The sequence below is a fragment of the Arthrobacter sp. 10L430 genome, assembly GCF_056395245.1.
This window is the reverse complement of sequence record NZ_JBFTJD010000003.1, coordinates 113823-227417: the sequence shown is the minus strand read 5'-3', so window position 1 is coordinate 227417 and position 113595 is coordinate 113823. Positions and strand designations below refer to the sequence as shown.

Below are 113595 nucleotides of genomic sequence, written 5' to 3'. Positions count from 1 at the left end.
CTTCGGGTTCGGGGGCGGCACCGACGCAGAAGGCAGCGACCGTGGCGGTGCATCCGGTGGCGGCGGAGGCGGCTTCGTCTTACCGCTCGGAGCTTACAGCCGCGCCGGCGGCGGCCACCTCGTGTTCCGGCCCAACACCATCGCTGTTCTGCTGAGCATGGTCCCGGTGGTGGCCGCAGCAGGGTTCGCGCTTCGAGGAGCCGTGCGAACCATCCGATCGTAGCCCACGACTGGAAGTACCCCTCGCCGGAATTGCAGGCAGGGACGATAATAAGAAGTGGATCACCGGGGCTGGGCCGGCGGCGGAGCCGCCTGTCTGAGACCAGGGCGGTCCCCCCAGCCGCCGTCGGCCCTTTTAATGCGCCCGAGCGCGCGGGCCGGCCTGGTCCGGAACTGTGGCGCACGCACCGGAAACGCACAGGTGCCTCCCGTAAGTTCTGCACGCTGGGCTTCGCAGGGTGACCCGCCAGCGGGCGGTTCCGTAGCCCAAAAAATCTTATTGTCAGGCCGTCCCAGCGGTGCTAGAACAGCCTTATCGGGAGGTTTCAAAGGAGATTATGCGAAGGTCAGCTACATCAGATCGCCTCATGGACCGGGATGGGATGCCGGAACACGCTAAGGCTGTTTTTTGGGCGGTGGGCTTCTAAAGTACGCCAAGGCGCATTGTCGCGCACCTGCAGCAGACAGCGTACGGATTGTCCCTCCCGCAACGTGGTCCCCGGTTGCGGAAGCGGCCGGGGGCCACATCACCAACGCTGCAAGATGGAATCGGCAGCACGGAAACTCCCTCAGCTGGAATGGAATCCCGGTGGACCAGGCGACGCTCGTCGGCTACGGTCTTGGCTACTTCGCGACCATGATCGCCGTCTTCATCATGTTTCTGCCCGCCTTCATCATCCTGTCCCTCCTCCTGCTTCTGGCCGGGGCTGTACAGTTGGCGCTCCTTCTCCTGAATGCCGTGGCCTCCGGCCTGCACAGGACCCTCATCCGGCTGTTAGCGACACTGACCGACCGGCTCCGCAGACCCCGCAGGCGCCGGGGCGGAACGCCTGTCCCGCACTGACGGTTGCCGTACCCCTGCACGCTTAGTTCGTGTGGCCGCCGAGATTTCCACTCTTGATCGGATCCTGTGGGAACTCTTCCACGGTCTTGAGGTCCTCACTGGACTATTCAAAGAGCCGTGCAGCAGCGTCGCGGCTCTTCTCGGGATTCAGGGGGCTGCTGTGACAGACGAGAACGACGTGCCAGTGCTGGACAGCGGCGCCCTGCAGTCTCTTGCGGACGAAGCCGGCCCCGCCACAGCGCATACGTTCATGGACGAGTACCTGCAGATGCTGCCCGTCCGCGCCGCAAAAATCCTTCGCGGTCTAGCGGGCCACGACGCGGACTCAGCCGCCGAGGCACTGGTGAGCCTGAGAGCAACATCCGCCATGGCAGGAGCACTTCGTCTCGAAGCATACTGTCGGGACCTTGAACGCGCACTGAACCGTGGACACTGGCCCGATCCGAAAGCTGCTAAGGCGGTGCTGTTCGCGAACATCCGGCTGCTCGTCCGCGAAGCTAACCGCCAAGGCCACCTCCCCGGACCGCGGCCTAAAGGTCCGGAAGCCGGCTAGGTGCCCGGCTTTTCCTGTCATGCCGTCCTAAGATGGCTGGCATGGAGGAGCAGGAGCTGGCGGACGTTGCGGGACGCCTGTATGCGCTGCCCTTCGACGAATTCGTGGCTGCCCGCACTGCTGCCGGGAAGGCTGCGGCAGCAGAGTCCAACGGACCGCTGGCCCAGGCCATCAAGGCACTCCCCAAGCCCTCCATCGCAGCCTGGACTGTCAATATGCTGGCGCATCACCGGCCAGACGCCGTGCGGGAGCTCCGCGACCTCGGGCAGACGATGCAGGGGGCCCAGGCCGCGCTCGACGCCGCCGCCCTGTGGGAGCTGTCCCGGGAGCGGCGCAAGCTTCTTGCAGCGGCCGTGAATACCGCACGGCGCGCAGCAGAGGAGCAGGGCCGTTCCATTAGCGGGGCGGTGGCCTCGGAGGTGGAAGAGACCCTGCGGGCCGCCACTGCCGACACAGCTGCCGCGGCTGCCGTACAGAGCGGGCTGCTGCTGCGGGTTCTCACGGCCGACGGCGTGGACCAGGTTGATCTCAGCGGCGCAGTTGCGGTTCCTGCCGCCCTGGGGCCGCTGCAGCAGCCCCCGCGGGTCACCGGCGGGCATGCGGGGCCGCCTCCAAAGGTCAGCCGCCGGCAGCCGCCGGAGGGGCCTGAGAAACCGCGGATGCAGGCGGTGCGCCGGACGCCCCGCCCCTCATCGCCGTCGGTCCTGGACAAAGCCTTGGCGGCACTCGCCGAGGCTGAAGCCGCGGCGCAGGCAGCCGCCACGGAGGCCGAGTCCCGTGACGAAACCCTGCAGGACGCGGCAGCGGAGTTCACCCGCCTCACGGCCGAGGTGCGCGAGACAAGACAGCGGCTCAGGAAGGCGGAGGACTCCCTGGAAGCCGTCCGGAAGGACCTTGAAACGGCAACTGCCGAGGCGAAGCAGTCAGCCAGGGCCGCCGAGAAGAGCCAGCGAACGGCCATGCTGGCGAAGGAACGGGTGCTCCGGTTGCGCAACACACCGGACTGAAGGACAAATAATGTCAGACCCCGGTTGCACCATTGAGTCATGGAAATGAACCAGGAATTCCACGTAACGTACTTTGAAGCCGACTGCGGGCGGGTCCGGACCGAGGTCTTCGATACCGCCGCCGACGCCGAACGGTTCGCCAGCCGCTGCCTCTCCGGCGAGCACGACTGGGCCGTCGTTGATGCCGTGGCTGCCCAGCAGGCCCAAGCAGCGGCTTAACCGCCGCTGCCATCTGGACAGCAAAGGCCCCGCCCGGCTGAGGTCAGCTGCACTGCAGCAGATCCGGTGGATCAGCTCAGCGGGCGGGGCCTGCGCGGCTAAAGGTCAGGCGAAGTCGGACACGGCCGGGTCCGGCCCGATGCGTCCCGTTCCCGCCGCCGTGCGGTCCAGGCCGTTGATGGCTTCGACGTCGGACGCGTCAAGCGTCACGTTCAGCGCATCGTAGTTCTCGCGGATGCGGGACTCGGTCACCGACTTGGGGATGACCACGTTGCCGATGGCCAGGTGCCAGGCGAGGACAACCTGAGCGGGAGTGGCGCCGTGCTTGTCCGCGATTGCCGTGATGGTGGCGTCCTCAAGGAGCTCACCGCCTTGGCCCAGCGGGGACCACGCCTGGGTCAGAATGCCCTTGGAGGCATTGAATTCCCGGAGCTCGGCCTGGTTAAAGAAGGGATGCAGTTCCACCTGGTTGATGGCCGGCACCACTCCGGTCTCATCGATGACGCGCTGCAGGCCCTCAACGGTGAAGTTGGAAACACCGATGGACTTGACCCGGCCGCGTTTCTGCAGCTCGATCAGCGCCTTCCAGGTGTCCACGTATTTGTCCTGCTTCGGCTGGAGCCAGTGGATCAGGTACAGGTCAAGGGATTCGAGGCCCAGGCGCTCCAGTGATTCCTCGAACGCCGCCAGCGTGGACTCGTAGCCCTGGTCCGCGTTCCACAGCTTGGTGGTGATGAAAATTTCCTCCGGCGACAGCCCGGAGCTCGCGATGGCGCGGCCCACGCCGGACTCGTTGCCGTAGATCTTGGCCGTGTCGATGTGGCGGAACCCCGCCTGGAACGCCTGGAAGACGACCTTTTCAGCTACATCGTCCTCGACCTGCCACACGCCGTAGCCGAGCTGGGGAATGGTATTGCCGTCATTGAATGTCAGTGTCGGTGAAGAAGTCATCTGTCCATCCTGCCAACAATTCCCGCTTCGGTGCACGCAATGGCCGGAAGCTAAGCTAGGCGCTTAACGCTCGGAATCCGGGAATTTTTTGCATGCCCGCCGGGCGACCGGGCGACAGCTGTCCCAGTCTTGGGCCAGGTCAGGCTTCGGCGAGCTGCCGCTCCGCGTCGGCCACCTGCTCGAAGACCGTCTCGGCCCGCCGCCAAACCGATGCCGCGCCCACGGGAACGGGACCAACGGCGAGGCGGAGCATTGCCGCGGCTTCGGCCGTGGCCGCCAGCGAGTTTCCCGCCTTCGACAGCGCGCGGTGGACGCCGGACAGCGCGTGCGGGATGTCCAGCCCGTCGCTGGGAGAGCGCCGCTGCGCCTCAACGCAGACCTGCCGGACGCGGCCGGACAGCTCCGCGAGCTGGTTCGCGATCTCGACGAGTTCGCCATAGAGCTGCTCGTCCTCCACGCCTTCAAGAATCTGGTGGTAGCGGTCCAGACCCCGGTGGAAGCGGTCGTGGGCTCGCCGCCACAGCCCTTTACCGAGTTCGGCGTCGTCTTTCCGCCCTTGCCGGGCAGCGGTAAAAAACCCCAAGCCGAACTACAGGTACTGGCCCGGACCGTGGTCAGGGTCTTCCTGCCGCCCAGGCCTGAGCGGATCGGATCCCGGCTGCGGAGCCTTGGCCCGCTGGGGCTCCCCGTTCTCTCCCATAACCACGCCGGGAGCGATGACAGTGCCCGGCGGAAGCTGGCGCAGCTGCATCTGGGCCATGGCATGATCCCGGGCCGCGTGCTGGGCAGCAACGGCGGTTTGGATGCCGTGGAACAGGCCTTCCAGCCAGCCGACCAGCTGGGCCTGGGCAATCCGCAGCTCAGCGTCAGACGGCGTGGCATTGTCCGGGAACGGAAGGCTGATGCGTTCCAGCTCGGCAACGAGTTCCGGGGCCAGCCCGTCCTCGAGTTCCTTGATGGAGCGCTCATGAATCTCCGCCAGCCTGCCGCGGGCGGCGTCGTCCAAGGGCGCCGACTTCACCTCGTCCAGCAACTGCCGGATCATCGTGCCGATCCGCATCACCTTGGCGGGCTCATCCACCAGGTCCTGAAGGCTGCTGCCCTTGGGCTTCGACGGCTCCGAAGCGTGGTCGCCACCTGCCGGGACCGCGTCAGGGTCAAGGGTGGTGCCCTCCACGGGGACGTCCTCACCGGGACGGGACCCGGCCTGTGAACCGGCATCGGTGGCGGCCGCCCGGGCGGTTTGAGTGTCGTTCGGATCGCTCATGCGTTCATACTCTCACGAGCCCGGAACGCCGAGTCCAGTCAATGAAGCTCCTTGACCTGGATTTCGTTTCGTCCGTAGCGAAACCCCGTTTTCGGCGCCAGTACGCCTGGCGGGTGCCGGCCAGCCACGGGGTCGCCCCCGCCCTGCTCAACAGCACCGCCCCTGCGGGTTGCTGTCCTGGCGGTCGGTCCGGTCGCGCCAGAATTCCCGCTCGCCCATGGGCGGAGTGCCGTGGCCGGCGGCCGAGTGATGCTCCAGGTACTTCGCATACGCGTCCGCACCCATGACGCCCTGAAAGTACCGGGCGAAGCCGCGTAAGCCCGCGGCAACGGCGTTCTGCGGTCCGGCGGAGCCGTGCCCCGCGGACCCCGGCGCCGCAGTTCTCTGCCCGGCGCCCATCAGTGATGGCCCGCCCTCTCGAAGCGCTGGTCCGCCGGAAGCCTGGTCCACTCGGCCATCAGCTCGCGCTCGGCCGGAGTGGGGATCAATCCTGCCGGTGCGTAGACGCGGGACGGCTGCGGCGTGTCCTCGTGGTCGGCATTCGGAACGCCGGCGGCGCTGTTGCGGAACGCCTTCACCGTGGCCACCAGCGCGGTGACGATGACGACGATGCTCAGCACCACGAAAATCACCGATAGCCAGCCCTGGATCATGGTGTTGCGGACCACGGCTTCCATGGCCGTCACGGTCTTCGCCGTGCCGAAGGACGTCTTGCCGTCAGCGAGGGCCTTCGAGAAGGCGGCGTTGTTGGCGAAGTAACCCACGGCCGGCACGTCAGAGAAGATCTTCTGGAAACTCGCTGTGATGGTGACGACGGCAGTAAACGCCAGCGGCAACGCGACGATCCACAGGTACTTGAACGCACCGCGTTTGGCCGCGATGGCCATGCAGACCGCGAGCGCGATGGCCGCCAGCAGCTGGTTGGCGATGCCGAACAGCGGGAACAGCGTGTTGATGCCGCCCAGCGGATCCGTGACGCCCATCAGGAGCACAGCACCCCACGCGCCGACCATGACCGCCGTGCAGAGCCATGCTCCTGGCCGCCAGGAGGCTTCTTTGAACTTCGGCACGAAGTTGCCGATGGAATCCTGCAGCATGAACCGCGCAACGCGGGTTCCGGCGTCGACGGCGGTCAGGATGAAGAGCGCTTCAAACATGATGGCGAAGTGGTACCAGAAGGCCATCATGGCTGTGCCGCCGATGAACTGCTGCATGATGTGGGCGAGGCCTACTGCCAGGGTGGGCGCGCCGCCCGAACGGGAGATGATGCTCTCCTCCCCCACATTGGAAGCGGTCTGCGCCAGGAGATCGGGAGTGATGTTGACGCCGGCCAGGCCGAGGCCGTTGACCCACTGCGCCCCAGTTTCCACGGTGCCGCCGGTCAGCGCCGCAGGCGCGTTCATGGCGAAGTAAATGCCGCGGTCGATCGAGATTGCGGCCACGAGCGCCATGATGGCGACGAAGGATTCCATGAGCATGCCGCCGTAACCGATGAAGCGCGTCTGCCGCTCCTTCTCAATGAGCTTGGGCGTGGTGCCGGACGAGATCAGCGCATGGAAGCCGGACAGGGCTCCACAGGCAATGGTCACAAACAGGAACGGGAACAGCGCGCCAGGGAACACCGGTCCGTTGTCCCGGCCGGCGAACTCGCTGAAGGCCGGGACGGTGATTTCCGGGCGCACCACGATGATGGCGAGGGCCAGCATCACGATCACGCCGATCTTCATGAAGGTGGAAAGGTAGTCGCGCGGAGCCAGCAGCAGCCACACGGGCAGGATCGCGGCGATGAAGCCGTACACGATAAGGCCCCATGCGATGGTCACCTTGTCCAGGTGGAAGACGGCGGCACCCCATTCGGTGCCGGCAACTGCCCCGCCCCCAATGATGGCGCCCATGAGCAGCACGAAGCCGATGATCGAGACTTCCATGACCTTGCCGGGCCGGATGAACCGCAGGTACACGCCCATGAACAGTGCAATGGGGATGGTCATGGCCACCGAGAAGACGCCCCAGGGGCTTTCGCCGAGGGCATTCACGACGACGAGCGCCAGGATGGCGACGATGATCACCATAATCAGGAGGGTGGCCACGAGGGCGGCGGTGCCGCCGATGACGCCTAGTTCCTCGCGGGCCATTTGGCCCAGCGACCGGCCGCCGCGACGCATGGAGAAGAACATGACCAGATAGTCCTGGACGGCTCCTGCGAGGACGACGCCGATGATGATCCAGATGGTGCCGGGCAGATACCCCATCTGGGCCGCAATGACCGGTCCGACCAGCGGGCCGGCACCGGCGATGGCGGCGAAGTGGTGGCCGAACAGGACGTTCCGGTCCGTGCGCACGTAATCCTTGCCGTCGGCCTTGTACTCGGCCGGCGTGGCCCTGCGGTCGTTGGGCCTGAGCAGATGCTTCTCGATGAACTTGGAGTAGAAGCGGTAGCCGATCAGGTACGTACACACCGAGGCAAAGACGAACCAGATGGCGTTGACCGTTTCGCCGCGGACAACGGCCAACATGAACCAGGCCACTCCACCCAGGAGCGCGATGGCAACCCAGACGGCAATCTTGGCCGGAGTCCATTTGCGGTCTTCCGCTTCCCGGACGGAATCATCCAGGGACGTGGCCGGAAGCGACGGGTCCGGAACAAGGTCCAGATTCCCGTCCGCTGTCCGGCCGCTGCCATGAGGCATAGTGCCCATGTCTCCTCCTTGAGATCTAAATAATCTGACAATCCTCTCCGGCGCACCCTACCAACGGGCGCCAAGAATCGAGCCGACAACGGCCAGGTGCCGCCCGGCGAAGCGCCGAGCGGTGCAGCAGAGGCGGTGAACGGGTTTCTTCCGGCCGTTCGGTCACTGCGGCAGGCCGGGAATCCGACGGGGCTAGTTGTGGACTCCACAAAGACACCGCCCGACGTCGGCCGGTCCAGTCCGCCGGCCAGCGCCAGCAGCGATGACTTGCCGGATCCCGACGGCCCCATCACCGCAACGAACTCGCCCGCGCTGACGGTGAGGTCGACGTCGCGCAGGGCGGCAACCGCCGTCGCGCCCCGGCCGAAAGTCCTGCTGACCTTGGCGAGCTCCAGGACCTGCCGCGGCCCCAGGACGCTCACCGGCGCGTCTCCGCGTTGAGCGGGGCGGCCTCTTCCACAATGACCCCGTTGGATGTTTTGCGTGCTGCGCTGTGAGTGCCGGCCGTCTGTGAGAGCTGGACCATGCGGGCTTCGCATAGATCCAGCCAGCGGACCTCCGCTTCGGTCTGGAAAATCAGCGAGTCGAGCACCAGCAGCCAGGCAGTGTCACCCGGGCGCTGGCTGGCGGCCGTGTCCCGCCGGGACTTCGTGTAGTCCTGAAGTGCCCGCATGGACGCCACGCGTTGGGCCTGAATGATGGAGGCCACGTCCACTCCAGGCAGCGTGACGGCGAGGGCCAGTTTGATGGCGAGCTCATTCCGCGGCGGATTGCTGCGCTCCACCGGGGTGGCGAACCAGCCCTGGACCTCGGCAGTGCCGGCAGCGGTGATGCTGTAGACCACGTGGCCTTCGCCGTCGCCGCCGTCGTTCCTGACCAGGCCGTCGCGTTCGAGGCGGTCCAGTGTGGTGTAGACCTGCCCGATATTCAGGGGCCAGGTGGACCCGGTGCGGTCTTCGAATTCGACCCTGAGCTGGTAGCCGTAGCGCGGCTGGTCCTGCAGCAGGGCGAGGAGGCTGTGGCGGATGGACATGGTGCTCCTTGGCTGGGAAGGCCGCGGCATGCACCGGCCCCCAAGACCAGTGCATACCGCGTATATGGCGAGCCTAGCGGCATTGCCCGGACATGGCAATACCGGGTATGCATGGAGTCCCTGCCGCTGGAACCGGCGGCCTGCGCGGGGTTACATGACCAGGAGGATCTTGCCCACGTGCTCGCCCGAGTCGAAGTACTTATGGGCCGCCCTGACCTGGTCCAGTGGAAAGGTTTTGGCCACGAGGGGGTGGATCCGGCCGTCGGCGATAAGTGGCCAGACGGCATCCCTGACGGCGGTCATGATCACGCCCTTCTCTTCGGCCGGACGGGGCCGGAGCGCCGTGGCGACGACCGCCGCGCGTTTCCGCAGCAACTGCCCGAGATCCAGTTCGCCCTTGGCACCGCCCTGCAGTCCGATGACGATGAGCCGGCCGTAGTCGGCCAAGGCGTCAATGTTCTGCTGCAGGTACTTGGCGCCCACGACGTCGAGGATCACGTCCGCGCCCTTGCCGCCGTTCTGGGCCCGGAGGCTCTCCGGGAAGTTCTCCTCGGCATAGTTGATCGCAATATCGGCACCGAGGAAGGCTTTGGCCGTGCTGACTTTCTCGTCAGTGCCGGCCGTGGTGGCAACAGTCGCACCGAATGCCTTGGCGAACTGAATGGCCATGGTGCCGATGCCGCCGGTGGCGCCGTGGATCAGGACCGTCTCTCCCGGCTGCAGCTGCGCAGTCATGATGAGGTTCGAGTACACGGTGGCCGCAACCTCCGGGAGGGCGGCAGCGGTGACCAGGTCAACGCCGTCGGGAATCCTCAGAACCTGCTCCGAGCGGACCGCGACCTGCTGGGCGTAGCCGCCGCCGGCCAGCAAGGCCACCACCTTGTCCCCGATGGAAAACGCCTTGGTGACCCCCGGCCCGAATCCGGCGATGCGGCCGGAAACCTCGAGCCCCGGAATTTCCGATGCACCCGGAGGCGGCGGGTAGAAGCCCCTCCGCTGCTGCACGTCTGCACGGTTCAGGCCCGCGGCCACGACGTCGATCAGGACCTCGCCCTGGACCGGAACGGGAGGCGGAACGTCCCGGATTTCCAGCATTTCCGGCCCGCCCGGCTCCGAGATGTAGACGGCTTTCATGGAGAACTCCCGATTTTCTTGCTCATTCCTGCCCCAAAAATAGTGTGCACTGACAGCAACGGCCACCTTTCGGTTTTTGTTGCAGCCAACTGCCTATGAAACACTACTAGTCACGGAAGGTTGTCCGAGCGGCCGAAGGAGCTGGTCTTGAAAACCAGTGTGCGGTAACCCCGTACCAAGAGTTCGAATCTCTTACCTTCCGCGTAGCGCAATCTGCGCACAGTCAGGGGCCGGTTGAGCCAATCGCAAGGTTGGTTCGGCCGGCCTTTTTCATGGGCAGGTAGACCCCGCATTCGGCGCCCTAAACCAAGTACCGGCGAGTACCTGCCCGCCGAAAAATCGAGTACGCACCACTCATGCGCAGACAGCCCTGTTGGCGTTCACTGGAAGGAATCAGCGGTGCTCAACTTCAGATCCCGCGAAAGGGCACCGTTCCGCACCTGCTGCTATTGGGGAGATGTAGCCGTCGTGAGCAAGGCCGAAAAGCAGAGACTGAGGTACTCGGACTACTACTGGTGCATGTCGCTCAAGGACTTCATCGAGTGGGTCGAAGCCGACGACGACAACGAACCCGCCACCTCGTATTCCGACCGGCTCTGACTGCCGGAGCCATTGAAACTGTCATACCGCGGGCATAGTGTCGATCCTGTCTCCATATCCCTTTGACCTGCGGACTTGTTTCGCGGCCCACTACAGGAGCTGACTATGCCCACCCCAGACATCACGCCCGGAGCACCCTGCTGGATTGACCTGATGACCTCCAACACCGACACTTCCCGGCAGTTCTATGGCGAACTGTTCGGCTGGGACTTCCAGACCGGGGACCAGGAAAAATACGGCGGCTACATCACCGCCAACAAGAACGGCAAACTGGTCGCGGGAATCATGCAGAAGCAGGAGGACCAGGCGGCCATGCCGGACATGTGGTCCACGTACCTGCGCACTGACGACGCCGCCGCCACGGCCACCGCAGTCACGGCCAACGGCGGCCAGGTGTACATGGAACCCATGGACGTCCCGGAACAGGGCCACATGGCGTTCTTCGGCGATCCGTCCGGCGCTGCCGTCGGCGTATGGCAGCCCCGCGAAATGCGCGGGTATGAAGTGGTTGCCGAACCCGGCACCCCTGCGTGGCACGAGCTTCACACCAAGGACTACGCCACCGCTGTGAAGTTCTACCAGGACGTCTTTGGCTGGAACACGGACGTCATGAGCGATACCCCGGAGTTCCGCTACACGACTCTGGGCGCGGGCAGAGACGCGAAGGCCGGGATCTACGATGCCGCGGCGGACCTGCCAGCCGAGGTCCCGTCGAACTGGGTCGTCTACTTCGCCGTGGGGGACGCCGATACATCCATCGAGAAGGCCGTCAGCCTGGGCGCCACCGTCGTCGACGGACCCGACGACACACCCTTCGGGCGGCTGGCCACCTTGGCGGATCCCACCGGCGCCAGGTTCAGGATCGTGCAGGACACTGGGCAGGGCGCCCAGGCCCAGACCGCGGAGGCGGAGACTGCGGGGGCCTGATCGCTAAAACCGTCCACCGCAAGTAAATTCCTGTGAAAAATACCGGCCAGGACCTTCCAGCGAAGCGACTGGCCGGTATCGGCCAGTACAGGGCCAGCGACCACGACCCCGTGCTCGCTGGCCTTGACCTGCCGGCCGGCCCTGCCGCTCCGGCCACCGTTGACCTGAACTTCCTGGGCATCAACGATTTCCACGGCCGCATCGACACCAACACGGTGCTGTTCGCCGGCACCGTGGAGATGTTGCGCGCCGCTGCACCGGGCCCCACTGCTTTCCTCTCCGCGGGGGACAACATCGGGGCATCGCTGTTCGCGTCCTCTGCTGCAAGGGACCAGCCCACCCTCGATGTCCTCAACACACTGGAGCTGAGGGCCTCCGCGGTGGGCAACCACGAGTTCGACCGCGGCTGGGCGGATTTGCGCGACCGCGTCGCCGGCGGCAGCAACGCCAAGTTTCCCTACCTCGGCGCCAACGTCTGCAGGAAGGGCACCTCGGAGCCCGTGCTGCCGGAGTTCACGGTCCTCGAGATGAGCGGCATCAAGGTGGCCGTCATCGGCACCGTGACCCAGGAAGTGCCCTCCCTCGTCACTCCTGCCGGGATCACTGGGCTTGAGTTCGGCGATCCCGTCGACGCCATCAACCGCGTTGCGGCCAGGATCAAGGCGGAGGACCTGGCAGACGTGATCGTCGTGGAAAACCACGACGGCGCAGGGTCCGGAACACCGGAAGGCGCCACTTTGGAGCAGGAGGTGGCCGCCGGCGGCCCCTTCGCCAAGCTGGTCTCCGAAACATCCGCCGACGTGGATGCGATCTTCAACGGCCACACCCACAAGGAGTACGCGTGGGATGCTCCCGTTCCCGGGGTGGAGGGCAAGACCCGGCCCATTGTGCAGACCGGCAACTACGGCGAGAACATTGGACAGATCCAGCTGACCGTGGACACCAGGACGAAGGCTGTCACCGGCTACAAGGCAGGAAACGTCAAGCGCACCACTGATGCCGCCGCGGACCTTGTGGCCGTCTACCCCAGGGTCGCCGCCGTCGACGTGATCGTCAGGAAGGCCCTCGCCGAGGCTGCTGAAATCGGAAACCAGCCGGTGGGCAGGGTGACCGCTGATATCACCACGGCGTTCACTCCCGTCACGGACACCACTCCGGCGAAGCGGGACGACCGCGCGAGCGAGTCCACCCTGGGCAACCTCGTGGCCGACTCTCTCGTGGATGCGCTCAAGGCGCCGGAACTGGGCGGAGCCGAAATCGGCGTCGTGAATCCCGGCGGGCTGCGCAACGAGCTGTACTTCGCACCCGACGGAACTATCACGTACGCCGAGGCCAATTCCGTCCTGCCATTCGTGAACAACCTGTGGACCGCCTCCCTCAGCGGGGCACAGTTCAAGACGCTCCTGGAACAGCAGTGGCAGACCAACCCCGACGGCAGCGTCCCGAGCCGCGCCTACCAGCAGCTGGGCCTGTCCGAGAACGTCAACTACACCTACGACGCCGCCCGCGCAGCGGGAGACCGCATTACCGCGATCCGGGTGAACGGGAAACCGCTTGATCCGGCCAAGCCCTGCCGGATCGGGATGTTCAGCTTCCTGGCAACGGGCGGCGACAACTTCCGGGTCTTCAAGGAAGGCACGGGCACCAAAGACTCCGGCCTCGTGGACCGCGACGCATGGATCAGGTACCTGCAGGAGCACAACCCCGCGTCCCCTGACTTTGCCCGGCGCACCGTGTCCGTCGTCAACTCGACGGCGGCGGCGGTCAAGGGCGGCGACGCCTTGACGCTCGAAGTCTCCAAGCTGGACCTGGCCTCGCTGGGCAGCCCGGCCAACAAGTCATTGACTGCGGTTTTCACGGACGCGGCGGGCACGACCACCCCGCTGGGCACGGTTCCCGCGGCCTCCGGGGCAGCCACAGTGAACCTCGCGGTGCCAGCAAAGGCTGCAGCCGGCGTCGGAACGCTGATCCTCACCGCCATTGAGTCGGGAACCGTGGTGAAGGTCACCGTCGTGGTCTCTGCCGTCGGCCCCGTCAGGGCTTGAGGATGGCGCGGGCGATTTCGTCGGCGTCGCGCAGGGTGCGCTGGCCGCTGGCGTAGACCGGGCCGGCCTGCTGCACGGCTTCGGCGGCGATCGCCGTTCCCCACTGGGTTGCCGAGAGCTGGAGGCCCAGCACGAAGACCCGCTTGGCAACTTCTCCGTTGGCTGCCACCGGCCGGTAAGGATGCGGGCTGACATCCAGTCCCGAGGACTGCACCGGTGTTCCTTCAACCGTCATCATCGTCCGCGGCCGCACCAGCCCGTCGGCGAGGAGCTGTTCCAGCAGCGGAGACTCGTTGACGGACACCCGGTTGGCCGGTGCCAGGGCCTCAACCATGGTGCGGGCCTTCGCGGCGGCGTCCTTCACCCACGGTGACGCGGCGGTAAAGAACCCCGCCTTCCGGTCCAGCCCGAATTTGGGGTCCGGTCCCACGAAACTGACCACGCCTGCGCGGGCCAATGCGGCGAGCTGCTCGGCACGGAGCGCCGGGGGCCCGCTGGCGAGGCCTTCCACAAACGACTCAAACCAGCCCCGCAGCCCGGCGACCCACGACTCGTCGGTGATGCCGCCGTCGGCCACCACTGACTTCAGCACGGCGCGGCCGTGGTGCAGCGCACCGATGGTCATCTTCAGGGGGTCGTCCTCGCCGAGGGCAGAGCGGCGGGCGTCGTCGAGCAGATAGTCGACGACGGCGGCGTCCAGCTCCGCGCGGGAACCGAACGGCTGTCCCGCCAGCGGCGCCGCGAGGCTCAGCAGATCCAGCCTGCCGTCGGGGCGGACATGTCCTTCGATGACCGCCCTGACAATCTCTTCCCATTTTGCCGTCGTATGGGCATGTGGGTGCAGCGCCTCGTCCAGTTCCTTCAGGAACCTGGCCGGATCCGGCACGGCTGCAGGCTCGGAACGCACCAGCGTGGAGTAGTACGCCCACAGGGCATCGCGGTGCAGGAGCGGCCAGAGGTCGTGGTCGAAGGCCGGAACGATGCCGGCTGCGGCGAACCTCCGCAAGGCGGCCCCGGTGCAGTACCGCAGGGTCACCGACGCCGGGTAGTAGCCCTCAAGAGTGGCCTTGGAACGGTACGGCGTGCCGCGCCGGGACGCGGCGATGATCAGCGGTTCCTGGCCCGAGGGCAGGTACTCAAGGGCGTCTCCGGCGTCCACGAACTTCCCGCCCCGGCCCTCGGTGAGCTGGCCCATGACGTCAAAGAAGTTCAGCCCCATCCCGCGGACCAGCACCGGTTCGCGGGCTGGAACAGTCGACCAGTCGACGTCGGCAGGAACAGCAGGCGGAAAGTAGCGCAGTCCGAATTGGGCGGCAGCTGCCTGCAGTTGGCGCTGCTCCGGGCTAAGCCTGGAGTCCAGGTGGCCCAGTGCCAACACCACGGAATCGGCGGCAAGCGTCCCGCCGCCGGCCAGCTCGACGTCGAACGTTCCGTCCGGCGAGGGGCGCACGGCGGTGGCCGACGTTTCGTGGAAGTCCACCGTGACGCCGTCGGGCACCACCGCGAGGAGTTCCTCAAGCGTGGAGCGGAGGTAGCGGCCGTACAGGGCACGGCTGGGGAAGTCACCGGAGCCGAGCACGGCCAGTTCCGCGAGTTCCTCTTCGGTCAGCCCGGGAAGGGGATCCTGCTGCTGCCGGGCCCGCCAGCGGTCAAACGTTGTGCCGGCAACCGGGGCGGCAAGCTGCGGGTCCTCCGGGATGAGCGTGGGGTAGAACGACTGCGTGTTCATCAGGTACAGCCGCGACTGTCCGGGCTGCCACACATGCCCCGCGCCGGCCGGGTAGGGATCGACCACGTCGATGTGCAGGCCGGCTTTCGCCTGTACCGGCGCCGATTCGGACGACGAACCGGATGAAACAGATCCGGACGTGGCCGCCGCGGCCCAGTTAGCGAGCAGCCGCTCCAGCACGCTGGTACCCCTCGGCCCGGCGCCTATCAGTACCGTCCGGATGCTTTGCGATGTGACCACGGCATCCAGAGTATCGGCATGTGACTTGCTAGCTGAGCCGGGATGTTGTTTGGTTGGGGCCATGACCACCACAGCAGCTGATTCCGCCGCCGCGTCCGGCGCCGTTCCCCCCGAAACCGCGCCCGAGCCCACCGATGAAAACATCTGGCTCGAGGACATCTACGGCGAGGAACAACTGGCCTGGGTCCGGGAGCAGAATGCCAGGACGGAGGACCTTCTGGAGGACGCGGACTATGCCCGCCTCGAAGGCGAGATCCTCGAAGTGCTGGACTCCACGGACAAGATCGCCATGGTGAGCAAGCGTGGCGACTGGTACTACAACTTCTGGAAGGACCGGCAGAACCCGAAGGGCCTGTGGCGCCGGACCACCTGGGAGAGCTACTGCACCGACGCCCCCGAATGGGACGTGCTGCTCGATGTGGATGCGCTCGCCGCCGCCGAAGGTGAGGAATGGGTCTTCCACGGGGCAAACTTCCTCCGGCCGGAACCTGGCCTGCCCTACCGGCTGGCGCTGCTGGCCCTCTCCCCCGACGGGGGCGACGCCAACCGCTACCGCGAGTTCGACGTCGAGACCCGCAGTTTCGTTGACCACGTCGCCGGCGGCTTTGACCTTCCGACGGCGAAGGGCAACGTTTCGTGGCTTGACGCGGATACGCTGCTGGTAGCCAGCACGGCGGACGCCCTGCCGCGGACCGCCTCATCCTACGCACGCACCGGCGTGAAACTGCACCGCGGCCAGTCCCTGGCCGATGCGGCCAGGATCTTCGAGATCCCCGAGGACCACATGATGGCGATCGTGGCCCACGACTCCACGCCGGGGTTTGAACGGACCTTCGCCGTTGACTGGATCGACTTCTTCAACCGGACAACCTCTGTGCTGCGGGACGGGTCCTGGACGGCAGTCGATGCGCCCACGGACGTCAACCTCAGCGCGCACCGGGAATGGCTGCTCTTCCGGCCGCAGCGCGAGTGGACAGTGGACGGAACGAGCTATCCGGCGGGTTCGCTGCTCGCGGCGGATTTTGACCGCTACGTTGCCGGCGAGCGCAGGCTGACGGTCCTCTTCACCCCGGATGCCCACACGTCGCTGCAGTCCTGGAGCTGGACGCGGAACTTCCTGCTGCTGAACCTCCTGCGTGACGTCTCCTCGGAAATCCGGGTGCTGGACCCGTCGCAGCCCGCTTCGGGGGCAGGGGCTGAAGCTGACGCTGACCATCGGGCCGGCGCCTGGGCCTCCTCCCTGCTGGATGCGTGCCCTCCCCTGCACGACGTCAACGCCTTCGCCGTGGACGACGAGGACGACGCAGAAGGCGGCTCCGACGGCGGACACCGCTCCCCCGGCGGACCGCGAGGGGCAGGCGACGATTTCTGGCTCGTCGCCACCGGCTTCACCACCCCCACCACGCTGACCCGCGGAACCCTGTCAAGGGAAAACCACGCCCAGGACGCAGGCGTGGTGAGCAGCCACGCAGTGGTCAAGGCATCGCCGTCGTTCTTCAACGATGCCGGCTACGAAGTGCAGCAGCACTTTGCCGTGTCCGAGGACGGCACCCGGGTGCCGTACTTCCAGATTGCGGCGCGCAACCTGGTGCTCGACGGGCAGAACCCCACCCAGCTCTTCGGGTACGGCGGCTTCGAGGTCTCGCGCACGCCCGCCTACAGCGGCGCGGTGGGCCGGGCCTGGCTGGAGCGGCGGACCGCGGAATCGGCCGGCGCCGACGGTGCAGCGCCCCACAGCCGCGGCGGCGTCTATGTGGTGGCCAACATCCGCGGCGGCGGAGAATACGGTCCTTCCTGGCACCGGGCTGCGCTGCAGGAGAACCGGCACCGCGCGTTCGAGGACTTCGCCGCCGTCGCAAAGGACCTTATCTCGCGGGGTGTCACGAGCCGGGAGCGCCTTGGCTGTGTGGGCGGCTCCAACGGCGGGCTCCTCGTGGGCAACATGCTGACGCGCTTCCCGGAACTGTTCGGCGCCGTGTCCTGCGGCGTGCCCCTACTGGATATGCGCCGGTACACCAGGCTCTCCGCGGGTCATTCGTGGATTGCCGAGTACGGTGATCCGGACGTCCCGGAACAGTGGGAATTCATCAGGACGTTCTCGCCGTACCACCTGCTCAGGGACGGGGTGGACTACCCGGAGACCTTCATCTGGACCGCGACGTCGGACGACCGGGTGGGCCCGGTGCAGGCCCGCAAGATGGCCGCCCGCATGGAGGCCATGGGCATTCCCAACGTCTGGTTCCACGAGGCGCTTGAAGGCGGGCATGCCGGAGCCTCGGACAACAGGCAGGCCGCCGCGCTCCAGAGCCGCAGCCAGCATTTTCTCTGGAGGTCCCTCGCGGGCGGGACCGCCTGACACGGGGCGGAACGCCGCCGCCGGCCCGCCTAGGCCGCGTGCTGACGCCGTTTTGCACTGGGTGGCCCGTTCTGCGTATCCTTGGTGGGCTAGGAATAGCAATTGGAGACGTGCCAGAGCGGCCGAATGGGCTTCACTGCTAATGAAGTGTGGGGCACAACTCCACCGGGGGTTCAAATCCCCCCGTCTCCGCGTTTGGCCCCGGTCCCTGGACCGGGGTCTTTTGCGTTCCCGGGGTTGTGCGTGGCCGTTGTTTTGCATGGGCGGGGTTTCGCATGGCCGTTGTTCCGTCCGGGTCGCGGACGCGTGGCGCGGTGCTCCTCGCTCCGGTGGCAGGATAATCGCATGACTGGCAACGAGGCATATGACTCCATCGTCGTGGGCGGCGGACACAACGGACTGGCGGCAGCCGCCTACCTGGCCAAGGCCGGGCTCCGCGTGCTCGTGCTGGAAAAACTCGACCGCGCTGGCGGCGCCGCCGTCTCGGCCCAAGCCTTCGACGGCGTCCACGCGCGCCTCTCGCGCTACTCATACCTGGTCAGCCTCCTGCCGCAGCGGATCATCGACGACCTTGGACTTCGGGTCCGGCTGGCCCGCCGTCGTTATTCGTCGTACACGCCGGACCCGTCGCACCCGGGCCGGGGCCTCCTGATCGACAGCGGCGACGCCGCGTCCACTGCAGCGTCGTTCGCAGCCATCGGCGCCCCCGACGGTGAAGCCGAAGCCTTCACCAGGTTCTACGCCAGCTGCCGCAAGCTCACCGAAGCGCTGTGGCCCACCCTGATGTCCCCGCTGCGGACGAGGTCCGAGGCGCGCCGGGTCGCGACGGCTGCCGGGGCCTCGGAGGCCTGGGATGCCGTGATGGAGCGGCCCATCGGCGAGGCCATCGCCGGCCAGCTGCAGCACGGCCTGGTGCGCGGCGTCGTGTTGACCGATGCCCTGATCGGCACGTTCGCGGAGGCCGGCGGGAAAGACCTGCAGCAGAACATTTGCTTCCTGTACCACTTGATCGGCGGGGGCACTGGCGACTGGGATGTTCCGATCGGGGGCATGGGCTCGGTGTCCGCGGAGCTGGAACGTGCCGCCCGCGAGGCAGGGGCCACCGTGCTCACCGGCGCGGAAGTGACGGCCATCGACCCCGGCGGAGGCGTGAGCTACCGCCGCGCCGGCGAAGACCGTGCGGCGACGGCCCGCTGGGTGCTGGCCAATGTTGCCCCGGCCGTGCTGGGCCGGCTGCGGACACCACCCGCGGGTTCCGGCACCGGAGTTTCGAACCCGAACCACGCCCGCGAAGGCTCCCAGGTCAAAGTGAACCTGCTGCTGAGGAGGCTGCCCCGCCTCCTGGACGAAGGGGTCACCCCGGAGGCCGCCTTCGGCGGAACCTTCCATATCAACGAGACGTGGGACCAGCTGGACCAGGCGTACCGGACAGCGGAGTCCGGCGCCATCCCCGAACCGCTGCCCTGCGAGATCTACTGCCACACGCTGACGGACCCCAGCATCCTGTCACCGGAGCTGCAGGCCGCCGGGGCGCAGACCCTCACGGTTTTCGGCCTCCACGTCCCTGACCGCCTCATCACCCGGGAGAACAACGGGGCCCGGCGCGCGCAACTGCAGGCGGCCGTACTCAGGTCCCTGAACTCGGTGCTCGGCGAACCCATTGAACCCCTTGTCATGACCGCACCGGACGGCACTGGCTGCATCGAAACCAAGACCACTCTGGACATCCAGCGGGCCGTGGGCATGCCGCGCGGCAACATCTTCCACGGAGGCCTCGACTGGCCGTTCGTCGAGGACGGTACGCCGCTGGACAGTCCGGCCCGCCGCTGGGGCGTGGCCACCAGCGACGAACGCATACTGCTGTGCGGCTCCGGTGCGCGCCGCGGCGGGGCCGTCAGTGCCATCGGCGGGCACAACGCCGCCATGGCTGTCCTGGAACTGGCCCGAAACTCAGCACTGGCCCGGGACTCATGAGCGGCGAGGTCAACGGCCCGGGACGCGATATGCCGGAAGGCGGGGCGCCGAAAGAGAATGCCCTGGGCGGCGCCCCGGCTGGCGGTCAGGCAACGGCGGCCCATCCGTGGAACCCGCGGCTGGCGCTGCTCGTGGCGGCCACCTTCTTCATGGAGTTCCTGGACGGGACGGTGCTGACCACGGCAATCCCCAGCATCGCCGACGACTTCAATGTGGCGGCCGCGGGCGTGAACATCACCATGACCGCCTACCTGATGACGGTGGCCATGGGGATACCGCTCAGCGGCTGGCTCGCGGAACGGCTCGGAGCACGCCGCATCTTCTGCCTGGCCATTGCTCTCTTCACCGTGGCTTCCCTGCTCTGTGCCGTGAGCCAGGACCTGACCATGCTGACCCTCAGCCGCATTCTGCAAGGGGCCGGCGGGGCCATGATGGTTCCGGTGGGCACTCTCGTGGTGCTCCGCGGCACGCCCAAGGCCGAGCTGCTGCGTGCCACGGCCTACCTCGTGTGGCCCGGGCTTCTGGCCCCTGTGCTGGCGCCGCTGGTGGGCGGCGCGCTGACGACTTACCTGTCCTGGCACTGGATTTTCCTGGTCAACCTCCCCCTGGGCGCCGCGGCTTTCCTGGCCGCCCTCCGCCTCGTGCCACCCGTGACCGGCGACCGGGCACGGAGGCTCGACTGGCTGGGACTGGTCCTCACCACAGCCGGAGTGGGGGCGCTGGTGGTTGGCCTGGAGCTCGCCAGCGCCCATCCAGAGGGGCAATGGACGCTGCTGAGTGTAGGAGCCGGAGCTGTTGCCCTGGCAGCGGCGGCGCTGTGGATGCGCCGGGCTGCCAATCCGCTGTTCGACCTGACCGTATTTTCGACGCGGACGTTCCGGGCAACTAACACCGGCGGCTTCATCTACCGGCTGACCATCAGCGCCGTGCCCTTCCTCCTTCCGCTGATGTTCCAAGAAGGATTCGGTTGGAGCCCCCTGCACGCGGGCATCATGGTGGCGGCGGTGTTCATCGGGAACATCGGCATCAAACCCGCCACCACACCGCTGATCAGACGCTTCGGGTTCAAGTCCGTCCTCGTCTTTGCCTCCCTCGCGTCGGCCTCGACCTTCGCCCTCTGCGCCCTGCTCAATCCGGGAACGCCGGAGCCCCTGATATTTGTGCTCCTCGTTTGCAGCGGGGCGTTCCGGTCGATCGGGTTCTCCGCCTACGCCTCCGTCCAGTACGCAGACATCGTGCCGGGCCAGCTGACCTCGGCCAACGCCGTATCTGCGACGCTGGTCCAGCTCGCCACCGGAGCGGGCATCGCCGTGGGCGCACTCCTCCTCCGCGTCTTCGACGCCGCTCCGGTTTTGGCCTCCGGATTAGGCGGCGTGCTTGGTGCGGGGCAGGGCGACGGCGGCGTGGCCGGCTACCGCGGGGCCTTCCTGTCCATTGCCCTGCTGATGCTCCTCAGCACGGCCGACAGCCTGATGCTGCACCGGCATGCCGGGGCCGAGGTCAGCCGGCCTGGGCCAGCGCCAGCGGCAGAACCGCCCCGGCGCCGGCCCGCCTGAGGGCACGGCCGGCAACGGTAACGGTCCAGCGGCTGTCCACAAGGTCATCAATGAGCATCACGCTTTGGCCGCCAAGACCGGCCACGGCAGTTCCCAGTTCTGGCCCCACCACCAGCCGGTCCCACACTCCGGCGAGACGGTAGGCGCTGTTGCCGCCGCGGCCGCCCGTGGGCCCGCCGTGTGCCATCTCCAGCTGGCCCAGATACGGGATGCGGCCGATGTCGGAGATGCCCCGGGCCAGGGATTCCACGAGGGCCGGTTTGCCGCGCGACGGCATGCTGACGATGGCCGCCGGCCGCCCCGCGCCACTCCAGCCCGGAACGCGGGAGTCGCCGGCGCCCCATTCGCGCAGCACCTGGACGCATGCCTGCAGCATGCCGGGATCCACGGTGCGGTCCGGGGCACCGGCGGCGAAGAGTTCCCGCAGCGCCCCGCCCCAGCCCAGGTCCGTCAGACGGGCAAGCACGCGGCCGTTGGCCAGACTTTCGTCCGGCTTGATCTTTCCTTTGACCGGCACGCCCAGCCGGTCCATTCCGCTGGGCCATTGCAGCCGCGGCTCCAGCACCATGCCTGCACGGCTCAGCGTCTGCCCGGCCGCCGCCGTGGCCGAGGCTGCGATGTCTGCCCGGAACCATTGGCCGGCGCAATTGTCGCACCGGCCGCAGGCGTGGGCGGTCTCATCATCCAGCACCGAAGTGATGTATTCCATCCGGCACCCGGCCGTGTCCTGGTATATGACCATGGAATCCTGCTCGTCCACCCGGGCTTCCGCGATGCGGCGGTAGCGTTCGGCGTCATAGGTCCAGGTCAGTCCGGTTGACCGCCAGCCGCCGCCCACACGCTCCACTGCGCCGTCGACGGCCAGGACCTTGAGCAACAGTTCCAGGGGGGTCCGCCGCAGGTCCACGCGCGCCTCCAATGCCACCGTGGACACCGCCGTCCCTGCCTCGGCAAGCGCTGTGAGCACGGCGGCGGCCTTCTCCTCCGAAGGCATGGAGGCCGTGGCAAAGTACTGCCAGATGTCCCGGTCCTCCGCCCCGGGGAGCAGCAGGACGTCGGCGTTGGCGGCCCCGCGGCCGGCACGGCCCACCTGCTGGTAGTACGCCACCGGTGAGGACGGCGCACCGAGGTGCACCACAAAGCCGAGGTCCGGCTTGTCGAAGCCCATGCCCAGCGCGGAGGTGGCCACGAGCGCCTTGACTTCATTGTCCTTGAGCAGCTGTTCAGCCCGTTCGCGGTCCGCGGGGTCGGTGCGGCCCGTGTATGCCAGCACCTCGTGGCCCGCCTCAGCCAGAAGACGGGCCGTGTCCTCGGCCGCCGACACCGTCAGGGTGTAGATGATTCCGCTGCCCGGCAGATCCGCCAGGTGCGTCAGCAGCCAGCCGAGCCGTTCACGGGAGTCGGGCAGCGTGAGCACGCCGAGCCGCAGCGACTCCCTTCCCAGGGCGCCGCGGATGGTGAGCACTGCGTCGCCCAGCTGCTCTTCGATGTCGTGGACCACGCGGGAGTTGGCCGTGGCGGTCGTGGCCAGGACCGGAACCGTGTCCGGCAGTTGCGTGATGAGGTCAGCGATCCGCCGGTAGTCCGGGCGGAAATCGTGTCCCCAGTCGGAAATGCAGTGGGCTTCGTCGATGACCAGGAGTCCGGTGCGGCGGATCAGCTCGGGCAGCTGGTTTTCACGGAACGAGGGATTGGTGAGCCGCTCAGGCGAAACCAGCAGGACGTCCACTTGGTCCGCCGCGAGCTGCTCGCGCACAGTGTCCCACTCCAGCTGGTTGGCGGAATTGATGGCCACGGCACGGACACCGGCACGGGCGGCGGCAGCCACCTGGTCCCTCATCAGCGCCAGAAGTGGCGAAACGATGAGAGTGGGCCCTGCCCCGCGCCGCCTGAGCAGCAATGAGGCCACGAAGTAAACCGCCGATTTTCCCCAGCCCGTCCTCTGCACCACCAGCGCCCGCCGGCCGCCGTCGACCAGGGCTTCGATCGCCTCAAACTGGCCGTCGTGAAAGTCGGCGCCGGGGTGGCCGACCAGCTCCCGCAGGACCTCCAAGGCCTGGCCGCGGGTTCCGGAAACTTCCGTGGTAGTGCCGGAAGGAGTGCTTGAGGCGGACGGTAGAACTGCAGCGTGCTGGTTATTGGCCATTGATTCAGTATCCCAGCCGCCTCTGACACTCCAAAGCCCGGCCCCTGCCATGTGGACAACGGCACGCACTCATGCGGGCGGCAACCCGCCGCCACCTCCGTGACTTCCCCTCCACTGGCCGCTGCCCGCTTCAAAGTAAGATAAATCCCGTGACTAGCAACCAGACCAATACTTTTGATCTTTCAGCCTCGTTCAAGGCGTATGACGTCCGCGGCATCGTGGGCGAATCCATCACCGCCGAAATCGTCGAAGCCGTGGGCGCAGCCTTCGTCGACGTGCTGGAACTCGAAGGCCAGACGGTCCTGGTCGGAGGTGACATGCGCCCCTCCTCCCCCGAATTCAGCAAGGCTTTCGCCAACGGCGCCGCCACCCGCGGAGCCAACGTCCAGCTGCTGGACCTGATCTCCACGGACGAGCTCTACTACGCGTGCGGTGCCCTCAACGCCGCCGGCGCCACATTCACCGCCAGCCACAACCCCGCCGCATACAACGGCATCAAGATGGCCAAGGCCGGCGCCGTGCCCATCTCCTCCGAAACAGGTCTCAAAGAGATCCAGGCCCTCGCGGAGCAGTACCTCAACGAAGGCTCCGTCCCTGCAGCCGCAACCCGCGGTCAGATCGGCGTCCAGGATGTCCTCAAGGGCTATTCCGAATACCTGCGCAAACTCGTGGACCTCTCCGGCTCCCGCCCGCTGAAGGTAGTGGTCGATGCGGGCAACGGCATGGCCGGACTCACCACTCCCGCCGTCCTCGGCGACGCCCTGCTGCCGAAACTGCCCTTTGACATCATTCCGCTGTACTTCGAGCTGGACGGTTCCTTCCCGAACCACCCGGCCAACCCGCTGGAGCCGGAAAACCTGCGCGATCTTCAGGCCGCCGTCGTCGAACACGGGGCAGACATCGGACTGGCTTTCGACGGCGACGCCGACCGCTGCTTCGTCATCGACGAAAACGGCGACGCCGTGTCGCCGTCGGCCATCACCGGCATGGTGGCCCGCCGCGAGATCGCGCGCGCCAAAGCGCAGGGTGAGGAAACGCCCGCCATCATCCACAACCTGCTGACGTCCCGGGCAGTGCCCGAGCTCGTGTCCCAGGACGGTGGACGCGCGGTCCGTACCCGCGTAGGCCACTCCTTCATCAAGGCCGTCATGGCGAAGGAAGGCGCGGTCTTCGGCGGCGAGCACTCCGCACACTTCTACTTCCGCGACTTCTGGAATGCAGATACGGGGATGCTTGCGGCCATGCACGTCCTGGCTGCCCTGGGTGAGCAGAACGGCCCGCTTTCCGAGCTCGGCCGTGAATACGAGCCTTACGTTTCCTCTGGCGAGATCAACTCGGAGATCGAGGACAAGGCCGGCGCGGTGGAGCGCGTCCGCGTTGATTTCTCCGGCGAAGACGTCACCGTCGACAATCTCGACGGCAGCACGTTCACGGCCGCTGACGGCAGCTACTGGTTCAACCTTCGCCCTTCCAACACTGAGCCGTACCTGCGCCTGAACGCCGAAGCCACAGACCAGGCCACCATGGAGCGCGTCCGAGACCGCGTACTGGCCCTTGTCCGGAGCTAGGATGGAGGAAGTGGCAGAGCCCCAATCATCTCAGCCGGCACCGTCGTGGCGGACGTCCGTTCCCGAGGCCACCGCCACGGACCTGGAAAACCTGCTGGGCACCGGCATGGGAGCCGCGCAGGAGCAACTTGAGCGCAACGGCGGCTTCATGCCCTTCGCGCTCGTGGTGGAGAACGACGGCGAGGTCCGCCTCGTGGCGGTCTCTCCGGCGGATGCCGAATCCGGCTCCGGAGACGAGTTCAATGCCGACGCGATGATCAGCGACATCACTGCGCTGCTGCGCCAGAACCGCGACGACTTCCGGGCTGCCGCTATCGTCTGCGACATCACTCTGCTCGAGGAAGACTCTGACGCCATCCATGTGGCAACAGAACACCGCGATGGGGCTGTGTTTGCGGCCGTCCTGCCGTATGCGGCAAGCCCGGCCACGCGTGAGTGGGAGTTTGGCGAACTCGCGGCGGACACGAATGAACCCGCCATCTGGGTGGACTAGACCGGGTATGAGCAGCCGTCATTTGCACAGTGTCCCTAGGCTGGACTCATGAAAATCAACGCCTTCACGGATGTGAGCCTGCGCGCCCTCATGGTGCTCGCGGCTACGCCGGACGGCGACCTTCTCACGACCCAGAGCGTGGCAGACGCGGTCGGCACGCCGTACAACCATGTCAGCAAGGCCATGGCCAGGCTGCGGGTTCTGGGCCTGATCGACGTTGAACGCGGCCGCAACGGCGGGTCGAGGCTCAGTGCAGCCGGCCGCCGCGTCTCCGTGGGACAGGTTCTCAGGCAGCTCGATACCCGCGAAGATCCTGCCGACTGCATCGGGCCGGGCGGCAACTGCCCGCTGATCAACGAGTGCCGGCTTCGGGCCGCCTTGGCCCGTGCCCGCGAGGCGTTTTATCGGGAGCTCGACGACGTTGTGGTGGCCGATCTTCCCGGAACGCGCCAGATGGCGCCCGTGTTCCAGATGATAGGCCTACGCCCCGGCGTCTGACCGATTTGGCATTGATTTCTACAGGGTGTAGAACTTAGGTATAAATACTTGTATTTCAAATACGAATATTTTATCGCGGTCCGGACCAAGACCCCGGGCCACTACCTCAGGAGTACACATGCTCTCGGACAAATCCCGCCCTGTCATCGAGGCCACGCTTCCGCTGGTCGGCTCCCGGATCGGCGAAATTACGCCGAAGTTCTACGCGCGGCTTTTTGCGGCACACCCCGAACTCCTTGATGGCCTGTTCAGCCGTTCCAACCAGCGCTCCGGCGACCAGCAGCAGGCCCTAGCCGGAAGCATCGCGGCCTTCGCCACCCATCTTGTAAGCAACCCCGGAACCTTGCCGGAGACCGTGCTGTCCCGCATCGCCCACCGCCACGCCTCGCTGGGCATCACCGAACCGCAGTACAAGGTGGTCTACGAGCACCTGTTCGCGGCCATAGCCGAAGATCTCGCCGAAGTCATCACCCCCGAGATCGCCGAGGCCTGGACCGAGGTCTACTGGCTCATGGCGGATGCTCTGATCAAGCTCGAAAAGGGCCTCTACGCTGCCCAGGCCAACGGCAAGATGTGGAGCCCGTGGCGGGTAGCGGCCAAGTCCCCTGCGGGAACCGGCGCCATGACCTTCACCCTTGAACCGGCGGACGACACCCCGGTCACCCCGGCTCTTCCTGGCCAATATGTCAGCGTGAAGGTCGAGCTCCCCGACGGCCTGCGCCAGGTCCGCCAGTACTCGCTCTCCGGCGACGCCGGCACCAGCCGCTCCTTCACCTCCAAGCTGGACGACGGCGGTGAGGTCTCCCCCGTCCTGCACAACAGCGTGGAGGTAGGCAACATCCTGGAGATCTCCAACCCCTACGGCGAAATCACGCTCAAGGACGGCGACGGACCGGTCGTGCTGGCCTCGGCAGGCATCGGCTGCACGCCCACGGCGTCCATCCTTCGGTCCCTGGCAGAGTCGGGTTCCGACCGGGAGGTGCTGGTGTTGCACGCCGAAAGCACTCTGGAGAGCTGGGCACTGCGGGGGCAGATGACCGATGACGTCAAACGCCTCGAGGGCGCCAACCTCCAGCTCTGGCTCGAGCAGCCGGAGGCCGGAGCCAAAGCCGGATTCATGTCCCTGCGCGAAGTGGATCTCCCGGCCGACGCCTCGCTGTACCTCTGCGGTCCGCTTCCGTTCATGAAGCACATCCGCAACGAGGCCATCAACGCCGGCATCCCCGCCACGAAGATTCACTACGAGGTCTTCGGCCCGGACATCTGGCTGGCCAGCTAGCCGCAGACTTCAGCGGACTTCCGGTGCCCCTGGCGGGCTGACCCCCAGCAACGGCAGCATCACCTCGTCCACCACCTGCACCAGGTAATCGTCCTCGATGGGGGCGGCCGAGAAGATGAATCTCTGCCGCAGCAAGGCGGGGCCCGCCTCGATTTTGCAAGCCGTGGCCAGGGCGGGGTCGCATTCGCCGCGGGCCACGGCTTGCTCGATGATGGCGCGCATGACCTTGACGACGTTGCCCCGCGCGTAGTCGTGGATTTCCGCGGCCACTGCCGGGTTCTGGAGCGCCTCGCCCAGCAGCCCGCGCATGGCCTGCCCCACCACTCCTTGCAGTTGCTGCGCCACGTGCCGCAGGACTGCCAGGGCATCTCCGCGCAGGCTTCCGGTGTCGGGGGCGGACGCGGGGCTGGGCATCGCATCGTAGGCTGCCTCTAGTACCAAAGCTGCACGTCCGGGCCACCGCCTGTAGAGCGAGGCCTTACTGGCCCGGGCGCGCTCGGCCACGCTGTCCATGGTCAGCGCGGCATAACCGGATTCGGCAATCTCTGCCCGAACCGCTTCGAAGATGGCGCTGTTCAGGGCAGCTCCGCGGCGGCGCGGCAGCTTGCGGTGGTCCTGCAGCTCCGGCATCTCAGGCCCCGTCCTCCGAGAGCGCCGGCAGGACCACTCCGCCGGTTCCGTCCACGAGTACACGCTGCCCGTCGGCCAAGGTGCTGGTACCTGAACCAGTGCCCATGACAGCCGGAATTCCGTACTCCCTCGCCACGATCGCCGCATGCGAGCCGATCCCTCCGGTGTCCACCACGACCGCGGCGGCCCGCTGGAACAGGGGTGTCCAGGACGGGTTTGTATATGGGCAGACCAGGATCTCGCCGCTGCGCAGCTGCCCGAACCCGGCAGGTCCACGGATCACCCGCACGGGTCCGCTCGCCTGGCCGCGGCTGGCTGGCGTTCCGGTGACAAGGGCCCCTTCCATGCGGCGATTACGGCCAAAGAGCAAATCCTTGTCCAGCAACGGGATCCCCTCCAGCTCGCGCCGCTTCGCCGCCCGCGCCAGCACCAGTGGACGGAAACGCTCCCGGACGGAAGCCGGCAGCGCCCCGCCGTCGTCCGTGTCCGTGATGGACGCCAGCTCCTCGAAGCGCAGGTGGTAGACGTCGTGGGCCTCGTCGACCACGCCGGCAAGCACCAGGCGGCGGCCGAGCTCCTGGTACGCGCGGCGCATCGGCGGAATGACCTTTGTGGCGTAGAAGTGGCTATCCTCGCGGAACGCCATTCCGGTCCGTGCAGACTCGACGGAGGCCAGCACACTCCGGCACAGCGGCCCGAACCGGAGGGCAGGGTGCTTCGTCAACTCGTCCAGCGCCATCCCGGTCTGGTCGGCCGTCTGGAGCCGCTCGCCGAACATGGCTTTCACCAGCCCCAGCACCACTTCCGGCGCATCGGACCACGTGGGCGCACTGCTTAGAACAACGCTGATGGTTTCGCGGTGGCCGTATTCGAGCAGAAACGCTTTGAAAGCCTCGCGGAAGGCAGCATGTTCGGGTTCCTTTTCCACCAACTCCAGCAGCCGGCTTGGGTCCGATTCGGCAAAGGCGCGCGACAGCCCGGGATCATCGGCGGCAATCGCAGCCAGCCGTTCAAGGGCGCGGTTCGCCTGGCTGGTCCGGGTTTCCGCCCCCGCGATCAGCGCAGCCGCCAGCTTCACCTTGCCCAGCAGCAGGAGCATTAGGCGCATTTTTAGCAACGGTACGAATACTCCGGGCAAGTAGGAGACGCGCAGATCCGTGATGCCCCGCATCGTTGCGAAGGATTCTTCCACGAGCGCGACCACCGCACGCCAGCGCAACAGGCCGGGATCCTTCCCGTTCAGCTGCTCCACGTTCTCAAGAAACGCGGAAAACCGTGGATCCTGTGTCCAGTTGGCCGGATTGAACTGCCTCGCGCGGCGCACCAATGACGCAGGCGCGGCAAGGGTCCGGATGGTCGGGTGCGGAATCGGCGGGACGAGCCGCACCACCACGCCGTCCTCCTCCGGGAGCAGCTGTTCAACGGTTGGGAAGACCACCCCCACGCTCCCGGCCATCCGATGCAGCATGGCCAGGATTCCCCGGCTCATCCAGCCGGACACGTCCAGCGGATAGGGCCGTTCCTGGAACATCTCCATGAAAAACGGCCCCAGCCGACGTTGGAAGGGGTTGAGCGTCTGCGGCTGGGGCGGCAGCGCCGTCATGGGCCGCGACTGCAGCACATACAGGACTCCCCCAGCCGCCGCCCATTCAATGTCCTGCGGCCGCCCGAAGTGCTGTTGTGCCCTCTGTCCCAGACGGGCCAGCTCCGTCAGCTGATCCGCGGCCAGCTCCGGCTTCACGCCCGGCGCACCGGGGTTTTCCTGTGTGCCGCCGCCCTCGGCCGCGCTGATCACCACTTCCCGGCCGCCGGGCGCAAAGCTGAGCGTCTTTCCCGTGCGGTCCAGGACATAGTGTTCCGGCGTCACCCGGCCCGTGACCACCGCTTCCCCCAGCCCGGGGTTCGCGTCCACCACGATTTCAGCCCGCTCACCCGTGACGGGGTTGGCGGTGAACATGACTCCAGCCGTATCGGCCGGCACCATTCTCTGCACGACGACGGCGATGGCCAGTTCCTGCGGATCGATCCCCTGACGTTGGCGGTAGGCAATGGCCCGGTCCGTCCACAGTGACGCCCAGCAGTCGGCGACCGCCTGGACCACGGCGTCCTCGCCCAGCACGTTCAAGTACGTGTCCTGCTGGCCGGCGAACGCGGCTCCCGGCAAGTCCTCCGCCGTGGCACTGGATCGAACTGCCACGGGTCCGCCACCCAGCTCCGCATAGGCGGCGCCGATTTCCTGCCTCAGGTGCCGGGGCAATTCAGTTCCGGCGAACAGGGCACGGATGGCGGCGCCGCGGCTTTCACCCTCAGCCGTGCCAACGTCCGGGCCCTCGCCGGGGTCAACGCGCAGGATGCCCTCCAGCGCGGCCCCCACCCTTGTCTCCGCCAGGAAGGACAGGTACGCGCCGGTGGTGACGATGAAGCCCGGCGGCACCGGAAATCCCTGGCGCACCAGCTCGCCCAGGGCAGCACCCTTTCCCCCGGCGGCGGCCATGTCCCCGGCGCTGAAATCGGCCAGCGGGGCGGTGGTCTTCTCAGTCATCCGGGGCTCCTCGTGGTTTGCGGTCGGCAGGGTCTGCAGCTTCGGACAGGGCAGGATCCGGGTCGGCAGTATCTGAGTTGGCGGGGTCCAGGTTGGCGGGGTTCGAGAGCGCGGCGTCGGTGGGCGCGGCGTCGGCATGTGCCGTGGTCCGCAGCTCCCGCTCGGGCAGGAAGAGCGTCAGGACGAATGCCGCGGCCAGCACGATGGCGGCATAGCCGAAAACCGGCGGAAGTGCGTGGCCGAACGCCTCGCCCACTGCACTGCGTTCCGCAGCAGGCAGACGCTCAAGGGCCTTGGGCGTCAACGATTTGATGCTGTCCCCCAGTGCTGCTGCCAGCGGCGCGGGGACGGCGGCGGCGAAGCGCACAGTGATCTGGGAACCCAGTACTGCCACACCAACAGAGGCGCCCACCTGGCGAAGAAAGGTCACGGTGGACGTGGCCGCGCCCAGGTCACGCCGCTCCACGGAGTTCTGCACCACCAGCACCATGACTTGCATGACCAGCCCGATGCCCAGCCCGAGCAAAACCATTGAGGCCATCACCAGCCAGGGGCTGCTGCCCGAATCCAAGGTGCTGAACAGCCAGGTTCCGGGAACGGCTAGCAGCGTCCCGGCCACCGGGTACAGCTTGTAGCGTCCGGTGCGGGTGATCAGCGCGCCGGATGCCGCCGTCGTGAGCAGAAGTCCGGCCATCAGGGCGATCAGCATGCCGCCGGAAGCGGTGGCCGACATGCCCATGCCCACCTGCAGGAACGCCGGAAGGTAGCTCAGCGTGGCGAACATCGCGAAGCCGATCAGGAAGCTGACTGCCGTGGGGATCGCGAAGGCGGCGTCGCGGAACAGCGACAACGGAATGATCGGGTCCGCCATGCGGCGCGCGGCGAGCAGCCAACCGGCCAGGGCCGCAACAGCCACCGCCGCCAGGACAGGTGCCACCCAGCCCGGCCCCGGATAGCTGCCGCCGCTGCAGAGCAAGATCACCGAGACGATTGCGAGGCACAGCAAAGCCGCACCGCCATAGTCCACGTGTCGCCCGCGCGGAGGGTCCGGCAGCCGGAGCGTGAGGGTCACCACGGCAAGGGCGGCCATGCCCAGCGGCACGTAGAAATAGAAGATCCAGCGCCAGGAGAAATGGTCCACCACCGCCCCGCCGGCAAGTGGACCGGCCACCGCGGCCACAATGAAGGCGGCGCCGATGATGCCAAGAAACCTGCCGCGGTCGCGCGGACTGACAAGTTCGCCAATGATCGCCTGTGCCCCGATCATGAGCCCTCCGCCGCCGATGCCTTGAATCGCCCGGTAGCCGATGAGTTCCGGCACGGTCTGCGCGAAGGAGCACAACGCCGCGCCAACAATGAAGAAGATCAGGGAGCCCTGGAGGACGCGCTTGCGCCCAAAAGCATCGCCGAGTTTGCCGGTCAGGGGCATTGCAGCCGTGGCGGCGACAAGGTAACCGGTGATGATGGCGGACATCTGGTCCAGACCACCCAGGTCTCCGGCAACGGTGGGCAGTGCCGAGGCCATGACCGTCTGGTCCAGGGCTCCGAGGAACATCACCAGCAGGATGCCAGGCAGCGCCGCCCTGATGGCAGACGGGATCCGTTTGGTGTGCTGGGCATCGTCCATGGCCCGGTCCCTAAAGTTAGAGAACCACTAGTTCTCTAAAAGCTACTCCCGCCGCATGCGCGGCACAATGGCCCGGCGCGGCTGCCGGGGTTTCCGGCGCAAAGTACGACGGCGGCCCCGCACCTTTGACTCAAAGGTGCGGGGCCGCCGTCGTACTAAAGGGGTGGGGACCTAGGCCAGGCGGGCCTTCAGCCCGTCAAGTTCCTGCTGGAGAGCGTCCGGCAGCGAGCTGCCGAAGTTCGCGAACCACTCCTCGATGGAAGCAAGCTCGGTCTTCCACTCGGCGGGGTCGACGCGCACAGCCTCTTCCACCTGGGCCGGAGTCATGTCCAGGCCGGTCAGGTCGATGGAATCGCCCGTCGGAACGAATCCGATAGGCGTCTCCACTGCATTGGCCTTGCCTTCGAGTCGTTCGATGGCCCACTTGAGAACGCGCGCGTTGTCCCCGAAGCCCGGCCAGGCGAAGCCGCCCTCTGCAGTGCGGCGGAACCAGTTGACCAGGAAGATCTTGGGCAGACGTTCCGGATTGGCCTTGGCGGACAGGTTGACCCAGTGGTTCAGGTAGTCACCGGCGTCGTAACCGATAAACGGAAGCATGGCCATGGGGTCGCGGCGCACGACGCCGACGGCGCCGGCGGCTGCAGCCGTGGTTTCTGAGGAAAGCGTGGCGCCCATGAAAATTCCGTTGGACCAGTCACGGGCCTCCGTGACCAGCGGGATGGTGGTCTTGCGCCGTCCGCCGAAGAGGATGGCGGAAAGCTCCACACCGTTGGGGCTGTGGTACTCCTCGGCCAGCATGTCGATCTGGTCGATCGGCGTGCAGAAGCGGGAGTTCGGGTGGGCTGCCGGCTTGTCGGAGTCCGACGTCCAGGAGTTGCCCTGCCAGTCAGTGAGATGGGCCGGAACCTCTTCCGTCATGCCCTCCCACCACACACCGCCGTCGTCGGTGAGGGCGACGTTTGTAAAGATGCTGTTGCCCTTGGCGATGGCACGCATGGCGTTGGGGTTGGTGCCCCAGCCGGTGCCCGGAGCCACGCCAAACAGGCCCGCCTCAGGGTTGACGGCGCGGAGCTCGCCTTCCTTGCCGAAGCGCATCCAGGTGATGTCGTCCCCGAGGGTCTCCACCTTCCAGCCTTCAATGGTGGGGTCCAGCAGGGCAAGGTTTGTCTTGCCGCAGGCGGACGGGAAGGCAGCGGAGACGTAGTACGTCTTCTGCTCCGGGGAGGTCAGCTTGAGGATGAGCATGTGCTCGGCGAGCCAGCCCTCATCGTGCGCCATGACGGAGGCGATGCGGAGGGCGTAGCACTTCTTGCCCAGCAGGGCGTTGCCGCCGTAGCCGGAGCCGAAGGACCAGATCGAACGCTCCTCGGGGAAGTGGACGATCCATTTGTCCGGGTTGCACGGCCAGGAAACGTCCGCCTGGCCGGGCTCCAGCGGTGCGCCGAGGGAGTGGAGGGCTGGGACGAAGAACGCGTTCGTCTCGGTGATCCGGTTCAGCACGTCTGTGCCGATACGGGCCATGATCCGCATGGAGGCAACAACGTAGGCGCTGTCCGTGATCTCCACGCCGAACTTGGGATCTTCGGCATCGAGGTGGCCCATGACGAAGGGGATGACGTACATAGTGCGGCCGCGCATCGAGCCGGAGAAGAGACCGCGGAGCTTCTCCTTCATCTCCGCAGGAGCCATCCAGTTGTTGGTGAAGCCGGCGTCGTGCTCTTTTTCAGAGCAGATGAATGTCTGCTCTTCCACGCGGGCAACATCGGCCGGGTCCGAAAACGCCGCGAAGGAGTTGGGGAACAGCTCCTGGTTGAGTCGCTTCAGCGTGCCCGCGGCGACGAGTTCGTCGGTGAGGCGGGTGTTTTCTTCCTCGGAGCCGTCGACCCAGTGAATCCGGTCCGGCTGGGTCAGCCCAGCGACCTCTTCGACCCATGCCAGCAGGCCGGCATGTGTGGTGGGTGCTTTCTCAAGCAGCGGCAGTCGCGCCAGGTGGCCCATTTCGGTTCCCTTCGTCGGGTTCGGTGGTGTGAGCTAAATGCTATTTGCGATCGTCTAGTCCATTTCGTGGTCAGACATGGGATGTCCAGTGCCGCCGGGACGAAAACCGCGGAAAATCAAGGGTGACGGATTGAGATTTTCCTAAATTCGTGACGAAGGTCACATAGACCGGTCTAGTTACGTATATTACACGGCTTTCGATTTGTAACTACGGGAGTCCTCGCGTAAAGTAATTCGAGGTTCGGGGCGAGCGGAAAGTTTGCCAGGGACCACAAGATGCGCCCATAGCTCAGCTGGATAGAGCGTCTGTCTACGGAACAGAAGGTCAGGGGTTCGAATCCCTTTGGGCGCACCACGAGAGAATCCCCGGAATCATTATAGATTCCGGGGATTCTTTGCGTTAAGTGGCAGGCGCCCTGTTTGGGGCGGCGGCTGTCCGGCGCCTACTCGGCTACCGCATCCGAAATCCGGCGGCGAATGCCATCGAAGTGGTGCGCCAGGTGCTCGGACGCCCGGGCTTTGTCGCCCGCGGCGACGGCCGTATAGATATTGCGGTGGAGTGCGGCCACTGCGGCCAGATCCTCGGTGCCCGGCCCGATCTCGGTGTGGATCTTGCGATATACCTTCCAGAAGACGCCCAGCAGGTTGAGCAGCAGCTCATTGTTCAGCGGCTCGAACAGCCGGCTGTGGAAATCTGAATCGGCCTCCACGAACGTCTCCCCTGACTCTGCGAGTTCCTCCATCCGGACCACTGAGGCCTCGATCGCCGCGAGCTGCTCCGCCGTCATGACGTCCATCGAACTCCCGATAAGCCCTGATTCCAGGGCCTGGCGCACATCCACGAGCTGCAGCGCCTCAAGCCCGTGGTGCCGCAGCGACAGCCTCCCGCGGAAAATCAGTCCGTCCGCAAGCGCTTCAAAATTGCTGGGCGCCACGAACATGCCGAAGCCATGGCGGATTTCAATGACACCCAGGGCCTGCAGCACCTTGAGCGATTCCCTCAGGGTGTTCCGGCCTACTCCAAGGGCAACGCACAGCTCGTTCTCGGTGGGCAGGGCATCCCCGGCCTCGAGGTCACGGTCCAGGATGAGCTCCATGATGTCCGACTGCAGGGCGCGAAGGCGGGCCTGTGCACTGAACCGCGCCGGCGGAACCATGTTGGCGGGCGACATTGGAGCTCCTTTGCAACGGGTACTTTTCACACCGTAGCGGATGTCCCATGTCCTCCGGACGGCACGGCGCCATGTTACGGAGCGCCCGTCCCCCACGAATTGGAGTGCGGTGCCAGGCAATGATCTGCTCCAACTGCCTGCCCGCAATGGATCCAGGGGCGCCCCATCCGGCCCTAAATTCCGCGCCGGGCGGGGCGTAGGCTGGTGCCATGACGCCACATGTTGTTGAACGGGAATTCGATGTCATTGTGATCGGCGCGGGCGCTGCGGGCGAAAACGTCGCGGACCGGGTAGTGCAGGGCGGTCTTACCGCGGTGCTCGTGGAAGCGGAGCTCGTGGGCGGTGAGTGTTCCTACTGGGCCTGCATGCCGTCAAAGGCCCTGCTTCGGCCGGGCACCGCGCTGCACGGCGCGCAGACAGTCCCCGGCGCCAGCGAGGCAGTCACCCGCACCCTTGACGCTGCCGCCGTCCTCAAGCGGCGTGATTCCTTCACCTCACACTGGCAGGATGACAGCCAAGTGAAATGGGTGGACGGTGCCGGCATCGAACTGATCCGCGGCCAGGGCAGGCTCACCGCCCCGCGGGCGGTGGAAGTAGCCGGCCTCGACGGCAACTCCTATGCGCTCACGGCGCGTCACGCCGTCGTGCTGGCCAACGGATCAACCCCGAACACGCCGCCCATCGAGGGCCTTGCCGGGATTCCGTACTGGGGAACCCGCGAAGCAACGTCCGCCAAGGAGGTGCCGGAGCGTCTTGCTGTCCTGGGCGGCGGCGTCGCCGGCACGGAGCTGGCCCAGGCGTTTTCACGCCTGGGGTCGGATGTCACACTCGTGGCCCGCAGCGGCCTCCTGGGCAATTTCCCGGCGGAAGCCGCGAAGCTGGTCGCGGCGGGCCTCCGGGCTGACGGCGTGGAGCTCCGCCTCAACACCGGGACGCGAAGCGTCCGCGAAAACGACGACGGCTCCCTCACCGTGACGCTCGACGGCGGCGACACCCTTTCGGTGGACAAGCTGCTGGTATCCACGGGACGGCACCCCGCCCTGGAAGGGCTCGGGTTGGAGCGCGTCGGGCTGGGCGCCTCCGACGGTAAGCGTCTGACACTCACCACCGACTCGACCGGCGTGGTCAACGCCGCCTCCGGAAGCGAGGACGGCCCATGGCTGTATGCGGTAGGGGACGCAGCCGGCAAGGCCCTGCTCACCCACCAGGGCAAGTACGAGGCCCGGGCCACGGGCTCGGCCATCGCCGCCCGGGCGAAAGGTGAGCTGGAGGGTACGCCGGAACCCTGGAGCCGCTTCGCGCAAACCGCCGATGAACACGCGATTCCCAACGTGGTGTTCACCGATCCGGAGCTGGCAACGGTTGGCCGCTCGGTCGAGCAGGCAGCGAGGGACGGCTACAACGTCGCCTCGGTGGAGCTGCCCATCTCTGTGGCGGGCTCGTCGCTGCACGCCGAGAACTACGAGGGCTGGGCGCAGCTGGTGGTCGACGAAGACCGCATGGTGCTGCTTGGCGCCACATTCGCCGGCCCCGACGTCGCCGAGCTGCTGCACGCGGCGACGATCGCCGTCGTCGGCGAAGTCCCGCTCGACAGGCTCTGGCACGCCGTCCCCTCCTACCCCACGATCAGCGAAGTCTGGCTGCGGCTCTTGGAGAAATACGGCCTCTGAGCGGAACCCTACTCCGCACCGCCGACACCGTGAGTACGAACACTTGAGGCCCCTAAATCCATGGATTTAGGGGGCTCACGTGTTCGTTCGCGCTGTCTGTTGGGTCACAGGTCCTCCGTCCTATTTGAACTGACTGGTCAGTTTAGTTAGGCTTGACGCAGACAACCTCTGCGAAAGGCTCCACTTGCTCTCCGTACACCAGCTTCGCGTGAACGGCCGGCGGGACGATCTGCTCCCGCCCACGTCCTTGCAGGCAACCCGCGGCGGACTCCTGCTGGTCACCGGCGACCGCCAGGATCAGCGCACGGCCCTGGCCCTTACCCTCAGCGGCAGGATGAAACCGGACAGCGGAACCGTGAGCTGGGACAGCCAGCCCAAGATCAAGCCGCTGCGCCTCGCCAGCGCATTGGTGGACTCCCCAGGTGTCAACGAGCCCGAACGGCACCTGAGTGTGCGTGACCTCGTCACCGAGGATCTGTCCCTCATCCCGCGCCGTTACCGCGGAGCACTGCTCAGCAAACCCTGGCTCAAGATCAACCGTTTCGAGGACATCTCGGACATGTGGGCGGAAGAGCTTCCGCCGCGGCGGCGCACCGAACTCCTCACGGCCCTGGCGCTGGCCAATCCCCGGACCGACCTCCTGGTCCTGGACTCCCCCGACCGGCACGGTGCCGACCCTGCTGACTGGCTTCCCCGCCTTGAGGCGCTTGCGTACGACGGCGGCCGGCCGCTCGCGGTCGTCGCGACCGTTACTGCCCTCCCGGACGGCTGGACGGGTCCGACGGCGGCGATCGGCAACGCTGTGATCGGCACTGCGGTCCCGAAAGCTGCGGCGCCGGACGCTGCCGGGCCGGACGAAGAAGAAACCACCGAAAAACAAGCCGAAACCGAGGACGCCAAGTGACTGTGCTGCGGCTGGCCCGCTCCGAACTCAAGCGCATGACCGGCGGGCTGCTGCCCAAGCTGACCATCCTTGCCCTGACCATGGTCCCGCTGCTCTATGGCGCTGTGTACCTCTATGCGAACTGGAATCCGTACGGGAACCTGAACCAGATCGACGCTGCGCTGGTGGTGGAGGACGCCGGCGCCGCCACGAGCGACGGGACGCGGCTGCAGGCCGGCCAGAAGGTCGCCGACAGCCTCATCGAGGGGCACGTGTTCAACTGGCAGTCCGTCCACTCAGCAGCGGAGGCGGACCAGGGCGTCAGCGAAGGAAAGTACGCCTTCGCACTGAAGATTCCGCGCGACTTTTCCGCCAACCTGGCTTCGCCTGGCAGCTTCGATTCGGCAAGCCAGGCCATGCTCAACGTCACCACCAATGACGCCAACAACTACCTCCTCAGCACCATCGTGGACAAGCTGACCACCGCCGTCCACGCCTCCGTGGCGAAGGAGGTCGGCGAAGAAACCGCTAACCAGCTCCTGACTGGCTACGGGACGATCCATGCCCAGATGGTCAAGGCGGCGGACGGAGCGGGGAAGCTGGCTGATGGCGTCGCGCGGCTGCGCGACGGGAGCGCCACCGTGCACCAGGGCTCCACCCAGCTTGAAGCGGGCGCCACCGAGCTGTACAACGGACAGGTCAAACTTCGCGACGGCGCCACGCAGCTCTCCGCGGGAGCCGGCCGGCTGAACAGCGGCCTGGCCCAGCTGCGGGACAAGACCGCCTCGCTCCCTGCCGATTCGCAGCAACTCGCCGACGGCGCGGCGCAGGTGGCCGCCGGCAACGCGGCGCTGAACACGAAAGTCCAAGACGTCGTCGGACAGTTGGAAGCGGCAGACACCGGCCTCCGGACCCGCGTCCAGGAGTCCAATGCGCGGCTGGTCGCGGCCGAAGTCTTGACGCAGGAGCAGTCAGCCAGGGTGCTGGCCGATTTTGATGCCGCGGCCGCTTCCAGCCCCGTCGCTGAGGCCCGGGGGAAGATCCAGACGGACGCGGCGCAGATCCAACAGCTTTCCGACGGTTCCGCGGCTGTGAGCGCCGGGGCTGCCAAGCTTGCCGCGTCCGCACCCGCCCTGACGGAAGCCATCGCCGCGGCTTCCACCGGGGCGGACCAGCTCGCCGCAGGCTCAGCCGCTCTTGCCGCCGGAGAGCAGTCTGCCGTGGACGGTACGGCACGCCTCGTGGACGGGGCGCGGAAGCTCGACGACGGTGCCGCGCAGCTTGAGACCGGCGCGCGCACCGCCGCTGACGGTTCCAGGACGCTGGCAGGCGAGCTCGCGAAGGGCGCCGGCAAAATTCCGAACCCGGATGCAACGCAGAAAAGCGATATCTCGAAGGTGATCTCCGATCCCGTGGCCGTCAGTAACGTCTCGCAGGCGAAAGCCGGCTCCTACGGCGCCGGACTGGCTCCGTTCTTCCTGACCCTCGCGCTCTGGATCGGGGTGTTCATGCTGATCCAGGCCATGCGTCCCGTCACCCAGCGCGCTCTCGCGTCAAACGCTCCGGCGTGCAAGATCGCCATAGGTGGCTGGCTGCCGTTCCTGGCGGTGTCCGCACTTCAGGCTAGCCTGCTGACCCTCGTGGTAAACGCCGGGCTGGGACTGAATCCGGCCCACCCGGTGCTGATGTGGCTTCTCATGCTCGCCGCGGCCATGGCCTTCAGCGCCATCATCCAGGGCGTGGTGGCGCTGCTGGGATCACCCGGAAAGCTCGTGGTCCTCATTCTCCTGGTCCTGCAGCTCGTCTCCTCCGGCGGCACCTTTCCGTGGCAGACCACGCCGCAGCCGCTGCACGTGGCCCACCAGATCCTGCCCATGGGCTACGTTGTCACCGCCATGCGGCACCTCGTCTACGGTGCCGACCTGTCCATGATCCCAGCCACCGTGGCGGGGCTGGTTGGCTACACTTTGCTGGGACTGGCGCTCTCAACGCTGGCCGTCCGCAAGCACAAGTTCTGGACCCTTAAGACCCTGAAACCGGAGATCGCAGTATGACCACATCCGAGGCAAACCCCGCCGGTTCGACAGACGCGGCCGTTGGGTCCACTACGGACGTTGGGTCCAAAAAACTGCGTCCGGCACGGACCAACGCCACGAAACAGAAGCTCTTCGAGGCCTCCATGGAGCTGATCGGCGAACGCGGCGCAGCCAATGTGACCGTGGACGAGATCGCGGCCGCCGCCGGGGTGTCCAAGGGCACGGTCTACTACAACTTCGGCAGCAAGTCGGATCTGATCGCCCAGCTGCTGCGGCACGGGGTGGACATCCTTGAGGCCAGGCTCCTCAGTGTGAAGGGTGGAAAGGCGGATCCCCTGGACGGCATGGACGCCATGATCGGCCAGGCCATGGACTTCATGGCGGAGTACCCGTCCTTCGCGCGGCTCTGGGTGAGCGAGAACTGGCGCACGCCCAGCGAGTGGCAGGACACGTTCGCCGAACTCCGTGCACGTCTGCTGGCGGTGATTGGCGCGGCCATTGAAGACGTGGCCGCGAAGTACCCGGTGGATGCGTCCATCTCCAGGGGGAGCCTGGAAACGGCGATCTTCGGGGCGTGCTTCGTGGTGGGCCTGGACCGCCAGACGTACAACCCGGAGCGGACCCGTGACCAAAGTGTTGCGGCCATCATGGCGATCATGCGCGGCTACGTCCTGCAGCAGCATGATCCTCATGGATGATTAGTCCCATGAGTCACATGGGTAACAGCGGGAAGATCGCTATCGGAGCGTTTTTCGCTGCCCTCGGCATGCTGGTACTAACGTCCATCACCCTTGAAGAAGCCGTACTTGTCACGTTCCTCGGACTCGTGGCGGTGGGGTACATGGCATCGGTGGCGGAAGCATTTGCCCGCCGCCGCTACTTGGCCCTGCTGGCAGGTGGCGCGGGAACGAGCCTGTCTATCGGGTGTTCCATCGCATTCCTGCGTATGTGGGGGCTTGCCTTCAACCAGGATCCGTCGGCGCTCGGTCCAGCCGTGACCGCCAAGGATTCGGACATCTACTTTTACCTTGCCGCCGCCTCCGGATCGGTCACGCTGCTGGTGCTGTTCGCCGCTGCCGTCTGGCCGGCCGGCCGGCGGCAGCGGAGACGGTCCGCGTCGGCTCAGAGGCGGCGGTCCTCGCCCGCCGGAACTTCCGGAGGCAGACCGGCCACCAGGCGCCCCGTCCCCCCGCGCCAGCCGGGGCCCAGACAGGCAGCCCCGCGGCAACCGGCTGCTCGCCAGCCGGCCGCACGCCAGCCTTCCCCACGCCAGCCGGCAGCCCGGCCACCGGCAACACGCGAACCCCGGATTACCGGAAGACGCTGAATGTCTGCCAGCCCGGACCCACGGTTCGGGTGCCGGTAAACAGACCGCTGCCCAGGCTGAAGTACAGCAGGCGGCCGTCGGCGGCCTTGGCCGTGAGGCCGCGTGTTCCCGGGCCCTGGAATCCAAAGGAGGCGTGCGACTGGGCAACGGCATTCCAGCCGCTCCCCACCTTCCGGCGGGTTTCGGGCACGAACTTGCCCGCGCCGTCGGACCTGAAGAGCATCAGGTCGCCGCCTGATTTGGTGACCAGCAGGTCCTGACGGCGGTCGTTGTCGAAGTCGGCCATGACCAGCTTGAGTCCCTGGAACCCCTGGCCGATCCGAAGCCGGGTGCCGAGGGCTCCGCCGGCAGCGTTCGGGTAGTAATACATGGCGCCGTCGGCAGCGGTTCCCACCACGCCCGGGAAGCGGTGGCCGTTGTGCCACTTGCCCACCGTGATGTTCATGGACTGCCAGCCGGCGGTGCCCACCCTGATGGCACTGAGGAAGCCGCCCGTGAGCTTGCCCCGGTACACGGTGAGAGTCCCGTTGTTCCACTGGGCAACGATGTCGTTGACGCCGTCGGAATTCCAGTCGGCCACGAAGCCGGATTTCAGGCCCGCCCAGCCCGGTCCGATCTTCACCCGGGTCCCGAAGCCGCCGCGTCCGTTGGCCGGATACTGCCACAGGACGCCGCTGCTGTCGGCGGCAAGCACGTCAGCGCCGCTCTTGATGGTCGGACGCGCGGAGAAGTACTGCTCCAGGGTGGGAATGCCCCGACTCTTCATGGCCGTGGCCAGCTGCACGCCGACGTAGCGCAGGTGCCAGGGCTCATAGGCGTAGCCCGTGATGTTGGTGTAGCCCGATGGGTATCTGACGATGAATCCGTAGCGGTGGGCGTTCGCAGCAACCCAACGCCCGCCGGGAGTGGTTCCGAAGCAGGCAGTGAGCCCGCAGCCGCCGCCCACATTGCCGACGTCGGCGGCCAGGCCCGTCTGGTGTTCGCTGTAGCCGGGCCGCGCCGAGATCTGGTCAGCGTACGCCTGGCCGTACATCTGCACGTAGGAGCTGTAGAGGCTGCTTTGCGTGGCATAGGACCGGTACGCGCTGACGACCTCCAGGGAGTGCCCTGCGGCACGTGCCCCGGCGAAGAGCTGGTTGATGGCGCCCGCGGTCTGGCTGCGCAACAGATGGCCCGTCCCATTCCAGCGGACCAGGTCCGGCGGCACGAACTGGGCAGGGCTCAGGGGGCGTGACTTGTTGACTAGGACCCAGGAATTGTTCGGGTCGGTCACCACTCGCGTCGACAGCTGTTCGCCTGAGGGCGCTGCCTGGGCAACCGGCGCACCGGCAAGGAAAAGCGATAGGACTACGACGACGGCGGCGCACCGCCGGACGTAGTCCCGCCACCGGGTCAATCCAGAAATCAGCATGGCGGGCCCTTCCCCACTAGACGACGCTCAGGTACAGACTACTCGGGTGCCCGACATTCACTTCTGCCGCCGCGACAGGTCCGAACGTGAGGCGCCCAGTCTGCCGTGCTGCCTGCCGTGCCGCCCTGCCACCGCCCTGCCACCGCCCCACCACCGCCCCGCCGGAGCTTAGTGGGCGCGGGGGACCTTGAAGTGGGTGATGCGCGCATCCTGTCCGTCCAGCTCCGCCCAGGATTTTTCCGTCTCGAGGACGGTCAGTCCGCTGGTAGGAAAACGCGTTGCCGCGTCCATGTAGGCATCGTGATTCGAATCCCGGGACGCCAGGTGCATGGCCAGGTCCTGCACGCCCGGCATGTGGGAGATCACCATCAGCGTGGTGACGGTGTCCGGAACGTGGTTGATCACCGAAAGCATGCTCAGCCCCGAAGCGCCGTAGAGTCCGTCCTCAAGTTTCGGCGTCGGCGCTTTGTCGCCCAGCTCGCTGCATACCCAGGTGCAGGTCTGGCGGGTACGCAGCGCACTTGAGCACAGGATGAAGTCGGGGACGATGTGGTGCTTGAGCAGCCACTTGCCGGCCAGCGGAGCCTCGCGGTGCCCGCGCTCCTCCAACGGCCGGTCGTGGTCCGCCACTCCGCCCGGCCAGTCGGCCTTGGCGTGGCGCATGATGACCAGCCGTTTCTTGTGGTGCCCGCTCATGGACTCACCCTACTACCCAACCAACCGGCAGCCGGGCGCGCCGACTCAGTCTTCGAGGACGAAGGTCACTTCCAGCACGACGTGCCAGGCCACCACGTTGCCGTCGGAGATTTCGACTTTCTGCTCCTTGACCCAGGCGCCGGACACACCGCGCAGTGTCTTGCTGGCGCGTGAAATGCCTTCCTTGATGGCGTCGTCAAAAGAGGTTTTGGAGTTGGCGCTCAAGGTGGTGATGCGTGCGACAGACATGGTTCCTCCTCATAGTCGGATCAACGATCCGAGCCTACGCCGGAGGAAGAGAAGGCAATAGAGTTCAAAAAGACCAGCCGCGGAGGCACATGCTCGTTGGCGCCGGACGCGCAAAAGCGGCAGTTCGGGTGGGAGAGGGTGCTGCAACGCAGCGGTACATCCCGAAAGCGCCGTTGTTGCGCGAACACCGCTGTCGAGGTTCCCTGACCGAGCTTGCGAGGTGAGGGGGACGGCGGGGGGAAGCGAGCGCAGGCGCCGAGGGATCGTGGCGCGAAAGCGAAAGCGCCCGCTCCCGCTGAGGGGAACGGACGCTTTTGCACGAAGTTAAGGCTAGATCGAGTATTCCGGAGCGGCCCAGACAACAACTTCGGGGTGCTCGTAGAACCGGTAACCCTGGCCGCGGACGGTACGCACGGTGTTGGCGAGGCGGCCCAGTTTGGAGCGGAGGCGGCGGATGTGGACGTCGATGGTGCGCTCGTTCGGCACTTCCTCGGCGTTGCGCCACAGGCCCTCGAGCAGTTCGTCGCGGCCCACGGTGCGGGTTCCGTTCTCCACGAGGTAGTTGAGGAGCTCGAATTCCTTGAACGTCAGGTTCAGGGATTCGCCGTCGAGGTGGACTTCGCGGCGGGCGAGGTCGATCAGGACACCGGAAGGACGGGGATCCTGGGCCGGCTGGAGACGCGCGGTTTCAGTGCGCTGACGGGTGTTGACGGTGGGGTCACCGAACGTGGAGCGGACGACGTCGAGCGCGGAACCCTGGGCGCTGGCCGGCGCCACTGCGACGGCGGCGTAGCTCTCAGCGCCGGAAACGAGCGACTGGGCGTAGGCCCGGATCTCCTGGGCAAGCTTGGCTATGGAGGTGCCGGCAGCAGCCGCGGTTTCCTCGTCAATCCCCATGTAAAGGACAAATCCGCGGGCCACGTTGTCGTTCGGCACCGGGCGGACGGACGTCCCGGGAGCGGGAGCCAGCAGGGGCGTCGGGGCGGTCAAAGGGGCGGCTTCCTCAGCCGGAACAGCGCGCAACTGGCCGTAAGAATTGGGGTTGTATCCCTGGGGCGCGTAGCCCGGGGCCGGAAAGTTGTTTCCCTGGCCGGCCGGGGGAAACGCCGGGCGGGCGCCGAACCCCTGGCGGAGGCCGGAGGCCTGTCCGGCCTTGTTGGCGTTACGGACGGAGATGTGGACGTATCCAGATGCAACTGACATGAATGCTTACCTCAATGTGAATGGCCGTCATCGCGGCTCGAATGCTTGGTTCCCCGCAATGAGTTCTGGGGAGGGCGCCCGACGCTGGGCTGGGGGGCGAATGCCTAAAAACTTCGTGGGGTAGAAAGTCAGGCGTGCATTCGACAACAGCGCATGTCGGCAGCAGCGGGTGTGCTGGGCCAATATTCTGCGGTTGCAGGTGCTGTTGAGTTCTTGTTCACATTTGAAGTGTGCAACGTAACAATGAAAACTTGCAAGTAACAATGGACGCTCACGTCCGCATCGTGAGACGAAAGCCCCCTTTGTGGGTCAAATCACAATTCTGAACGCCTCAATTTTCGGCGGTCTTTTTCCAGAACGAACGTTCAGAAAGCGACTTTTGTCGAATTTTGTGCGTGAAACTCCTCTTTTTCCGGTGAATATTCAGTCAGATCCGAGCGGCCGGAATTCGGCAACCGCCAATCGGCGGTTGTCCAGCTACGACGCGATCCGGACTGGAAATTTTTGCCGGAGCACTCCCGGTCGCCACGGTCAAGCGCCCGCGGGTTTGCCGGAATCCTCCGTTCCCCGGACCCGGCAAACCGGCAGCCGAACTGCTGCGCTGGTCTCAGCTGGTCTGCCCGGCCTGCGTGGCGGCGGTCACCAGGACACTTTCCGCCGTCAGCGTCGATCCTTCCTTGGCCGCCACGATCCTGACGGCAGCCCCGGAGACGATATCGGCGACGGTCAGCCCGCCGGTTCCGGTCTGCTGGCGACGTTGTTGCTGATTGCCCACGACTGTGGCGTCGTCGAGCGTGTAGGTGCTGGTGAAGCCATCCGCGCTCTTGACGGTCACTGAGTCCGAGGCGACGCTGGAGACCGTACCCAGCTGCGCCACCTTGGTGACGTACTGGCCGCTCTCCTGGACCACGTACTCCGAGTGAACGGCAGACGAGACGCCGCTGGCCATGCCGCCCAGCCCGCCGGCAGTGAAATCGCCGGGGGCGCCCTGGCCCGGCACCGCTCCGCCGTCAACACCGCCGCCCCGCCCGCCAAGCGTCCCGCTTCCGTCGGGAGCCGTCCCGCCCGGGACGGTGCCATCCGGAGCGGTACCGCCTTGGGGCACCCCTCCTTGCGGCAGTACGCCCTGGCCGAGGCCGCCGGCGCCCGCGGCGCCGTTGGCAGCGGCAGCATTATTGCCCAGGCTGTAGACGCCCACTCCGGCACCGGCCGCCAGAACGGCGGCCGCACCGGCCACAAGCAGCCCCCGCTTCAGCGTCCACGGCTTGCCGGCGGAAGACGCCGCACCGGCAGTACCGGCCGACGGCGGCGCTCCCCATCCGGTGCCCCAGCCTGCGCACTTGCCAGTCGGCTCGGCCGAAGCGGCGGTGCCTGAGGACGCCGACGGCGGCGCTCCCCATCCGGCGCCCCAGCCCGGCGACGGCTCCGGAACGGGGGTTGTGGCAGGCACGGGTTCAGTGGCCGCCGCCGGCTGGGCCAGGGACACCGGTTCGGTGGCGGGATGAGACTGGGGTACGGGGCGGGCCTCGGGAACAGGTGGTTGCTGCTGTCCGCTCATAGCTATCTCCTTTGGGGTGCTGATTATGTCCCTTCCAGACTGGGAAGCCTTCCTGTGACTGGCCTGTGCAGGGCAAGAGCCATGCCTGTGATCTCGAAAAGCCCCTCTCCCCTGTCCAGCTCGCTACGCTGGGATTCACAGCCGGCGCACAGGAACCCCAAAGCGCCGGCTAAACCGCAGAACGGAGAGTTGTCCCATGGCCACTTCGCACTCCATGACCAACAACCTTCCCCAGCTCACCCATCCGGACGGCTCCCCCATCCGTGCCCTGGTGGTCGACGACGAACCCAGCCTGTCCGAGCTCATGAGCATGGGACTGCGCATGGCGGGCTGGTCCGTTGCCGTTGCGGCCGACGGCCCTGAGGCGGTCAAGCTCGCCAAGGAGTTCCGCCCGGACGTCCTCGTGTTGGATGTGATGCTTCCCGGCTTCGACGGCGTTGAGCTGCTCGGCAGGATCCGTGCCTTCGCACCGGAAGTGCCGGCGCTGTTCCTGACCGCCAAGGACGCAGTACAGGACCGCATCGCGGGCCTCGCTGCCGGCGGCGACGACTACGTCACCAAGCCCTTCAGCATGGAGGAAGTCCTGCTGCGCCTTCACCGCCTCGTGCAGCGCTCCGGCGTGGCGGCGATGGACTCTGCGGAACTCGTGGTGGGAGACCTGGTCCTGAACCTGGACACCCGTGAAGTCACCCGCGCCGGTGACGAACTCCAGCTCACGGCCACCCAGTTCGAGCTGCTGCGCTACCTCATGGAAAACCCCAAGCGGGTGGTGAGCAAGGCCCAGATCCTGGACCGTGTCTGGAACTACGACTTCGGGGGCCAGGCCAACATCGTCGAGCTCTACATCTCGTACCTGCGCAAAAAGGTGGATGCCGTGCACCCGCCGATGATCCACACGGTCCGCGGAGCGGGCTACGTCATCAAACCGGCAGACTAGGCCGTGACAAGCCTTTCCGGAGCCACCCGAACGCCGCGCCGCAGCGTGCTGAAGCCCGGCACCTGGCATCTCCGCACCCGGCTGGTCCTCGTTGCCATGGCGCTGCTCGTGGCCATCTGCGCCGCGGTGGGCCTGTTCAGCTACGCCAGCATGGACTCGTTCCTCACCCGCCAGCTCGACGATCAACTCACCGGCGCAGCTGACAGGGCCCGGGACTTTGGCCGTCCCCCGCTCGGCGGATCGGGCAATAAGCCCGATCCCCTCGAAGGCAGGGGCCAACGCGTCGGCACCATAGCAGCCAGGATCCAGGACGGCGAGGTCAGCAGTGCTGGTTTCCTGGCCGCCGATCTCACCCGCAAGACACTGTCGGCGGCAGACGACCAGGTTCTTTTGGGCCTGCGCCGCGACGGCGTCCCCGTTGACCGCACCCTGTCCACGGGGGCCTACCGGCTGGTTGCCGCCCAGTCGCCCTATGGCGACGTCATGGTGACCGGGCTTCCCCTCACCGAAAAGCAGAACACCCTGACGTCCCTTGTTGTGACCATCACCTTGGTGTCGCTGGGTGGCCTCGTCCTCATCGGCCTCGCCGGAACCGTGCTCATCCGCCGCACCATGAAGCCGCTCGAACAGCTCTCGGAGGTGGCCACGCAGGTTTCCCGCCTGCCCCTCGACGCCGGTGAGGTGGCACTCGCCGTCCGCGTCCCGCCGTCGAACGCCCACCCCGGAACGGAAGTGGGCAGCGTAGGCCATGCCCTCAACCTCATGCTGGACAACGTGTCCAATGCCCTCGAGGCGCGGCAGGAGAGCGAAATGAAGGTCCGCCAGTTCGTGGCCGACGCGTCGCACGAGCTCCGCACGCCGCTCACGGCCATCCGCGGCTACACCGAGCTGATGCGCATGACCGAGAAGTTCACGCCCGACGGCCAGCGCTCCCTCGCCCGCGTCCAGAGCCAGTCCGTGCGGATGACCACGCTGGTGGAGGACCTCCTGCTGCTCGCGCGGCTTGACGAGGGGCAACCGCTAAAGCTCAGCGACGTGGACCTCACGCAGCTGGTGATCGAGACAGTTAGCGATGAAAAGGTCATGGCGCCCGACCGCAACTGGCACCTCGAACTTCCCGAAGAGCCGGTAGTGGTGCGCGGCGACGCCTCACAGCTTCACCAGGTGCTGGTCAACCTGCTCTCCAACGCGCGCAAGCACACCGGGCCGGGCACCACGGTGGTCACCGGAGTCATGAGGTCCGCCGACGGCAGTGCAGTGATCACCGTGACGGACGACGGCGCGGGCATCCCCGCGGAGTTCGTGGACCGGGTCTTCGCGCGTTTTGCCCGCGCAGACGCGGCCCGGGCGACCCCCGTGCCGGCGGCGCCGGGCGCCCAGACGGCGGCCCCGTCCGGGCAGGCTTCCGCCGAAGGAACCAGCGGGCTGGGGCTTTCCATTGTGCAGTCGATCGTGGAAGCCCACGGCGGCACGGTGGAGGTCTCCTCACGGCCCGGCCGCACCGAATTCGCGGTCCGACTGCCTGCACAAGGCGACGCGCCGTCGTCGTGATCTCTGTTACCTAAATGTGACTTAAGCGTGAGCCTCCTGTACGGTCGATAGAGTGCGGCCACCACCAGGGCCGCATATCCGGATGGACGCCCAGCTCTGCCGCTTCCCGGATTCCGCTTGACCAGGCAGAGGCGGGGGAACCAGAGTCCCGGGCAATCCGCATCAAGCCCTTGGGGTGAAGCCGACACGTGAATCGCCGTGCGGCCGGATGACCTCATCCGAACCCGACAGCTAACTCCGCAGGTGTTGAGAGGCAATCCACCATGTCTGAATTCAAGGTACAAACGCGCCCTGATCGCGCTTCCACGCAGTCCCGGCAGAAGCTTTCACGCCACCGCGCCGAACCTGTCCGGCCCATGTCGGCCTGGGGCCGGCTCACTGCTGACATCCCGTCATTCGGCCGCCGCGCGGCCGTGGTGACCACGGCGTGTGCCGTGCTCATCGGTGTCGGTGCGGCCAGCCAGGCCGCCGAGCAGGCTGCCCCGGTAGCCAGCCCCGCAGCGGCCTCCGCCACGGCCGACGCGGCGTCAACGCTCAACTTCGACAAGACGCTGATCTCCGCCCTGCCGGCGCCGACATCAGCCGCTTTGGCCCCGCAGTCCGCCGCCAAGCCGGCCGCCGCCGCGAAGGCTCCCGCTGCCAAGGCCGCCCCGAAGGCAACGGCAGCCAAGCCCGCCGCTGCTCCGGCGAAGGCTGCTGCCGTGCCGGCTGCCAAGGTGGCCCCGGTCCGGGCTGCCGCTCCGGTGGCTAAGCCCGCTGCTCCTGCCGCGGTGGATGACCCCGCCGGCGCTCAGGCTTATGCAGCCAGCAAGCTGTCCTCCTTCGGCTGGGCCGCGGACCAGATGCAGTGCCTGCAGAGGCTCTGGACCAAGGAGTCCGAATGGCGCACCACCGCCACCAACGCGAGCAGCGGCGCCTACGGCGTGGTGCAGTCCCTGCCTGCCGAGAAAATGGCGAGCGCCGGACCGGACTACCGCACCAACTACCGCACGCAGATCAACTGGGGCCTGGACTACGTCAAGGAACGCTACGGCTCCCCCTGCAGCGCCCTGAACTTCCACCTCGCCAACAACTGGTACTAAGCCGCCAGTCGGTGGGAAGCGGAGCGCGCGTTTCTGCACCCCTTTGAGTTTTTCGACGGCCCCCGGATCCACGTGATCCGGGGGCCGTCGGCGTCTCTGCACGTGGGCGCGGCCGGGAAGCGGTGCAGAAATGCGGCGGCCGCCCTTCCAAGGGGCCAAAACTTCCACAGCCCCCGCACAGCTTCGCCCTAAAACCCTCATATGAGGCCCCGCCACTGTTGAAGCATGACCCTCACAGACCAGGCCTCAGGAACCCAGCCGCACCCTCCACTGCACCCCCAGCCGCCCGCGCGGGTCCACTCCGCGCCGTCTGACGGGCACAGCCCGGCCGTTGCCCGTGCACGGCATCTGCGGCGCTCACCCATCGACACCGCCGCCGCGGTTCCCGTGCTGGACGTGACCATCCCCGTCTACAACGAGGAACGCGACCTGGAGGAGTGCCTGCGCCGGCTGCATGCGCATCTCCGGGGCAGCTTCCCGCACCCGTTCCGCATCACCGTGGCGGACAACGCGAGCACGGACGACACCCTCAAGACCGCCGAGCGGGTGGCCAGGGAGCTGCGAGAAGTGTCAGTGGTGCACCTCGAGGAGAAGGGCCGCGGCAACGCCCTCCGCAAAGTGTGGCTGGCCTCGCCGTCACCCGTCCTGGCGTATATGGATGTGGACCTCTCTACCGACCTCGCGGCTCTGGGTCCCCTCCTGGCACCGCTGATTTCCGGGCACTCAGACCTCGCCATCGGCACGCGGCTGACACGCAATTCCAGGGTGGTCCGCGGGCCCAAGCGCGAGTTCATCTCCCGCAGCTACAACTTCCTGCTCCAGTCCGTGATGGGGGCGCACTTCAGCGATGCGCAGTGCGGTTTCAAAGCGATCCGGGCGGACATCGCCCAACAGATCCTGCCGCACACCGTGGACAACGCCTGGTTCTTCGACACCGAGCTCCTGGTCCTGGCCGAAAAGTGCGGGCTCCGCGTCCACGAAGTTCCGGTGGACTGGACGGACGATCCGCATTCCAGTGTGGACATCGTCCAGACCGCCCTCGCGGATGTCCGCGGCATGGCCCGGCTCAGCAGGGATATGGTGTCCGGGCGCATTCCCGTCGCCGAGCTTCGCGGTGCGCTGGCCCGCGGCCCCCTTCCCGCGGCCTCCCGCAGCCAGGAACAGAGCCCCAGCGGCAGCCTGTTCGGCCAGCTGGTCCGCTTCGGTACCATCGGCGCAGCGTCCACCCTGGCCTACCTGCTGCTCTTCTTCCTGTGCCGCAATTTCATGGATCCGCAGCTCGCCAATTTCCTGGCCCTGCTCACCACGGCCGTGGCCAACACCGCGGCCAACCGGCGCTTCACCTTCGGCATCGCCGGCGGCAGCGACGTTGCGCGCCATCACTTTGAGGGTCTTCTGGTCTTCGGGATCGGTTGGGCCCTCACCTCCGGGGCGCTCGTCCTCGTCCATGGAAGCACGACGCCGGACCGCTGGCTTGAGCTGGTCACCGTCACCGCGGCCAACCTCGCCGCCACGGCGGTGAAGTTCCTGCTGTTCAGGCTATGGGTGTTCCGACGGCGGCAGTCGCCGCCGGTGCACCAGGCTTCCGCCGCCACAGACTCCAAGACCGCTGAAGAAGAGGCAAGCAAATGACCACCACAGTGAGCCGTGCAGAGCACCGCACGGAGGCCGAATCCGGCGCAGAACAGGAACGGGGCGTCTCCGGGCAGACGCCGGTGTCGCGTTCACGCCTTCATTCCCTGCTGACGGGAAACCAGTCCCGCTGGGTCCGACCGTCAGCCGCGCTGCTGCTGGCCTTCTCGGCGGTCCTGTATCTCTGGAACCTCGAAGCCACCGGATACGCCAACTCGTTCTATGCCGCGGCCATCCAGGCCGGCACCAAGGACTGGACCGCCTTAGTGTTCGGCTCCCTCGATGCCGGGAACGCGATCACCGTGGACAAGCCGCCGGCGGCACTCTGGATTCCTGCCCTGGCCGGGCGGATCTTCGGCTTCTCGCCGCTTAGCATGCTGGTGCCGCAGGCACTCATGGGTGTGGCCGCCGTCGGGCTTCTCTACCTGACCGTGAAACGTGTGTCCGGTCCGGCCGCCGGGCTGCTGGCCGGCGGTGCACTGGCCCTGACCCCCGTGGCCGCGCTGATGTTCAGGTTCAACAACCCGGACGCCCTGCTAACGCTGTGCCTGGTGCTGGCAGCATATTTCACCACCCGCGCCATCGAAAAGGCCGGCTGGAAGTGGCTGGCCGTGGCCGGTGCCGTGATCGGACTCGCGTTCCTGACCAAGATGCTGCAGGGCTTCCTGATTGTGCCCTGCCTCGCGCTGGCTTACGTCTGGGCCGCGCCCACCACCCTGGGCCGGCGGGTGCTGCATCTGCTGGCGGCTGCCGGCGGTATCGTCCTCGTCGCGGGCAGCTACATCGCGCTGTTCCAGCTCACGCCCGCCTCAGCACGTCCTTACATGGCGGGCTCGGAAAACAACAGCTTCCTGGAACTCACGTTCGGCTACAACGGTTTGGGCCGCATCACCGGTTCGGGAGGGGGCACGCCCGGCGGCGGAACCGCCCCAGGCGCCGGCGGCGGCATGTCCGGCAACGTGGGCTTCGGCGGAGCGGCCGGCATTACACGGATGTTTGGTGGCAGCTTCGGGGGCGAGGTGTCCTGGCTGCTTCCGGCTGCGCTGATCCTGCTCGTTGCGGGCCTCTGGTTCACACGCCGCGAGACCCGCACCTCCCGGACCCGGGCGGCCCTGATGCTGTGGGGCGGCTGGCTGCTGGTGACGGCTGGAATCCTGAGCTTCATGGGAGGAACGGTCCATCCCTACTACGTTGTGGCGCTGACACCGTCCATCGCGGCGCTGGTGGGAATCGGTTCCGTTGAACTGTGGCGCGGGCGGTCCTACTGGCCAGCCAGGACCGTTCTGGCCGCAACAGTCCTGACGGCCTCCGTTTGGTCCGCAGTGCTGTTGGGCCGCGACGCGTCCTGGCTGCCCTGGCTCAGGCCGGCCGCAGTTGTCCTCGGCGTGCTGGCGGCGGCAGCGCTGGCGCTGCGGCTCGACTCGCTCCAGAACGTTTCCGCACGGCTGCGCAAGTCTGCGGCGGCCGGTGTTGTGGTCGTTTCGCTGCTGGCGGGCGGGCTCGGCAGCACGGCCTGGACCTTCGCCACCGCCGCCCAGCCCCACTCCGGTTCCATTCCGACGTCGGGACCCACCGCGTCCGCCATGGGCGGTCCCGGAGGCCAGACGGGCAGGGCGGACATCGCCGGCGGTGCGGGCATCAACGGAGGGCAGGGCGGCCCGGCAGGCGTGGCCGACGGCGCCGGATCGGCCGGCTCCGAGCTCACCGCGCTTCTCAAGTCGAGCACCGCGAAGTGGTCAGGAATCGTCTCGGGGGCCAGTCAGGCCGCGAGCCTGGAGCTGGCGACGGGCACCAACGTCATTGCCCTGGGCGGCTGGAACGGCGGCGACCCGTACCCCACCCTGGCGCAGTTCCAGGAAATGGTGGCCAAGGGCGAGATCGGTTACTTCATCTCCGGCGGAGGCATGGGCGGCATGCGCGGAGGCGGCATGCGCGGGGGGAACTCCGAGGTTGCCACCTGGGTAGCCGCCAACTTTGACGCCCAGACCGTGGGCACTTCCACCGTGTACAAGCTGAGCGAGTAGGCCGTCATGACCAACACCATTTCCCGCCTTAGCTTCCGGCGCCCCGGTTCCACGGCACCCGGCGTGGCCAGACAATCCGCAGGTGCCGGGCAACCAGCGGAAACCGGGCCGCCCGCCCAGCTGCGGAGCCGCCTCGAGCTTGCCGGGCTCCTGCTGGGTACTGCCGTCCTCTACCTGTGGAACCTGGGAGCTTCGGGCTGGGCCAATGCTTTCTACTCGGCCGCGGCGCAGGCCGGCTCACAGGACTGGGCGGCGTGGTTCTTCGGCTCCTCCGATTCCGCCAACGCCATCACGGTGGACAAACCGCCAGCAGCCCTCTGGATTATGGGCCTGTCCGTCAGGCTGTTCGGACTGAACTCCTGGAGCATCCTGGTGCCGCAGGCCCTGATGGGGGTGGCGACGGTCTGGCTCGTGTACCTTGCGGTGCGCCGCGCCGCCGCACCCGCCACCGGCGATGACCGGCCCGCCCACTGCGGCGGCCTGCTGGCGGGCGCCGTTATGGCGCTGACCCCGGCGGCTGCGTTGATGTTCCGCTTCAACAACCCAGATGCCCTGCTGGTTCTCGTCATGACCGCGGCTGCCTACGCAGTGCTGCGCTCGATCCAGGATGGCCGCTTCCGCTGGCTCCTGCTGGGCGGTGTGCTGCTCGGCCTCGGATTCCTGACCAAGCAGTTCCAGGTCCTGCTGGTGGTGCCTGGCCTGGCCGCCGCGTACCTGCTCGCTGCACCCGGCGGCCTCGGCAAAAGGCTGTTGCGGCTCGCCGGCGCGGGCGGTGCCATGGTGGCCGCCGCCGGGTGGTGGCTGGCCGCCGTCGAACTCATCCCGGCAGAAAACCGGCCGTATATCGGCGGCTCGCAGAACAACTCCATCCTGGAACTCACGCTCGGCTACAACGGCCTGGGCCGGCTCAACGGCGACGAGACCGGCAGCGTGGGCGGCGGGAACGGCTGGGGAACGCCCGGGCTTCTGCGGTTGTTCAACAGCGAATTCGGCGGCCAGATCGCGTGGCTTCTGCCGTCGGTGCTGATCCTTGCCGGCGCCCTGCTGTGGGTCGGCCGGCGTGCCCCGCGGACTGATGTGGTGCGGGCCTCCGTGGTGATCTGGGGCTTGTGGGTGGCGGTCGCCGGCCTCACGTTCAGCTTCATGGCCGGCATCATCCATCCGTATTACATGGTTGCCCTGGCCCCCGGCATCGCAGGCCTGGCGGGGCTGGGCGGCATCCTTCTGTGGCAGCGCCGCGCCCGTCCCGCGGCAGCCCTGCCGCTGGCTGCAGCTGTGATCGCTGCCGGGTGCCTGGCCTTCCAGCTGCTGGGCCGCTCCCCCGCGTACCTGCCCTGGCTGCGCTGGACGGTGCTGCTCGCGTCGCTGGCCGCGGCGGCCCTGCTCCTGCTGGCGCTGGCGGGGCAGGACCTCCGGACGTCATCGGCGCAGCTCCGGAAGGCATCGCAGCGCACGACGGCGGGAGTCGCGCTCGCGGCGGTCCTCGCGGCGCCGCTGGCCTCCGGACTTCCGGTGATGGCGGTGGGAGGGTTCAACGGAACGGATCCCGCGCCGAACCTCGAACAGTTCCAGAAGCTGGTGGCCGCCGGTGAAATCCACTACTTCATCGGCGGCAGCATGATGCAGGGCGAGACGGGGTCGGACGCGGCGGCCAGGATCTCCGACTGGGTGGCGGCGAACTTCACGGCCAGGACGGTGGGCGGCGCCACGGTCTACGACCTTTCCTGACCGCAGCGTGCGCCAGAGGGGCAGGGGCTCGAGGGGGCCGGCGCCCTAAGGGGCGTGCGTCAGAGCCGGAAGGAGATGACCGGTCGGCCGTCCGTGCCGGACCCCACCGAAGCGGTGACCGCAGAGTAGTCGGGGATACGCAGCACGCCGTCGGGTACTACACCGGTGTTCGGGCCGACCGCCACCGTGCGGATGCCGGCCGCCACACCTGCCGCGATGCCGGCAGGGGCGTCCTCGAAGACCACAGCTTCCGACGGTTCCACGCCCAGCAGTTCGGCGGCCCGCAAGTAGCCTTCCGGATGCGGCTTGCCCCGGGTGACCAGGTCCGCGGTCACCGCCGTGGCAGGCATCGCCAGGCCGGCGGCGCCCATGCGGACGTCCGCCAGGATGCGGTCGGCGGACGTCACGAGGGCCACAGCGTCCCCGGGCAGCGTGCGCAGCAGCTCAGCAGCACCGGGCAGGGCGACAATGCCCTCGGTCCGGACCCGCTCCATTGCGCCGAGTTCCTCGGTAAGGGCCACCACGTCCGCGCCAGCAGGAGCGAAGCGCCGCACTGTGTCCCCGGCCTGGACACCGTGGGAGGTCCGCAGGATCTCGGCGATGTCCAGGCCATAGCGCGCGGCGAACTCGCCCCACACCTGTTCCACCACCGCGGTGGAATCCACCAGGGTGCCGTCCATATCGAAAAGGACGGCACGGGCCGTGAGGGTCCGGGCCGGAGCAGGTGTTGTGCTGGAAGTCATGCCCCCATTTTGCCCTACTGTCCGGCGGCCTCGGGGGCGGCTTCCCTGCCGGGGATGAACTGCACGGCCCATTTGTTGCCGTCAGGGTCGGAAAAATACACGAAATGTCCCCAGTCCTGGACGTCCACGTCGCTCACATCCACGCCGTTGGCCTTCAGCTGCGAGTGAGCCGCCTGGATGTCATTCACCACGAGCTGGAGGCTCGGGGCCGTGCCCGGCGGCGCATCGTTGAGTCCCTCCCCGATGGCGATCGAACAGCCGGAGCCGGGCGGGGTCAGCTGGACGAAGCGGATCCCGTCCATGGGACGCTCGTCGTAGTCTGCATTGAAGCCGACTTTGTTGACGTAGAAGTCCTTGGCGCGGTCCACATCGGACACGGGGACGAACACAAGTTCAAGTTTCCAGTCCATGGTGCACAGGCTAGCCCGGCACGAAAGGATCCGGAAGACCCGGGAAGCCCGGCCCCTCTCAGCCGGCGATGCCGTACAGGCGGTCCCCGGCGTCGCCGAGCCCAGGCACGATGTAGGACTTCTCGTTCAGTTTTTCGTCGATCGAGGCCAGCACGATGGTCACGTTGGCGTCGGAGAGTTCTTCCTCAAGTTTGGCCAGGCCCTCAGGCGCGGCCAGCAGGCAGATGCAGGTGACGTCGGAGGCGCCGCGCTTGAAGAGGAATTTGATGGCCTCGCGCAGGGTGCCGCCGGTGGCGAGCATGGGGTCCAGGACAAAGATCTGCCGGTCCGTGAGGTTCTCCGGGAGGCGCTCCGCGTAGGTGATGATGTCAAGGGTCTCCTCGTCGCGGGCCATGCCCAGGAAACCGACCTCGGCCGTGGGGACCAGCTTGGTCATGCCCTCAAGCATCCCCAGGCCGGCGCGGAGGATGGGGACTACCAGGGGCGTCGGCTTGGTGAACGCGGTGCCGACGGTCGTGGACACCGGGGTTTCGATCGTGACCGGCTCGGTGCGGACGTCGCGGGTTGCCTCGTAGGCGAGGAGGGTGACGAGTTCCTCGGTGAGCTGGCGGAAAACCGGCGAGGGGGTGTTTTTATCCCGCAGGACGGTGAGCTTGTGGGCGACCAGCGGATGGTCCACGACGAGTGTGCGCATGGGTCAAAACTATCACCCGGAGGCTGCCTTCCCGCCGCGGCTTCCGGCTCCTCCGCCGGCGTCGGGAAGCTCCTTGTCCGGCAGGTGGGCGGGGTGTTCGAAGGTGGGCGCCGGGCCCGCATGCTCCCTGCGGCGGATCACGTGGAACAGCCGGTGGGCCAGGATCACCATGCCCACCCAGGCCAGCCCGAGGAGCCATGCGGCCATCACGTCCGTCATCCAGTGATGGCCGAGGAACACCCGGCTGAAACCCATGGCGATGATGAACACGGACCCCGCGGTGATGGCCGCCACCCTGAGCCGCCTCGTGCGGACCTGCAGGCACACGAGGTACACCACCACGCCGATCACCACCGTGGTGTTGAGCGTGTGGCCGCTGGGGAACGAGGGCGAAAACTCGAACGGCGGCACGGCGTCGATGTGGTCCGGGCGGGTGCGGCCCAGGAGCGTCTTGCCCACGGTGGTTGCCGTCACCGAGACAGCGGCGGCGCCGCCCACGAGGATGAGGGGCCGCCAGCTGCGGCTGACATAGATCAGCCAGGCCACCAGGATGCTCGCCAAAATGGGCATGCCGATGCCGCCACCGATGTTGGTGAAGGCCGTGACGGCGCTGTCCAGCCAGGGGGTCCGGTACTGTTTGGCGAGCTCCAGGGCTGGTTCATCCAGGCCGGACACACCGTTCTGGTCCACCACGCTGTCGTACACCTCGGCTCCGAGCAGCGTTAGGGTGATCACCAGGATGCCGCCGACGATGAGCGTGATCCACAGTGCCGCGTAGGGGCCAAGCCACCGCCCGAAACGGTCAGTCACGGATTTCATCATCGCTCCCGGCAAGGTGCTGTCTGAAACTAAGTACCCTTCGAAACTATCATTGACCCATGGCCCCGGCAGATCCGCAACACCTCGAATGGATGGGCCTCGCCCTCGACGAAGCCCGGCGGGCTCTGGCCACCGAGGATGTGCCCATCGGCGCCGTCGTGATCGGGCCTGACGGCGCGGTGCTGGGTTCGGGGCGCAACGAACGGGAGGCGCTCGGGGACCCCACGGCCCACGCCGAGGTCGTGGCCATCCGTGAGGCTGCCGCGCGGCTCCGCGAACGGGCCGCGCAGCACGGCGGTCCCGGGGACGGCTGGCGGCTCGAGGACTGCACCCTGGTGGTGACGCTGGAACCGTGCGCCATGTGCGCTGGGGCGATAGTGCTGGCACGGATCCACCGTGTGGTCTTCGGCGCATGGGATGAAAAGGCGGGGGCCGCGGGGTCGGTGTTCGACATCCTCCGCGAGCGCCGCCTTAACCACTGGGTGGAGGTCTACGCGGGAGTGCAGGAGGAGGAGTGCGGCGCCGTGCTGCGGGATTTCTTCGCCGCGCACCGCAGGACGGGGCCCCTGAACGGCGGGGTCAGTACGGAGCCCGGAAAGGCCGAACCCCGGGGCATCGAACGCCCCTAGCCCTTACGGCTTGCCCCGGCCGTTGGCGGCGTCCAGGGCGTCGATCCGCTCCTGCCGGGACGCCGGCGAATCGAGGCTGAAGGACCGGAAATCGCCCAGGTCCTCCTGGATCCAGGCTTCCACCTCGGCAATCCGCCGTTCAACGGCCGGCGTGGGGCCGTCAAAGAGCCAGAACGCGATCCGCGCCTTTACTGGGTCGTACTGCCACAGCCCGATGATCCGGCCGCGGTCGAGAATGGGGTGGTCCGGCAGATCGGCCTGAATCGCCAGAGTGGAGTTGAGCACCTTTCTGCCCTTGTCCGCCTCGGCAAACAGGTCTCCGGAATTCCGCCGCTGCAGGACCAGCGAATCGGTTCCGGCCAACAGCTGGATCTGCTCCTCGTCCGGCGGCGTGAACCCCGCAAGGCGTTCGACGTCGTCGGGCAGCATCCAGAGCACCTCACCGCCGGCGGTGGGAACCTCGACGGCGCCGACGGCGGCCAGTGCGGCTTTGCTCTGGGCGACGGTGAAGCCGGTGAACCATTGGGACTGTTTGAGGGTGGCCCCGCCGGTCCAGCCCAGGTAGCGGCGGATCAGCTCGGCGCGGGCGCCCTCGGGGTCGAGGGTGCTGGGCGGCAAGGCCCAAAGAGTGTAAGCGTAGCGCTGCTGGTCCAGGCGCCCGTTGATGGGGACCCGTCGCACCCGGCCGTCGGCCTGCAACAGCCCCAAGGCCGTGGGCAGGGTGGTGGCCGCGCCCTTTTTCTTGCCCTCCTCGCCGAGGTTCCGGACCGATTCGCCCAACTCATCCTTGAGCTGTTTGGGGTCCATCGGCCCGGCAGCCTCGGAAAGCACGTGCAGGATCTGCTCTTCGAGCAGGGTCATTTCGCCGCGGTCCACGCCCAGCCTGCCCAGCACCCTGAAAGCCTCTTCCGCGTTCTTGCCCAGGCTCAAGGCCCACGCGAAGTCCTCCCGGCCCAGGACGTACGTGCAGCCGCGGGCCGTGGGCAGCTCGTGGATCCGCAGGTCCAGGACGTCCTGGTCCACCTGATCGCGGCGAATGCCGGCACGCGCAAAGAGCGTCAGGTAGGGATTGGCGCCGCCCACAGAGCGTGCCCAGCCTGCCCGGGCGAACACCTCGTCCGAGGTGAAGCCGGCCAGCGTGCCGTCCAGTCCCTGCTTGTGCCAGGCCCACGCCCGGAGCAGTTCGGGAGTGAGCGCCTCTGGTTGGACCTCCCCGGTGCGGATGCCATCGGACTGCGAGACGTGGATAGTCATGCGCTCATTGTCCACTAGCAAGCCGGTCCGAGGAATGGCCGGGCCCCGGAGCCGTTCCGCCGATGATTTCCAGGACGTGCCGGGCGGTCGCGTGCCAGCCGGGAAGCCGGTCCCGTCCGGCGAGCGCCGCCTGGCGCCACTGCGCTTGCAGCTCCGGCGTGGTGAGCCAGCTGCGCAGCACCGCTTCGAGTGGTGCCGGGTCTGTGTCGAGGACGACGGCGGCCCCCGGCAGCCGCATTCCGCCGCGTTCCGGCGCATCCGGGTTCACGGCACCCAAGTTCAGTGCTTCGACGGCGCCCGTGCCGCTGCGGACCACCACGGGAACGCCGTGAGCGAGCGACTCGGTAACCACCATCCCGAACGCCTCCACCCTGGACACGAGCAGACTTAGATCCGCCGCATGCCACTGCTCTTCCAGCGCGGATCCCGTCAGTTCGCCGGCAAGCCGCACGCGGCCCTCCAGCCCGTACCCGCCCAGCGCCGCCCTGACTTCCCGCGCGTAGTCCGGGTCCGCCTCATCAGAACCGACCAGCGCCGCCGTCCACGGCAGGTCCTGCACCTGGGCCAGGGCGCCGAGGAGGAGCAGCTGGTCCTTGTTCGGCAGCAAGGCGGCCACGGAGAGAATGTGCGGCGGCTCGGAACCCGCGGCCGGCTCGGCTTTCTCCGTTCCGGGCAGCGCCACGTGGACGCGGGCGGCGCCGTGACGCCGGGTGATCTCAGCCGCGGCAGAGCCGCTTGTGCAGATCACGCCGGCGGAAGCGCGGAGGGCGCGGATCTCCAGTTCCGGATGGTCGATCAGCGGCATGTGCAGCAGGATCCACGGGCGTTGCCCGCCGGCGACGGCCGCTTCCAGCGCTTCAGGGGCGCCGGAGGCGACGAGCCCGTCCAGGATCGTCACGGTTCCCCCTGCCGATAATCCCCGGGCCGGGTCACCGGTGCCGGACCGCAGCAGGCCAGCCAGCCGCCGTCGTTCTTCACTGCTGCCTACCGGCCAGGTGCCCCCCACCGGTTCCACGTCCACGCTGACGCCCAGCTGCGAGAGTCCGTGCGCCAGTGCCGCGTTATAGACGTTGCCGCCCGAATTGTGGCGGATGTTCCCGGGGACGAGCAGCCGGACGGCGGCCGGACGGGGTTGCATGGTGCAGCTAGCCGCGGGACAGGTCGAGGGCGAAGGAGGCCCAGGCGTCCGGGTTTTCCCGCAGCGTGACGTCCAGGCCGGACAGCTCGCGGCCGTCGGTGTCGTCCCGCAGCTGATCCGCCACGGCCTCGGCGATGTACTGGGCCAGTGCCTCCGTGGTGCTCAGTTTGCCGGCGAAGTCCGGGTGGTCGTCCAGGTTGCGGTAGTTGAGTCCCGCGAGGACCTCTTCGATGATCCCGCCCGCGGCGCCGATGTCCAGGACGATGGCGTCGTCGTTGAGCGAACGACGACGGAAGGTCACCTCCGCCACGAAGGTTGCCCCGTGCAGGGCCTGGGCGGGCCCGAACGCCTCCCGGGGAAGGCTGTGGGCGATCATGAAATGGCGTCGGACGGTCAGGCTGAACACTGGTTACCTCTTCGTTTCGGTTGACGGGTACTTGCGTGAGTAGTCAATGACGTGGCACAGCGCATCCAGGCTGCCGTCCGAGAGCCGCTGGACGACCTCGGGCAGCTCCCTGAATGCTGAGGCGCCGGTCAGGAAGGCATCAAAGACAGGGTCCTCCAGCAGCGACACGGCAAGGTCCAGCCGGTCGGCGGTGGTGCGGCGGTGGCGGCGGGCCCGCGCAACGGCTCCCACCTGGCTCGCACGGATGGACAGCCGGCGGGCGTGGAAGTCCTCCCCCAGTGGGAGGGTGACTTTGCGGTCCGCGTACCAGGACATCTCGATGATCTCGCCTTCGTCGCCCACGAGCTTGAGGCTGCGTTCCAGGCCGCCCTCCGAGGCCGAGCAGTGGAAGACGATGTCGCAGTCCGGCAGGGCGTCGTCGGGGTGGGCAAAGTCCACGCCCAGGGCATCGGCGAGCTCCTTGCGCGCCGGGTCCAGGTCCACAAGCTGGAGCCTCGCCAAGGGGAACGTGCGGAGCAGCGTGGCCACCATGCCCCCCACCAGTCCCGCGCCGATCACCGCGATGCGGTCGCCCAGCCTCGGCCCGGCCTCCCACAGCGCGTTGACGGCGGTTTCCACGGTGCCGGTGAGCACCGCCCGGCGGGGAGGGACGGCGTCGGGAACACGGGTCAGCGCGGAAACCGGAACAACGTACCGGTCCTGGTGCGGGTGGAGGCAGAACACCGCCTGCCCGACCCAGCTCTCCGGGCCCTCCTCCACGACTCCCACGGAGAGGTATCCGAACTTCACCGGCGAGGGGAAGGAACCCTCCTGGTACGGGGCGCGCATCTGCTCCGCCACACAGGGCGGAACAGCGGCACGGTGCACCACGAGTTCGGTGCCCTTGCTGATGCCCGAATACAGGGTTCGGACCATAGCCTCATCGGGGCCAGGACGGCGAAGCTCCTCGGTGCGGAGCTCACCCTGGTCCGGGCCGGTGGTCCAATATGAGGTCGCTTGTGCGGTCTGCTGGGAAGTAGTCATCTTGCTTATGAATCTAGTGCCCGGCCGCGTTTCCGGGGAAGAGGAGGCCCGGCGTGGCCCACCTGGCGGACCGCTGCAGAGTGCCGTTTTGGGGATGGAGGCCTTGCTCCGGTACCCTATACAGGTTGGTGACGTGTCCGAGCGGCCGAAGGTGCAACACTCGAAATGTTGTTTGGTGTCAAAGCCAACGTGGGTTCAAATCCCACCGTCACCGCCACTGAGAAAGGCCCTGGTTCCCTTGTAAACAAAGGGAAGCAGGGCCTTTCGCTTTGCTCCGAATCAGGTGTTTGCCCACTTTTTGCCCACACTTGCCAGTGAGACGGCGTTATCTAGAGCGTCTGAAACTGAGTCCAGGTCCCCGTCAAAGAGGTCCGCGTACGTGTCCAGTGTCATGGCCGCGGAGCTGTGGCCCAGCATCTTTTGCACTACCTTGACGTTGGCGCCAGCCGACACGGCGAAGCTCGCGGCCGAGTGCCTCAGGTCGTGCGGCGTGATCCGAGGGACGCCGGCCCGCTTTATTGCGTAGGCAAACCAGCTCATGTTGTCCTCGTGCACCCGGGCAGCGCGCAGATAGTGCCCGTTCTCATCTGGGAACACCAGGTCATCCCGGCCCTTGCCCTCGCATTGGTGCGCCAGCTGCTTCGCCAGGAACCGCGGGAAGGGCACAGTCCGTTTCTTATGGTTCTTCGGTGTCCCGACGTGGATTACAGAGCCCACCTGGACGGCATTCTCTTCGATCATTAGCCTGCGGCGCAGCATGTCTAGGTGCTTGACCTTCAGCGCGGTTGCCTCGCCCCAGCGGATGCCGCAGTAGGCCAGCACTAGGACCAGCCCCGGGTACTTGCTCGCGGCCGCCATCTCGTGCACCTGATCATGGCTGAGATACACATGCGGTTTCTTCACCTTCCGGGGAAGCGATACGCCACGGGCGGGATTGCTCAGTGTCCGCCTATCGCTCACCGCATCGTCCAGGATGGCGGCCAGTATTCCATAGGCCCGGATGACCAGCGTGGCCCCTTTAGGCTTCCGGGCCGGTGTCGCGTCCGGATCTCCTAGCGTCAGTTCGGACACCCATTGCTGAACAGCCGTTTTCCGGACGTCGGCCACAGCCACACTCCCCCATGCGGGCAGCACGTGGATTCTCCAGGCTGATTCGAGCGGCCGGTACGCCGACGGCTTCAGATGGGTTTGGCGAGCCAGCCACGCAGCGCCCAGCGGACCAATCAGCGCCTTAGATGCCGTGTCATCGATGAACTCCCCGCGTGCCTTAGATACCTCAACGCTCGCCTTGAACAGCTCGGCGTCACGCTTGGTCCGAAAGCCACGTTTATCCGTTGGCGTGCGGTCCGGCTTCCGGTAGCGGACGCGGTAACGCCGGCCTGCCTTCGTGTCGTAAGGCTCAATCGTTGCCATGGCTCTCTCGATTCACCGAAATGTCCTTGATGAACGGGCGGGCCAGCTCAGAATCAACAATGCCGGCAAGCTCTGCCTTGATCCGATCGAAGTACTTGGAGACATCGCTCCAGCCGCCCTCCGGATACGCAGTCACCCGCGAGGCCTTGGGGCCGCACTCGTTACTGTGGAACCACAGAGACACCCACCGACCTGGCCGAACATCTTCAACGGCTTTACTCACTGCTGCCAGGAATGTCCTGGCCGTACTCGATTCGCCACTGGGCCGCACCCTGTCCAGGAACCCGCGCCCCTCCAGTGCTGCCCGCTTGGCGTACATTTGCCGCCCGAGCTCCATGCCGACTGCCTGCGGGTCCAGCTCAGGGGCGTCCGCCCGGTGAATTGGCAGCGCCTGCCACCCGTCCGCCCATGCCCACAGGTCCGTGCCCGTCGTCTCGATCGGCATGCCCGTGACGTCATGGCCCGCCTCAGCATCACCGGCGTAGCTTGGCAGCAACAGTGCGTTCGGATTCACATTGAGTGCCACAGACAGGGCCATTAGGTCATCAACGTCTACCCGACGCGTGCCGTCCTCAATTCGCCGAACGCCGAGCGGAGAAACATCACGGCCAACTTCTGCGAGCAGCCGCGACACTTCCGTGTAGGTCAGCCCGGCATCCTCCCTTAGCCGCGTGAGATTGCCGGCGACGGTACCGCCGGTAGGTCCAAGGTCCATCTTCTTTCCTGCCATGCCCCAATGGTGACATACAAAAGATGAAAGCACACCTCCCATTGTTGACGGACGGCAAAGCATGTGATTACTATGCATGTAGACATTCAAAAGATGAAAGTCGCCTAGAGATAAATGGAGGTCAGGATGGAAGCGGACAAAGTCCTGAAAGCGGAATCCGTAGCCGAATGGTTGGGGACCACCCCAGGGGCACTGGCTCAGATGCGCTACATGGGCAAGGGCCCCAAGTTCATCAAGCTGGGAGGCAGGAGTATCCGTTACAGGGCCTCTGAAGTGAGCGCCTGGCTGGATGCTCAGACCCGCCAGCAGACCGGCGAGCGGGTGCCAGCGTGAGCAAGGTTTACACAGAGGCTGACCTGGCGGCCGCGTTTGAGCTCGGATTCTGGCGAGGCGTTGACCATCAGGGCCCGCTGAATGACGCCGCGGTTGCCGCGATCAACCCATACAAGGCCCAGGGGACCACGCCGGCCAAGGCGTGCAAGGTCTCCCTGAAGACAGAAAAAGACCGTGACGCCTCGCCAAAGTCCGTCACGGCCCAAGAAACCACCGACCACTAAGTAGGAGATCCCTGTGAACAAGACTATCAAGGCCCCCGCCACGGTGCGAGAGCTCGGAGACATGGCTGAAGCGCTAGGCATCACGGCGACGGACCTGCTGGAGCTGCTCGGCCCCATCCCGATGCCGCCCGCCGGCTACACCCTGGCTCACGGATCGCAGAACCGCTGGATCGGTGCGGACATCGTTAAACAGCGCTGGATCATCCAGCCGGTCTGGGACGGCAGCACCAACCGCCACAGCTTAGAGCTCTGGATGGCGGACCACCGGGCACCAAACTATGCCGAGCTGACACCGGCCGCCGCGCTGCAGCTCGCCTTGGATCTCGAAGCAGCGGCCCGCGCCCTCGGAGCCACCGAATGAAGCGCCGGGCGATCCAGCAGACAGCGCAAGCAGCGTTCTGGATCCTCGCAACCTGCCTCCTGTACCTCGCCCTGGCAGGGCCGGCCACCCTCGCCAAGCTCATCTTCGGCTCGCCCGCCTGAGCCCCCGAACACGAACGGAATCCGCCGCATGGGAGCACAGAACGTCGCAAAGGTATTCGCCCACTGGCGACACCTTGGGCACAAGGAGGCAAGAGCCTTGGCGTTCATGGCAAACACCGCTCTCGATGCAGACAAGCCGCCAGTCTACTTCGGCGGATGGGTGGCCGTAGCAGAGGCACTGGGACTCGACCCTCAGGGGAAGCGGGCCAGTGCCTCTGAGGTATTCAGGAAAACACTCGCGGCGCTGGTGAAAGCTGGCGCCGTTGTTTCGAGCGGACAGGCACGGCAGGGAGTCCGGGCAGAATACGCCCTGGCGCTCGACTCTGAGTTCACCTTCGTCGCCGCAGACGACGGCAGGAGTGGCAGCGGCCGAGGAGTCTCTTGGTCTCAAGTCGCGCGCGAGGGCTCGCGACACTCTCGCGAATCACCCAAGAGCCCCAACGAATCGTTGCCCCACCTGCCCCAACAAAACGTTGCCCCATACCCCAACGAATCGTTGCCCCACCTGCCCCAACGATTCATTGGGAACAGCCCCAACGATCCGTTGCCCCCTAGGAGAACTGAGGAACCACAGGGAGGAATACAAGAGGAGACACAAGGAGGAACAACAATTCAGCCCAGTTACGTAACTAGGGAACCAACGCGCGCGCGAGAAGAAGAAGCCGCATTGGATGGAAATTTCTCACTCGAAGATGAACGCTCCCGGCAGCTGGCCGCGCTGGAAAAACTCTTTCCCGCCAATGAGCGGAGAGCATCATGACGACGAATCTCTCACGCCAGGACCTCCTCGACCTCTGCGAGATCTTCAAAGCCAAAGCCCTCCAAGAACACGAGCTGTTCCGAAAGTGGCAGGCGCGGGCCCTCGAAGCAGAAAGCCGCCTCGCAATCTACGAACCAGGAGACACCAATGAGTGACACCAACTTGACGACTCGCAAGCGCCCATTCGTCAGACTTCAGCCCTGGCAATGGCGAGACGCAGACGGGACCATCACACCCGGAGTCGGGATATTCAGAGGCAACGAAATCAAAGCCCACCTCAACCCAGCAGAAGCCCGAAAAATGGCCGACCTCCTACACGACATAGCCGACCGACTAGAAGCCCACCACCAACCAAAGAAGGACCCCAATGGGAAAGCAGAAGCATGACATCGGCTGGACCAAACGCCAGCCACGCAACAGACCAGAACCAATCCAAAGCGGCGGCAAGCTCGCGCGGGAACTGGTCGAACGCGGCCTCGCATCCCCGAACATACTCGACGCCCAACGCATGCAGGACCACAAACACCAGCCTTCCGACAACAACCGCTAGGACAAACCATGACTTACATCCCCTCAGCCCCCAGATTCCTCAACCCCTCAGCCCCGCTCCGCGCCGCCCTCGCATCCCTCCCCGGCTACGACGCCCATGTAGCCGCAGTGAACGGGCTCAAAGCGCTACATGCCGCGGCTGCCCGCGCACAGCAGGACGCCGAAGCTAGCCTCGCCGCCATAGCCTCAGGGCTAGCGGAAGCTCTGCTGCTGGAATCGCCCTCAGGCAACGTAGCCGCCACGGTCGAAACCAGCACATCCGAAGCCGCCGACGCGACCGACCAGGCCCGCAAAGCCGCAGCCGCCGTCGCGCTCATGGACGCGGCCGAGAAGCTGCTCGGCATCGAACTGGACAACATCATCCGAACAGGAAAGGACAGACTGCTCCGGCACCTGAACGACACACTGCAGGACGCCTACGCCAAGTCCCGCAAACTGGGCTTGCGGGGCATCCACGACGCAGAGCACGCCATCGAGGAGGGCAAAGCAGACGAATGGGCGGAGATGCTCAAGCACCGCACCACCGTCTTCCAGATACGAACTGCGCAGTCAGACATCATCGGCCGGCTCGGGTCCCTTGAAAACATCCAGCGGCTATCCACCTTCGGCACACTCGAGAACTACGCAGAGCTTGACCCAACATTCCTTCAGCGCCGCACCTCGGCACGCTGGGGCAACGAACAGCTCACCGCACCATGGCCCACGATGGGCGACGGCCAGCCCGACCCCGTAGAGATGCACGCCTGGATCCTCGACAACCCTGACGCCCAGCCTTGGGTACCCACCGAAGCCGAGCTCGCTGCTGCAGTCAAGGCAGCAGAAGCCACAGCACGAGCAGCACACGCCGAGCAGGACGCATAGGCCATGGACGACACCACCGAGACAGAGACGCTCAGCGCATGGGACAAGGGCAAAGCAGAGGCACGTAAGCGATTCGGCCAAGACACAACCGAAAGCGACGAAAAGGGGGTCGCTACTACCGACACCCGCGGCGGCGCAGCAGTAGGCATAGCCGAAGCACGACGACGGTTCGGGCAGGCAGCCAAGCAGAAGTAGCCGGCGGCTCTCTCGGCACGGGACCGGGTCCGCCTCAGGGCCCGGCCTGTGCACCACCACCCGAAGGGGGAGGGGAGGCCAAGGCGCGCGAAACCAAACACCGACGGTGAGGGGAGTAGGAGGTTTGCCAACCGCTCAACCTCAATCTGACGACGAAAGGAGGCCCGTGAATGGGCACTCAGAGGAACATGACGAAGCCTAATTCGAGGGCATACCGGCCGCAGGCGGCGGCCATCCGGGCAGCTCTTGTGGAGCTACCCGCGGAGGGGTGCACGCTGCCTGTCCCGGAACTGCCTAGGTCCCGTGACTGGGATGAGGTGGAGCAGGCCCGCTGGACGGAGCTGTGGGAGTCTCCCCAGGCCACACAGTGGGACGACTCCTACCGCGGCACTGTGGCCCTGCTGGTGCAGTACGAGACAAGGCTGTTGGCCGGTGACGGTTCGGCGTGGGTAGCGCAGGAATGCCGCCACGCTGGGGAGGCGCTGGGGCTCACCCCGAAGGCGATGGCGGCGCTGGGATGGAGGATCAGCGATGGCCAGCAGTAGGAGGGCCGCACGGAGCCTCCCAGCGGCTCCGGCGGACGCTGCCCCGAACCGGGTGCTGCAACAGACCATCCAGGCGCCTCGAGGCGTGGTCCGGGCATGGTTCAAGGGTGGGATCTGCTTCCGGGTGCGAGTGCCGCCCGGCGTGACGTACGGTCGGCGGGCATCCCCTGACGTGTGGGCGGCTGTCCTCGACAGAAGCTTCCGCCCCAACGACTTCAGCGACTTGGGCTGGTGACGTCAGTAGTACTGACCCCATGGGTACGCACTGAGCGCGTACCCATCCATGATTCACGAGGCGGCAGGGGCCGTCCATTGCCGTGGACACCCCTGGGGACACGTCCCATGGCGGGGCCATCTAAACACCACCGCCGGTGAGATGAAAAAAGTCCGCGGAGGGTTCAAAACTTTCGAGGTTCCGGGTTTTGCACTTGATAGAATATGTATACAAAACCCTTGGATGTTTCGAACTCTTTCAAATACCCAGGGAGAAATATGTCCGAGAGAAGCGTAGTAGTCCGGCTCAGAGCCGAGATCGGCGACTTTCGCCGCCAGATGGACCAGGCAGCCGAATCGGCCGCCCGCACGGGCCGCGCAGCTGGCGCCGCAGGTGAACAGGCCACCACTGGCATGGGCCGCCTCGTCCAGTCGGCGCACACCCACGAAAAGGCTTGGTCCACAGCTGGCACGTCCCTGCTAGCCTTCGGCGGCGCGGCCGTGGCCGGCGTCGGCTTGGCCATCGCCAAGTTCGCCGAGTTCGATAAGGCCATGTCCGAGGTGAAGGCGGCAACGCACGCCTCAGCGGGGGACATGGACCAGCTGCGCGAAGCGGCAATCAAAGCAGGCGCTGACACGTCCTACTCGGCTAAGGAGGCAGCTGACGCCATCACCGAACTGTCCAAAGCTGGCGTCACAACAAAGGACATCCTCAACGGCGGCCTCAACGGTGCCCTGTCGCTGGCCGCCGCGGGTTCCCTCGCCGTGGCTGACGCCGCCGAACTGGCAGCGACCGCTATGACACAGTTCAAGCTGCAGGGATCTGACCTGCCCCACGTGGCCGACCTTCTGGCGGCCGGCGCGGGCAAGGCGCAGGGCTCCGTCGAGGACATGGGCATGGCCCTGAAGCAGGGTGGCCTGGTGGCGGCGGCTACCGGCCTCTCAATCGAGGAGACGACGGGCGGCCTGGCAGCATTCGCCTCCGCAGGTTTGGTCGGTTCTGACGCTGGCACTTCCTTCAAGACGATGCTCCAGTCCCTCACCCCGTCCTCGAAAGAGGCGAAAGAGGAGATGGAGCGCCTCGGCATCTCAGCCTACGACTCGCAGGGCAACTTCATCGGGCTGTCCAAGTTCGCCGGCGTCCTCCAGACCTCCATGAAGGGCCTCACCGTTGAGCAGCGCGCCGCGTCCGAGAAGATCATTTTCGGTTCTGACGCCGTCCGTGCCGCCAACGTCCTGTATGAGCAGGGCGCGAAGGGCATACAGGACTGGACGAACAAGGTAAACGACTCCGGCTACGCCGCTGTCACAGCCTCCATCAAGCAGGACAACCTCGCCGGGGACCTCGAAAAGCTCGGCGGCTCATTCGACACCGTCCTGATTCAGGGCGGCAGCGGAGCGGCACAGGCACTCCGCGGCGTGGTACAGACCGCTGAGGACTTTATCGACTCCCTGGGCAAGATGAACCCGCAGCTGCTGGGCCTCGGCGTCACCTTGGCTGGCGTCGTCGGTGGCAGCGCACTTCTCGGAGGCGCCTTCCTCAAGGTGGTACCGGCCGCAATCGAGACAGTATCCGCCTTCCGTAACCTCGGCACAGCAGGCTCCAGGATCCCCGGAACGCTTGGCAAGATCACCAAAGCCGCCGGCGGCGTCGCGATCGCCTTCGCTGGCCTCCAGATCCTGGGCAGCATCTTCACCGAGAAGAAGAGCAAGTCTGCCGAGGAGTACGCAAACGCCGTCCTCAAAGTCTCCAGCGCCGGCAAGGCAGCGAAGTCCTCAGACCTCGACTCGGTATTCCAAGGGCTGGACAAAGCCTTCGGCCAAGACAGCGTCCAGAACGTGAACGGCATGGCCGATGCCGTGGCACGGCTCAGCAACCATGGCTGGGAGAAGGACGTCAACCAGTTCTTCGACGGCTTCACGGGCATAATCGGCGTGAAGAGCGACCTCGGCCAGCTGGACGACAGGCTCTCGAAGCTCGGGGAAACGCTGGGAACCATCACCTCCAACGGTGGCGCCGAGTCCGCCGCGAAGACCTTCAACCTCCTGTCCAAAGAATTCGAGAACAACGGCAAGTCAGCGCAGGACGCCCTGGATAAGATGCCCGGCTACAAGGACGCCCTGCTTGCCATGGGGCAGGCCGCAGGCGTAGCCCTCCAGCCGAACGAACTCCTCATGCTGGCAGCAGGCAGGATCCCGGCCAGCATGCAGGCCGCACAGTCCGCCACGGAACAGAAGACGGCCGCCGATGAGGCGGCGGCGGTTGCTGATGCCGAGCACGCCAAGGCACTGGCGGACATCGGCCTGAATGCGGACGGCACGACGGCTTCCCTTGCGAAGCTGCTGGATGCCATGTTTGCCGCGGGACTGGTGCAGCTCACGGCCAATGAGGCGTCGATCAAGTGGCAGGAATCCCTCGAAGGGATGGACGCCTCGATCGCCAAGTACGGGGCAACGCTCGACATCACGACCGAGGGCGGCAAGGCCAACCGCCGGGCCCTGGACGAGATGGCCCAAGCGGGCATCGCGAACACGAAGGCGATGGCTGAGAACGGCGCGTCTCAGAGTGATCTGCAGAAGAACCTGCACGGCACTTATGACTCGCTGATCGCGAACTACGCCAAGTTCGGCATCACGGGCGGCGCGGCAGACACCATGGCCCGCAAGGTGTTGGGCATCCCCAAGAACGCCAACATCAACACGGCGATCCAGAACTACGCCGACTCCATGGCCAAGCTGAACGGCGTAGGTACCAAGGCCGACCAGCTGAACGGCAAGACGTCACACGTCTACATCATCACGCATGAGGACACCATCCAGACCGTGTCTACCAGCTCCGCCTCGGTACACGACAACACGGGCGGCAGGCAGGGCGCGAAACCTACCTTCCACGCTGACGGCGGCGCGATCCACGGGCCCGGCTCGGGGACGTCTGATGACGTCCTGACGTGGCTCTCCAACGGTGAGCACGTCCTGACGGCAGCCGAGGTCCAGAAAATGGGCGGCCAGGCTGAGGTCTACCGATTCCGGGCACTGCTGGACATGGGCAACATCCCCAAGTTCGCCACGGGCGGCCACATTGGCGAGTCCGCCAACGCGCGCGCCAACCGGCTCTACAGGGAACGTCAGGCAGCGGCCACGAGACGGGCAGCTGAGCTGAGGAAGTCAGCCGCCTACCGTTCGGAGCAGCTCACGGGCTTGGGGCTCGATGATGCCCGCGGCCAGAACTACCGGACTGTGGACGACTCGCTGTCGTCGGCGTACAGCTTCAGTGACCGCCTCCGGACGGTAGCGACCAGCGGCAACGTACCCAGCCAGCGGGCGTTTCTGATTGGCCGGGCCAACGCGGGTGACGAAGCGCTCCGCCGGTTGCATGCCAGGTCGGATGCGCTCGGGAAATCCTTGGACACGGCGAAGCAGAAGCTCACGGACCTCACACAGGTCCGGGGGCAGGTTGCCAATGCGTTGTCCGGGGAGTTCAGCCTCGGGAAGACAGTGCAGCGGCAGGGCCTGTTCGGTGCGGGTGCGGTGGCCAACACCATCGCCGACGCCAAGGGGTTCCTCGCCAAGGTGCAGGGCTTCGCCGGGAAACTCAAGCGGCTGCAGCAGAAGGGATTCTCCGGGGCCATCCTCCAAGAGGTCGCCGGGCTCGGCACCACAGCCGGGACGCAGGCCGCGGACTCGCTCCTGCAGGCTTCCTCGGCGCAGGTCAAGGACTTGAACAAGACCATGACCGCCATCGACAGTGCCTCACTGGCTGCCGGGAACGCCGTCACTGACTCCATGTTCAAGGGCGGCGTGAACGGCGCCGCGGCCGTGGTGAAGGGCATCGAGTCGCAGCAGGGCGCGATCGGCAAGGCAATGCTGCAGATCGGCCTCGGCATGGAGAACGCACTCAGGTCAGCTCTCGGCGCTAAGCCGATCAAGCGGGCGGGAGGCGGCGATCTGGACACGGCGCCTGGCCCCAAGGGCGTCGACTCCCAATTGTTCCTCGGAGCCAAGGGCGAGCACGTCCTCACCGCGCAGGACGTGGACGCCATGGGCGGCCAGCAGGCCGTCTACCGGTTCCGGGAGCAGCTACACGGGCACGGAGCCCCCTCGAAGGCCTTGGCGGGCGGATACGGCCAGCTCCACTCCATTCCCGCGCAGGCAGCCACTGGCGCCGGCGGATCCTTGGATCTGCAGATCGATCGCCTGACGGCGGCCATCAGCAGCCAGCGGCCGATCCAGGTCAACGAGCAGACCAACCCCGTAGCCGCGGCAATGGAGATTTCGCGCCGAATGGGGGCCCTGCGCACGTAGTTGCGAAGTAATTAGTCAGTGCTCGCCACTACGCTGGGAGCCATGGCCTACAACCAGCACCCAGATGACCAGCCGCCGGCAGAGGCGTTCCGCCCGTCAACAGAGGAAGACGTGCGGAACCATCTCCCTGAGGATGATGCGTCCATGCAAAATCCCGTTTCGCTCGGGATGATGTTCTGTGACGCGCTCGACGAATACCAGAACTTTGCCGATGTCCTGGCCCGGTTTGTCACGCCTGAATCGCTGGAATCATGGGGCGACTTCAGCGAAGCCTCCGCACTCCTGGCCAGCATCGGGCGGCGCGCATACGGATCGAACGCCGACCGCGCTATGGGCGACGACGACGTCGCCTACTTCAAGATCCTCCGCGGGGGCAGCGGCAGCTTTCACGCCGTAGGAGACCAGATCATATCCGCGGCCGCCATTGTCACCATGGTGTGGCGCCCCGAGTACGGCGAATGGCGAGTCCACCAGATCGGCAACTACGCGAAGCCCGAAGACGTCCCCCACTGGTGAGCAGCGGAACTGTAGTGCCTATATTCCGCACGCCGGAGCAGGTCGCGCCAGAGTTGGGCATGACCAAGACCGAGCTACGCCGCTACGCGCGTGAATCCGGGTTCCATACCAGGCTCAGCAACCGCCGGATCATGTTGCATGAGGAGGACATCAAACGCCTCGTTGAATGGGTCCGGCAGCGCAAGAACGCCGCCGATGAGTGGTGGAAAGAATCAGAACCGGATCCCTTCGACTGACTTTCTGCCAGTCGCAGCGGCACCCCTGTGGGCGGCCGCCCTGCGCACGACGCCGCACCTCCACGCACCTCCACGCACCCTCCCGCACACTCAAAACATGTACACTGAAGTACAGTGCATGTGGGAAACGTGGGGAAATCCTGTGGACAACAACGTGGACAACAAAGAATTCATACGAGCCCTTCACGAAAAAGTGAAGTTGGCTCGTTTTCGTTACCTCGGAGGGGAGTGGGGACATGACGAACGTACATAACGAATCGAATGTTTTATTCAGTCACCATCTGAGCGTTGATGCCATCACCAACTTTTTCTTGGACATGGACGCGGCGCGCCAGGAACCCGACGTAACTCCGCTGAAGCTGCAGAAGCTCCTCTACTTCGCCCAGGCCAACTACCTTGCCTCCACCGATGAGAGGTTGTTCGACGAAGACCTCGAGGCGTTCAAGCACGGCCCAGTCGTGTACAAGACGTACCAGCGCTACATGAGCATCAATCAAATCCTTGTTGCCCGCGAAGTCAGCCCCGCGGTTGAGACAGCCGGTGTCCCCGAAGACGTTGAGCATTTCCTCAGGTCAGTATGGGACAAATACAAGGACTACTCTGCGGGGCAGTTGCGCAATTTGACACACCGTCAGGACCCTTGGCTGCAAAACTACGACGGCTCGTACCGCACCGTCATTCCGGATGACGAACTGCGGGCCTACTTCCGGCACAAGGTTCCGGCCGCCGAGCGGGTCTTCCACGACTCTGTTGCTCTCGTTCCCGAGGGCTTCATCGACGCCCTCGACGAAGATGCTATTGCCGCCCAGATGCGAGCGTTCTGGGCCTGAATGACACCCCCTTGGAATCAGGTTGAAAAGCTGTGCCCGGATCACGACCTCACGGAGTTTCGCTGCGGCCTTGAATCGGTAGATGAGTGGTTCCAGACCAAGGCCATGCCCAACCGAAAGCTTGTCGGAACCCACCTGTGCCTCAATGAGGCCGAGGAGATCGTCGCCTTCTTCGCGCTGAAAACAATCATTGTCGCGACGGAGGGAATGACCAGCCAGCTCCGGGCAGGTTCCACCGAAGGTCAGTCCATTGCCATATTGCTGTGCCAGATGGGCGTGGCAGAACCGTGGCAGGACATGGGGCACGGTAAGCGACTGCTGCGGCTGGCTATGGCGGAAGCATACGAGGCCCACAAACGGAGCCCTGTGCAGTTGTTTGCCGTAGACGCAGAGAACGAGGGCCTCGTCTCCTTCTACCAAAAGCCTGGCCTGAAGCAGATCCCCAACACACTCCGGCTGCTCGCGCCGATGAAGGCTGTAGAAAAGGCCCTCTCCAATTAGGCGGAAAGCCGAGTAAACAGCAGTGCCCACATTTTGCCCACCTCCTGCCCACATGTGCGGTGAAAACAGGTGATTTACCGTGATGAGAATCCGCGAGTTCTAGGGGTTTTCCGCGCCAGCAGTAGGGGTGGAAAGGTTTCAAATCCCACCGTCACCGCCAATGAGAAAGGCCCTGCTTCCCTTGTAAACGAAGGGAAGCAGGGCCTTTCGCTTTGTCTGGAACGTACTCGTAGGCACTGAGCGCAGCGGAAAATCAGATGCGTTGGACTGTGTGGTTGCCGGCGCGCACGTACGGCGACTGGCGGCCGCCCTGTCGTCGGGGCGGCCGCCAGTATCAGTGCGCTGCGGGCTTTTAGTGCTCGGTGCCTGCCGCAGCAGCCTTCTTGGCGTTCTTCTCGGCGTCCTTCCCGGCGCGCAGAGCCTCCGTCTCGTGCTGTTCCTCGGCTTTTTCCTGGTGGATGACCTCTGCGAAGAGCTTCTCCATCTCCTTGGCCACGCCGGCGGCTGAGGCCGGGTTCTGGCCGGTCACCAGCCGGTCGTCGACCACGACCTTTTCCTCAAAGACACCAGCGGAGACATGGGTGGCGCCCTGTTCCTCAAGTCGGTCTGCCAAAAAGAACGGGATGACCTTGTCCTTCCCTGCGGCAACCTCCTCGTCGTTGGTGAAGGCGGCAACCTTCCTGCCCTCGACGAGGCGGAACCCGTTCTCCAATTCCACCTTCAGCAGGCCGGCCGGTCCGTGGCAGACCGCGCCCACCAAGCCGCCGGCGTTGTAGACGCTGGCCACCAGATTCTGCAAGCCTTCGCTGTCCGGGAAGTCCCACATGGTGCCGTGGCCGCCCACGAGGAAGACGGCGTCGTACTGTGCGGGATCAACGACGTCGACGCGGGCAGTGTTGTAGAGACCGGCGCGCGTGGTCTCGTCCTCGGTGAAGGCGACCTGGATGGGATCTGCTGAGTCCACCTCGTCACGCGGGGGCTGGCCGCCCTGGATGGACGCAAAGTCGACGAAATGCCCGGAATCCTTGAAGACCTTCCAGGGATGTGCAGCTTCGGCCACGTTGTAGCCGGTCTTCTCTCCGGTATCGCCGATCTCGGAAACGCTGGTCAGTACCATAAGGATTTTCTTCATGAAGTGTTCCTTTCGTCTAACTTCCACCCATTGCTTTGCCCGTCTGCCTTGCCCGTTCCGGCGGTGGGCGGCCGGTCCTACATTTCGTCCGGCCGCTGGTCTCCCTTGTGGCCGCGCAGATTCTCCTGGACCTTGCCAAACAGATCCTTGATGGTGGTTTCGGTGTTGGTCAGCATGTCCGGCTGGACGTACACTTTCTGAGTCGGGGACACGCTGTAATTCGTCTGCAGCCCTGCGGTGCCATCCACACCGTCCAGGGCGATGATCACCCCAGTGTCCTTACGCACGATGGCGCCGATGCGGCCAAATACCAGGGTGGCGTCGTCGGGCTGGAAACTGACTGTCAGCCCGACGTGTGTCCTGTTGAGATCGGTGGCCGCCACAGCTTTCTCGTTGCCGGTCCCTGCGTAGTTCATGACTTCTCCTTGCGTTAGAGAGCGACGTACGTCAGCAGTCTATGGCGGGGTGTTAAGTCAGTACAGGCCGCCCAGCCAGGGATATAGACGGGGGCATTGAGCCGAGGGGCGGACAGCGCTTGAATGGACTACAGAGCGCAATCAGCAGGAGGCCACGGTGGATTCGCACGGCACCAGAAGTACCGACTATGTGTTCCGTACTGTGTGGCGTGTGGCCGGAACGCCGGACGAAGTGGCAGACATCCTGGGCGAACCCTCCACCCTGCCGGACTGGTGGCCCTCGGTCTATCTGGCGGTGGAACGCATCCACCCGGGCGGGGAGAACGGCGTCGGGCGGATGGCCAGGCTGCTCACCAAGGGATGGCTCCCCTATACCCTCCGCTGGACATTCACCGTCACGTCACCGATCACCACCAGCGGCTTCACGATCCGGGCTGCCGGCGACCTCGACGGAACGGGCCGGTGGGTTTTCGAACAGGACGGCCCGGAAACCGTCGTCACGTACGACTGGCAGGTCAGCGCCCACAAACCGCTGCTCCGGCGCCTGAGCTGGCTGCTGAAGCCGGCGTTCGCAGCCAACCACCGCTGGGCCATGGCGCGGGGGCAGGAAAGCCTGGCACTCGAACTGCGCCGCCGCCGGTCAGGCGCGGAACCCCACTCCGTACCCGCGCCACCGCCGCCCACGTTCCCGCGTGTGGCGGGGCGTGGGCGGCGGACGGCTTGATTATCCTCACGGGTTCAGGTCAGGCATTGGCCAGCTCTGGCTCCTTCGGTGCCTCGTCGCGGCGCCCCTTCGGCCTGGCGAACCTCAGGTAGAGCGACGGAACCACGAAGAGGTTGAGCAACGTGGACGTCACCAGTCCGCCGAGGATGACCAGCGCCATGGGATGTTCGATCTCGTGGCCCGGGATGTTGCCAAGGACCACCAGCGGAACGAGGGCCAGCCCCGTCGCGAGGGTGGTCATCAGGATCGGCGAGAGCCGCTCCCCGGCACCGCGCAGCACCAGCTCGGGACCAAACTTCATCCCCTCGTGTCTCTCCAGGTGCTGGCAGTGGTTGACGAGCAGGATGCCGTTGCGTGCCGCGATGCCCATGACGGTCAGGAAGCCCACAATCGAGCCCAGTGACAGCACCCCGCCTCCCATGAAGGCGGCGAACACGCCGCCCACGAGGGCGATCGGCAGGGTGAGGATGACCAGCGTGGCCAGGCGCCAGCTCCCGAAGGCAACCTGCAGGAGCAGGTAAATCACGGCAAGAGCCGCGATGGCGAGGGTCAGCAGCGTCCGGGTCGCTTCCTGGCGCTCCGCGAACTCTCCCTTGATTTCCGTATGGAAACCCGGAGGCATTTCCACCTTGGTGAGCCCTTCCTCCATCGCCGCCACCACCGTGCCCAGTGAACCGTCCTTCACGTTGGCCTCGATGTCGATGCGCCTGGAATGGGCATCGCGCTCGATGACGTTCGGTGTCGGCCTGAGCTGGACGCTTGCCACATCGGACAGCAGGACCCGCTTCCCGCTGGGGGTGTCTATGGGAAGGTTCCGGATGCTGGTGATGTCGGAGCGGAGACCCACGGGGCTCCACACCTGGACGTCGTAGGCCTTGCCACCCCGGTAGACGTCGCCCACTTCTTCACCGGCCACCAGCGTCGCCGCGGCCCGCCTGACGTCGCCCGGCTTCAGCCCGAGGCTCTGGGCTTTTGCCAGGTCAACTTCGACTTCGATCTGCGGCACGTCCACCTGCAGCGCCGTATGGACATCCGTCGCACCCTCGGTACTGCTGAAGATGCCCTTGATTTCCGCTGCCTTCTTGCGCAGGAGCGCCAGGTCATCGCCGTATAGGCGTACGACGACGGCGTTGCTGGCGCCCGTGAGAACCTCACGGATTCTCTCCTTCAGATACGTCTGGACGTCGCGGTGAATGCCGGGATAGCCTTCCACGACTTCCTTGACGCTGGCGAGCGTCGTGTTGTAATCCGCGGCGGGGTCGATGCTGATCCAGTTTTCGCCGAAGTTCACCCCCACCACTTCGTCGGCCGCGAACGCCTGGCCGATGTGTGAGCCGCAGTTCCGTACGCCCTTGATGGTGAGGAGTTCTGCGCAGGCCTTCTGGCTGACGCGGTACTCCTCCTCCACCGACGTACCAGGCTGGGTCACCCAGTGCATCAGGAAGTCCCGCTCCTTGAAGTCCGGCAGCAGCGACTGGCCCAGCAGCGGTGCAGTCAGGGCGCCCACCGCCGCCATGGCGCCGAACGCCGCATACCCTGCCACCGGACGCCGGACCATCTTGCTCAGGATCCAGCGGTAGCCCCGCTTGAGCACACGGACCAGCGGCGGCTCCTGTTCCTTGAGCGGGACCTTGCGCATGAAGATCAGCGCAAGGGCCGGCGTGACGGTCAGTGCTACCAGCATGGAGGCCAGCACGGCCAGGGTGTAGGAGATGGCCAGCGGCCTGAAGAAAGCACCCGTCAGGCCCTGGAGGAAGAAGATCGGCACCGCGGCGGCGATGATGATCAGCGTGGCGTAGATGATAGGTCCGCGCACTTCCAGCGAGGCCTCCAGGACCACCGAGGCGGTGGAGCGGGTTCCGCCCTGTGCCCGGTGCTGCCTGAGTCTTCGGATGATGTTCTCGATGTCGATGATGGCATCATCGACCACGACCCCGACGGCAATCACCAGCCCGGCCAGGACCATGGTGTTCACCGTGGTGCCGGTGAGGTAGAGGACGGACGCCGCCGTCACGAGCGACAACGGGATGGCGATCAGGCTGATGAGTGCTGTCCTCCACTGGAAGAGGAAGGCTCCCAGCACGAGCACCACGAGGATGCAGCCGAGCAGGAGCGCGCGGCTGAGGTTGTTCAGGGACTCCTCGATGAAGCTGGCCGGCCGGAAAATTTCCGTGTCAACGTTGATGCCGCTGAGCCCGGGCTGCATCTGCGCCAGCGCTTCCTCGACACCCTTGGTGACTTCCAGGGTGTTGCCCCAGGGGAGCTTTTCGACGATGAGCATCAGCCCGTCACCCTGGTTGATGACGGCGTCACCGATGAGCGGCTGCTGGTCTTCCACCACTGTGGCGACGTCGCCGAGCTTCAGGGGTGTGCCGTTGCGCTGCTCAATGGTCACCTCCGCGAGGTCCTTTGCGGTGGTGATGGGCAGCACGTGCTGGACGCTGATCCGCTGGTTCGGCGTGCCGATGAAGCCGCCGGTGCCTATGACGGCACCTGGCGAGTACTTCAGCAAACCGGCATCCAGCGCATCGGCAGTGACTTCCATGACCTCGTTCAGGGTGACGTCCTTGGCCTTCATCTTTTCCGGGATGGCCTGGACCTGGAGCATCTGCAGGCGTTCGCCCCAGATGGCAACGTTTGCCACGCCGGGAACCCGCAGCAGGTGTGCCCGGATTTTCCAGTACGTGATCATGGACATCTCGATCAGCGAGCGTTCATCCGAGGTCAGGCCGATTTTCATGACCCGGCTCGTGGATGAAAGCGGCTGCAGCATCACCGGCGGCGCCGCCCAGGTGGGCAGCGTCGGGGTGACCGTAGCTATCCGTTCTGAGACGAGCTGGCGGGCCTTGAGCAGGTCCGTGCCCGGTGCGAAGATAAGCACGATCGAAGACAGCTGGGGTACCGATTTGGACCGCAGGTCCTCCAGCCGCTCAACGCCGTTCAGGGCATCTTCGAGCGGAACGGTCACCAGCTGCTCCACCTCGGAGGCGGTCAGGCCGATGCAGATAGTCTGGATTTCGACCTTCGGCGGGGCGAATTCGGGAAAGACGTCCACTGAAGCCGTGCTGAGCTGGACGCCCCCGAACGCCATCATGCCCACCGCGATGGCCACCACCAGCGCCCGGAATTTCAGGCTGAACCCGACAATCCGGCGCATCTCAGTGCGCCGTGTCGAATTCGGCGCCGAAGAGTTCCGCGGCACCTACGGTGACAACATCAGTTCCTGCTGCCGGGCCGGTGCGGAGCCGGACCACGTTGGCCGTGATCCGGTCAACCGTGACGGCAGCCCTGATGTACGTCCGGGGCTCCGGGTTGGTGTAAACCCAGGTCTTGCCGGTGGCATCGTAGATCAACGCCCCGTACGGGACTTCCAGTGCGCCGCCTGCGCCCTTTGTAACCTTGGCAGTCGCCAGCGACAGCCTCTCAACAGCCTTGTCCGTCAGTGTCAGCCGGCTCAGGTCCCCTCCGGCCTCTTCCTTGGTGGCCGCGGCCACCCCTGCCGGCGCGGCTTCTTTCTTGACTGCGGCGCATCCGCTAAGTCCCACGGAGACTGCCCAGGCCAAGACGAGAAGAAGACGCCAGCCCCCAAAACCACCATTGCTTTTCATGACAATTCCGACCTCTCTTGCAAAACCGGACCGTTGTTAATCACCAAAGAACTTCCCCAGTCCGTGTTGGCGGCCGGACCAAGACGAAGGAAGAGGATTGGCAGGATGTACAGGGTCAGCAGGGCCGTGGTGATCAGGCCGCCCCACACGATAAGCGCCAGCGGAAGCAGCATGCCTGCACCGACGGGACCACCCAGCAGCACCAGCGGTACGAGCGCCAGGCCGGTAATAACAGTGGTCAATACCGTCGGCTGGAGACGCTCGGAGGCCGCCCGCTTCATGTTCACCGACGCCGGCGCCGAGGGAGCCTGCGCCTGCAGGGACTGATAGGTCCCCATCAGCACGACCGCATCCCGGATGGCAAACGCCAGCACGGCTGCCAGCGCCACCAAGACATACACCGAGCCGAAGCCCCCGGTCAGATCGGCCGCAACCACGCCGCCGGACAAGGCCACCGGCAGCAGCACGAAGACCAGCCCCGCAAGCCGCCAACTGCCAAGGACCGTCAGCAGCAGCACCAGGATGCCGATCGCCGCAGCCGCGGCCAGCCACCAGATCAGTGCGCCGGCGGACTGCTGCTCGCCGAACTGCTTGGGGATCTCCGCGTGGTATTCCAACGGGAACTGCATTCCCTTGATCGCAGCCTGAACTTCATTGGTGACGTCGCCAAGGCTCCTGCCCTGCAGATCAGCCACCACATCCACACGGCGGGACGTGTCGTCGTGGTTGATCACGGTCTGGTTCGGGCTGAGCCTGACCTTCGCTACGTCGCCAAGCCGGACCTGCCCGCCCTCTGGCTTGTCAACCAGCATGTCCTCGACGCTGGTCAAGCTGTTGCGCGTGCTCTGCGTGCCCTTGACGATGACCTGGAACACCTTCTGCTGCTCGAACAGGAACCCAACCTCGATGCCCTGCAGCACAGTGGCAGCGGCACGCCTCACATCGCCGGGCTTGATGCCCTGCTTCTGGGCAGCCGCCAGATCCACCTCGATCTCGGCTACGGGCTGGTCGACGGTGACATCCACCCGCGGGTCAACGACGCCGTTCGTGCGTGACAGGATCTGGCGGATTTCATCGGCCTTCTCCCGCAGAATCGCCAAATCAACGCCATAAACGCGCACCCTGAACTGACGGTCGTCCACCGCGGCGGCGGCGCTAACCTGCTGCTCCGGGTAGGTGGTTACCTTCGCTGTCAGGCCGGGGTAGCCCTCCACGATCTCGCGGACATCAGACCGTACCCTGGTGAAGTTCATGCCTTCGTCCATGGTGACCCAGAGTTCACCGGAACTCACGTTCGACGAGTGGTCCGAGGTGATGGCCCGTCCCACATGGCCGCCCACCGCCGAGACTCCACGAACCTTGCTCAGCTCTTCTCCGGCGTTCGTCATCACCCTGTTCATAACATCCGGACTCGTCCCCGCGGCGGCTTCCCACTCCACGAGGAGGGTCCGGTCAGGCACGGAACCCACAATGGGCAAGTCCTTGGTCAGGCCCGGCACCACGGCAACCGCTGCGATCGCCATGACCGCCGCCGTGATCGCCACGATGGGAGCAAGGGCCCCGGTGAACGAACCCGTTGACCGGCGGTAACCGAGCTTCATCTTGCGGATTGCCGACAGGCTCCGGCGGGGCCGCCTGGCCCCGCGCAGCAGCAGGCTGGCCAGCGCCGGCGTGACGGTCAGGGCCACCAGCATCGCCACAGCCGTGGCCAGCAGGTAGGACAGCACCAGCGGTTTGAGGAAGGCCCCGTCCACGCCCGGCACAAACAGTGCAGGCGCCAGCGCCAGCAGCGCGGCCAGACCGGCGAACAGGACAGGAACCCGGGAACGCTGCAGCCCATGCGCGAGAAGGCTCTCCCGCGCCGCCCTGTCACCGGTCGCTTCGCTCCGGAAACTGTGCAGGTCCAGAATGACGTCACCGATGACGACCACCAAGGCCAGGATCAGTCCGGCGAAGGCCATCGTATTAAGCACGGCCCCCTGGAACTGCAGCACCAGTGCCGCGGCCATCGCAGCCACAGCAATGGCAACAAAGGCAAGCAGCGCATACCGCCAGGACCGGAAAGCCAGCCCGATAGCGGCCGTCACCACCAGCAGGCTTACCAGCAACGCCACACCCAGCCCGCTCACAGCGGACTCGACGAACGATGCCGGACGGAACACGGTCGAATCCACCGTGATCCCCGTGAGGCCCGGGCGGAGTCCGTCAAGAACATCCTCGATGCGCTTCGTCACATCCCCAACGCTGGTATCCGGGAACTTCTCGATTACCAGCAGCAGGCCCGGCGACTTGCCGGTAACGGCATCGCCGATCAGCGGCTGGTGGTCCTCGCTCAGCGTGGTCACATCGGAGAGCTTCAGCGACTTGTCAGCCGCACCCTCGACGCTGACTTTTCCAAGGTCCGCGGGAGTCCTGATGGGAAGCACGTGCTGGATGCCGATTCGCTGGTTCGCGGACTCCAGGAACCCGCCGGTGCCTGGCGTGGACGCCTCAAGGAAACTGAGGGGCGAAACCCACACAGCGTTACCGGCCGTCTCAATCACCTGGCCAAGCGTGACGTTCTTCGCGCGGAGCTTTTCCGGATCCACCTGGACCTGGAGCTGCTGCTCGCGTTGGCCGTAGATGGACACGTTCGCCACGCCGGGAACGCCCATGAGCGCGGGCTTGATGTCCCAGCGTGCCAAGACCGACATGTCGATCGGCGAGACTTCGTCGGAGGTCAGCTGGACCATCATGACGCGGCTCGTCGAGGACAGCGGTTGCATCAGCACCGGCGGAGTGGAGACGTTCGGCAGGGCAAACGCCTGCGTCAGCCGTTCCGCCACCAGCTGGCGTGCCCGGAAAATATCCGTGCCCGGCTCAAAGACCATCTCAATGGATGACAGGCCCGGAACGGACTTAGAGCGTATCTCGTCGAGCCAGGCTACGCCGTTGAGCAGGTCCGCCTCCATGGGCGACGTGATGAGCTGCTCAACTTCGACGGCGGACAGGCCCAACGCCTCGGTTTGAATTTCCACATGCGGTGGAGCAAATTCGGGAAGATTATCCACCGGCATGGACGGCAGGGCGGTAATTCCGAACCCTAAAATGCCGGCAGCAGTGGCCAAAACGATCAAACGAAACTTAAGACTCCAGCGGACAAGCCAACCGGTCATATCCTCAGCCCCCATCGCGATTGGCTCCGGCAGCGTTGCCGGGTCCAATAACTGATGCGCCTTATTCAGGATCACCCGCAGCGGCGTTGCCGCGGGTGAATGCCGAGCTGCCTCCCACAACCCTGCACGCCTCCGGCAGAGCCGGGGGCGGTGCTGGCTGCGGGAGTGATGGACAAGCGCGGCCAGACTATGAGCTGTAATTCCTATCCGAATTGAACTTATCCAATTCGTGGACAAGCGAGACCAAGTTCATTCTGACATAGGGAAATGGGCATATCAACGGACTTTCCGCCTATTTATCGGGCGTTTTATCGGTCCTGGCATGATTTATCGTTGCATCATTCATTGGCCGCACCCGGCCATCCGATCGGCAGCGCCGCAGGCCACCCGGCGGCCGGTTCACCCGGCCGAGCTCCGCATGCTTCCAGGGTCCGGATGTCACGATCCGGGCACCAAATCGGCCAGGGGGCCGTGGCTTCGTTGACTCAGGCAAAAAGGGCCGCAATGTTAATGCCATGAGGCTTCAGCGAATCAACAATGGACTGATAGGCACGACGGCGGCTGCCGCCCTGGCGCTTTTGCTCACCGCCTGCGGACCAAGCCAGCCGGCCGGCCAGTCGGGCACGGAACCGGCGGCAGGATCCGCCTCCGCGAGCGCCGGCCAAGCGGCCCCCGAAACGTCCGCCCCGCCGTCGTCCTCGTCGGCAGCGGCGCCTTCAGCGACGCCGACCAGGCCCACAGCCGCCAGCGCCACATCCTCGCCGGCATCCACCGGTGCCGGAAGCCAGCTCTGCAAGGCATCCGCCCTGAAAGCCTCCACGGATTCCACCGGCGGCGGCGCCGCCGGCAGCGTCTACATGCAGCTGATCCTGACCAACAGCGGCACGGCTTCCTGCCACCTCAAGGGCTTCGCCGGCGTCTCGCTGACCAGCGGCCCCAACGGCAAGCCGATCGGCGCGCCCGCCCAGCGGGACACGTCCGCGCCGGTGACCGATGTGCTGCTGGCTCCCGGACAAGCGGGAAGCGCCGTGCTGCGCTACACGCAGGCCCACAACTACCCTGACTGCGTCCGTGTGCAGGCTGCAGGATTCCGGATCTACCCGCCCGAGGACACAGCTTCCCTTTTCGTGGCCAGGCCGTCAGACGCCTGCAGCAACGCCTCCATTGAGCTCTTGACTGTCGGTGCGTTCCAGGCCCGCTGATTAGGGCACATGTTCCGGTCCTGCAGCTGTTTCTCCGCCGTGCATCCGTCAGTACACTGTCGGTTACGTCAGGTCTTTGCCGGCAGGCCGGGCCCGACGCAGGTTTGGGCCCCGGGCTGGCTACCGTTTAAGGCAGGTTGATCTACGTGACGTCGCTTTGGTTGGACCGCACCGACACTTTCAGCGGAGACGACTTCCGCCAGGGGGAGGCGTACGACACTGTCATCGTTGGCGCCGGCCTCACGGGACTGGTCACGGCGCTCCTGCTGGCACGATCAGGTAAGAACGTCCTCGTGCTCGAAGCCAGGAGCCCTGGCGCCGTGACCACCGGCAACACCACAGCCAAAGTCACGCTGCTGCAGGGAACCGTCCTCTCGGAGCTCCGGCAGCAGTACTCCGAGAAGATTGTGGATGCCTATGTGGCGGCCAACCGCGAAGGGCAGGCCTGGCTGCTGAGGTATCTGGAAACCCGCAGGCTTCCGTTCCAGGAACGTGACGCCTATACCTACGCCACCACGCCGAAGGGTGCCGAAACGCTACGCGCGGAGCTCGCCGTGGCACTGGCCGCCGGCGTCGAGGTGGACTACGTGCGCGACGCCGGCCTCCCGTTCCCCGTCCACGGATCCGTGCGCCTCCGCGGGCAGGCCCAGATTAATCCCATGGACGTTGTCCTTGCCCTGGCCGAGGACGTCCGCTCGCACGGCGGCACCATCGTGTCCGGCGTCCGGGTCCAGAATGTGAGCGGAACAGGCCCGTCCACGGTCGAGACGGACCGCGGTGCGGTGCGCGCCAACGAAGTGGTGCTGGCCACCGGCACGCCGATCCTGAACCGCGGCCTGTACTTTGCCAAGCTCAAGCCCAACCGCTCCTACGCCGCCGCGCTGGAGCTGTCCGGATCTTCGGCGCCGCCCGAGGGCATGTACCTGTCCGTGGAGCAACCGGTCCGGTCGTTGCGCGACTACCCGGCGGACGGCCGGCGCCTGCTGCTGGTGGGCGGCAACGGCCATCCGGTAGGGACGTCAGGGTCGGAGCAGGCGCACCTGGACGAGCTCCTGGCCTGGGCGGGCTCGCACTTTCCCGGCTCCGCGGTGACGCACACGTGGTCCGCCCAGGATTACCAGGCCTCGAACCTCATGCCTTTCTTCGGAAAACTTCCCCGCGGCCGGGGCCGGATTTTCTTCGCCACCGGGTACAACAAGTGGGGAATGACCAACGCAGTGTCCGCGTCGCTCAGCATCGCCGCGGACATCCTCGGCGGCCACTTGCCGTGGGCCGACACCATCCACCGCCGTGTCACGTCCCCGCTGGGCGCAGCATCCGCCGTGGCGCTCAACGCCGGCGTGGCAGCCACGATCGCGAAGGACTGGGGCAAGGCCGGACTGAAGAAACTGCCCCAGTACGGCACCGCCGCGCCGGCGGAAGGCACGGGCACCGTCACCCTTCGCGGCCGCAAGCCGGTGGCAACGTCGACAGTGAACGGGGCATCCTGCTCCCTGTCCGCCGTCTGCACGCATCTGGGTGGAATCGTGCACTGGAACGACAATGAGAAATCCTGGGACTGCCCCTTGCACGGCTCCCGCTTCAGCAGCGACGGGCAGCTGCTCGAAGGGCCGGCAACACACAACCTTCCGCCGGCCGAGTAGCCGCTTCTGGCCGGCTCACGCCCGCAATCCAAGGCGCCGGGAATACTGTCAGTGCGTTAGGGCATGATGGAGGCATGCAGTCGCAGGGGACCGCCGGCACATCCGGCGGCACATCTTCGGTGGACACCATGGGCCAGTTCAGCCGGCCCACCCGCGAGTGGTTCCTTGGTGCCTTCGCCGAGCCGACGCCCGCCCAGCAGGGCGCCTGGAAAGCCATCTCCTCGGGTTCGCACGCCCTGGTTGTTGCCCCCACCGGCTCCGGAAAGACGCTCGCCGCCTTCCTGTGGGCGCTGGACCGGCTGCTGGTTTCCGGAGCGGCGGTGGCCGCCGAATTGCCCGGGCTCGAGGCTTCTTCCGAGGGCAAACGGCCCAGGGCCAAACGGCCGAAGCGGAAAACCCGCGTACTGTATATTTCGCCGCTCAAGGCGCTTGGCGTCGACGTCGAACGCAACCTCCGCTCACCCCTCATCGGCATTACGCAGACAGCCAAGCGCCTGGACCTCCCTGCGCCGCTCATCACCGTGGGCGTCAGGTCCGGGGACACCCCCGCATCCGACCGGCGGGCCCTGCTCAGCAACCCGCCGGACATCCTCATCACCACCCCGGAATCACTGTTCCTCATGCTTACCTCCAAGGCCCGGGAAACGCTCAGCGAGGTGGACACCATCATCGTGGACGAGGTCCATGCCGTGGCCGGCACCAAGCGGGGCGCCCACCTCGCGGTGTCGCTGGAGCGGCTTGATGCACTGCTGCCCACGCCGGCCCAGCGGATTGGACTCTCCGCCACAGTAGAGCCACGGGAGCTCGTGGCGCAGTTCCTGGCCGGCTCCGCCCCGGTGGAGATCGTGGCACCCCCTTCCCGCAAGAACTGGGACCTCACAGTGTCAGTCCCGGTGGAGGACATGTCTGACCTCCAGGGCGCCGCCGGCGCCTTCGACTCCGGCCCTGCCTCGGGGCTGCAGCCCCAGGCCTCCATCTGGCCGCACGTGGAGGAGAAAATCGTGGACCTGGTGCTGGCCAACCAGTCCACCATTGTTTTTGCCAACTCGCGGCGGCTCGCGGAGCGGCTGACCGCACGGCTGAATGAGATCCACGCCGAACGGCAGCTCCTGGCCGTCGGGGGCGGCGGCTGGGAGGACCCGGTGCCGGCACTGTCCGGGGGCGTCCCGACGTCCACGGGCACGCCGGCACACATGATGGCCCAGGCCGGGAGCACCGCAGGCGCCGAGCCGCTGCTCGCCAGGGCCCACCACGGCTCCGTGTCAAAGGACCAGCGGGCACTGATCGAGGACGATCTGAAGTCCGGACGGCTGCGCTGCGTCGTGGCCACGTCATCGCTGGAACTCGGCATCGACATGGGCGCCGTTGACCTCGTGGTCCAGGTGGAATCGCCACCCTCGGTGGCCAGCGGGCTGCAGCGCGTGGGCCGCGCCGGGCACCAGGTGGGCGAAGTCTCGCAGGGCGTCCTGTTTCCGAAGCACCGGGCGGACCTCGTCCATACGGCCATCACCGTGGAGCGGATGCTCGGCGGAAAAATCGAGCGGCTCAGCGTTCCGGCCAATCCGCTGGACATCCTGGCCCAGCAGACGGTTGCGGCCACCGCGCTTGGCAGCATCGACGTCGAGGAGTGGTTCGCCACCGTACGGCGTTCGGCGCCGTTCGCCACTCTCCCCCGCTCCGCCTTCGAGGCCACCTTGGACCTCCTGGCAGGCCGTTATCCCTCCGATGAATTCGCCGAACTTCGTCCGCGGATTATCTGGGACCGGAACGCCGGGACCATCGAGGGCAGGCCCGGAGCACAGCGGCTTGCCGTCACGTCCGGCGGGACCATCCCGGACAGGGGCCTGTTTGGCGTGTACATCATCGGCACCGAGTCGGAGGGTGCGGCCTCACCCGCCGGACCAGGCGCGGATGGCAGAGCGTCCGGCACACCGTCCCCGGCCAAGGGCGGGCGGCGCGTTGGCGAACTCGACGAGGAGATGGTCTACGAGTCCCGGGTCGGCGACATCTTCGCCCTCGGTGCCACGAGCTGGAAGATCGAGGACATCACCCACGACCGCGTGCTTGTCTCCCCCGCTTTCGGCCAGCCGGGGAAGCTCCCGTTCTGGAAAGGGGACTCCCTGGGCCGGCCGGTCGACCTGGGCCGCGCCCTCGGCGCGTTCGTCCGGGAACTGTCAGCGTCCGACGTCGGCCCTGCCACCGACCGCTGCAAGGCCAGCGGCCTCGACGACTTCGCCGCCAACAACCTGCTGCAGTACCTCAGCGAGCAGAAGCTGGCCACCGAAGTGGTGCCCAGTGACACCACCCTCGTGGTGGAACGCTTCCACGATGAACTCGGCGACTGGCGTGTCATTCTCCACAGCCCCTTCGGGATGCCCGTGCATGCGCCGTGGGCACTGGCCGTGGGCCAGCGGCTTCACCAGCGCTACGGCCTGGACGGCTCCGCCATGGCCGCGGACGACGGCATCGTGCTGCGCGTTCCGATGATGGAGGACGAACCGCCCGGGGCCGAACTGTTCCTGTTCGACCCGGAGGAGCTCGAACAGATCGTGACGGCCGAAGTGGGCGGCAGCGCCCTGTTCGCCTCCCGCTTCCGCGAATGTGCAGCCCGCGCCCTGCTGCTGCCGCGACAGACTCCGGGCAAGCGGCAGCCGCTGTGGCAGCAGCGCCAGCGGTCCGCCCAGTTGCTCGACGTCGCCCGGAAATACCCGACCTTCCCGATCGTGCTGGAAACTGTCCGCGAATGCCTTCAGGATGTCTACGATCTGCCGGCCCTGAAAGAAATCGCCGCGTCCGTGGAACGCCGTGAGCTCAGGATCGTGCAGACCACCGCCCAGCAGCCTTCGCCGTTCGCCAAGTCGTTGTTGTTCGGGTACGTGGCACAGTTCCTTTACGAAGGCGACTCCCCTCTGGCCGAGCGCCGGGCCGCCGCGCTGGCGCTCGATTCCACCCTGCTCAACGAACTGCTGGGCCGCGTAGAACTGCGGGAACTGCTGGATGCCAGGGTCATTGAGGGCACGGAGCTGGAACTGCAGCGCCTGGCCGCCGACCGGAAAGTCCGCGGACTCGAAGGCGTCGCCGACCTCCTGCGGCTGCTCGGTCCGCTGTCGCCGGAAGAGGTGGCGGCCAGGCTGGCTCCGCCGGTTGAGCCCGTCGAAACCGCGCCGGTTGGGCCCGTCGAAACCCAGGTCGCCAGCCCGCTGGTTGAGCCCGTCGAAACCCAGGTCGCCAGCCCGCTGGTTGAGCCCGTCGAAACCGCGCTGGTTGAGCCTGTCGAAACCTCGCTGGTTGAGCCCGTCGAAACCCGGGCCACCGAGCCTCCTCTGACGGACGCCGTCGCGCACCTCGCCGCCCTCCAGCGCGCGAACCGCGCCATCAAGGTGAGCATCGGCGGCACCGAGAGATTTGCCGCGGTGGAAGATGCAGCCCGGCTGCGGGACGCCATCGGGGTCCCCCTGCCGATGGGCGTGCCCCTTGCCTTCATTGAGCCGGTGGCGGATCCCTTGGGCGACCTCGTCTCACGCTACGCGCGCACGCACGGTCCGTTTACCGCTGCGGAGGCCGCTGCAAGGCTGGGACTTGGTGTCGCCGTCGTCGGCACGGCACTGAAGAGGCTCGCCGCCGACGGCCGCGTGGTGGAGGGCGAGTTCCGGCCCCACGTCGAGCAGGTTGCGAGCCTGACCACAAGCCCCGTAACCCAAGGTCAAAGCGCCGGCCCTGCCCAGGCTCCTGATGCTGCGATCGCGGCCGAGGTCGAGCCCCCGGCGGAGCCGTCCCCTGCCGAGGACGCTGCCGCACCGGCAATCATCATTGGCCCGGCCGGCAGCGAATGGTGCGACGCCGAGGTACTCCGCAAGCTCCGCCGCCGTTCCCTCGCCGCGCTGCGCGCCGAGGTGGAGCCGGTGGACGCCACTGCGTACGGGCGGTTCCTGCCCGCCTGGCAAAACGTCCGCGCCCCAGGGGCCGGCCGCGGCCAGCCCGCCCTGCGCGGCCTGGACGGCATCGTCACGGCCATCGATCAGCTGTCCGGCGTGCCCATTCCGGCGTCGGCCTGGGAACCCCTGGTGCTGGCCAGCCGGGTATCCAACTACCAGCCAGCCATGCTGGACGAGCTCATGGCCGCGGGCGAGGTCCTCTGGTCCGGTGCCGGCTCCCTCCCCGGCAATGACGGCTGGGTCAGCCTGCATCTGGCCGACTCCGCGGAACTGACGCTGAATCCGGCGATCGACTTTGAGCCCGGCGACGCCCAGCAGCGGCTGCTGGACCATTTGCAGACCAACGGCGGCGGCTATTTCTTCCGCCAGCTGACGGACATTGCCGGCGGAATGGATGCAGTTCTCAGCGACCAGGACGTCGTCTCCGCGCTGTGGGACCTTGCATGGGCCGGCAGGGTCACCGGCGACACGTTCGCGCCCGTACGGTCACTCATCGCCGGCGGGCACACTGCCCACCGCCAGGTAGCCAGGGCACCCCGATCACGGGCTCCGCGGATGAGCCGGCTGGGACGGTCACACGGCACGGGACTGCTGGGCTCTCCTGGGCTGGCCGGCGGACGGTACGGCTCAGTCACCGGTTCGGCTCCTACTCCGCCGCTGGCAGCCGGGCGGTGGTCTGCTCTGCCGTCCCCGGAGCTCGATCCCACGATCCACGCGCGCGCCATCGCGGAGCTGCTTTTGGACAGGTACGGCGTGGTCACCCGCGGCTCGGTCATGGCGGAGAACATCCTGGGCGGATTCGGACTCATGTACAAGGTGCTGGCCAGGCTCGAGGAAGCCGGACGCTGCCGGCGCGGCTACTTCATCGAACACCTCGGCGCGGCCCAGTTCGCCGTGCCGGCCACGGTGGACCGCCTGCGCTCATACTCCGAGGACACACAGCTGGCCAAGCCGGAGCCGGTGGCCTTGGCCCTGGCCGCCACTGACCCTGCCAACCCGTACGGTGCCGCACTGTCCTGGCCGGCCCTGAGCGTGGAAGCGGGCAGCGGGCACCGTCCGGGCCGCAAGGCGGGGGCCCTTGTCGTCCTGGTGGACGGCGCCCTGTCACTTTACGTCGAACGCGGCGGCAAGACACTCCTCGTCTTCACCGAAGACGAACCCGTCCTTACCGCGGCCGGCGCGGCCCTCGTCGACGTCGTGAAGCGCGGAGCCGTGGACAAGCTTGTTATGGAAAAGGTCAACGGCCACGGCATCCTGGACACGCCGGCCGCAGTGGCGCTGACGGCGGCAGGCGCCTACTCCACCCCGAAAGGACTGAGGATCCGTGCCTGAGGGCGATTCCGTGTGGCGGGCCGCCAACCAGCTGCACGGCGCCCTGGCCGGCCAGAAACTCATCGCCTCGGACTTCCGCGTGCCGCGCTTCGCCACGCTGAACCTTCAGGGCTGGACCATGGAAGAAGTGGTGCCGCGGGGCAAGCACCTGCTCATGCGCCTGGTCAGTCCGGCCGAGGAACGGCTGACCATCCATTCGCACCTCAAGATGGAGGGCAGCTGGCAGGTCTACCCGCCCGGCGGCCGGTGGCGGAAACCGGGATTCACCGCCCGGTGCGTGCTCCGCACTCCCGCGGCAGACGCCGTCGGCTTCTCCCTCGGACTGCTTGAGGTCATCCGGACGTCCGAGGAGGACAGGGCCGTGGGGCATCTGGGGCCGGACCTGCTGGGCCCTGGCTGGGATCCGGCCGAGGCGGAGCGGCGCGTGGCTTCAGCGCCCGAGGTGCCGATCGGCGTCGCCCTCCTGGACCAGCGCAACCTTGCCGGCATCGGCAACATCTATCGCTGCGAGGTGTGCTTCCTCGCAGGAATCCACCCGGCCTCGCCAGTCGCGGCCGCGGCGGATCTGCCCGCCATGTTCGCAGATGCGAAGCAGCTTCTCGAGGCCAACCTCGGCCCGGGCCGCCGGACTACCGTGCTCAACGCGCGCGGGACGCCGGTGGGCCGGGCTGCGGGCCGTCCGGGGTACTGGGTCTACCGGCGTGAACACCAGCCGTGCCTTCGCTGCCGGACTCCAATCCGCCACGGGGTATTGGGCAAGAGCGTGCCGCGCGGCGGTGCGCCCGGGTCAGCCACGCCCGCATCCACCGCGTCGAAGTCGGGCGCTCCGCGTTTGGCGCCGGACCTGGTGACCGAGGAGCGCGACATCTACTTCTGCCCCAAGTGCCAGCCCCTGCTTGGAACCGGCGGGGCCTGACAGGACGCGCAGACCGCGAGGGGTACACGGAAACGGCGTGACGACGCGTGCATTCGCGCGTCGCCACGCCATTTGCTTGTCACGGCGGGCCATCCGCCTCGTCAGGACGCGGCCACCGGCGCTTCGGCCTCTTCCACGCGGCCGGCAGCGTCCCCGCGGGCACCGCGCCCCGTCCCGGCGGCGGGGACCATGAAGCGCGGCAACAGAACCTGGACCAACGGCCCGATGGCCAGGGCGTACACCACGGTACCCACACCCACGGAGCCGCCAAGCAGCCAACCCGTGCCCAGGACCACCACTTCGATGAGGGTCCGGGACATCCGGACGGACCATCCGGTGCGCCGGGCCAGGCCGGTCATCAGTCCGTCGCGGGCTCCCGGACCGAACCGTGCACCGATGTAGCAGGCGGACGCGATCCCATTGAGCACCACGGCCCCGCCGAGCATGGCAATCTGGCCGCCGAGATGGGAAAACACCGGGATCAGCGCCAATCCAACGTCGGCGAACACGCCCACAAGCACCGCGTTGCAGAGTGTGCCGAATCCGGGCCACTGCCTCAGCGGGATCCAGAGCAGCAGCACCAGGAAACTGACGATGATCACCACCAGGCCAATACTCAGCCCGGTCCTGCCGGCAATTCCCTGGTGAAACACGTCCCACGGATCAAGGCCAAGTCCGGCGCGGATGAACAACGCCAAGGAAAGGCCGTACATGGCAAGGCCGGTGAAGAGTTGGAGGAGTCTGCGAGTCATCATTGAACCATCCTGACCGCAACTGGCATTGATTTCCATAGCCAGTCTGAGATACTGGCCTTATGTCCGGATCCCTCAGCCCCACGGCCCTCGCGCGCCTTCTGGGCCAGTGGCACCTCGGTGCCACACCCGCCTACCGCGAGCTGGCCGACGTCGTCCGCCTCCTCGTCCTGGATGGACGCATTCCGCTGGGAACCGCGCTCCCGAGCGAGCGGACGCTGGCCGCGACTCTGGCCGTGAGCCGCACCACCGTGACAGCGGCCTATTCAAGCCTGCGCGAGCAGGGCTTTCTCAGCAGCGGCCAGGGCACCCGCGGACGCACCTGCCTGCCCAGCAGCTCGGACCGTGCTCCCGGGACCGAAGCAGCAGCCCGCGCGGGACTGTCGGGCGCGCCGGGACTCGCAGTCCCCGACGGTGTCATCGACCTGGCCTACGCCTCCCTCCCGGCCAGCGGCGAAGTAGTGCACCGGGCGTTTGCTGCCGCCCTGACCGAGCTGCCGGCACTGCTGCCTGGTTTCGGCTATGACGCACTGGGCGTCCCCGCGCTCCGGGAGGCAATCGCCGGCCGGTACACCGCCGTCGGGGTATCCACCACGCCCGCCCAGATCCTGGTGACGTCCGGTGCGCAACATGCGCTGAACATCGTGCTGCGTGCCATTGTGGGCAGGCAGGACAAGGTGCTGGTGGAGCACCCCACCTATCCGAACGCCCTCGATGCCATCCGGGCAACGGGCTGCCGGATGGTTCCGGTGGCCCTGCGTCCCACACCTGAAATGGGGTGGGACCTGGACGCCGTGGAGGCAGCGCTGATGCAGCAGCGCCCCAGACTGGCCTACATGGTCCCCGACTTCCACAACCCCACCGGCCGGCTCATGTCCGACGCCCAGCGCCGCCGGCTGGTCCGCGCCGCCACCGCGTCCGGCACGGTCCTGGTGGCGGATGAAACCCTCCGTGAGTTGAACCTCGACGGCGGGACCGCGGCGCCGCTCGCTTCCTTCAGCCCCGCGGTGGTTTCCATCGGATCACTGAGCAAGTCTCACTGGGCAGGATTGCGTACCGGCTGGATCCGCGCGTCAGAAAGCCTGATCCAGCGCTTCGCCGCCGCCCGGACCACCATGGACCTGGGCGGACCGGTGGTGGAGCAGCTGGCGGCCGCCCATCTGGTGCGCACCCTCACAGAGCCCCTGCCGGCCCGGCTGGACGCGATGAGGGAAAGCCGCGCCGCGCTGCTGGATCTGCTGCGGGCGCACCTGCCGCAGTGGCAGCCTGAACGGCCCTCCGGCGGCCTGGCCGTCTGGTGCCGGCTGCCCGCCGCCAGCAGCACGGCACTGACCGTTATCGCGCCCGAGTTCGGCATCCGGCTCGCGGCCGGCCCGCGCTTCGGCGTGGGCGGCGTCTTTGAGAACCATCTCCGCGTGCCGTTCACCCTGCCGCCGGACAAGCTCGAAACGGCCGTCCTGGCTTTACGCTCCGCCCAAGAGCGGCTGGACGCGGCCCCGCAGCTGCGCAGAACACTCAAGGACTCCCCGGCCGCAGCCATCGCGTGATACCCAATGGCTTGCTGACGCTCTCTCACCTCCTGCACGATCCGGGCCGACGCTCTCTCACCTCACGCACGATCCGGGCCGACGCTCTCTCACCTCACGCACGATCCGGGCCGACGCTCTCTCACCTCACGCACGATCCGGGCCGACGCTCTCTCACCTCACGCACGAAACCGGAACGCTCCCTCACCGCGTGAGAGAGCGTTTCGGTTTCAGCGACAGGAGGTGAGAGAGCGTTCCGGTTTAAGCCGCAGGAAGTGAGAGGGCGTCCCAGACCGTTTTCGGGTCCTGAGGCTGTTAGGCGTAGACCCTGGCCAGGAAGCCGCCCCAGGCTGCGGCCGTGGCCTCGGAATCGCCGCTGCCGCTGAAGTCGTGCACAGTCATGCCAACCGGCGCGCCGAAGGAGTTGCGGCCGAAGAACCGGTACAGGGCGTTCCCGGTACGCAGGCCGAGGAAGTGCTCATTGGAGAAGTCCACTACCCCCGACAACCGCCCCACGCCGTCGAGCTCTGTCTCCACCGCATCGCCCGCGGACGAGCCTTCCACACGGAGCGCTTTCTTCAGCTGCATAAAGCCGTCCGGCGTCTGCGAGGACGCGGGCGCCTGCACGTCCGTAAACACCACCGGCCTGCCGTCGAAGTGCCTGAGGTACTGCCCCAGGGTGTGCAGGTAGAACTCGGTGTGCTTGCTGGCGCCGTCATACTGTTCATCCCAGTTGTCCACGAAGATGCCGCTGTGGACGTAGTGGAGTTTGGTGCGACCGCCGTCGAGCGGTTCCAGCACGTGCTCCAGCTGGTTGAACCAGCCGTCCGGCCCGTCCATGCGCGTCACGAGGTGGCCGGGGTATTCGTCGACCGTGCGGACAGCGGGCCACTGGTCCGTGGGGAACATCCACGCCGGGGTGTCCTTGGTGACGGCCTCCCAGACACGCTCCGGAGTGCCAGGCAGTTCGGTGTCGAAAACAATCTCGAATTCGCGGTCGTCAGTCATTGTCCTGCTCCTTAGCTGGTGATGTTGCGGTTATGCCTGTGGTGGTGGCCGGGCTGGGCTCCGCCAATGTTGGTTCGACCGGCTTGAGCGTCGGATGGAGCGCGACGACGAGCCGGTGCTTTCGTCCGCCCCCGCCCGAGGCCGCACTGCGTGCGCCGGCGGCAGCACCGCCGTCGTGATACTTGTCCACGAGCCGTGTGACAGCGACACCGAGCTCTTCGGCGAAGGCCGCACGCTCCGCGGCGGAACGGAACGTGATCTCGCCGTCGATCGCGAACGTGGCGAGCTTTTGCCTGGCCGCGGCAGCACCGGCGATAAGCTTGCCGACTTCCTGGACCATGCGGCCGGCGAGCGCCAGCAGCCAAAAGGCCGAGAAGCGGTCCGAGAACCTGTGCGGGTCCGGCGCCACGGAGGCCAGCGCCGCCGGTGAGATCAGGTACGATGCGGCCGTGGCCTGCAGCACCCGCTCGGTGACATTGCCCTTGCGGCGCTCCTCCACGAGCTCCACCAGGCCGTGCCGCTCGAGAGCCTTGAGGTGGTAGTTCACCTTCTGCCGCGGCAGCCCCACCTTGCCTGCAAGCTGCGTGGCGGACCCCGGCTCTGCGAGCTCACAAAGGATGCGCGTGCGGATGGGATCCAGCGAAGCCTCGGCCGCTGAGGGATCCTCAATCACTTCGATATCCAACATGCCTCCAGTCTGCCCACCGACAACTTTATTTGTCAAGAATTTTTTTCTCGTCGGTAGCTCGCGGTTACTCGATGTGCGCAACATCCAGCAGTGCAGGAACCGTCGAAACGGCGCCCAGGGCACGGCACGTAGAATGGACCGGTGATGCAATCCCCCCTTCCCGTGCGCGACGGCGTGAACGCGACCCGCCTCCGCCTGCCGGACGAAGGGCCGTGGACCACCGCGATGGACTACATGATGCACCGCTGGGGGCACATCGATCCGCAGGGCATCGAGGACAGGTTCGCGGCCGGCGAGATCGTGGGCGAAGGCGGCGTCCCCCTGGACCGGCGCACCAGGCTAGAGGACCACACTTTCATCTGGTACTACCGCACGCTTCCGACGGAAACACGCTTGCCAGTCGAGCTGAGCATCCTCCACCAGAATGAACATCTCCTGGTGGTGGACAAGCCGCACTTCCTGCCCACCACGCCCGGCGGCACCTACATCCAGGAGTCGGCGCTGGTGCGGCTGCGGAACCAGCTGAACCTTCCGGACCTGATCCCCATGCACCGGCTGGACCGCATGACAGCCGGCATCCTGCTCCTCTCGACCAACCCGGAGACCCGCGGCAGGTATCAGGTTCTCTTCGAAAAGCGCCAGGTGCAGAAGGAGTACGAGTGCGTGGCCGCCGCGAAGCCGTCGGCAGGGCACGCCGCCGTCGAGTTCCCGGCCGTTGTCCGGAACCGGATGACCAAGTCCCGCAGCTACCTGCTCGCCGAGGTCATCGACGGCGAACCCAACGCCGAGACCCGGATTGACCTGCTGAGGACGTTCGACGCCGGAACTCCCGACGGCGGTCATCCCGCCGCTGCCTCCCCCGCCGCCGGCAGGCACGGCGGCACAGCTGCCCACCACAACCCCGCACGGCGCCGCGGACTTTATCGGCTGGAGCCGCACTCGGGCAAGACGCACCAGCTGCGGGTGCATATGGCCTCGCTGGGCCTGGGCATCCTGCACGATGCGTTTTATCCGGAGCTGCTGGACAAAGCCCCCGACGACTACACGAAGCCCCTCCAGCTCCTCGCCCGGGGCATCCGCTTCGTTGACCCGATCACCGGGAAGCCCGTGGAGTACCGCAGCAGGCTCGAGCTGAGCGAAGCCCGTTAACCGTCCGGCCCGTAACCGTCCGGCCTGGTGTGCTGGCCCCGGTTGGCGTTACGCCTGGCCGGAGCCGCCACTGCTCTCGTCGAGAGCTGCCCGGAAAATTTCCGCCGTCTCATCGCCGAAGAGCACGAATTCCACGAGCTCCACCCTCGGCACCCCGGCTTCGACTGGGCGGCTGGTGTAGGCGCGGACCGCCTCGAATCCCACCTGCGCAACCTTGCGGGCATCCCAGCCGTAAACGCCTGCACCGACGGCAGGAAACGCCAGGGACCGGACGCCGAGCTCCTCCGCAATCCGCAGGCTTTCGGTAAAGCAGGAGGCAAGCAGCGCCGGATTGGTCTGCCCGGCATGGCGGTTCGGGCCAACGGTGTGGATGACCCACCGGGCCTGCAGCCGGAATCCGGGAGTGGCCACGGCCGCACCGACCGCCAGTCCGTGCTGCAGCTCCGTAGCCCGCAGCAGGCGGCAGGCCTCCAGCAGTTCCGGCCCGGCTGCACGGTGAATCGCGCCGTCCACACCGCCGCCGCCCAGAAGCGAGGAATTGGCCGCGTTCACAATGGCTTCCACTTGCCGCGCGGTGATGTCGCCCTGAACAATGTCAATCCGCATGCAGCCAGTGTGACACTGCAGCGGGCAGTGGCGAAGAGCGGTGGCGAAGGGCAGTGGCGAAGGGCAGTGGCGAAGAGCCGCGCGCCAAGGTCGTGAAGCGGGCGCGGCCATGGACACCGGCAGGGCTTGACGTGCCGGAGTCCGGCCCTTCTACTGAATGCGGGACCCTGCAACAACGGAGCCTTGACGATGCCCGATCCAGCCGCGCCTGAATCCACCGGGGATGACCGCCGGGACGCCATCCGGGCGGAGATGCGGGAGCTCATGACCCGTGCGCACGTTCCCGGGATGTCGCTCGCGGTAGTCTCCCGGAGCGGCCTGGTGCATACGGACGCACTCGGATTCGCCGATCTTGGCCGCGGCACGCCGGCTACGGCCGATACCGCGTATCTCTGGTTTTCCATGACCAAGCCGGTGACCGCAACCGCAGCGTTGAAGCTCGCAGACGAGGGGCGGCTGGACCTCGACGCTCCCGTCAGCGAGTACGTCGACCTTGTCCGGGCACCGGGTGACCGGCAGCCCACGGTTCAGCACCTCCTCACGCATTCGTCGGGCTTGGGCAACCCGCTGCCGCTCAAATGGATCCATCGGGCCGGGGAGCCCGGCCCGGACCAAGGGGAAATGCTCCGGAGAATCCTGGGGATGCGCCGACCGTTCAGGTATCCCGTGGGCAAGGCCGGCAGATATTCGAACGTCGGGTATCTGGTGGTGGCGGAAATCATCCGGCGGGTCACCGGTGAGCCCTTTGGCAGCTACGTCCGGCGGTCAGTCCTGGACCCGCTGGGAATGGCCGCCACCGGGTTTGCCTATGCACCTGGGCGGCCCGCGGCCACGGGCTACGTGAGGGTTCCGCGGACCGCCACCCCGCTTCTTTCCGCGGTCCTTCCGGAAGGCATTGCCGGGCCGCGGCAGGGTTCCCAGACCGCGCTGAATCCCTTCCTGGTGGACGGCGCCGGCTATGGGGGCCTGGTGGGACCTGTGACCGATGCCGCCGCGTTCGTCCAGCTTCACCTCAACGACGGCATGCACGGTCGGCACCGGATTCTCCGGGAGGCCACCGCACAAACGATGCGCAGGCTCACCGTCCAGGGCAACCGTTTCCGGCACGGCCAGGGCTGGTTCCGGAAACCCGCAACCGGCAGCGGTGCGAACTACGTCGAACACTTCGGCACGGGCATCGGGTTCTGGAATGTCATGCGCCTCTACCCGGCCGGAACCTCGGCGCGGTGATCATGACCAACGGCACGTCCGGCTACAACTACAACGCTCTTTTCAAGCGCATCCTCGTCACTCCGTGGGCCTGACGCGCAAGTTCTGACGCGCAAGTGCGGTACCTTGTGCCAATGGACTTCGGCAACGCGGACACCTGGGGAGCCGCGATCTACTTCTGGATCATTCCGGCGGTACTCGGCGACGCCATCTTCCCGCCAATCCCGTCCGAGATGGTCCTGATCACCGGCGGCGCACTCTCCGCCGAGGGCCGCGCCAACCTGTTCGTGATCGGCCTGCTGGCTGCTGCAGCCTCCTGGGTGGGCGACGTGGTGGTGTTCCAGCTCTTCAAACGCCGGCTGAGCCATGTCCTGGACCACTGGCGGTGGGGCCGGAAAATACACCACGGCATCCACGAAGCCATTGCCAAAGCGGGCCGATCCTCGACGTACGGCACCATCATCGGTGCCCGGTTCATTCCCGGCGGACGGCTCGCGACGTCCGCTGCCGCCGGGATCGCAGACGTCTCGACGCGCGGCTTCAGCCTCTGCGCCGGGCTGGGCGCGGTGCTCTGGGCCACCTGGCTCGTGGGACTCGGCTACTTCACCGGTTCCACCACTGGGCTTCCCTTCTGGGCAAGTTCGCTCATCGGGGTGGCCGCAGGCCTGGTGATCGGCGCCGTCGTCGGGATTATCGCCACCCGGCGCCGCGGCAGCCGGTCCCCGGTGGACGAACCGGGCGGTCCGGCAGAGCCTGCCCCCTAAACGGCAGGGGCCGCTACGGTCAGACGGGCGCCCACCGGCCGCGGCTGCGGCGGAGCACCGAAAGCGAGCCAGTCACCGCAACGCGTTCGACGGCGTCGCGCATCATTGCTGCCGATTCCAGCGCCTGGCTGTTCTCACCGCTGTATTCGGTGGCCTCCACGAGGAAGCGAAGGTTCAGTTGCGGCACGCCGCCCGCGAGGTCAAGCTGATTCGATTCCACGTGATGGCGGGTGCCCAGGGCCTCCACAGCGGCGGCCATGACGGCCTCGGGAGGGTTGCCCGGCTTCAGCCCGGTGATCTTGAGTCTGGTCTGGAACGACGGCATGGGATCCACCCTAGCGTCAGCGCGAACTGGCAGGTAACTCCCGTGGACACCTGCCGGGGGCTGGCGCCGCCGCCCGCTAGCTGCGTTGGCCGGCGTCACCGTTCCTGACGGGACTCGCCCACCGCTCCTCGATGTGGCCGAAGCGCCAGACTCCCAGCGCAAGGATCCAGGTCGAGACGAACAAAGCGACGACCGTGTATCCCACCGAGTTGAGGTCGAGCCCGCCGATGGCAGCCAGCGGCCCCGAACTTATCCCGGCCTTTTCCACGAAGATGGAAATGAGTTCGATGGAGCCGATGCCCAGTGCGACGGCGACGGAAAGTCCCGTGATGACGATGTTGTAATAGATCCTGCGGACGGGCCTGGACAGCGCCCAGCCATAGGCGAAGTTCATGAAGCAGCCGTCGATGGAGTCCAGCAGGCTCATGCCGGCGGCAAACAGCACGGGCAGCGTCAGAATCGCATACCAGGGAAGGGTGGAAGCCGCCGCTCCGCCGGCGAGAATCAGGAGGCTGACCTCTGTGGCGGTGTCGAACCCCAACCCGAACAGCAGCCCCACTCCGTACACCTGCCAGGAGCGCGTAATCAACCGTGTCGCCCGGCCAAATACCCGGATTAACAGGCCGCCGCCGGACACCTCCTGCGCTTCGGTTTCACCGTCTTCGCCGTGGCGCATGCGCCGGACGGACTTAAGGATGCCCAGCAGGACACCGAGGTTCAGGATGCCAATGCAATAAAGGAACAGGCCCGAGACGGTGGTGCCGATCAGTCCAAGTGCCGAGTGGATTTCGGTGGCTTCGGCCGCGCTCCGGTCCGTCAGGCTGCGGATGCCCGCCGCGAGCAGGGCGCACATGCCGAACACCACGCTCGAGTGCCCTAGGGAAAACCAGAATCCGACAGACATCCTGCGCCTGCCCTCGCCGCAGAGCTTGCGGGTGATGTTGTCGATCGCCGCAATGTGGTCAGCGTCGAAAGCGTGGCGCAGGCCGAGGGTGTAGGCCGCAACTCCGAGGCCAATGCCGAACGCCCCGGCGGATCCAGACTGGACGTTTTCCGGCGCCGCCACACCCGCCAGCACGCCCCAGCCCAGGATGTGCAGCAGCACGACGAACGCCGTCATGCCGCCGATCGACGCCCACTCCCGGCCCGTCAGGTCGCGGCGGCCGCCGCGTCTGCGGGCCGAGCGCGCAGCCACCGTTTGCTTCATGGTTCGAGCCTCGGGTTCCACATGCGATGCAGACTGCTGGGATGACTTCGCTATGTAGCGGAAGTATACGCCGGAGTCATTTTGGATGGTTGCGCTTTATCCGCGGCGAGCCTATCTTGGCAGGAAGGAGTGCCGCCATGCACGAACTCTCTATCACGCAGAGCCTTGTTGACACCGTTCTGGACCGCACCGGGGAACGGACAGTAACCGGCGTCAACCTTCGAATTGGACCTTTGTCCGGCGTGCTTCCGGACGCCATGCGGTTCTGCTTTGACATTGTTTCCGCCGGCACGCCCCTGGCCGGCGCCCGGCTCCAGATCGATGAACCTCAGGGCCTGGCCCGCTGCCGGACCTGCGCCCAAAAATTCGAACTTGCCGACCTGATCCTGCTTTGCCCCTGCGGAAGTGCGGACGTCGAAGTTCTCAGTGGCCGCGAACTCATGGTGCTGTCTGTGGAGGTGGCGTAATAGATGTGTACAACATGCGGCTGCGGCGATGAGGCGAACACCAGGGTCTCAACCCTCGAGGAACCCCACCACACCCACGGGCATGAGCATCCGCATCAGCACGGGCACAGCCACGAGCACGAACGCGAGCACGAGCACGAACACGAACACGCCGGCCATCAGCATGCCCTCCGCCACCCTGAGACCATCTCACTCGAACAGAACCTGCTGGCCAAGAATGACCTGCTGGCGGCAAGGAACCGCGGCTGGCTTGCCGGCCGCGGAATCCGGGCCTTCAACGTCATGAGTTCGCCCGGCGCCGGCAAGACCACGCTCCTGGTCCGCACGCTCACCGACCTGGGCGAGCACTTGCAGGCCGGCGTCATTGAAGGGGACCAGGAAACGTCCCTGGATGCTGACCGGATCCGCGCAGTGGGCCGTCCGGTCATCCAGATCAACACCGGGGCCGGCTGCCATCTCGATGCCGACATGCTCCGGCGCGGACTGGACGCCCTGGACCCGGAAACCGGCTCCACAGTCTTCATTGAAAACGTGGGCAACCTCGTTTGCCCAGCTCTTTTCGACCTTGGCGAAACTGCCAAGGTCGTGGTCGTTTCGGTAACGGAAGGTGATGACAAACCGCAGAAATACCCGCACATGTTCATGGCAGCCGACCTCGTGATCGTCAACAAGTCGGACCTGCTCCCCTATGTCGATTTCGACGTCGACGAGTGCCTGCGCCGCATCCGGCAGGTCAACCCGCGGGCCGAATTCCTGATCGTCTCGGCCGCCACCGGCGAAGGCCTGGCTGCCTGGTACGGCTGGTTGGACGGTTCGACATCCCGGTCAGACCCCTTGACTGAATCTCTGACAGACGCACATTGAGCCCTCACGGGCCACCGAAAGAGGCACCGATGCCTACCGAAGCATCCATCAAGGCCGAAGAAGCCCTTATCCACGTGCTGTGGATCAACGCCGGACTTAGCTGCGACGGCGATTCAGTCGCCTTGACTGCGGCCACACAGCCCAGCGTCGAAGAGATCGCCCTCGGCGCCCTGCCCGGTCTGCCACGGATTGCCATGCACTGGCCCCTGATCGACTTCGAGTGCGGACCCCAGGAAGGAGCCGACGACTTCCTGGAGTGGTTCCGCAAGGCGGACCGCGGGGAACTGGAACCGTTCGTCCTGGTGGTCGAGGGGTCCATCCCCAATGAAAAACTCCACGACCCCGGCGGCTACTGGTGCGGGTTCGGCAACGATCTCGAGACGGGCCAGCCCATCACCACGAGCGAATGGCTGGACCGCCTGGCGCCGAAAGCCACCGCAATCATTGCGGCCGGCACGTGCGCCACGTACGGCGGGATCCACGCGATGGCGGGGAACCCAACAGGCGCCATGGGAGTTCCGGACTACCTCGGATATGACTGGAAGTCCAAGGCAGGCATCCCGATTGTCTGCGTCCCGGGCTGCCCGATCCAGCCGGACAATCTCTCCGAGACCGTGACTTACCTGCTGTACCAGGCCACTGGCCAGGCACCGATGATTCCGCTGGACGACGCGCTCCGGCCCACCTGGCTGTTCGGCAAGACAGTCCACGAGGGCTGCGACCGTGCCGGGTACTACGAGCAGGGCGACTTCGCCACCGAATACGGCTCCCCCAAGTGCATCGTCAAACTCGGCTGCTGGGGCCCCGTGGTCAAGTGCAACGTACCCAAGCGGGGCTGGATGAACGGCATCGGCGGCTGCCCGAACGTCGGCGGCATCTGCATCGGCTGCACTATGCCCGGCTTCCCGGACAAGTTCATGCCTTTCATGGACGAGCCTCCGGGCGGAAAACTCTCCACCAACACCATCCGGCCTTACGGATCCGCCATCCGGGCATTGCGCGGCATCACCACCCACACCCTGGACCAGGAGCCGAAATGGCGCCGGCCCGGACGCGAGCTCCTTACCGGCGCGCAGCGCACCTGGTAACCACCCACTTCCAGACAGGCGAGAAAAATGACCTCCACAATTCCAATGCCTTCCCGGAGCGGCGCGGACAACAACAACAACAACCTGGTGGAGATGGCCTGGGACCCGATCACGAGGATCGTCGGCAGCCTCGGCATCTACACCAAGATCGATTTCGCGAACAACCAGGTGGTTGAGTGCAAGAGCACGTCCTCGATCTTCCGGGGCTACTCCATCTTCATGAAGGGCAAGGACCCCCGGGACGCCCATTTCATCACCAGCCGCATCTGCGGAATTTGCGGGGACAACCACGCCACCTGTTCCTGCTATGCGCAGAACATGGCGTACGGGGTGAAGCCGCCAAACCTGGGTGAGTGGATAGTGAACCTGGGCGAAGCGGCTGAGTACATGTTCGACCACAACATCTTCCAGGAAAACCTGGTGGGCGTGGACTACTGCGAAAAGATGGTGTCCGAGACCAACCCCGGCGTCCTGGCCAAGGCGGAAAACACCCGGGCACCGCACGAGGGCGAGCACGGCTACCGGACCATCGCCGACATCATGCGCTCGCTGAACCCCTTCACCGGCGAGTTCTACCGGGAGGCGCTGCAGGTCAGCCGGGCAACCCGCGAAATGTTCTGCCTCATGGAGGGGCGCCACGTGCACCCTTCCACGCTCTACCCGGGCGGCGTGGGTACAGTTGCCACCATCCAGCTGATGACGGACTACATCACGCGGCTCATGCGGTACGTGGAGTTCATGAAGAAAGTCGTCCCCATGCATGACGACCTTTTCGACTTCTTCTACGAGGCGCTGCCGGGGTACGAACAGGTGGGGCTGCGGCGCACGCTGCTGGGCTGCTGGGGCTCGCTCCAGGACCCCGACTACTGCAATTTCGAGTACAAGGACATGACCGAGTGGGGCCGGAAGATGTTCGTCACCCCGGGCGTCGTGGTGGACGGCAACCTGGTCACCACGGACCTGGTGCGGATCAACCTGGGCATCCGGATCATGCTTGGCTCCTCCTACTACGAGGACTGGGAAGACCAGGAGATGTTCGTGACCCACGATCCACTGGGCAACCCGGTGGACCGGCGGCATCCCTGGAACCAGCACACCAATCCGCGGCCGCAGAAGCGGGACCTCGAGGAAAAGTACAGTTGGGTCATGTCCCCGCGCTGGTTTGACGGCCAGAACAACCTGGCGCTGGACACCGGCGGCGGGCCGCTGGCGCGCCTCTGGGCAACGGCGCTGGCCGGGCTGGTGGACATCGGCTACATCAAGTCCACCGGCACGAGCGTCCAGATCAACCTGCCCAAGACCGCGCTGAAGGGTCCCGTTTCCTTCGAGTGGAACATCCCGCAGTGGAGCAACACGCTGGAGCGCAACCGGGCCCGCACCTACTTCCAGGCGTATGCCGCCGCAGCCGCGCTGCACTTCGCGGAAAAGGCACTGGAAGAAATCCGCGCCGGCCACACCAAGACCTGGGAAACCTTCGAGGTCCCGGACGAAGCAATCAGCTGCGGCTTCACCGAGGCTGTGCGCGGCGTCCTGTCGCACCACATGGTGATCCGCGACGGCAAGATCGCCAACTACCATCCCTACCCGCCCACGCCGTGGAACGCCAGCCCCACAGACTCGGCGGGCGTGTCCGGCCCTTACGAGGATGCCGTGCAGGGTCAGCCGATCTTCGAGGAGAACGACCGGGAACACTTCAAAGGCATCGACATCATGCGCACCGTCCGCAGCTTTGACCCGTGCCTTCCCTGCGGCGTCCACATGTATCTGGGCAACGGCCAAACACTTGAGACGATGCACTCCCCCACCCAGACCCTGACCGGCGAGTAACGGCCATGCACGGCGGGGACCGGCCGCGGCAGACGGGCGACCGGATCGGCACCCTCCTCGACGCCCTCGGCGCCGGCGGCGCGGTGGCCCGCGAGCGCGCCGAGGACCTGGTCCGCGAGGTGACGGACCTGTACGGCTCGGGTCTGGAACGGATGCTGGAAATCCTCGACGAACGAGGAAAACTCGACGACGGCACGCTCGCGGCGCTGACATCCGACGACCTCGTGTCCAGCCTGCTGGTGATCCACGGGCTGCATCCGCAGTCCATGGAAGCCCGTGTAGCCGCGGCGCTGGACAGCGTCCGGCCGTATCTTGGGTCCCATGGCGGTGACGTCGAACTGATGGATATCAGCCCGGAGGGCGTGGTGCGGCTGAAGCTGCTCGGCACCTGCCAGGGCTGCCCGTCGTCGTCCGTCACGCTCAAGTTCGCCGTCGAGGAGGCGATTGAATCCGCCGCGCCGGAGGTGACGGCCATCGAGGTCGTCGAGCAGGAGAAGCAGGCTGCCACGCCTGCGTTGATCCCGGTGGATGCGCTGCTGGTGCGGATGAACCATCCCGCGGAGGCAACAGCCGGGCATGGCTGGCGGGACCTTCCCGGCGGTTCCTGGGAACCTGTCCCCGAGATCGCCGGGCTGGAACCCGGCGACGTTGCGGGCTTCCTGGTCGGCGGCTACCCGGTGCTGGCCTGCCGGACCGGCCAGGACGTGTACGCCTACCGCGACTATTGCCCGCGCTGCACCGGTTCGATGGCGGGAGCGGCGCTGCAGCGTGCCCTCGCGGCGCCAGTTGGCGGAGGTTTGCTGCGCTGCCCGACCTGCCGCGGCCATTTCGATGTCAGGCAGGCCGGTGCGTGCCTCGAGGACAAGAGCCTGCACCTGGAGCCGTTGCCCCTGCTGGTCCGGGGCGGCGTGATGTCCGTCGCTGTACCGGCCACTTCCGGACCCGCCACCTCCGGGCAGGTCGTCTCGGGGCAGGTCGCCGCCGAACCCGTTGCCTCCGGGCAGGGCGGCTGAGATGGGGACCGGGCGGCTGACCCGGCCTGTCGGCGCTGGCAGTTCGGGCGGCCTGCCGGTGGCCCTGCTCCGCAGGATCTCCGCCAGCCGTCCTGCACGCCCGCCCGGTGAACGCTGCGAGATGTGCGGTGAGCCCATCGCGGACGCGCACCAGCACGTGGTGGACCTCGAGAGCCACGCCATGATGTGCACCTGCCGCCCCTGCTATCTCCTCTTCACCGACAGCAACGCCCACCTCCGCTACCGCTCGGTACCGGACAGATACTTCTCCTTTCCCGACTTCGAGCTGGGCCCGGGCCAGTGGGATGAGCTGGAAATTCCGGTGGGCCTGGCCTTCTTCTTCCGCAGCTCCAGGCTTGACCGGACCGTCGCCTTCTACCCCGGGCCCGCCGGGGCCACCGAATCGGAGCTGCCGTTGGACGCCTGGGGCGCCGTGCTGGCGCGCAATCCCGCGCTGTCCCTGGCCGCCCCGGACACCGAAGCCCTCCTGATCCGCGGTCCCGGGCCCGCGCACCCGCAGGCAGACTGCCACCTTGTCCCCGTCGACGCATGCTACGAACTGGTCGGCCAGCTCCGCCGCCTCTGGCGGGGTTTCGACGGCGGCCAGGAGGCCCGTGATCAGCTCGCCGCGTTCTTCAGCCGGATCAGCAGCCGCAGCAAACCCGTGCCCGGAGGCCTCCCGTGACCGGGCTGACGTTCGCCGTCGTTGATATCCGGCCCGAGCCGTATGCCGCGGCACCTCAACTTACAGCCCGGCTGCGGCTGACCGAGGCCACCGGGGCCGCCGTTCACGCCATCGCCCTGCGGTGCCAGGTCCGCATTCTGCCGCAGCGCCGCGGGTACGCGGACGAAGAAGAGCAAGGGCTGCTCGACCTTTTCGGCGGCCGCGGCCGGTGGCCCACAACCCTCAAGTCCTTCCTCTGGATGCAATGCAGCACCATGGTGCAGGGCTTCACGGGCAGCACCGAATTCGATCTGCCGCTGCCCTGCACCTTTGACTTCGACGTTGCCGCGGCCAAGTACCTGCATGCCCTCCGCGAGGGCGAAATTCCGCTGGAGCTGCTGTTCTCCGGCACCGTCTTCACCAAGGGGCAGACGGGGTTCGGCGTAGAACAGGTGCCCTGGGACCTCGAGGCTTCCTACCGGCTGCCTGTGGATGCCTGGCGCCGGCTGATGGACCAGTATTTCCCGAATGCAGGCTGGGTCCGGCTGGACAGGGACGTGCTGGCCGCCCTGGCGCAGTACAAGTCCGCACGCGGCCTCACATCGTGGGATGCCGCCGTCGAAAGCCTGCTGGCTACTGCAGCCGCCCGGGTGCCGGGCGACGGCGCGGCCGGAGACGGTGTGGCAGGAAGCCTGGTCCCATGAACATGAGTCTGAGCCTTGCCAGGGCGGTGGCGGATGCCGTCCTTTACGAGGGTTACCTGTTGTACCCCTACCGCGCCTCGTCGCAGAAGAACCAGGCGCGCTGGCAGTTTGGCATCCTCGGCCCTCCAGGTGCGGCGGACTCGGGCGCCGGGGAAGAACCCGGCATGTACGCCGACTGCCTGCTGAGCCGCGGGCCGCAGGCCGAAGTGGAAGTGCATCTGCGCTTCCTGCAGCTTCAGACGCGCACCGCGGAAAAAGCGGACGACGGCGGCGGGTTCAGTCCGGTGGATGAGCTCACCATCGGTACCGCTCACTGGATCAGCTGGGATGAGGCAGTGGAACAGGACATAACCCTGGGGCCCTTTCCGCTCTCGCAGCTGACGGGGGCCGGCTCGCCGCTGATCGTGCCGGTGGAGGTCCCGGCAGGCCAGGACATCGAGGAACTTACCGACGGCAGGGGACGGCTGACGGGGCAGTCCGCCGGGCGGCTGGTACGCCGCCGCCGGGAACTCCGGGGTGAAGTCAGGCTCGAAACCACCGCCGTCACCGGCCGGCTGGTGCGGCTTCGGGTGTCGGCGGCGAACACGGCCACGGACTTCGCAGCATCGGACGTCCGCGGGCGGGGCAACAGTCACAGCGCCATCTCCACATCGTTCATCGGCACCCACTTGCTGCTGGACCTGAGGGACGGAGATTTCCTCTCCCTGCTCGAGCCGCCCCAGGACGCACAGGATGCCGCCTCGGCGTGCTCCCAGCATCGCTGCTGGCCTGTGCTGGCCGGTCCGGAAGGCCAGACGGACGTACTTCTTGTTTCCCCCATCATTCTCTATGACCATCCTGCGGTAGCGCCGGAAAGTTCGGTGGCACTGTATGACTCCACTGAGATCGACGAGATCCTCACGCTGCGGGTGCTGACCCTGACGGAGGAGGAAAAAGCGGAAGCCCGTGCCACGGATCCGCGTGCGGGGGCGATCATCGACCGCTGCGAAGCGATGTCCGCCGAGGAACTGCAGCAACTGCACGGCATCCTGCGCAATCCCCGTGCGCTGGGTGACCCGGGCCCTGCGCCGGAGGGCCCTCCGCCGTCGGACGGGCCGCCGCTTTACGCCACACCCGGCGATGAGACCGCCGGTGATAGACCGTGGTGGGACCCCGAGGCGGACGCCAGTGTCCAGCCGGACAAAGACGCGGTCCTGATCAACGGGGTCCCGGTGTCGCGCGGCAGCCGGGTCAGGGTGAATCCCACCCGGCGGGCGGACGCCCAGGATCTGTTTTTTGTCGGGCAAACGGGGCGCGTTACGAGCGTCCACTTCGACGTCGATGGCAGCACCCACGTTGGCTTGGTGCTCGAGCAGGACCCGGCTGCGGACCTCCACGAGGGTTACGGCAGGTCCTTCTACTACGCGCCGGAAGAACTTGAACCGTTGGAACCTATGCCGCCCGGAACAAGTCCCCGGTTTCAGGATCAGGATGGAAAGGAAGGCCCGCGATGAGGATTGTAGGAATGGCCACCGTTTGGGTTCTCGCGGCGGTGGCCCTCGGCGCTGTTTACGTGGGGCTTCGCTCCGTCCCGGACATCCAGCGCTACATGAAGGTGCGCCGGATGTGACGTCCGGCATCCAGCCCCCCACCATCTCCCCCGGGCCCGGGGAGCCCGCGGTCCGTGTCCTCGTGGCCGGAGTGGGCAATATCTTCCTGCGTGACGACGGGTTCGGTCCGGAGGTCGCACGGAGGCTGGCCGCGGAGGTAGCCCTGCCGATGCCGGGCGTAACGGTGGTTGACTACGGCATTCGGGGCATGCATCTGGCCTACGATCTGCTGGGCGGCGTGGACGTTTTGGTGCTCGTGGATGCGGTGCCGCCGGACGGGCACCTGCACGCAGCGGGACCGGCGGACCCGGACCCGTCAGCGGCACGCGAACCGCCTGCGGAGTCAGCCCCGGGAAGCATCCGGGTTCTGCATGTACGTAGCGAGGATCTGGACGGCGCCGCTTCCCTCGACCCGCATGGCATGGACCCGGTAGCCGTCCTTGGCCGCCTCCGGTCCCTCGGCGGAGAGCTGCCCCTCACCTATGTGGTGGGCTGCGTTCCCGCGGACGTGACAGAAGGCCTCGGCCTCTCCGCCACGGTTGCGGCCGCCGTTCCGCGGGCGGTGGAAGCCGTCGGCTCGCTCGTTGCCCGGCACAGTGTCCGGCACTCTTCCATCAGAACCTAAGGCGGTAGCGGTCATGTGTCTCGGAATACCAGGCCAGGTCATTGAGCTCGTTGAGGGCTACGGCGGTCAGCTCGCCCTCGTTGATGTGGCCGGTGTGCGGCGGAAAATCAATATCGGACTTCTCGACGACGGCCCGCTGGCGCCGGGCAGCTGGGTTCTCATCCACATGGGTTTCGCCCTGGAGCGGGTCGACGACGCAGGCGCCGAACGGGCAATGACCGGCCTGGAACTGATGGGCCGCCCCAGAGAACCCGAAGGTGATACCCGCTAGAAACCGGTCAGGACAGCCGGAGGCGGCTGACGAACACAAATACAGCGAGGAGAGCAAGATGTCACCCACGGATGAACCCACTCCGACCGAGCCGGCCGAAGGGACAGCCCCGGGCACGGCGCGCGCGTTCGGCAGCGAACCGCCGCTGAAGGAGCCGGCACACCCTGGCTCTGATGAAACCCCCGAGGACGCGGCTCCCCCACCGCGGGGTGTCGGCGAGAGCACCACCCGTCGGGGTGAGGACGTGGTCAAACAGGAGGGCACGGAGGCCGGGCGCGAACACACGGGCACCGACGAATCTCCGGCTGAGCGTCCCACCGGCGCGTCGTCTCCGCGCGGATCCACCGGCGTGAAGCCTCCAGAGGATACGGACGGCGCGGCGCCGCACTCACCATAGCTTTCAGCATCTGCCGCCAGGACCATGTCTACGTCCGGACCATGCCTACGTCCGGTTGCCGCCGCAGGGCGCTGTACGCCGGGCGCAGTGCTATCCGCAACGCTCAGGCAGTTCTACCGCTCCAACGCTATTGCTGCGCCGCGGTGCTCCACGCCGCTGTTCGCAATCTTGAGGTGGCGGGCTGTGAAGTACTTCAACTGCTGCAGCTGATGCGGGCTGAGGCGGTCGCACACCCAATCCCAGTGGAGTGACACCACGTCCCCTGCCGCGAGGCCCGCCACGAAGCCGGTGCCGTTTACGGCATACTTGGCCGACTCCACCTCCGGGCCGCCCACCTCCAGCGTCGTTCCATCCCATGACAGCGGCCAGGTACGCACTACTGCGTCGTCGCCGGTGACAGCCAGCACCTCACCCCACCGGATCCGGCACCGGTCCAGCACGTGCAACGCTGTGGCGTACCGGCGGTCATCGCGGAGCAGACCCAGCCACGGGTAGATCTCGAAGACATGGAAACTGTGGTGCGGTACTCCGCCGGCCAGAACGCCTTCCACAAGGTGCGGGAACTGCCTGCCCGTGCGTGCACGGAAGCGGTCTTCCATGGAGTTGCCGATGTTGGTGATGCCCACGGAGTCCAGCAGGCTGTTGCCCACCCAATACGCCTCGACGACGCGGGCGTCCAGCGGGTCCGGTATGCCATGGGAGCCGGCGATCAATTCCAGGTAAGGCCACGCCCCCGCGAAGCCCTTGGCCAATTCGCGCAGGCCCTCGTCGGTCACGCCAGACTGGCCGTAGTGAAGGAGTGCGTCGCTGTCCGGGGGCCCGCAGCTGCCGCGCGAATTCGGCGGGTAGGCATAGCGGACAAACAATTGGGCACCGTCGATAACCATCAGCTGGCCACCTTCTGCAAGGGTCCTCTGAAAGTAACACCGGCCCCTGTCACCGACAAGTGGCAGGCAAGTACCGGACAGCCCGAAACCCGGCTAGCGGCGAATGGGAAGCCTGCGATGGGCAGCGTTGACAGCCATGCGGTTCGAGCGGATGCTGTGAAGAACCGAGCTCAGGGGGTCAGACATGGGAGTCGCCGATCTGAACCGACGCACGGCCCTTCAGGTGTTTGTGGCGGGAGGTTCAGCAGCCCTACTGGCGGGATGCGGCGCATCCGGCTCCGCACCGCCGTCGTCCCCTTCCGGCAGCGGCACCCAAGCCGGCGCGGAAAACATCAGCGTCACCGACCAGCGCGGCAAGACCCTCACGTTCGCCCAGCCCGTCACCCGCGTGGTGACCATCCCCATGCCCTCCGCATCGCTGCTCGTGGCCGTGGACCGAAGCGCCGACCATCTCGCCGCCATGCACAATGTGTCGTGGGTGGCGATGCGCGACGGCATCATGGGCACCATGTTTCCCCGCACCCTGGACCTGCCGCATGAAATCGCCACCCAGGACTTCACGGCGAACGTTGAGAGCGTGCGCGCCCTGAACCCCGACGTCGTCATCCAGTGGTCGGATGAACAACTCGTCGAACCGCTGGAGAAGGCCGGCCTGCAGGTGATCGGCCTGAAAAACACGGGCAGGCAGGAGGATGTGGACGCCTGGGTGACCTTGTTCGCCGCGATGCTCGGCAAACCGGAACGCGCCACCGAAATCAAGGCCCGCAGCGACCAGGAACTGGCGGAGATCAAATCTCTGGCAGCCGGCCGC

The 113595-nt window shown here is 66.5% G+C and carries 104 protein-coding genes, 4 tRNA genes, 2 pseudogenes and 1 riboswitch (2 of these 111 running past the window's edge); of the genes and pseudogenes, 68 read left to right on the top strand and 42 right to left on the bottom strand.

Annotation, left to right across the window (positions count from 1 at the left end; all coding sequences use genetic code 11):
* The 5 genes from AC1DDG_RS05180 to AC1DDG_RS05160 all read left to right on the top strand — a co-directional run.
* Positions 1–223, top strand: the 3' portion of a protein-coding gene (locus AC1DDG_RS05180) for a hypothetical protein (protein ID WP_476875187.1). 116 nt of this gene lie to the left of the window's left edge; 223 of the gene's 339 nt are visible here — the last part of the coding sequence; its start codon lies off the left edge, out of view; the stop codon is at positions 221–223.
* Positions 224–808: 585 nt separating this feature from the next.
* The gene (locus AC1DDG_RS05175) at positions 809–1063 is read left to right on the top strand and encodes a hypothetical protein (RefSeq protein WP_476875186.1); all 255 of its coding nucleotides are present in this window, start codon (positions 809–811) and stop codon (positions 1061–1063) included.
* A 160-nt stretch (positions 1064–1223) separates the two neighbouring features.
* Entirely contained in the window at positions 1224–1616 is a 393-nt protein-coding gene (locus AC1DDG_RS05170) for an Hpt domain-containing protein (protein ID WP_476875185.1), read from the top strand.
* 41 nt (positions 1617–1657) lie between these two features.
* Entirely contained in the window at positions 1658–2623 is a 966-nt protein-coding gene (locus AC1DDG_RS05165) for a hypothetical protein (protein ID WP_476875184.1), read from the top strand.
* Positions 2624–2662: 39 nt separating this feature from the next.
* Positions 2663–2842: a hypothetical protein gene (locus AC1DDG_RS05160; RefSeq protein ID WP_230119941.1), complete on the top strand. Its 180-nt coding sequence runs from the start codon at positions 2663–2665 to the stop codon at positions 2840–2842.
* Positions 2843–2947: 105 nt separating this feature from the next.
* Here AC1DDG_RS05160 and AC1DDG_RS05155 read toward each other — a convergent pair whose 3' ends face one another.
* The 8 genes and pseudogenes from AC1DDG_RS05155 to AC1DDG_RS05120 all read right to left on the bottom strand — a co-directional run bounded on the left by AC1DDG_RS05155 (position 2948) and on the right by AC1DDG_RS05120 (position 9917).
* The gene (locus AC1DDG_RS05155) at positions 2948–3793 is read right to left on the bottom strand and encodes an aldo/keto reductase (protein ID WP_476875183.1); all 846 of its coding nucleotides are present in this window, start codon (positions 3791–3793) and stop codon (positions 2948–2950) included.
* A gap of 139 nt (positions 3794–3932) precedes the next feature.
* Positions 3933–4376 (bottom strand): hypothetical protein, encoded by a 444-nt coding sequence (locus AC1DDG_RS05150; RefSeq protein ID WP_476875182.1) that lies wholly within the window; start codon positions 4374–4376, stop codon positions 3933–3935.
* A gap of 6 nt (positions 4377–4382) precedes the next feature.
* On the bottom strand, positions 4383–5060 hold the full coding sequence (locus AC1DDG_RS05145) for a bacterial proteasome activator family protein (RefSeq protein WP_476875181.1): 678 nt from the start codon (positions 5058–5060) through the stop codon (positions 4383–4385).
* Positions 5061–5207: 147 nt separating this feature from the next.
* A complete protein-coding gene (locus tag AC1DDG_RS05140; RefSeq protein WP_476875180.1) occupies positions 5208–5459 on the bottom strand; it encodes a YbdD/YjiX family protein in 252 nt (83 codons plus the stop codon).
* Positions 5459–7759: a carbon starvation CstA family protein gene (locus tag AC1DDG_RS05135; RefSeq protein ID WP_476875179.1), complete on the bottom strand. Its 2301-nt coding sequence runs from the start codon at positions 7757–7759 to the stop codon at positions 5459–5461. Before AC1DDG_RS05135 ends, AC1DDG_RS05140 begins: the two co-directional genes overlap by 1 nt.
* A 188-nt stretch (positions 7760–7947) precedes the next feature.
* A pseudogene (locus AC1DDG_RS05130) lies at positions 7948–8172 on the bottom strand (ATP-binding cassette domain-containing protein); the annotation flags it as partial.
* The gene (locus tag AC1DDG_RS05125) at positions 8169–8783 is read right to left on the bottom strand and encodes a PadR family transcriptional regulator (RefSeq protein ID WP_476875178.1); all 615 of its coding nucleotides are present in this window, start codon (positions 8781–8783) and stop codon (positions 8169–8171) included. The pseudogene AC1DDG_RS05130 and the gene AC1DDG_RS05125, both read right to left, overlap by 4 nt.
* Before the next feature lie 150 nt (positions 8784–8933).
* Positions 8934–9917, bottom strand: a complete 984-nt coding sequence (locus tag AC1DDG_RS05120; RefSeq protein ID WP_476875177.1) for an NAD(P)H-quinone oxidoreductase — start codon at positions 9915–9917, stop codon at positions 8934–8936.
* 114 nt (positions 9918–10031) lie between these two features.
* Here AC1DDG_RS05120 and AC1DDG_RS05115 point away from each other — a divergent pair.
* The 4 genes and pseudogenes from AC1DDG_RS05115 to AC1DDG_RS05100 all read left to right on the top strand — a co-directional run.
* Positions 10032–10119 (top strand) — tRNA-Ser (locus tag AC1DDG_RS05115).
* A gap of 197 nt (positions 10120–10316) precedes the next feature.
* The gene (locus AC1DDG_RS05110) at positions 10317–10517 is read left to right on the top strand and encodes a hypothetical protein (protein ID WP_476875176.1); all 201 of its coding nucleotides are present in this window, start codon (positions 10317–10319) and stop codon (positions 10515–10517) included.
* Between the two features lie 105 nt (positions 10518–10622).
* Positions 10623–11444, top strand: coding sequence for a VOC family protein (locus AC1DDG_RS05105; RefSeq protein WP_476875175.1), 822 nt, complete (start codon positions 10623–10625; stop codon positions 11442–11444).
* Positions 11445–11527: 83 nt separating this feature from the next.
* Positions 11528–13477: pseudogene (locus tag AC1DDG_RS05100) on the top strand (bifunctional metallophosphatase/5'-nucleotidase); the annotation flags it as partial.
* Position 13478: 1 nt separating this feature from the next.
* Here the strand turns inward: AC1DDG_RS05100 and AC1DDG_RS05095 are convergent.
* The gene (locus AC1DDG_RS05095; RefSeq protein ID WP_476875174.1) at positions 13479–15458 is read right to left on the bottom strand and encodes an FAD/NAD(P)-binding protein; all 1980 of its coding nucleotides are present in this window, start codon (positions 15456–15458) and stop codon (positions 13479–13481) included.
* Between the two features lie 61 nt (positions 15459–15519).
* Between AC1DDG_RS05095 and AC1DDG_RS05090 the strand changes: the two genes are divergently transcribed.
* The 4 genes from AC1DDG_RS05090 to AC1DDG_RS05075 all read left to right on the top strand — a co-directional run bounded on the left by AC1DDG_RS05090 (position 15520) and on the right by AC1DDG_RS05075 (position 21344).
* On the top strand, positions 15520–17814 hold the full coding sequence (locus AC1DDG_RS05090) for a prolyl oligopeptidase family serine peptidase (protein WP_476875173.1): 2295 nt from the start codon (positions 15520–15522) through the stop codon (positions 17812–17814).
* Between the two features lie 104 nt (positions 17815–17918).
* Positions 17919–18006: transfer RNA gene (locus AC1DDG_RS05085), tRNA-Ser, on the top strand.
* 153 nt (positions 18007–18159) lie between these two features.
* On the top strand, positions 18160–19788 hold the full coding sequence (locus AC1DDG_RS05080) for a phytoene desaturase family protein (protein ID WP_476875172.1): 1629 nt from the start codon (positions 18160–18162) through the stop codon (positions 19786–19788).
* A complete protein-coding gene (locus AC1DDG_RS05075; protein ID WP_476875171.1) occupies positions 19785–21344 on the top strand; it encodes an MFS transporter in 1560 nt (519 codons plus the stop codon). The genes AC1DDG_RS05080 and AC1DDG_RS05075 overlap by 4 nt, the downstream gene beginning before the upstream one ends.
* Here the strand turns inward: AC1DDG_RS05075 and AC1DDG_RS05070 are convergent.
* Positions 21289–23490 (bottom strand): RecQ family ATP-dependent DNA helicase, encoded by a 2202-nt coding sequence (locus tag AC1DDG_RS05070; RefSeq protein ID WP_476875170.1) that lies wholly within the window; start codon positions 23488–23490, stop codon positions 21289–21291. The two genes, AC1DDG_RS05075 and AC1DDG_RS05070, sit on opposite strands and share 56 nt — an antisense overlap.
* Positions 23491–23639: 149 nt before the next feature.
* Here AC1DDG_RS05070 and AC1DDG_RS05065 point away from each other — a divergent pair, with 149 nt between their 5' ends.
* The 4 genes from AC1DDG_RS05065 (at position 23640) to AC1DDG_RS05050 (ending at position 27328) form a co-directional block, all read left to right on the top strand.
* Positions 23640–25058 (top strand): phosphomannomutase/phosphoglucomutase, encoded by a 1419-nt coding sequence (locus tag AC1DDG_RS05065; protein ID WP_476875169.1) that lies wholly within the window; start codon positions 23640–23642, stop codon positions 25056–25058.
* A gap of 10 nt (positions 25059–25068) precedes the next feature.
* On the top strand, positions 25069–25551 hold the full coding sequence (locus tag AC1DDG_RS05060; protein WP_476875168.1) for a hypothetical protein: 483 nt from the start codon (positions 25069–25071) through the stop codon (positions 25549–25551).
* 48 nt (positions 25552–25599) lie between these two features.
* Positions 25600–26049, top strand: a complete 450-nt coding sequence (locus AC1DDG_RS05055; RefSeq protein WP_476875167.1) for an RrF2 family transcriptional regulator — start codon at positions 25600–25602, stop codon at positions 26047–26049.
* Between the two features lie 118 nt (positions 26050–26167).
* Positions 26168–27328 (top strand): globin domain-containing protein, encoded by a 1161-nt coding sequence (locus tag AC1DDG_RS05050; RefSeq protein ID WP_476875166.1) that lies wholly within the window; start codon positions 26168–26170, stop codon positions 27326–27328.
* Positions 27329–27337: 9 nt separating this feature from the next.
* Here AC1DDG_RS05050 and AC1DDG_RS05045 read toward each other — a convergent pair whose 3' ends face one another.
* From AC1DDG_RS05045 to AC1DDG_RS05030, 4 genes are all read right to left on the bottom strand, one after another.
* Entirely contained in the window at positions 27338–27958 is a 621-nt protein-coding gene (locus tag AC1DDG_RS05045; protein ID WP_476875165.1) for a TetR/AcrR family transcriptional regulator, read from the bottom strand.
* Position 27959: 1 nt separating this feature from the next.
* The gene (locus AC1DDG_RS05040) at positions 27960–30500 is read right to left on the bottom strand and encodes a PEP/pyruvate-binding domain-containing protein (protein WP_476875164.1); all 2541 of its coding nucleotides are present in this window, start codon (positions 30498–30500) and stop codon (positions 27960–27962) included.
* On the bottom strand, positions 30493–32127 hold the full coding sequence (locus AC1DDG_RS05035) for an MDR family MFS transporter (protein WP_476875163.1): 1635 nt from the start codon (positions 32125–32127) through the stop codon (positions 30493–30495). The genes AC1DDG_RS05040 and AC1DDG_RS05035 overlap by 8 nt, the downstream gene beginning before the upstream one ends.
* Before the next feature lie 171 nt (positions 32128–32298).
* Positions 32299–34125, bottom strand: a complete 1827-nt coding sequence (locus tag AC1DDG_RS05030) for a phosphoenolpyruvate carboxykinase (GTP) (RefSeq protein ID WP_476875162.1) — start codon at positions 34123–34125, stop codon at positions 32299–32301.
* A gap of 278 nt (positions 34126–34403) precedes the next feature.
* Between AC1DDG_RS05030 and AC1DDG_RS05025 the strand changes: the two genes are divergently transcribed.
* Positions 34404–34480 (top strand) — tRNA-Arg (locus tag AC1DDG_RS05025).
* Positions 34481–34568: 88 nt separating this feature from the next.
* On the opposite strand, the gene AC1DDG_RS05020 is transcribed toward AC1DDG_RS05025, so the two are convergent.
* Entirely contained in the window at positions 34569–35297 is a 729-nt protein-coding gene (locus AC1DDG_RS05020; protein WP_476875161.1) for a FadR/GntR family transcriptional regulator, read from the bottom strand.
* 209 nt (positions 35298–35506) lie between these two features.
* Here AC1DDG_RS05020 and AC1DDG_RS05015 point away from each other — a divergent pair, with 209 nt between their 5' ends.
* The 5 genes from AC1DDG_RS05015 (at position 35507) to AC1DDG_RS04995 (ending at position 41213) form a co-directional block, all read left to right on the top strand.
* Positions 35507–36967, top strand: coding sequence for a dihydrolipoyl dehydrogenase family protein (locus tag AC1DDG_RS05015; protein ID WP_476875160.1), 1461 nt, complete (start codon positions 35507–35509; stop codon positions 36965–36967).
* Between the two features lie 184 nt (positions 36968–37151).
* Positions 37152–37871 carry an ABC transporter ATP-binding protein gene (locus AC1DDG_RS05010; RefSeq protein ID WP_476875159.1) on the top strand — a complete coding sequence of 240 codons (720 nt, stop codon included), beginning with the start codon at positions 37152–37154 and terminating at the stop codon, positions 37869–37871.
* Positions 37868–39904, top strand: a complete 2037-nt coding sequence (locus tag AC1DDG_RS05005) for a YhgE/Pip family protein (protein ID WP_476875158.1) — start codon at positions 37868–37870, stop codon at positions 39902–39904. The genes AC1DDG_RS05010 and AC1DDG_RS05005 overlap by 4 nt, the downstream gene beginning before the upstream one ends.
* Positions 39901–40584: a TetR/AcrR family transcriptional regulator gene (locus tag AC1DDG_RS05000; protein ID WP_476875157.1), complete on the top strand. Its 684-nt coding sequence runs from the start codon at positions 39901–39903 to the stop codon at positions 40582–40584. The genes AC1DDG_RS05005 and AC1DDG_RS05000 overlap by 4 nt, the downstream gene beginning before the upstream one ends.
* Positions 40585–40592: 8 nt before the next feature.
* Positions 40593–41213 (top strand): hypothetical protein, encoded by a 621-nt coding sequence (locus AC1DDG_RS04995; protein ID WP_476875156.1) that lies wholly within the window; start codon positions 40593–40595, stop codon positions 41211–41213.
* On the opposite strand, the gene AC1DDG_RS04990 is transcribed toward AC1DDG_RS04995, so the two are convergent.
* The 5 genes from AC1DDG_RS04990 to AC1DDG_RS04970 all read right to left on the bottom strand — a co-directional run bounded on the left by AC1DDG_RS04990 (position 41197) and on the right by AC1DDG_RS04970 (position 46330).
* Complete coding sequence (locus tag AC1DDG_RS04990) at positions 41197–42624, bottom strand: D-alanyl-D-alanine carboxypeptidase family protein (protein WP_476875155.1); 1428 nt, start codon at positions 42622–42624, stop codon at positions 41197–41199. The two genes, AC1DDG_RS04995 and AC1DDG_RS04990, sit on opposite strands and share 17 nt — an antisense overlap.
* A 168-nt stretch (positions 42625–42792) precedes the next feature.
* Positions 42793–43320: a SixA phosphatase family protein gene (locus tag AC1DDG_RS04985; RefSeq protein WP_230120200.1), complete on the bottom strand. Its 528-nt coding sequence runs from the start codon at positions 43318–43320 to the stop codon at positions 42793–42795.
* A 45-nt stretch (positions 43321–43365) separates the two neighbouring features.
* Positions 43366–43569: a dodecin family protein gene (locus AC1DDG_RS04980; protein ID WP_230120199.1), complete on the bottom strand. Its 204-nt coding sequence runs from the start codon at positions 43567–43569 to the stop codon at positions 43366–43368.
* Positions 43570–43899: 330 nt separating this feature from the next.
* Complete coding sequence (locus AC1DDG_RS04975) at positions 43900–44772, bottom strand: winged helix-turn-helix domain-containing protein (protein WP_230120198.1); 873 nt, start codon at positions 44770–44772, stop codon at positions 43900–43902.
* Between the two features lie 607 nt (positions 44773–45379).
* Positions 45380–46330 (bottom strand): hypothetical protein, encoded by a 951-nt coding sequence (locus AC1DDG_RS04970; RefSeq protein WP_476875154.1) that lies wholly within the window; start codon positions 46328–46330, stop codon positions 45380–45382.
* 196 nt (positions 46331–46526) lie between these two features.
* On the opposite strand from AC1DDG_RS04970, the gene AC1DDG_RS04965 reads away from it, so the two are divergent.
* The 6 genes from AC1DDG_RS04965 to AC1DDG_RS04940 all read left to right on the top strand — a co-directional run bounded on the left by AC1DDG_RS04965 (position 46527) and on the right by AC1DDG_RS04940 (position 55284).
* The gene (locus tag AC1DDG_RS04965; protein ID WP_230120196.1) at positions 46527–47267 is read left to right on the top strand and encodes a response regulator transcription factor; all 741 of its coding nucleotides are present in this window, start codon (positions 46527–46529) and stop codon (positions 47265–47267) included.
* Positions 47268–47270: 3 nt separating this feature from the next.
* Complete coding sequence (locus AC1DDG_RS04960) at positions 47271–48818, top strand: HAMP domain-containing sensor histidine kinase (protein ID WP_230120195.1); 1548 nt, start codon at positions 47271–47273, stop codon at positions 48816–48818.
* A gap of 94 nt (positions 48819–48912) precedes the next feature.
* Positions 48913–49076, top strand: a riboswitch (cyclic di-AMP (ydaO/yuaA leader).
* A gap of 5 nt (positions 49077–49081) precedes the next feature.
* Positions 49082–49900, top strand: coding sequence for an aggregation-promoting factor C-terminal-like domain-containing protein (locus tag AC1DDG_RS04955; RefSeq protein WP_476875153.1), 819 nt, complete (start codon positions 49082–49084; stop codon positions 49898–49900).
* A 225-nt stretch (positions 49901–50125) separates the two neighbouring features.
* On the top strand, positions 50126–51532 hold the full coding sequence (locus AC1DDG_RS04950) for a bifunctional glycosyltransferase family 2/GtrA family protein (protein WP_476875152.1): 1407 nt from the start codon (positions 50126–50128) through the stop codon (positions 51530–51532).
* Entirely contained in the window at positions 51529–53556 is a 2028-nt protein-coding gene (locus AC1DDG_RS04945) for a glycosyltransferase family 39 protein (RefSeq protein ID WP_476875151.1), read from the top strand. Before AC1DDG_RS04950 ends, AC1DDG_RS04945 begins: the two co-directional genes overlap by 4 nt.
* 6 nt (positions 53557–53562) lie before the next feature.
* On the top strand, positions 53563–55284 hold the full coding sequence (locus AC1DDG_RS04940; RefSeq protein ID WP_476875150.1) for an ArnT family glycosyltransferase: 1722 nt from the start codon (positions 53563–53565) through the stop codon (positions 55282–55284).
* Positions 55285–55343: 59 nt separating this feature from the next.
* On the opposite strand, the gene AC1DDG_RS04935 is transcribed toward AC1DDG_RS04940, so the two are convergent.
* Genes AC1DDG_RS04935 through AC1DDG_RS04920 form a run of 4 tightly spaced genes read right to left on the bottom strand, consistent with a single transcriptional unit; the run spans position 55344 to position 57950 of the window.
* Positions 55344–56027 carry an HAD-IA family hydrolase gene (locus AC1DDG_RS04935; RefSeq protein WP_476875149.1) on the bottom strand — a complete coding sequence of 228 codons (684 nt, stop codon included), beginning with the start codon at positions 56025–56027 and terminating at the stop codon, positions 55344–55346.
* Positions 56028–56041: 14 nt separating this feature from the next.
* Positions 56042–56437, bottom strand: a complete 396-nt coding sequence (locus AC1DDG_RS04930) for a VOC family protein (RefSeq protein WP_476875148.1) — start codon at positions 56435–56437, stop codon at positions 56042–56044.
* A 58-nt stretch (positions 56438–56495) separates the two neighbouring features.
* Positions 56496–57131 (bottom strand): uracil phosphoribosyltransferase, encoded by a 636-nt coding sequence (upp, locus tag AC1DDG_RS04925; protein WP_476875147.1) that lies wholly within the window; start codon positions 57129–57131, stop codon positions 56496–56498.
* A gap of 12 nt (positions 57132–57143) precedes the next feature.
* Entirely contained in the window at positions 57144–57950 is an 807-nt protein-coding gene (locus AC1DDG_RS04920) for a phosphatase PAP2 family protein (protein ID WP_476875146.1), read from the bottom strand.
* A 59-nt stretch (positions 57951–58009) separates the two neighbouring features.
* Here AC1DDG_RS04920 and AC1DDG_RS04915 point away from each other — a divergent pair, with 59 nt between their 5' ends.
* Positions 58010–58579 (top strand): nucleoside deaminase, encoded by a 570-nt coding sequence (locus AC1DDG_RS04915; RefSeq protein WP_230120183.1) that lies wholly within the window; start codon positions 58010–58012, stop codon positions 58577–58579.
* Positions 58580–58582: 3 nt separating this feature from the next.
* Here AC1DDG_RS04915 and AC1DDG_RS04910 read toward each other — a convergent pair whose 3' ends face one another.
* Genes AC1DDG_RS04910 through AC1DDG_RS04895 form a run of 4 tightly spaced genes read right to left on the bottom strand, consistent with a single transcriptional unit; the run spans position 58583 to position 62400 of the window.
* A complete protein-coding gene (locus tag AC1DDG_RS04910; protein ID WP_476875145.1) occupies positions 58583–59833 on the bottom strand; it encodes a DNA glycosylase AlkZ-like family protein in 1251 nt (416 codons plus the stop codon).
* Between the two features lie 4 nt (positions 59834–59837).
* Positions 59838–60971 carry a glycosyltransferase family 4 protein gene (locus AC1DDG_RS04905; protein WP_230120181.1) on the bottom strand — a complete coding sequence of 378 codons (1134 nt, stop codon included), beginning with the start codon at positions 60969–60971 and terminating at the stop codon, positions 59838–59840.
* 7 nt (positions 60972–60978) lie between these two features.
* Complete coding sequence (locus tag AC1DDG_RS04900; protein WP_230120180.1) at positions 60979–61377, bottom strand: 6-pyruvoyl trahydropterin synthase family protein; 399 nt, start codon at positions 61375–61377, stop codon at positions 60979–60981.
* Positions 61378–61380: 3 nt separating this feature from the next.
* A complete protein-coding gene (locus AC1DDG_RS04895; RefSeq protein WP_230120179.1) occupies positions 61381–62400 on the bottom strand; it encodes a zinc-dependent alcohol dehydrogenase in 1020 nt (339 codons plus the stop codon).
* A 127-nt stretch (positions 62401–62527) separates the two neighbouring features.
* Here AC1DDG_RS04895 and AC1DDG_RS04890 point away from each other — a divergent pair.
* Positions 62528–62617 (top strand) — tRNA-Ser (locus tag AC1DDG_RS04890).
* Between the two features lie 62 nt (positions 62618–62679).
* Here AC1DDG_RS04890 and AC1DDG_RS04885 read toward each other — a convergent pair.
* A complete protein-coding gene (locus AC1DDG_RS04885; protein WP_476875144.1) occupies positions 62680–63813 on the bottom strand; it encodes a tyrosine-type recombinase/integrase in 1134 nt (377 codons plus the stop codon).
* Entirely contained in the window at positions 63800–64543 is a 744-nt protein-coding gene (locus AC1DDG_RS04880) for a helix-turn-helix domain-containing protein (protein WP_476875143.1), read from the bottom strand. The genes AC1DDG_RS04885 and AC1DDG_RS04880 overlap by 14 nt, the downstream gene beginning before the upstream one ends.
* Before the next feature lie 126 nt (positions 64544–64669).
* On the opposite strand from AC1DDG_RS04880, the gene AC1DDG_RS04875 reads away from it, so the two are divergent.
* The 15 genes from AC1DDG_RS04875 to AC1DDG_RS04805 all read left to right on the top strand — a co-directional run bounded on the left by AC1DDG_RS04875 (position 64670) and on the right by AC1DDG_RS04805 (position 75091).
* Complete coding sequence (locus tag AC1DDG_RS04875) at positions 64670–64876, top strand: helix-turn-helix transcriptional regulator (protein WP_476875142.1); 207 nt, start codon at positions 64670–64672, stop codon at positions 64874–64876.
* Positions 64873–65100, top strand: a complete 228-nt coding sequence (locus AC1DDG_RS04870) for a hypothetical protein (RefSeq protein ID WP_476875141.1) — start codon at positions 64873–64875, stop codon at positions 65098–65100. Before AC1DDG_RS04875 ends, AC1DDG_RS04870 begins: the two co-directional genes overlap by 4 nt.
* Before the next feature lie 13 nt (positions 65101–65113).
* Positions 65114–65461: a hypothetical protein gene (locus AC1DDG_RS04865; protein ID WP_476875140.1), complete on the top strand. Its 348-nt coding sequence runs from the start codon at positions 65114–65116 to the stop codon at positions 65459–65461.
* Positions 65458–65583 carry a hypothetical protein gene (locus AC1DDG_RS04860; protein ID WP_476875139.1) on the top strand — a complete coding sequence of 42 codons (126 nt, stop codon included), beginning with the start codon at positions 65458–65460 and terminating at the stop codon, positions 65581–65583. Before AC1DDG_RS04865 ends, AC1DDG_RS04860 begins: the two co-directional genes overlap by 4 nt.
* Positions 65584–65611: 28 nt before the next feature.
* The gene (locus AC1DDG_RS04855; protein WP_476875138.1) at positions 65612–66343 is read left to right on the top strand and encodes a hypothetical protein; all 732 of its coding nucleotides are present in this window, start codon (positions 65612–65614) and stop codon (positions 66341–66343) included.
* Positions 66340–66498 (top strand): hypothetical protein, encoded by a 159-nt coding sequence (locus tag AC1DDG_RS04850; RefSeq protein WP_476875137.1) that lies wholly within the window; start codon positions 66340–66342, stop codon positions 66496–66498. Before AC1DDG_RS04855 ends, AC1DDG_RS04850 begins: the two co-directional genes overlap by 4 nt.
* 212 nt (positions 66499–66710) lie before the next feature.
* Positions 66711–66893, top strand: a complete 183-nt coding sequence (locus AC1DDG_RS04845; RefSeq protein WP_476875136.1) for a hypothetical protein — start codon at positions 66711–66713, stop codon at positions 66891–66893.
* 8 nt (positions 66894–66901) lie between these two features.
* Positions 66902–67753, top strand: a complete 852-nt coding sequence (locus tag AC1DDG_RS04840) for a hypothetical protein (protein WP_476875135.1) — start codon at positions 66902–66904, stop codon at positions 67751–67753.
* Between the two features lie 3 nt (positions 67754–67756).
* Positions 67757–67948: a hypothetical protein gene (locus tag AC1DDG_RS04835; protein ID WP_476875134.1), complete on the top strand. Its 192-nt coding sequence runs from the start codon at positions 67757–67759 to the stop codon at positions 67946–67948.
* Positions 67949–68118: 170 nt separating this feature from the next.
* Positions 68119–68493: a phage terminase small subunit gene (locus AC1DDG_RS04830; RefSeq protein WP_476875133.1), complete on the top strand. Its 375-nt coding sequence runs from the start codon at positions 68119–68121 to the stop codon at positions 68491–68493.
* Positions 68494–68985: 492 nt separating this feature from the next.
* Entirely contained in the window at positions 68986–73008 is a 4023-nt protein-coding gene (locus AC1DDG_RS04825) for a phage tail tape measure protein (RefSeq protein ID WP_476875132.1), read from the top strand.
* An 18-nt stretch (positions 73009–73026) separates the two neighbouring features.
* Positions 73027–73524, top strand: a complete 498-nt coding sequence (locus AC1DDG_RS04820) for a hypothetical protein (protein WP_476875131.1) — start codon at positions 73027–73029, stop codon at positions 73522–73524.
* Between the two features lie 59 nt (positions 73525–73583).
* Positions 73584–73760, top strand: coding sequence for a hypothetical protein (locus AC1DDG_RS04815; protein WP_476875130.1), 177 nt, complete (start codon positions 73584–73586; stop codon positions 73758–73760).
* A 236-nt stretch (positions 73761–73996) separates the two neighbouring features.
* Entirely contained in the window at positions 73997–74590 is a 594-nt protein-coding gene (locus AC1DDG_RS04810; RefSeq protein WP_476875129.1) for a Panacea domain-containing protein, read from the top strand.
* A gap of 105 nt (positions 74591–74695) precedes the next feature.
* Positions 74696–75091, top strand: a complete 396-nt coding sequence (locus AC1DDG_RS04805; RefSeq protein ID WP_476875128.1) for a GNAT family N-acetyltransferase — start codon at positions 74696–74698, stop codon at positions 75089–75091.
* Positions 75092–75443: 352 nt separating this feature from the next.
* On the opposite strand, the gene AC1DDG_RS04800 is transcribed toward AC1DDG_RS04805, so the two are convergent.
* Both AC1DDG_RS04800 and AC1DDG_RS04795 read right to left on the bottom strand, forming a co-directional pair.
* Complete coding sequence (locus AC1DDG_RS04800) at positions 75444–76223, bottom strand: type 1 glutamine amidotransferase domain-containing protein (protein WP_230118794.1); 780 nt, start codon at positions 76221–76223, stop codon at positions 75444–75446.
* A gap of 77 nt (positions 76224–76300) precedes the next feature.
* A complete protein-coding gene (locus AC1DDG_RS04795; protein WP_230118793.1) occupies positions 76301–76639 on the bottom strand; it encodes a hypothetical protein in 339 nt (112 codons plus the stop codon).
* 157 nt (positions 76640–76796) lie between these two features.
* On the opposite strand from AC1DDG_RS04795, the gene AC1DDG_RS04790 reads away from it, so the two are divergent.
* Positions 76797–77363 carry an SRPBCC family protein gene (locus tag AC1DDG_RS04790; RefSeq protein WP_230118792.1) on the top strand — a complete coding sequence of 189 codons (567 nt, stop codon included), beginning with the start codon at positions 76797–76799 and terminating at the stop codon, positions 77361–77363.
* 19 nt (positions 77364–77382) lie between these two features.
* Here AC1DDG_RS04790 and AC1DDG_RS04785 read toward each other — a convergent pair whose 3' ends face one another.
* Genes AC1DDG_RS04785 through AC1DDG_RS04775 form a run of 3 tightly spaced genes read right to left on the bottom strand, consistent with a single transcriptional unit; the run spans position 77383 to position 84126 of the window.
* On the bottom strand, positions 77383–80520 hold the full coding sequence (locus tag AC1DDG_RS04785) for an efflux RND transporter permease subunit (RefSeq protein ID WP_476875127.1): 3138 nt from the start codon (positions 80518–80520) through the stop codon (positions 77383–77385).
* A 1-nt stretch (position 80521) separates the two neighbouring features.
* Positions 80522–80971, bottom strand: coding sequence for a hypothetical protein (locus AC1DDG_RS04780; RefSeq protein ID WP_230118790.1), 450 nt, complete (start codon positions 80969–80971; stop codon positions 80522–80524).
* Positions 80968–84126, bottom strand: coding sequence for an efflux RND transporter permease subunit (locus AC1DDG_RS04775; RefSeq protein WP_230118789.1), 3159 nt, complete (start codon positions 84124–84126; stop codon positions 80968–80970). The genes AC1DDG_RS04780 and AC1DDG_RS04775 overlap by 4 nt, the downstream gene beginning before the upstream one ends.
* Before the next feature lie 515 nt (positions 84127–84641).
* Between AC1DDG_RS04775 and AC1DDG_RS04770 the strand changes: the two genes are divergently transcribed.
* From AC1DDG_RS04770 to AC1DDG_RS04755, 4 genes are all read left to right on the top strand, one after another.
* Positions 84642–85328: a DUF4232 domain-containing protein gene (locus tag AC1DDG_RS04770; RefSeq protein WP_476875126.1), complete on the top strand. Its 687-nt coding sequence runs from the start codon at positions 84642–84644 to the stop codon at positions 85326–85328.
* Positions 85329–85474: 146 nt separating this feature from the next.
* Positions 85475–86971 (top strand): FAD-dependent oxidoreductase, encoded by a 1497-nt coding sequence (locus AC1DDG_RS04765; RefSeq protein WP_230118787.1) that lies wholly within the window; start codon positions 85475–85477, stop codon positions 86969–86971.
* Between the two features lie 74 nt (positions 86972–87045).
* Positions 87046–92238 carry an Lhr family helicase gene (locus tag AC1DDG_RS04760; protein ID WP_476875125.1) on the top strand — a complete coding sequence of 1731 codons (5193 nt, stop codon included), beginning with the start codon at positions 87046–87048 and terminating at the stop codon, positions 92236–92238.
* Positions 92231–93154, top strand: coding sequence for a DNA-formamidopyrimidine glycosylase family protein (locus AC1DDG_RS04755; RefSeq protein WP_230118785.1), 924 nt, complete (start codon positions 92231–92233; stop codon positions 93152–93154). Before AC1DDG_RS04760 ends, AC1DDG_RS04755 begins: the two co-directional genes overlap by 8 nt.
* Positions 93155–93255: 101 nt before the next feature.
* On the opposite strand, the gene yczE is transcribed toward AC1DDG_RS04755, so the two are convergent.
* A complete protein-coding gene (yczE, locus tag AC1DDG_RS04750) occupies positions 93256–93909 on the bottom strand; it encodes a membrane protein YczE (RefSeq protein ID WP_230118784.1) in 654 nt (217 codons plus the stop codon).
* Between the two features lie 59 nt (positions 93910–93968).
* Between yczE and yczR the strand changes: the two genes are divergently transcribed.
* The gene (yczR, locus tag AC1DDG_RS04745) at positions 93969–95453 is read left to right on the top strand and encodes a MocR-like transcription factor YczR (RefSeq protein WP_230118783.1); all 1485 of its coding nucleotides are present in this window, start codon (positions 93969–93971) and stop codon (positions 95451–95453) included.
* 294 nt (positions 95454–95747) lie between these two features.
* On the opposite strand, the gene AC1DDG_RS04740 is transcribed toward yczR, so the two are convergent.
* Positions 95748–96440 (bottom strand): SRPBCC family protein, encoded by a 693-nt coding sequence (locus AC1DDG_RS04740; RefSeq protein WP_476875124.1) that lies wholly within the window; start codon positions 96438–96440, stop codon positions 95748–95750.
* Positions 96433–97128 (bottom strand): ArsR/SmtB family transcription factor, encoded by a 696-nt coding sequence (locus AC1DDG_RS04735; RefSeq protein WP_476875123.1) that lies wholly within the window; start codon positions 97126–97128, stop codon positions 96433–96435. The genes AC1DDG_RS04740 and AC1DDG_RS04735 overlap by 8 nt, the downstream gene beginning before the upstream one ends.
* Before the next feature lie 144 nt (positions 97129–97272).
* Here AC1DDG_RS04735 and AC1DDG_RS04730 point away from each other — a divergent pair, with 144 nt between their 5' ends.
* The gene (locus AC1DDG_RS04730; protein WP_230118829.1) at positions 97273–98277 is read left to right on the top strand and encodes an RluA family pseudouridine synthase; all 1005 of its coding nucleotides are present in this window, start codon (positions 97273–97275) and stop codon (positions 98275–98277) included.
* 48 nt (positions 98278–98325) lie between these two features.
* Here AC1DDG_RS04730 and AC1DDG_RS04725 read toward each other — a convergent pair whose 3' ends face one another.
* Positions 98326–98883 (bottom strand): O-acetyl-ADP-ribose deacetylase, encoded by a 558-nt coding sequence (locus AC1DDG_RS04725; protein ID WP_476875122.1) that lies wholly within the window; start codon positions 98881–98883, stop codon positions 98326–98328.
* A gap of 189 nt (positions 98884–99072) precedes the next feature.
* Between AC1DDG_RS04725 and AC1DDG_RS04720 the strand changes: the two genes are divergently transcribed.
* A complete protein-coding gene (locus AC1DDG_RS04720; RefSeq protein WP_476875121.1) occupies positions 99073–100113 on the top strand; it encodes a serine hydrolase domain-containing protein in 1041 nt (346 codons plus the stop codon).
* 113 nt (positions 100114–100226) lie between these two features.
* Positions 100227–100856: a DedA family protein gene (locus AC1DDG_RS04715; RefSeq protein ID WP_230118778.1), complete on the top strand. Its 630-nt coding sequence runs from the start codon at positions 100227–100229 to the stop codon at positions 100854–100856.
* A 19-nt stretch (positions 100857–100875) separates the two neighbouring features.
* On the opposite strand, the gene AC1DDG_RS04710 is transcribed toward AC1DDG_RS04715, so the two are convergent.
* Entirely contained in the window at positions 100876–101181 is a 306-nt protein-coding gene (locus tag AC1DDG_RS04710) for a hypothetical protein (protein WP_230118777.1), read from the bottom strand.
* A gap of 76 nt (positions 101182–101257) precedes the next feature.
* On the bottom strand, positions 101258–102388 hold the full coding sequence (nicT, locus tag AC1DDG_RS04705) for a Nickel transporter NicT (protein WP_230118776.1): 1131 nt from the start codon (positions 102386–102388) through the stop codon (positions 101258–101260).
* Positions 102389–102525: 137 nt separating this feature from the next.
* Here nicT and AC1DDG_RS04700 point away from each other — a divergent pair, with 137 nt between their 5' ends.
* From AC1DDG_RS04700 to AC1DDG_RS04645, 12 genes are read left to right on the top strand one after another with little or no spacing between them, the layout of a single operon-like run.
* Positions 102526–102855, top strand: a complete 330-nt coding sequence (locus tag AC1DDG_RS04700; RefSeq protein WP_230118775.1) for a hydrogenase maturation nickel metallochaperone HypA/HybF — start codon at positions 102526–102528, stop codon at positions 102853–102855.
* A gap of 3 nt (positions 102856–102858) precedes the next feature.
* The gene (gene hypB / locus AC1DDG_RS04695; RefSeq protein WP_476875120.1) at positions 102859–103719 is read left to right on the top strand and encodes a hydrogenase nickel incorporation protein HypB; all 861 of its coding nucleotides are present in this window, start codon (positions 102859–102861) and stop codon (positions 103717–103719) included.
* A gap of 29 nt (positions 103720–103748) precedes the next feature.
* Positions 103749–104807, top strand: coding sequence for an NADH-quinone oxidoreductase subunit B family protein (locus AC1DDG_RS04690; protein WP_476875119.1), 1059 nt, complete (start codon positions 103749–103751; stop codon positions 104805–104807).
* Between the two features lie 27 nt (positions 104808–104834).
* A complete protein-coding gene (locus tag AC1DDG_RS04685) occupies positions 104835–106634 on the top strand; it encodes a nickel-dependent hydrogenase large subunit (RefSeq protein WP_476875118.1) in 1800 nt (599 codons plus the stop codon).
* A gap of 5 nt (positions 106635–106639) precedes the next feature.
* Positions 106640–107647, top strand: a complete 1008-nt coding sequence (locus AC1DDG_RS04680) for a NifU family protein (protein ID WP_476875117.1) — start codon at positions 106640–106642, stop codon at positions 107645–107647.
* A 1-nt stretch (position 107648) separates the two neighbouring features.
* Positions 107649–108332, top strand: a complete 684-nt coding sequence (locus AC1DDG_RS04675) for a DUF5947 family protein (RefSeq protein ID WP_476875116.1) — start codon at positions 107649–107651, stop codon at positions 108330–108332.
* Positions 108329–109015 (top strand): DUF6084 family protein, encoded by a 687-nt coding sequence (locus tag AC1DDG_RS04670; RefSeq protein ID WP_476875115.1) that lies wholly within the window; start codon positions 108329–108331, stop codon positions 109013–109015. Before AC1DDG_RS04675 ends, AC1DDG_RS04670 begins: the two co-directional genes overlap by 4 nt.
* Positions 109012–110508, top strand: coding sequence for a hypothetical protein (locus AC1DDG_RS04665; protein WP_476875114.1), 1497 nt, complete (start codon positions 109012–109014; stop codon positions 110506–110508). The genes AC1DDG_RS04670 and AC1DDG_RS04665 overlap by 4 nt, the downstream gene beginning before the upstream one ends.
* Positions 110505–110624: a DUF6893 family small protein gene (locus AC1DDG_RS04660; RefSeq protein ID WP_476875113.1), complete on the top strand. Its 120-nt coding sequence runs from the start codon at positions 110505–110507 to the stop codon at positions 110622–110624. Before AC1DDG_RS04665 ends, AC1DDG_RS04660 begins: the two co-directional genes overlap by 4 nt.
* Positions 110621–111229, top strand: coding sequence for a hydrogenase maturation protease (locus AC1DDG_RS04655; protein WP_476875112.1), 609 nt, complete (start codon positions 110621–110623; stop codon positions 111227–111229). The genes AC1DDG_RS04660 and AC1DDG_RS04655 overlap by 4 nt, the downstream gene beginning before the upstream one ends.
* A gap of 13 nt (positions 111230–111242) precedes the next feature.
* Positions 111243–111500: a HypC/HybG/HupF family hydrogenase formation chaperone gene (locus AC1DDG_RS04650; RefSeq protein ID WP_476875111.1), complete on the top strand. Its 258-nt coding sequence runs from the start codon at positions 111243–111245 to the stop codon at positions 111498–111500.
* Between the two features lie 58 nt (positions 111501–111558).
* Complete coding sequence (locus AC1DDG_RS04645) at positions 111559–111897, top strand: hypothetical protein (protein ID WP_476875110.1); 339 nt, start codon at positions 111559–111561, stop codon at positions 111895–111897.
* 113 nt (positions 111898–112010) lie between these two features.
* On the opposite strand, the gene AC1DDG_RS04640 is transcribed toward AC1DDG_RS04645, so the two are convergent.
* A complete protein-coding gene (locus AC1DDG_RS04640) occupies positions 112011–112784 on the bottom strand; it encodes a DUF6390 family protein (RefSeq protein WP_476875109.1) in 774 nt (257 codons plus the stop codon).
* A gap of 184 nt (positions 112785–112968) precedes the next feature.
* On the opposite strand from AC1DDG_RS04640, the gene AC1DDG_RS04635 reads away from it, so the two are divergent.
* Positions 112969–113595: the 5' portion of an ABC transporter substrate-binding protein gene (locus AC1DDG_RS04635; protein WP_476875108.1), read on the top strand. The gene runs 525 nt beyond the window's last position; 627 of the gene's 1152 nt are visible here — the first part of the coding sequence; its start codon is at positions 112969–112971; its stop codon lies beyond the right edge, outside the window.

Coding starts and splice junctions, on each gene's coding strand:
- AC1DDG_RS05165 (WP_476875184.1), top strand. CDS start 1,658: ATGGAGGAGCAGGAGCTGGCGGACGTTGCGGGACGCCTGTATGCGCTG.
- AC1DDG_RS05160 (WP_230119941.1), top strand. CDS start 2,663: ATGGAAATGAACCAGGAATTCCACGTAACGTACTTTGAAGCCGACTGC.
- AC1DDG_RS05155 (WP_476875183.1), bottom strand. CDS start 3,793: ATGACTTCTTCACCGACACTGACATTCAATGACGGCAATACCATTCCC.
- AC1DDG_RS05145 (WP_476875181.1), bottom strand. CDS start 5,060: ATGAGCGATCCGAACGACACTCAAACCGCCCGGGCGGCCGCCACCGAT.
- AC1DDG_RS05140 (WP_476875180.1), bottom strand. CDS start 5,459: ATGGGCGCCGGGCAGAGAACTGCGGCGCCGGGGTCCGCGGGGCACGGC.
- AC1DDG_RS05135 (WP_476875179.1), bottom strand. CDS start 7,759: ATGGGCACTATGCCTCATGGCAGCGGCCGGACAGCGGACGGGAATCTG.
- AC1DDG_RS05125 (WP_476875178.1), bottom strand. CDS start 8,783: ATGTCCATCCGCCACAGCCTCCTCGCCCTGCTGCAGGACCAGCCGCGC.
- AC1DDG_RS05120 (WP_476875177.1), bottom strand. CDS start 9,917: ATGAAAGCCGTCTACATCTCGGAGCCGGGCGGGCCGGAAATGCTGGAA.
- AC1DDG_RS05105 (WP_476875175.1), top strand. CDS start 10,623: ATGCCCACCCCAGACATCACGCCCGGAGCACCCTGCTGGATTGACCTG.
- AC1DDG_RS05090 (WP_476875173.1), top strand. CDS start 15,520: ATGACCACCACAGCAGCTGATTCCGCCGCCGCGTCCGGCGCCGTTCCC.
- AC1DDG_RS05080 (WP_476875172.1), top strand. CDS start 18,160: ATGACTGGCAACGAGGCATATGACTCCATCGTCGTGGGCGGCGGACAC.
- AC1DDG_RS05075 (WP_476875171.1), top strand. CDS start 19,785: ATGAGCGGCGAGGTCAACGGCCCGGGACGCGATATGCCGGAAGGCGGG.
- AC1DDG_RS05070 (WP_476875170.1), bottom strand. CDS start 23,490: ATGGCCAATAACCAGCACGCTGCAGTTCTACCGTCCGCCTCAAGCACT.
- AC1DDG_RS05055 (WP_476875167.1), top strand. CDS start 25,600: ATGAAAATCAACGCCTTCACGGATGTGAGCCTGCGCGCCCTCATGGTG.
- AC1DDG_RS05050 (WP_476875166.1), top strand. CDS start 26,168: ATGCTCTCGGACAAATCCCGCCCTGTCATCGAGGCCACGCTTCCGCTG.
- AC1DDG_RS05045 (WP_476875165.1), bottom strand. CDS start 27,958: ATGCCGGAGCTGCAGGACCACCGCAAGCTGCCGCGCCGCCGCGGAGCT.
- AC1DDG_RS05040 (WP_476875164.1), bottom strand. CDS start 30,500: ATGACTGAGAAGACCACCGCCCCGCTGGCCGATTTCAGCGCCGGGGAC.
- AC1DDG_RS05035 (WP_476875163.1), bottom strand. CDS start 32,127: ATGGACGATGCCCAGCACACCAAACGGATCCCGTCTGCCATCAGGGCG.
- AC1DDG_RS05030 (WP_476875162.1), bottom strand. CDS start 34,125: ATGGGCCACCTGGCGCGACTGCCGCTGCTTGAGAAAGCACCCACCACA.
- AC1DDG_RS05020 (WP_476875161.1), bottom strand. CDS start 35,297: ATGTCGCCCGCCAACATGGTTCCGCCGGCGCGGTTCAGTGCACAGGCC.
- AC1DDG_RS05015 (WP_476875160.1), top strand. CDS start 35,507: ATGACGCCACATGTTGTTGAACGGGAATTCGATGTCATTGTGATCGGC.
- AC1DDG_RS05000 (WP_476875157.1), top strand. CDS start 39,901: ATGACCACATCCGAGGCAAACCCCGCCGGTTCGACAGACGCGGCCGTT.
- AC1DDG_RS04995 (WP_476875156.1), top strand. CDS start 40,593: ATGAGTCACATGGGTAACAGCGGGAAGATCGCTATCGGAGCGTTTTTC.
- AC1DDG_RS04990 (WP_476875155.1), bottom strand. CDS start 42,624: ATGCTGATTTCTGGATTGACCCGGTGGCGGGACTACGTCCGGCGGTGC.
- AC1DDG_RS04985 (WP_230120200.1), bottom strand. CDS start 43,320: ATGAGCGGGCACCACAAGAAACGGCTGGTCATCATGCGCCACGCCAAG.
- AC1DDG_RS04980 (WP_230120199.1), bottom strand. CDS start 43,569: ATGTCTGTCGCACGCATCACCACCTTGAGCGCCAACTCCAAAACCTCT.
- AC1DDG_RS04975 (WP_230120198.1), bottom strand. CDS start 44,772: ATGTCAGTTGCATCTGGATACGTCCACATCTCCGTCCGTAACGCCAAC.
- AC1DDG_RS04970 (WP_476875154.1), bottom strand. CDS start 46,330: ATGAGCGGACAGCAGCAACCACCTGTTCCCGAGGCCCGCCCCGTACCC.
- AC1DDG_RS04965 (WP_230120196.1), top strand. CDS start 46,527: ATGGCCACTTCGCACTCCATGACCAACAACCTTCCCCAGCTCACCCAT.
- AC1DDG_RS04955 (WP_476875153.1), top strand. CDS start 49,082: ATGTCTGAATTCAAGGTACAAACGCGCCCTGATCGCGCTTCCACGCAG.
- AC1DDG_RS04950 (WP_476875152.1), top strand. CDS start 50,126: ATGACCCTCACAGACCAGGCCTCAGGAACCCAGCCGCACCCTCCACTG.
- AC1DDG_RS04945 (WP_476875151.1), top strand. CDS start 51,529: ATGACCACCACAGTGAGCCGTGCAGAGCACCGCACGGAGGCCGAATCC.
- AC1DDG_RS04940 (WP_476875150.1), top strand. CDS start 53,563: ATGACCAACACCATTTCCCGCCTTAGCTTCCGGCGCCCCGGTTCCACG.
- AC1DDG_RS04935 (WP_476875149.1), bottom strand. CDS start 56,027: ATGACTTCCAGCACAACACCTGCTCCGGCCCGGACCCTCACGGCCCGT.
- AC1DDG_RS04930 (WP_476875148.1), bottom strand. CDS start 56,437: ATGGACTGGAAACTTGAACTTGTGTTCGTCCCCGTGTCCGATGTGGAC.
- upp (WP_476875147.1), bottom strand. CDS start 57,131: ATGCGCACACTCGTCGTGGACCATCCGCTGGTCGCCCACAAGCTCACC.
- AC1DDG_RS04920 (WP_476875146.1), bottom strand. CDS start 57,950: ATGAAATCCGTGACTGACCGTTTCGGGCGGTGGCTTGGCCCCTACGCG.
- AC1DDG_RS04915 (WP_230120183.1), top strand. CDS start 58,010: ATGGCCCCGGCAGATCCGCAACACCTCGAATGGATGGGCCTCGCCCTC.
- AC1DDG_RS04910 (WP_476875145.1), bottom strand. CDS start 59,833: ATGACTATCCACGTCTCGCAGTCCGATGGCATCCGCACCGGGGAGGTC.
- AC1DDG_RS04905 (WP_230120181.1), bottom strand. CDS start 60,971: ATGCAACCCCGTCCGGCCGCCGTCCGGCTGCTCGTCCCCGGGAACATC.
- AC1DDG_RS04895 (WP_230120179.1), bottom strand. CDS start 62,400: ATGACTACTTCCCAGCAGACCGCACAAGCGACCTCATATTGGACCACC.
- AC1DDG_RS04885 (WP_476875144.1), bottom strand. CDS start 63,813: ATGGCAACGATTGAGCCTTACGACACGAAGGCAGGCCGGCGTTACCGC.
- AC1DDG_RS04880 (WP_476875143.1), bottom strand. CDS start 64,543: ATGGCAGGAAAGAAGATGGACCTTGGACCTACCGGCGGTACCGTCGCC.
- AC1DDG_RS04875 (WP_476875142.1), top strand. CDS start 64,670: ATGGAAGCGGACAAAGTCCTGAAAGCGGAATCCGTAGCCGAATGGTTG.
- AC1DDG_RS04860 (WP_476875139.1), top strand. CDS start 65,458: ATGAAGCGCCGGGCGATCCAGCAGACAGCGCAAGCAGCGTTCTGGATC.
- AC1DDG_RS04855 (WP_476875138.1), top strand. CDS start 65,612: ATGGGAGCACAGAACGTCGCAAAGGTATTCGCCCACTGGCGACACCTT.
- AC1DDG_RS04850 (WP_476875137.1), top strand. CDS start 66,340: ATGACGACGAATCTCTCACGCCAGGACCTCCTCGACCTCTGCGAGATC.
- AC1DDG_RS04845 (WP_476875136.1), top strand. CDS start 66,711: ATGGGAAAGCAGAAGCATGACATCGGCTGGACCAAACGCCAGCCACGC.
- AC1DDG_RS04840 (WP_476875135.1), top strand. CDS start 66,902: ATGACTTACATCCCCTCAGCCCCCAGATTCCTCAACCCCTCAGCCCCG.
- AC1DDG_RS04835 (WP_476875134.1), top strand. CDS start 67,757: ATGGACGACACCACCGAGACAGAGACGCTCAGCGCATGGGACAAGGGC.
- AC1DDG_RS04830 (WP_476875133.1), top strand. CDS start 68,119: ATGGGCACTCAGAGGAACATGACGAAGCCTAATTCGAGGGCATACCGG.
- AC1DDG_RS04825 (WP_476875132.1), top strand. CDS start 68,986: ATGTCCGAGAGAAGCGTAGTAGTCCGGCTCAGAGCCGAGATCGGCGAC.
- AC1DDG_RS04815 (WP_476875130.1), top strand. CDS start 73,584: ATGACCAAGACCGAGCTACGCCGCTACGCGCGTGAATCCGGGTTCCAT.
- AC1DDG_RS04810 (WP_476875129.1), top strand. CDS start 73,997: ATGACGAACGTACATAACGAATCGAATGTTTTATTCAGTCACCATCTG.
- AC1DDG_RS04805 (WP_476875128.1), top strand. CDS start 74,696: ATGCCCAACCGAAAGCTTGTCGGAACCCACCTGTGCCTCAATGAGGCC.
- AC1DDG_RS04800 (WP_230118794.1), bottom strand. CDS start 76,223: ATGAAGAAAATCCTTATGGTACTGACCAGCGTTTCCGAGATCGGCGAT.
- AC1DDG_RS04795 (WP_230118793.1), bottom strand. CDS start 76,639: ATGAACTACGCAGGGACCGGCAACGAGAAAGCTGTGGCGGCCACCGAT.
- AC1DDG_RS04785 (WP_476875127.1), bottom strand. CDS start 80,520: ATGCGCCGGATTGTCGGGTTCAGCCTGAAATTCCGGGCGCTGGTGGTG.
- AC1DDG_RS04780 (WP_230118790.1), bottom strand. CDS start 80,971: ATGAAAAGCAATGGTGGTTTTGGGGGCTGGCGTCTTCTTCTCGTCTTG.
- AC1DDG_RS04775 (WP_230118789.1), bottom strand. CDS start 84,126: ATGACCGGTTGGCTTGTCCGCTGGAGTCTTAAGTTTCGTTTGATCGTT.
- AC1DDG_RS04770 (WP_476875126.1), top strand. CDS start 84,642: ATGAGGCTTCAGCGAATCAACAATGGACTGATAGGCACGACGGCGGCT.
- AC1DDG_RS04760 (WP_476875125.1), top strand. CDS start 87,046: ATGCAGTCGCAGGGGACCGCCGGCACATCCGGCGGCACATCTTCGGTG.
- yczE (WP_230118784.1), bottom strand. CDS start 93,909: ATGATGACTCGCAGACTCCTCCAACTCTTCACCGGCCTTGCCATGTAC.
- yczR (WP_230118783.1), top strand. CDS start 93,969: ATGTCCGGATCCCTCAGCCCCACGGCCCTCGCGCGCCTTCTGGGCCAG.
- AC1DDG_RS04740 (WP_476875124.1), bottom strand. CDS start 96,440: ATGACTGACGACCGCGAATTCGAGATTGTTTTCGACACCGAACTGCCT.
- AC1DDG_RS04735 (WP_476875123.1), bottom strand. CDS start 97,128: ATGTTGGATATCGAAGTGATTGAGGATCCCTCAGCGGCCGAGGCTTCG.
- AC1DDG_RS04730 (WP_230118829.1), top strand. CDS start 97,273: ATGCAATCCCCCCTTCCCGTGCGCGACGGCGTGAACGCGACCCGCCTC.
- AC1DDG_RS04725 (WP_476875122.1), bottom strand. CDS start 98,883: ATGCGGATTGACATTGTTCAGGGCGACATCACCGCGCGGCAAGTGGAA.
- AC1DDG_RS04720 (WP_476875121.1), top strand. CDS start 99,073: ATGCCCGATCCAGCCGCGCCTGAATCCACCGGGGATGACCGCCGGGAC.
- AC1DDG_RS04715 (WP_230118778.1), top strand. CDS start 100,227: ATGGACTTCGGCAACGCGGACACCTGGGGAGCCGCGATCTACTTCTGG.
- AC1DDG_RS04710 (WP_230118777.1), bottom strand. CDS start 101,181: ATGCCGTCGTTCCAGACCAGACTCAAGATCACCGGGCTGAAGCCGGGC.
- nicT (WP_230118776.1), bottom strand. CDS start 102,388: ATGAAGCAAACGGTGGCTGCGCGCTCGGCCCGCAGACGCGGCGGCCGC.
- AC1DDG_RS04700 (WP_230118775.1), top strand. CDS start 102,526: ATGCACGAACTCTCTATCACGCAGAGCCTTGTTGACACCGTTCTGGAC.
- hypB (WP_476875120.1), top strand. CDS start 102,859: ATGTGTACAACATGCGGCTGCGGCGATGAGGCGAACACCAGGGTCTCA.
- AC1DDG_RS04690 (WP_476875119.1), top strand. CDS start 103,749: ATGCCTACCGAAGCATCCATCAAGGCCGAAGAAGCCCTTATCCACGTG.
- AC1DDG_RS04685 (WP_476875118.1), top strand. CDS start 104,835: ATGACCTCCACAATTCCAATGCCTTCCCGGAGCGGCGCGGACAACAAC.
- AC1DDG_RS04680 (WP_476875117.1), top strand. CDS start 106,640: ATGCACGGCGGGGACCGGCCGCGGCAGACGGGCGACCGGATCGGCACC.
- AC1DDG_RS04675 (WP_476875116.1), top strand. CDS start 107,649: ATGGGGACCGGGCGGCTGACCCGGCCTGTCGGCGCTGGCAGTTCGGGC.
- AC1DDG_RS04665 (WP_476875114.1), top strand. CDS start 109,012: ATGAACATGAGTCTGAGCCTTGCCAGGGCGGTGGCGGATGCCGTCCTT.
- AC1DDG_RS04660 (WP_476875113.1), top strand. CDS start 110,505: ATGAGGATTGTAGGAATGGCCACCGTTTGGGTTCTCGCGGCGGTGGCC.
- AC1DDG_RS04650 (WP_476875111.1), top strand. CDS start 111,243: ATGTGTCTCGGAATACCAGGCCAGGTCATTGAGCTCGTTGAGGGCTAC.
- AC1DDG_RS04645 (WP_476875110.1), top strand. CDS start 111,559: ATGTCACCCACGGATGAACCCACTCCGACCGAGCCGGCCGAAGGGACA.
- AC1DDG_RS04640 (WP_476875109.1), bottom strand. CDS start 112,784: ATGGTTATCGACGGTGCCCAATTGTTTGTCCGCTATGCCTACCCGCCG.